Genomic DNA, 115,343 nt, shown 5'->3' on the forward strand with positions numbered 1-115,343 from the left:
TGAACACTGAAAAACAAAACCAATTAATAGATGCACATAAATATAATAATTTAATTGTATTTGGTGGAGAAGGTGTTGTATCTTCTGACTTACTAAAAAACTTAACTAAATAAAAATTATTTTAATTGTAAAATATATCTTAAAAGTGGCTGCCTCAAAACAAAAGTTTTAGGCAGCCACTTTATTATTAATTTTTTTGTTAAATGTAAAGATATATTTTATTTGATTTTTAAATAATACCAAAATTTACTAATCAATCTTAAAATTTACTTAATAAATTATAAAATGTATAGAACTATTTTATAATTTCTATATAATAATATATAAATGAGGTATATAAATAATAATAAATAAAAATTATATAAATTCTTTGTAAGATATAGTAATTTTACTATTAGTATCTTTTAAAGCAAAAGTAATCTACAATACCAACTAATTATTTATTTAAATATACCTACGTAAGATAAACACTTTATTATATAGGAGGAAGCTAAAATGGAGAAAAAACAATATATTTGCCCAAAATGTGGTTGCACTGAATATGAAGATGATCAATTTCAAGCAACTGGAGGAACTTTAGCCAAAATGTTTGATGTTCAAAATAAAAAATTTATTACAATAAGTTGTGCAAGATGTGGTTATACGGAATTATATAAAGGTCAAACTACAACAGGAATGAATATATTAGATTTCTTAACATCATAAACTAAATAATAAATTTAAAACACTTACAAATGAAATTGTAGGTGTTTTTGTTTTGTATAATTTGAGAATATATTATTAAGAATTATTTTCAATAAAGCTTATAACACTTTTATTTATGGCACTTTTTATGCTATAATACATAGGTAAAATCAAGTTTTGGAGGAAATGAAATGAATGATATAAAAGAAAATAAAGGACGCTTCTTAATTGAAACTTGGGGCTGCCAAATGAATGAAGAAGATTCAGAAAAATTATCTGGTATGTTAAAAGAAGATGGATATATAGAAACTACAGAAACAAGTGAAGCTGATGTAATAATATTTAATACTTGTTGTGTACGTGAAAATGCAGAATTAAAGGTTTATGGAAACCTTGGAAGATTAAAGAAACTTAAAAATATAAATCCTAACTTAGTTATTGCAGTTACTGGTTGTATGATGCAACAAGAAGGAATGGCAGAGGAAATTAAAAAGAGATTTCCTTTTGTAGATATTATAATAGGAACTCATAATTCACATAAATTTATAGAATATTTACATCAGGTAAAAGATGATAAAGCATCTATAATAAGTATACAACCTAAAGAAGAAGGTATTGTAGAAAATATTCCTATAGATAGAAAAGGTAGCGTTAAAGCTTTTGTTACTATAATGTATGGATGTAATAATTTTTGTACATATTGTATAGTTCCTTATGTAAGAGGAAGAGAAAGAAGTAGACATTATAGCGACATAGAAAAAGAAATAAAAGACTTAGTAAGTGAAGGATATAAAGAGATAACACTACTTGGTCAAAATGTAAATTCTTATGGTAAAGATTTAGAACCTAAACTCTCTTTCGCAAATCTTTTAAGAAAACTAAACACTATAGAAGGACTTGAAAGAATAAGGTTTATGACTTCTCATCCTAAGGATTTAACAGATGATGTTATAGAAGCAGTTAGAGATTGTGACAAGCTTTGTGAACAGGTACATCTTCCAGTTCAATCAGGTTCTACAAATATTCTTAAGAAAATGAACAGAGTTTATACAAGAGAGCAATATTCAAACTTAGTTTCTAAAATAAAAAAAGCTATACCAAATGTAGCACTTACTACTGATATTATAGTAGGATTTCCAGGAGAAACAGAAGAAGATTTTGAAGATACTTTAAGTTTGATGAAAGAAGTTGAATATGATTCTGCCTTTACATTCTTATATTCTAAAAGATCAGGAACTCCAGCATATAGCTATGAAAATCAAGTAGACGAAAAAGTAAAACATGAAAGATTTGATAGATTAAAAAAAGTAGTTAATGAGATTTCTCAAAAGAAAAATAAAGCTTATGATGGTAAAACTGTAGAAGTTTTAGTAGAAGGACCTAGCAAAAACGATTCTTCAAGATTAATGGGTAGAACAAGAACAGGAAAACTTGTTAACTTTACAGGAGATAAAAGTACTATAGGAGAACTTGTTAATGTTAAAATAACAGAAGCTAAGTCATTTTCACTATTAGGTAAAGAAGTTAAATAGTAAAAGAAGCTCTATGTAGAGCTTCTTTTAGAATATAAATGTTAAAATAAGGAGGAACTATAATGGGGTTAACTCCAATGATGAGACAATATTTAGAAGTAAAAGAAAGTTCCAGTGATTGTATATTGTTTTTTAGATTAGGTGACTTTTATGAAATGTTTTTTGATGATGCAAAAATAGCATCTAAAGAGTTGGAATTAGTTCTTACAGGAAGAGATTGCGGTTTAGAAGAAAGAGCTCCTATGTGTGGAATTCCTTATCATTCAGCCAATTCTTATATTAGTAAATTAGTTAGTAGAGGATATAAAGTAGCTATTTGTGAACAACTAGAAGATCCTTCTTTAGCTAAGGGAATAGTAAAAAGAGGTATAAGAAAAATATTAACTCCTGGAACATATACAGATTCTTCATTTCTAGAAGAAAATAAAAACAGTTATATTATGAGTATGTATTTAGAAAAAAGTAATAGCAGCTGTGGACTATGGTTTGCAGATATTTCAACGGGAGAATTTAATTGTACAAGCACTTTTTTTGATGAATCTATAATATTAGATGAAATATCAAAATTTTCTCCTAAAGAAATACTTCTTCAACATAATTTTGGAAAAAACTTTATAAATATAATAAAAGATAGATTTCCAGGTATAGTTATAACTACTTTAAAAGAAGAAGATTACACTAAAAATATAATAGAAGATCAATTTAAAGATTTTAATAAGGAGGATTTTAATAATTCAATTTTAAAATCTGGTAATGGTCTTTTATCATACATATTGCATACTCAAAAAAATTTGTTATCAAATATAAATAAAATTAACCATTATAATATAGTTGATTATTTAACTATAGATGTGAATTCAAGAAGAAACTTAGAGCTTACAGAGAATTTAAGAGAAAAAACTAAAAAAGGTTCTCTTTTATGGGTACTTGATAAAACTAATACTGCAATGGGAGCAAGACAACTTAGAAGATGGATAGAACAACCTTTAATAAATAAATTAGCTATAGAAAATAGACTTTCTGCTGTAGAAGAAATATTAAACAATATGTCCTTCCACGAAGATTTAAAAGAATGCTTAAAAGAAATATATGACATAGAACGAATAGTAGGTAAAGTTGCTTCTAAAAGTGTAAATGCTAAAGAACTTATTTCTTTAAAAAATTCTATAAGTAAAGTTCCTAGAATAAAAGAGTTACTTTCTAATTTAAGTAGTAATTTATTATCATCTATGTATGAAAACCTAGATACTTTAGAAGATATACATTCCCTTTTAGATAAATCTTTAATGGATAGTCCAGCCTTATCTGTAAAAGAAGGAAATATAATAAAGGATGGATATAGTGAAGACGTAGATTCTTTAAGATTTGCTAAAACTAACGGTAAAAAGTGGATTGCCTCTTTAGAAAACCAAGAAAAACAGGTTACAGGAATAAAATCTTTAAAAGTAAAATACAATAGGGTTTTTGGATATTTTATAGAAGTAACTAAATCAAACTTAAAATTTATACCAGAAGGAAGATATATAAGAAAGCAAACTCTTGCTAATTCAGAAAGATATATAACTCCAGAACTTAAAGAAATGGAAGACAAGATATTAGGATCAGAAGAGAAACTTATAGATCTTGAATACAAACTATTTATAGAAATAAGAGATACTATAGAAAAAAATATTGGAAGAATGCAAAAAACTTCTAAAATAATAGCTGATATAGATTGCTTAAGTTCATTAACTACAATAGCTTTAGAGAATAACTATAAAAGACCTACTATAAATATGAATAATGAAATACACATAGAAGAAGGTAGACATCCAGTAGTTGAAAAAGTTATCCCTAAAGGAGAATTTGTATCTAATAATACTAAAATAGATACAAATGATGAGCAGCTTTTATTAATAACAGGTCCTAATATGGCAGGTAAATCTACTTATATGAGGCAAGTTGCTTTAATAGTTTTAATGACTCAAATAGGAAGTTTTGTTCCATGTAAAAGTGCAGACATTTCTATATGTGATAAGATATTTACAAGAATAGGAGCTTCAGATGATTTAGCTGCAGGTAAATCTACTTTTATGGTAGAAATGTGGGAAGTATCTAATATTCTTAAAAATGCTACTCCTAATAGTTTAGTGCTTTTAGATGAAGTTGGACGTGGAACTAGTACTTATGACGGTCTTAGCATTGCTTGGTCTGTTATAGAATATATGTGTAAAAATAATAAGCTAAGATGCAAGACTTTATTTGCAACTCACTATCATGAGCTTACCAAATTAGAAGGCATGATTAAAGGAGTAAAAAATTATTCAGTTTCAGTTAAAGAGCTAAAAAATGAAATTATATTTCTTCGTAAGATTATACAAGGCGGTGCAGATCAATCCTATGGAATTGAAGTTGCTAAATTAGCAGGTATTCCAAAAGAAGTTATAGATAGAGCTAAAGAAATACTATGTAATATCGAAAGTAAAGAAAAAGAAGAAAATAAAATAAATCAGTGTATAGATAAAGAGTATAAAAAAGAAGAGAAAGAAAAAACTAAATCTTTAAAATCACAATTAGAAGAAGAGATTGCATCAAAAGAAGTAAGTGTATCTTTTGATGAAGAAGAAAATAAAATAGATAAAAAATCAGCTAATACAAAAAAAGATACACCAAAACAATTAGGGTTTAATGATATTGAAAAAGATCAGCTTTTAACTTATATTAAAAGTATAGATGTATTAAATTTAACTCCTATGGAAGGATTTAATAAATTATACGATATAATAAGTAAAGCTAAAAAATTATAAAATGGTGATTATATGTCAAGAATAAATATTTTAAATGTAGAAACTAGTAATAAGATAGCTGCTGGAGAAGTTATAGAAAAACCTTTTTCTGTAGTAAAAGAACTTGTAGAAAATAGTATAGATGCAGGTGCTAAAAATATAAGTATAGAAATAATTGATGGAGGCCAAAAAAGTATAAAGATAATTGATGATGGTCAAGGTATACATCCAGATGATGTAGAAAAAGCTTTTATGCCCCATGCTACTAGTAAGATAAAAGGAATTGATGATGTATATAAAATAAGCACAATGGGTTTTAGAGGAGAAGCTCTAGCTAGTATTTCTTCTGTAGCAAAAGTTAAACTTACAACAAGAGTAGAAGAAAAAGATTTTGGAAAAGAAATTTCTATAAATGGTGGAACATTAGAGTATTCAAAAGAAGCTGGATGTAATGTAGGTACTACCATAGAGGTTAAAGATTTATTTTTTAATGTACCTGCTAGACTTAAGTTTTTAAAATCTTTTAAAAGTGATTCTACATATATAAAAGATATTGTAAACAGACTAGTTTTATCTCACAGTGATATAGCATTTACCTTTATAAACAATGGAAAGCAAACTATAAGAAGCTATGGAACAAGTAAATTAAAAGATACTATAAGATGTGTATATGGAAAAACAGTTTACGAAAACATAATAAACTTTGAAGATCATACAGATATAGCATCTATATATGGATATGTAGGTAATTCAGATATAAGTAAAAAAAGTAGAAGTAAACAAAGTGTTTTTATAAATAAAAGATATGTAAAAAGTAAGATTATAGGTGCAGCAGTTGAAAGTGCCTTTAAATCTTTTTTAACAGTTAATAACTACCCTTTTTTCATATTGTTTATTGATATATTTCCAGAGTATATAGATATAAATGTTCACCCAACTAAATCAGAAATAAAATTTAGAAATGAAAGATTTATTTTTAAATTAGTATTTGATACTGTACATGAAGCTTTGAAAAATAGCTTAAAAGATAACTTTGATGAGTTATTTAAAAAAGAAGAAATTTTAGATTTAAATACTTTAAAAAAAGAAAAAGAAAATTCTTTAGAGCAAATTAATATGAGCCAAAGAGAAAATAATTTAAATTCATTAAATAAAAATGTAGATAGTTCTAATCAAATTTATAAAGATGATAATACTTATAAAGTAAAATTTCCTGTGGACTTAAACAATTTTACTTCTGATAAAAATGATGAAAAGAATCAATATGAACTTAAAGAAGAATTTGTAAATTTAATGCATAATAAAGGAAATGCATACAAAGACTATCATTGTACTGCAAAAGAAGATAAAAATCATTATAATTCTAAAAATGAAAATAATTCAAAGAATGATTTAAATAATACTATTAATTATAATACTCCGGAAAAAAATTTAGATTATAAAAATGCTGGTGAAGAAATTACCCAATATACTACTTTAGATAATACAAATAAAGAAAATGAAGTTGAAAGACAATTAGAAGATAGCTCTATAAAAATAATTGGACAATTTAAAAATACTTATATATTAATAGAAAAAGATGATGATTTATATATAATAGATCAACATGCAGCTCATGAAAAAGTATTATTTGAAAAATTTATGAAAGAAATAAATGAGGCAGCCATAGTATCTCAACTTTTATTAACTCCAGATGTATTAGAACTTTCTGAAGAAGACTATGACATATATTTAAAAAACGAGAATATATTTAAAGATACAGGGTTTTTAATAGAAGGTTTTGGAGAAAATACTATAAGTATAAGGCAAGTTCCTATGATACTTGGAAAACCTAGTGTAGAAAAACTATTTTTAGAAATATTAGATAACTTGAAATCTATGGGCTCTGGAAAGAAAACTGAAGTTAAATATATGTCTATAGCAACACTTGCTTGCAAATCTGCAGTTAAGGCTCATGATAGTTTATCTATTGAAGAAATCAAAAGACTAATTAGAGATATGACAAATAGTGATAACCCTTTTACATGTCCTCATGGTAGACCAACTTTAATTAAAATTACTTTAAATGAGCTAGAAAAAAAGTTTAAAAGAATACAGTAATGAGGGAGGAAGAAGACTTGAAAGAATTACTTATAATATCAGGCCCTACAGCTGTAGGAAAAACAGATATATCCATAAAACTTGCTAAAAAATTAAATGGAGAAATCATATCATCAGATTCTATGCAGATATATAAATATATGGACATAGGTTCTGCTAAAATAACAAAAGACGAAATGCAAGGAATACCTCATCATCTTATTGATGTAGTAAATCCTGAAGAAAGTTTTAACGTAGCCAAATTCAAAGAGTTATCAGAAAAAGTAATAGATGATATAGCCTATAGAGAGAAGCTTCCTATGATAGTAGGAGGAACTGGGCTTTATATAAATTCTTTGATATATAATTATGAATTTACAGATGCAGATAAAGATGAAGAATATAGACAATATCTTTGTGATTTAGCTTCACAAAAGGGTAAAGAATATGTTCATGGTCTTTTAAAAGAAATTGATTCAGAGTCTTATGAGAAGTTGTATCCAAATGATTTAAAAAGAGTGGTTAGAGCTTTAGAAGTTTATAAAATCACAGGGAAAACTATAAGTGAATATAAAAAAGAAAATGAAAAAATACTTTATGATATCCCTTATAATATATACTATTTTGTTTTAAATATGGATAGAGAAGTTTTGTATGAAAGAATAAACAAAAGAGTGGATATAATGATAAATAATGGACTTATAGAAGAAGTTAAGAAACTAAAAGACATGGGATATACAGAAGAAATGCAATCTATGAAAGGTATTGGATATAAAGAAATACTATATTATTTAAATGGTAAAATTTCTTTAGAGGAAGCTATATATCTTATAAAAAAAGGAAGTAGAAATTATGCTAAACGTCAATTGACTTGGTTTAGAAAAGACAAAAGAGCTATTTGGATAAATAAAGATGAATACAAAAATGAAGATGATATAGTAGAATACATTATAAATACTATAAAAAACAAAAGAGATATAGATAAAAATAAAGGGTTTTAATAATCACATATAGAATAATAGTATAATGAAGTAATTTTATTTTTATTCTACTTTGTAAAATGTAATAGAGGAGGTAAAATAATGAGTAAAGTAGTTAATAATTTACAAGATATATTTCTCAATGGAGCAAGAAAGAATAGAACTTCAGTTATTATATATTTAACTAACGGATTTCAATTAAAAGGATTCGTAAAAGGCTTTGACAACTTTACAGTGATACTAGATTGTGATGGAAAACAAATGATGATATATAAACATGCAATATCTACTATAACTCCATCTAAACCTTTATTATTTACAGCAAATCCTGATTCAGACAGATAAAAGGATAGGTTTATACCTATTCTTTTTTATGCGTTAATATAAAACATAAATAGCAATTAATAGATAACAAATAATAATTTAAGTTGAATTTCTTTAATTTAATGATAATTAGTTGAACTAATTCTATAATTTTAAAACATGTTATATTAATATAAATTTTCTATAAAAAACTTATAGTTAATAATAAATTAACTGATAGCTTATATACATAAACTTAAGGAGGAGCACAATATAAAATGCTAAAAATAACAGAAGAAAGTTTGAAAAAAATATATGGAATAAATGATAAAACAATTAAACTTTATAATAAGGCCATGGAAGATGTTAAAGGTCAATTTGATAAATATGATGCTATAAGAGAATATAATCAAATAAAAGTATTAGATGCATTTCAAGAGGAAAGAATAAGTGATTCACATTTTACTAATTCAAGTGGATATGGATATGATGATATAGGCCGTGATTCTTTAGAACGAGTTTATGCTAGAATATTTCATGCTGAAAGTGCTTTAGTTAGACCTCATTTTGTAAATGGAACTCACGCAATAGCATCTTGTCTTTATGGAAACTTAAGACCTGGGGATACTATGCTTTCAGTGTGTGGATCTCCCTATGATACTCTACATGGTGTGATAGGAATAGCTGGAAATGGAAAAGGATCTTTAAAAGAGTTTGGAATAAAATATAAACAATTAGATTTTAAAGAAGATGGTGTATTAGATTTTGAAAAGATAGAAACTACTTTAAAGGAAGACAAGACTATAAAATTAGTTCATGTTCAAAGATCTACAGGTTATGGTTACAGAAAAGCACTTAAAATATCTTCTATAAAAAAATTAGTTGAAGTTATAAAAGGAGTAGACCCATCAATTATTTGTTTCATAGATAACTGTTATGGTGAATTTATAGATACTATAGAACCTACAGATGTAGGAGCGGATTTACTTGCTGGTTCTTTAATTAAAAATATAGGTGGAGGAATATCTCCAACCGGTGGATATGTAGTAGGTAAAAAAGATTATGTTGAACAAGCATCTTACAGACTTACTGTTCCTGGAATAGGTGGAGAGTGTGGATCTACATTTGGTGTTATGAGATCTATGTATCAAGGATTATTTTTAGCTCCACATATAGCAATTGAAGCATTAAAAGGTGCAGTATTTTGTTCTAGAATAATGGAACTTGCAGGTTTTGAAGTATTGCCTAAATATGATGATGAAAGAAGCGATATAATTCAAGCTATAAAGTTTAATGATAAAGATAAATTAATAAAATTCTGCCAAGGAATACAAGCAGGCTCTCCAATAGATTCATTTGTAACTTGTGAGCCATGGGATATGCCAGGATATGATGATCAAGTTATTATGGCAGCAGGAGCCTTTATACAAGGATCTTCCATAGAATTGTCTGCAGATGCACCAATAAGAGAACCATACATAGGATACCTTCAAGGTGGACTTACTTTTGACCATGCTAAGATAGGTATATTAATTTCTCTTTCTAAAATATTAGCAGAGTAAATTAAAATTTGATTTTTACAAATATAATAAGAGGGATATAAAGCTTATAATTGTGAGCTTTATATCCCTCTTATTATTAAATATTATTTTAATTATATCTTTATAATAACTATTTAACTAATTTTGCATGAATTACAAGCCTTGCATCATCAAAGTCATAGGCACAAGTACTTAATGTTATTATAGTATCTTTACTATTTAAGTTTATATCTGTATTAAATAATGACTTGTTTTTTATTGTATTTAAAAATAAAGAATATTCTTTATATATATTATTATAGATTAAAAGTTAAATGGAAGAAATACAACTGAAAATATAATCTTTTAAAATCAACATATTCAAAAATCTAAGTAATATTTATAATATGTTAATAATAGATTAGTAACAAGAATAAAGTTTAAGTAAACGTTTAATAATTTCTATTTACAGAAAAATTTTAGATTTTCAATCTATTTAATAGATTATTTATATTGATGATAAATTATAAAGTTTGCCATTAATAATTACATAATTCATAAATTATTAATCATTTGTAAACATATTGTACATATATACATATCATACATATTGAGTGTGTTTATCAATTTCATTAAACGTTTTCAAATATTATTTTACATACTTATAATATTTTGCATAATTAAATTTTAATATCAAGTTGGAGGTATGTTTAATGTTAAAAAACAAATTATCAGTTATCCTAGCATCTGCTTTATTCACATTTTCTTTACTTGGAGCAAAGCCTGTTTATGCTAAAACAACGGATAACTCAAATCCAAACAATTCAACTGTTCAAGAAGAAGTACAAAAAGCTAAAGACAGTGGTCAAAAAGTAACAATTATGTATTATTGTGATGCTGACAACAACTTAGAGCCTCATTTATTATCAGATATTGATGAAATGAAAAAAGGGTACCATAATAATCCTAATTTGAATTTAATAACACTTGTAGATAGAACACCAGGATATACTAATCAAAAAACAACTTTAGGAGAAAATTTTACAGATACAAGACTATATAAGATAGAGCATAATAAAACAGAAAGATTAGATGGAGGAAATGAATTTCCTGAAATAACTAAGAATAGCAACTACGAAGCCAATATGGGGAATCCTGATGTTCTTAAAAAGTTCATTAACTATTGTAAAGCTAATTATAAAGCTGATAAATATGTTCTTGTAATGTCTAATCATGGTGGAGGAGCAAAAGAAAAATTAAAACAAAATCCTAAATTAAAAAAGGCAATTTGTTGGGATTATAGCAATGATGAAGATTGTCTTTATATGCCAGAAATTTCAGATCATTTAAATTCTTCTCAATCTGTTGATGTTCTTGCTTTTGATGCATGCTTTATGGGTACTGCAGAAGTAGCATATCAATATAAACCAGGTAATGGTGGATTTTCAGCTGATAGTATAATAGGTTCTGCTCCATCAGTTTGGGGTGATGGTTTTCAATATGATACTATTTTCAATAGAATAAAAAAGGGTGGAGAAGTTACCAATGAAAGTGATTTAACATTAGGCGGAAAAGAGAAAAGTTTTGATCCTTCAACTATTACTAACGAAGAGCTTGGAGCAATCTTTGTAGAAGAACAGAGAGATTGTACAAAAGGTGATAGATATGGTTATGACCAACAATTAAGCTTTTATGATTCAACTAAGATTAACTCAGTAAAAGAATCTATAGATAAATTAGCTATTAACTTGAGTAAAGAAAATAAAAAAGCACAAATAGAAGACTTAAGGGGAAGTAAAACAAAGAGTGTTAAAGTAATGCATTATTTTGATGAAAGTCAAGCAGATTATTGGGCTTCTTATCCATACTTTGATATATATGATTTATGTGAAAAAATAAATCAAAGTAGTAATTTTAGTGAGGAAACTAGAACTTTAGCTTCAAATTGTATGAATAAAATAGACCAAATGGTAGTTTATTCTTTTGAAAATTCATACCAATCATTTAAAGAAGGTAAAAACGGATTAAGTATATTCTTGCCAGATGGAGATGGAGAATATAAATATGGTGATTGGTGGTCAGGATATAAAACAATTTCTTATCGTAAATTGCACACTTGGTATAATTCAATAGATACAGTTAAAGAAGGATTAGAACCTTACGGAAAATTAAGATGGTGTAAAGATGGTGAAGATTCTAGAGTTAATAAAGTTGGTAACTGGTTTGAACTTTTAGATTCTTGGTTTGATAGTAGTAACGATTCAAAAGGCGGAGTTAACCATTATCAATGGTAATTTAAAGATTTAAATTCTTTATTTATGAATAATAAAATTAGTGATTATAACTATAAAAATATGAAATTATAAATATAAAAAACTAACGGATGGTTTAAAACCATCCGTTTTTGTCTATAATAACAACTAATACTTTCTATATAATCCAACTAATTTTCCTAGAACTTTACATGTATCTACTATTATAGGTTTCATTGTTTTATTTTCAGGTTGAAGTCGTATATGATCTTTTTCTTTAAAAAATCTTTTTAAAGTAGCTTCATTCTCTATAAGAGCTACAACTATATCACCATTTTCACAAGTATTAGATTTTTCAATTATAGCTAAATCTTCATCCATTATTCCAACATCAATCATACTTTTTCCAGATACTTTTAACATGAAAAGTTCATTAGTACTTTTTACATATTCTATTGGGAGTGGAAATATATCTTCAATATTTTCTATAGCTAAAATTGGAGCTCCTGCAGTTATAGTTCCTATAATAGGAATATTTACAATTTCTTTTTTAGTGATATTTTCTGAAATTTCAATAGCCCTAGTTTTAGTTTTATCTCTTTTTATCAAGCCTCTTTTTTCTAATTTTTTCAGATGGCTATGTACTGTAGAGGTGGAACTTAAACCTACTGCTTTGCAAATTTCTCTCACAGAAGGAGGATAGCCTTTTTCTTTTATTTGAAGTTTTATGAAGTTATAAATTTCTTCTGGTTTATTACTGGTCCTGGCCATAATTACACCTCTCTTAATATTTATTAATTTAAATTATACCACAAAATTCAAATTTCATCAAACTTATGTTCTTTTCTTATAGAGAAATATGAAAATATATGATTTAATAGAATAACTAGACTTTATCTGTTATAATTATAGTTGCTTTAAAATATTAAATGCAAAATGGAAAAGAGGTTTTTAAATGGAAATAAAATATTGTATATTTAATGAAAAAAAAGTCTGTGACAACTGTGGAGAATGTGATGTATGTGATTTAGACTCTAATAAAAAATGTGATAACTGTGGTAAATGCCTAGAAAAAGAAGGGTATGATACTAAAGCTATAAAAATAACTGACGTTAATGAAGATAAAAAATTTATAAATAAAGATGAATTTGAAAAATCAGTAGAAGAAATTCAATCAGAATATAAAAATTGGGAAGAAATAGATGAATTTGTTAAAGATAAAAACAATAAAGATAACATAGATTCTAAAGAAAAACTAAAATCTTTATTAGAAGATTATAATGATGATTATAAAGCATTAGAGGATACTTCAATAGAAAATAGGGAAGACATAACTATAGAATTTATTGATGATATAGATGGACTAGAAGAAGTTTTAGAAGATGATGATAGACTAAAGAGAGTAGGGAAGGAACAATTTCCAGGGTTTATAAAACTAAATGATAAAGATAATAACTAACTAATACAACTAGTTAGTTATTATCTTTTTACTTTGCCCTCTTTTATTGATGTGTAACCAAATATACATAACAACTATAAAATAACAATCATTATAAGGATTTCAATTTGTAAAAGCTCTCTTAAACTTTAAAAATAAATCTATTTTTTATTTTTTTAAAACTTGCTTTGATTTAATGGATTTGATTTTATAGCTTCTCTTAATTTTTCGCTATCTACATGAGTGTATATTTGGGTTGTAGATACATTTTCATGGCCTAATATCATTTGAAGACTTCTTATATCTACGCCTCCATACTTATACATTAAAGTAGCTGCTGTATGTCTTAACTTGTGAGGTGAATATTTATCTTTATCAAGGCCTGCTTTTATTACATATTTTTTCACCATAAGTTCTACAGATCTTTTGTTTATTCTAGTATAGTTTTTGCTTAAAAAAAGTGCATCTTTATCTACTATTTTTTCTTTATTTTCTTTTCTTACATTTAAGTATGAATCTATAGATTGTATACATGCATCATTTAAATAAACAGTTCTTTCTTTGTTTCCTTTCCCAATAACAGTTAATAGGTCATTTTTTATATTTGATATATTTATACCACAAAGCTCTGAAAGTCTAAGACCGCAATTTAAAAATAAAGTTAATATGCAATAATCTCTTTCTTTAAATCTTCCTTCTACAGAAGATAACAATTTTAAGCTTTCATTTAAAGTTAAATAAACTGGATTTCTTTTACTTATTTTAGGACTTTCAAGTTCTGATGCTGGGTTTTCATTTATTATTTTAGCTTTTCCATATAAAAACTTAAAAAAAGATTTTAGGGTAGCTATTTTTCTAGCTCTAGCATAACTGCCATTATGTCTGTAATTTTCAACAAAAGATATAAAAGCATATAGATCAGATAGTGTTACTTCTTTTATAATATCATCAGTTATATCAGATATTTTTATTTCCTCAAACTCAATATTCTCATTTAGCATCCCTTTGTATAATTTCAAAAACCTAAAAAACATAATTAAATCTAACTTATAAGCATCTATAGTATTTTCGGATTTTCCTTTTATAGTTCTTAAATAGTTTAGAAAATCATTAATTCTCATAGGCGTTGAATTATCATATATTTTACTTAAATTGTACTTCATTTGTAAAAAACCTCCTAAAAATAGCTACAACTTCGCTAAATATACATTTAACGAATATAATATTCTATAAAAGAGGGGTAAATTCCTGCTTATTTATATATTTTTTATTATAAATTTCATTATTAGTACTAATACAACCTTGTTAAAGTTAAAATTCAAAAGAAAAATACTTCAAAATCCTTTTTCTTTAATACTACTAATACTATAAGTATATAATATTAGTAGTATTAAAGATTTAAATATTTACCTATTCTATTCAAGCTTTTTATATCAATTGAAATATATTATCAATTAGTTTTTGAATTTGTATTTCAATCTATTTTCATATTATTCTTCATTAAAAATAATATAATTTAGTATTAATACTAATTCATTTTCTTAAAAATGCAATATACATGTAAAATATCTATCATCTATTTATTTGTTTCTTATGAAAAAAAGTTTTATCAAAAACTTACTTTTCTACGAATGTGAAAATATATTTTTTATAAATATAATACAGAAGGTATATACAATTTAGGTAAAAATTAAATTTTAATAAAAAAATATTTTATAATATACATAGTAGTTTACACAATATATATTATGTAAACTACTATGTATACTTAATATTAAAAATAGATTTAATATTCTAAATTAAATCTAAATACTGAAAACTATCCTTATTATTTTCTAAACATAAAAAACATTTTAAATTTTTATTTAATTCTAAAAAATATGACTATAAAATAAATTTATAGATATACTAAATATGTATTGAAAAAAATTATATTTTATAATACTATTATAAATATAGTTTATATAATAAATTTACAAAGGAAAGAGGTACTTAATATGCTACCAATAAAAATGAGCGATTTAGCTTATAATGAATTTAAGAATATGTTAGATTCTAATAATATAAATTCTAATATTTTAAGAGTTTATTTAGAAGGAAGTGGATGAGGAGGTCCTTCATTTAATATCGTTCTGGATGAACAAAAAGAAAATGATTTAGTGTCTCCTATTAAGGATTTAGTATTTTTAGTTGAAAAATCCCTTTATGAAGAATTTGGCGGTTTTACTTTAAAATGTAGTGAAGAAAATGGATTAAATGGTTTTTCAGTAGAACCTAAAATACAACCAGAAGGTTCAGGTTGTGATAGCTGCTCTAGTTGCAGTTAGTTTATAAATAGAATCGAAAAGAGTACCTAGACATTTGATATTAAATATCTAGGTACTCTTTTATTTTATATAATTTAGGTTAAATGTTTTGGCTAATATTATAGATTTCTTTCGTAAGATTCTACCATTTTTTTAACCATGTTTCCGCCAACATAACCGTTTTGTCTTGAAGTCAAGTTTCCTTTATCCATAGAATCATAGTTGTTTATACCTACTTCATTAGCTGTTTCCATTTTTAATTGATTTAATCCTTGTCTTGCTTCTGGTACTACTAATTTGTTTGAATTATATGCCATTTTAAACAACCTCCTTTTATAAATTATCTTTAGTTTAGTTTGTATTTTGTTCTGTACTATAAGTTTATCCAATAGTGAGATTTTTATTCTATAAGTTGAAATATTTTTTAGAAATATTTTGCTACATCTGTTTCTTTAAAAATTATAGATTTCTTTCGTAAGATTCTACCATTTTTTTAACCATGTTTCCGCCAACATAACCATTTTGTCTTGAAGTTAAGTTTCCTTTATCTACAGAGTCATAGTTACTTATGCCTACTTCATTAGCTGTTTCCATTTTTAATTGGTTTAATCCTTGTCTTGCTTCTGGTACTACTAATTTGTTTGAATTATATGCCATTTTAAACAACCTCCTTTTATATGGTTATATTTTGTTTTTTAAGTCTTTACTTTTATGTCTGTACTATCATTTTGTGCAGTTTTATGATTTATATTACAGAAAATTAATGGTATTTTTTCTAAGATTTTAAATTTAAAAAATTGAACCATATTAATTCACCCATTTTCCTATGTATCTTATTTTTTTAAAATTAAAAATCATTTTTTCTATTGTTACTATTATTAATTTCAAAGTTAGATTAATAGTATATGATATAATAATTATGAATCTTTAACTTAGGAGGAATATATTTATGAAAAAAATATTATTAACTGGAGGCAATGGTTTTTTCGCTTCAAGATTCACTAAATTCTATGAAAATAAGTACAACATACTTGCTTTAAGCCACAAAGATTTAGATATAACAGATGAAGATAAAACATATAAAGCTATAAAAGAATTCGCCCCGGATTATGTCATCCATACCGCTGGCATTGCTAATACTAATTTTTGTGAAGAAAACCCTGCTTTTACCTATGATATAAATGTAAATGGAACTTTAAACGTAGGTAAAGCTTGCAAAGATTTAAATTGTAAAATGATTTTTTTAAGTTCAGAACAAGTGTATAACGGAAATATGGAAGAAGGTCCTTATACAGAAAATATAAAACCTATACCTAATACTGAATACGGAAAACAAAAACTAGAAGCAGAAAATAAAATAAAAAACATATTAGATGAACTTTGGATTTTAAGATTCACTTGGCTCTTTGGACTTCCTGAAAAAAATTGTAAAGTTAATGCTAATATAGTTTCAAATATGATAAATTCTATTTTAAATGGAAAAGACATAAAGGAACCAGTAAATGAATATAGAGGAATGACATACATATATGAATTAATCGAAAATTTTGAAAAAATCTTTGATATTCCTTATGGTATTTATAACATAGGCAGCGAAAACAATTTAAATAGATATGAATGTGCTTGCCTTGTTTTAAAAGGATTAGGTTTAGAAAATAGATTAGACTGTTTAATTAAAAAAGATTTTGAAAAATACAAAGACAAACCTAGAGACTTAAGAATATCTAATCAAAAATTAAAAGATCAAGGTATTAAATTTAGTCTTACAAAAGATGCTATCTTAAAATGCCTCTCAGAATTTAATTATAAACTGTAAAAAATCAACTGTAATTGAAACTACAATACCCTTATATTTAATGGGTTAAATTTATTATTAAATAATTATAATCATATAAATAAAAGCCATAATGACATTAATTCATTATGGCTTTTACTTATTATATTATAGGTTTTCTCTATAGAATGGCATAGACATACATCTTGGGCCGCCTCTTCCTCTAGATAGCTCTGAAGAAGGCATAGTTAATACTTCTACATTATGTTTATTTAAAATTTCATTTGTTACATAATTTCTTTCATAAGTTATAACTTTTCCTGGAGAAATAGCTAAAGTATTTGAACCATCATTCCATTGTTCTCTAGCAGATATTATCTTATCACCATCACCACATCTTATAAGAGTTATATCTCTTTTTAAGTATTTAGATAATATTTTTTCTAAAGTATCAATTTCTTCTTTTACAACTATTTCTTTTTTAGATTTATCATAAGTTATAGCATTAACTTTTAAAGTACCTTCTATTTCACCATGAACCGTAAATTTATCATGATCAAGCATAGTAAATACTGTATCTAAATGCATAAATGCTCTTACTTTTGGTATTTCAAATAATAGTACTACTTTAAATTCTTCATTTGATTCAAACAATCTTTTAGCCAAAGCTAGTACTGATTTACTATCAGTTCTTTCGCTATGCCCTATAGCAATTACATCTTTTGATAGAATTAATTCGTCTCCACCTTCTAAAGAATATTCTTCGTTTCTGTTATACCATAAAGGTACATTATTGTTTCCGTATTTAGGATGGTGGGTAAATATGTATTTACCGAAGATAGTTTCTCTTTTTCTTGTTTGCGTTTTCATAGTATTTAAAGTAACTCCACTTCCCATACATGCAAAGGGATCACGAGTAAAATACAAGTTAGGCATAGGATACATTATAAAAGGATACTCTATGTCCCCTTCATCAAGACCTATTTCATTCATTCTTACTCCTGCCATCACTTTAGTAATCAATTCTTTTTCATTCATATTATATAAATAATCTTTTAGTTTATTACTTATATTAGCGTTTATATCTCCGCTTTCTTTTATTACTTCTTCAATAAATTGTGTTTTAATTTTACTATTTGTAATAGACTCTGCTGCTAAGTTTTCTAAGTATAAAACATTAACACCGTTGTTTGTTAAAATACTAGCAAATTTATCGTGCTCTTGTTGAGCAACTTTTAAAAAAGGAATATCATCAAACAATAATCTATCCATATAATTAGGCGTAATATTTTCTATTTCTTGACCTGGCCTATGAAGCATAACAGTTTTCAATGAGCCTATCTCTGAATAAACATTAATTTTTTTATCTGAATTTGTCAAAGCTGTGCCCTCCTTTTTGGATAATTTTAAAAAATATCCAATTTCATCGTATTATTTTTATAAAATTATGTCAATGTTTTAAATATTATATCTTTTTTATAAATGAAAGTTTATACATTGTTAAATTTGTATTTATTTGAATTATTATGAAATCCTTAATTCATAAATTATAGGTTTTACCTATAAATATCATAAAATAAGCAACTTTTATATGATATTATTTTATATAGTATTATGTTATCAATGAATTTTAATACATAATAGAATAAAAATTTTTTTAAGTGAATATTAATTCAATTAACAGAAATCAAGGGTAATTATAAGGACTATATCTTAACTTAATCCATTACAATTACCCTTGATTTAAACAACTTTTTAAAACACATATTTAATAACTTTTAATATCATATTTTAGAAAATATCTATTCAAAATTTTATTCATTAGATTTAAGAAGAGTTAAATTACCTTTTATTTCATAATTTATTCCTTGAGGAATATATACAGTTTCTTCTTTTGATATTTTAAGGCTATTTTTATCACAACTTATTGTTCCTTCTCCATCAATTACAACAAAACAGTTAAATCCATCTTTTGAAGAATCTTTATAAGTATCTTTTACTTCTATTTTATTAACTTTAAAATAAGGTGTTTCTAAAGATGAGAAGTTTTCTATTTTTCCACCTTTATTTTCACCAGTATAATCTATAACATTCAAAGATTGTTCTACGTGTTCTTCTCTTCCTCTGCCCCAATCGTATAACCTGTAAGTTATATCGCTATTTTGTTGAACTTCTATTAGCTTAAGTCCTCCTTTTATAGCATGAACGGTTCCAGAAGGTATATATATAAGATCTCCAGGTTTAACTTCTGTCTCTTCTAATTCTTCTTCTAATTTACCATCATTTATAATCTGTCTTAATTTTTCTTTATTAAGTCCTTTTTTAATTCCTGAAATTAAAGTAGCACCTTTTTCCGCTTCTAGTATATACCAACATTCTGTTTTACCTTTGCTATTTTCATGTATCCTAGCATATTCATCATCTGGATGAACTTGAACAGATAAAACAGAATCTGCTTTTATTATCTTTACTAGTATTGGAAATACTTCTTTAAATTTTTCTACATCTTTTAAAGCTTCACCTTTTAAATCACCATTATCAACAATTGATGGTCCATTAGGATGACATGATACAACCCATTTTTCCCAACCCCAAATTGTTTCCTTTAAAAAAGGCGAAAGTTTATAAATATATTTTGTCATATAACCACCTCAATTTTAATATTACACAATACATTATACACTAATTAAAATAAAAATATATACTTTTAACCAATAAATAAATACATTAAATCTATTCTAATTGATATCAATTAATATAATTAACTATTAAGGTATCTTTTATAAAATTATGAATTAATATACACTATCATAGAATAAATAAAACCATATATAAATCGCAAGATTATAGGCAAAAAGAATTAATTTTGCAATATTACTTTTAAATTGTCATGAAAAAAGGTATAATTAAATTGCATCTCTAAAAATATTCATAAAAGATAAATAATATTTTAACAAAATATATACTAGTTTTATAATAAATCCTTATTTTTATTGTTATATAGGAGATGAACCAATAAAAGTTATAAAGATATAATATTCAATTGTCAATATAATGCATTTGTATATTAAACTTCTTTACAATATACTTTAAATAACTTACTAAAAATGTATTTTTTTATTTAAATGTGTATTTCTAAAAAAATTAATTTTAATGGTGTTCATATGAAAACGTATAACTAAACTTAAGTCTTAATAATATTTTCATAATAAAACTTAAACAGTAAAAAATATTATATATATATTAATATAAAATTTTTTATTACTTAGAAAGGGGCAAATTATGCAAAAAAAAATTGATATGAAACCTAGAAAATATTCTAGTAAGGAGTTATATAAATTTATAATTCCTTCAATTATAGGTATGCTATGTTTCATGACACCAATTTCTTACAACGGAGAAGTTACTATTCCAGTAGCTGTAATGTCTAAATTTATACAGACAGGACTAGAAACTGTACTACCAACTATAATGACTGTAGTCATTGCAATCACATTCATATGTTCCACAATAACAAAAGTTTTTAAACCTAAAGCTATTCTAGAAAATAAATATTGGAATAATTTATTTAATATTACACCATTATGGTATGTAATAAGAACATTAGGTTTTATTTTTATAACTTTAACTTATTTTAAAATAGGACCTGAATGGGTATGGTCAGCAGATACCGGTGGATTTTTATTTACCGATCTTTTACCTGTTTTATTTTCTGTATTTATTTTAGCAGGATTGCTTTTACCACTATTGCTAGATTTTGGTCTTTTAGAGTTCTTTGGTGCATTACTTACTAGAATTATGAGACCAATATTTACTTTACCAGGACGTTCTTCTATAGATTGTATTACTTCTTGGTTAGGTGATGGTACCTTAGGAGTACTTCTTACTAGTAAACAATATGAACAAGGCTACTATAGTGAAAGAGAAGCATCCGTTATTGGAACTACTTTCTCAGCTGTATCTATAACATTTAGTTTAGTAGTAATTTCACAAGTTAATCTTACTAGATTATTTGTTCCATACTATTTAACTGTATGTTTAGCAGGTGTTGTTGCAGCTTTAATATTACCTCGTATACCACCACTTTCTAGAAAACCAGATAATTATTATATGGGACAAGAAAAGAAAAATAAAGAAACAATACCAGAAGGATTTACTCCTTTTAAATGGGGTGTTAAAACAGCTGTTGATAAAGCTAGTGAAAATAACAGTGTTTCTGGATTCTTTAAATCTGGATTTAAAAATGTTTTAGACATGCTACTAGGTGTAACTCCTGTAGTTATGGCTATGGGAACTTTAGCTCTTATCTTAGTAACATATACTCCAATATTTAAATGGATTGGAATGCCTTTTATTCCGTTCTTAAAATTATTAGGAGTACCAGAAGCTGCAGCTGCTTCTCAAACTGTTATTGTTGGATTTACTGATATGTTCTTACCTTCAGTTATGGCAGCTACAATTAAGAGTGAAATGACAAGATTTATAATAGCAGGTCTTTCAGTTACTCAATTAATTTATATGTCAGAAGTTGGTGGATTATTATTAGGTTCTAAAATACCAGTTAATTTAAAAGACTTATTTATATTATTCTTAGAACGTACAATAATAACATTACCTATTTTATCATTAGTTGCACATATTATATTTTAAATATTTGTAAATACAAAGAATCCTTTTATAAAAAAGGATTCTTTTTTATTTTATAAAATAATTTTAATCTATGTTTTGGATTTTAAAAACAGCATACCTTACATATATGTAAGGTGTTTGTAAGGCCTTATATATAAGGATCTATGTTATAATTGTATAAGACACATTGAAATAAATAATCGTTTTTTTATAAGTTGCTTTTTTAAAAATTTTTAAAATAGAACTGTTACAAGAACCTGAGTAACTGTATTTTATGAAATACAGTTTTATTTTTCACTTGATATTTATTTTTATGGATCTAATACAAAAGAGAAAACTATATAGAGGAGATGAAACAATGAATTTTGAAGTATTTCATATAAATGGATATAATATTAAAATACTTTTTAGAAAAGGAATAGTTCATATATTAAATTCAAAAGAACTAAATGATTTTCTAAAAAAAGAAAAGAAAGCATCACTTCATGTAGCACTATTTATAAAAAATACCTATAAAGAAAAATATAAAAAAGATATAAGTATAACTTTAAAATCATTAACTATAGAAATTTTAGGACATGTTTATTTAGATAGAATCGCTAAATCTATATGTAAAATTGTTAGCATAGTACCCTTATTTAAAAAAAGTATATTAAAAATAGCAAATAAATTTGTTTTATCTCATACAGATATAATTGATATAGGTGAAAAACAAGTAGATAACAATAGATGGGTTTGGGACTCTATAGCTATTTTTACTCCATCAATATTTTTTAAAATGAAAAGCTATAAATAAGGTGATTATAAGTATACTAGTCATCTTATTTTTTTATTATCAAAGAAATAACTTAAAATTTCTCAATAAATTCTTGCATTTTCACCTTACTCTAGTCATTTTTTTATCTTTAATTAAATAAATTATTCCGATACCTATTTTCTAGAATAACTTTAGTTTATAGAATTCAAATATTCTTATAGCTTATTTATAAACAGAAATAATATTATATAATGGATTTTTAAAGCTTTGTAATCGATAAAAACTCTTTTATTCTTTAAATTGCTATATAAGTTTAAATTTGCCTCTTTTGACAGTATAATATGTCTATGTTATACTATTCACTGTAATCTTAAAGTGAAAACTTAGTTTAACACAAGGTTGTTTCTTAAGATTCTTAAAATTCTATTTAATCATTTCTAATGTTAAATTTTTAGATTAATCAGCCTTTAATGTTTTAAAATCATATTCCTTTTTACATATGATTTTAAGTTTATATAAGTATGTTTATATAAGTAGTGATATTTTTTATGCTTTAATTGTAATATTATTACTTATATGTATTAACATGTCTTAAATTATATTCTAAATTAATTAGTTTTATATACTGATAATTGACTACTAATAAGAAAGGATGATGTAATGAAAACCAGTATAGAAAACAAAGTAGAGAAAAAACTTCATAGTAGAAATTTTACTAAATTTGGGCTAGACATAAACCCAATAGTATCAATTGCTTCAGGAGCCATTATATTTATATTTGCTTTATATGCTTTTTTTAACCTAGATGGAGCAAATAAGCTTTTTGAATCTATAAAAAATATTATTACAACTAAAACTGATTGGGTATTTATTTTATCTAGCAATTTATTTATAATAGCATGTTTATTTTTAGCTTTTTCAAAATTAGGAAAAGTAAGAATCGGTGGAGTTAATTGTAAACCGGAATTTTCAAATTTCGCTTGGTATTCTATGCTTATATCTGGCGGAATGGGTATAGGCCTTATGTTTTGGTCTGTAGGTGAACCTCTTTATCACTCAATGATACGTCCCCCTATTTTTAAATCTCCAAATGCTGTTAGCTCCGCTTTAGCGACTACATTTTTTGATTGGGGACTACATCCTTGGGCTATATATGCAATTATGTCATTATCTTTAGCCTTTTTTGCTTATAATAAAAATTTGCCTTTATCATTAAGATCTGTATTTTACCCTATTTTAAAGGATAAAATTTTTGGAATTTGGGGAGATATAATTGACATTCTAGCAGTAATTGCTTGCTTAGTTGGTCTTGCAACATCATTGGGCCTTGGAGTTCAACAAATAAATAGTGGACTTACTTATCTTTTTAATATAAATTCAAGCATACTTATACAAATTGTATTAATTGCTATAATAACAGGAATTGCAACATTATCAGTAATTTCAGGTATAGATAAAGGTGTAAAATTTTTATCAGAGATTACTATGAAAATGGCACTAGTTTTTATGGTTGCTGTTTTATTAATTGGTCCAACTTCTTATATAATAAGAACATTTTCAAATTCACTAGGATTATATATAAATGATTTTGTTAAATCAGCATTCTTTATATCAATGGATGGTAGTAGTTGGCAAGGAACTTGGCCTATATTTTATATTGCATGGTGGATATCTTGTTCCCCTTTTGTAGGGATGTTTATCGCTAGAATATCTAAAGGTAGAACTATAAGAGAATTTGTTTTAGCAGTATTAATTGTTCCTTCTTTATTATCTTTCTTATGGTTATCTGTATTTGGAGGTACTTCAATTTATATCAATAATATTACTAATGGTTCTCTATTTGAAGTAGTAAAAAATAAACTTCCAGTTGCACTATTTGAAATGATAAACAATTTAAATACGCCATTTTTAGCAGGATCAATAAAAATACTTCTTTCTATAGTAGGGATATTACTTGTAATATTTTTCTTTGTTACTACTAGTGATTCAGGTTCTCTAGTAGTTGATAGCATAACCACTGGTGGTAAATTAGATTCTCCAGTAGGTCAAAGAGTATTTTGGGCTTGCATAGAAGGTTTTATTGCAACAGTACTTCTTTTAATCGGTGGAGAAAAAGCTTTAACTACATTACAAACCGCAGTAATAAGTACTGGGCTTCCTTTTGCAATACTTCTTAGTATTATGAGTATAGTTTTAATAACCAGTGTCAAAAAATCCTATGCTAAACAACAAAAGGTTAAAGAAATAAAACTATACAAACGGTTTGATGAATTTAAAGATAGCGAGGATTTTGAAGAAAAAAATTTGGCTTAAATCCTTTAAAAAGAGAACTTCTTATTTTTAATAAGAAGTTCTCTTTTTGTATAATAAATAACATATTTAGAAATTCTTTATTAGCAATATTTATTTTTTAAAACAGTATAACTAGCAATCTATTTTAACATAATATTTTTTCAGCAATCTCTACTGCTTCTTTAGCATCTTTAGCATAGTAATCAGCTTTAATCATTTCTGCATAATCTTCATTTAATACCGCTCCACCTACAAAAACTTTACAATCTATATTATTTTCATTTAAAGCTTCTATTGTTTCTTCCATACTTTTAACAGTAGTAGTCATAAGTGCGCTTAACCCTATTAATTTTACATTATGCTCTTTGGCCGCTTTAACTACTTCTTCTTTAGGAACATCTTTACCTAAATCTATTATAGTAAATCCATAGTTTTCAAGAACTGTCTTAACTATATTTTTACCTATATCATGTATATCTCCTTTTACAGTAGCAAGAATTATTTTTCCTCTGCTTATTTGATCTTTATTTTCTAGTATTAATTTTTCTTTTATAACTTCAAAAGCTTTTTTTACAGTTTCAGCAGATTGTATAAGCTGAGGAAGGAATATGTCACCTTTTTCATATTTTTTCCCTACTATATCTAATGCTGGTATCAAGTATTCATTGACTATTTTAAGCTCACTATTATTTTTAAGTAACTCTTTAGTAATAATTGCTGATTTATCTTTTATTCCTTTTATAATTATTTTTATTAAATCCTCTGAAGTTTCTTCATTAGATACTTTATTACTATCTTTATTATCTATAGCCTTTACGTTTCTTATAGCTGAATCTTTTTTAGGTTTTAAATTACTATATAATTTTATGTAATCTTCCCCTCCAACATCTTCATTATTTAACACTTTGAAAGAATATATTGTATTCATTATTTCAGATTTATTTGGGTTTACTATAGGAAGATCTAATCCATCTCTAAGAGCCATAGCTAAAAAGGTACTATTTAAAAGTTCTCTATTTGGAAGTCCAAAGGAAACATTTGAAACTCCAAGAACTGTTTTAACTTTTAATCTATTCTTAACCATATTTAAAGCTTTTAAAGTTTCTACTACTTCCTTTTGCTGAGCGGAAACTGTTAAAGTAAGACAATCTATTATTATATCTTCTTTAGAAATACCGTATTCTAAACATTTATTAACTATCTTTTTTGCTACTTTAAACCTATCTTCTGCTTTAAGAGGAATACCTTTTTCATCTAGTGTAAGTCCTATAACTGAAGCACCATATTTTTTTACAATAGGTAGTATAGAATTTAAAACTTTTTCCTCACCATTCACTGAATTTACTATAGCTTTTCCATTGTAAATTCTAAGTGCTTTTTCTATAACATTTTTATCATTAGAATCTATTTGAAGCGGTATATCAATTACAGATTGAAGTTCTTTTACAACTTTAATCATCATTTCTGCTTCATTTATTTCAGGTAAACCTACATTAACATCTAAAATATCCGCTCCTGCATCTATTTGTGATAGAGCCTGTTTTACAATATAATCTATATCATTATTTTTAAGAGCTTCTTTAAATAACTTTTTACCAGTAGGATTTATTCTCTCACCTATTACTTTCACTCCGTCTATTATAACAGGGTTAGTAGGAGTACATACTCCACATATTTTAGAACTATTTTTAGATATAGGTTTTACTTTTGATACTTCTTCTACTACTTTTTTTATAAAGGTGTCATCTGTACCACAACATCCACCTAGTATTCTTGCTCCCTTTTCTGCCATTCTTTTTTCTATAGAAGAAAATTCTTCTTTAGATATCTCATATACTGTTTCTCCATTAACCATTTTAGGAAGACCAGCATTAGGTTGAACCATAACTGGTATAGAAGAAAATTCAAGTATTTCTGATACTATAGGTTCAAGTTCTACAGGTCCTAGAGAACAATTTACTCCTAGTGCATCTACTCCTAAGCCCTCTAAAGTCATAATCATTGACAAAATACTGCATCCTGTAAAAGTTCTTCTATCCTTTTCAAAAGTCATTGTACAAAATACAGGTAATTTGGAATTTTCTTTAGCTGCTAAAACTGCTGCTTTAACTTCATATAAATCTGCCATAGTTTCTATAAGTATTACATCTGCTCCACTTTTAACACCTTGAATTACTTGTCTTTTAAATACATTGTAAGCTTTTTCAAATTTTAATGTTCCCATAGGTTCTAAAAGTTCACCTATAGGGCCTATATCTAAAGCCACTAAAGTATCTCTATTTTCTGAAGCTTTTTTAGCATTTTTTACAGCTGCGTCTATTATTTCTTCTACACTATATTTAATATCTTCTAATTTTAGTTCATTAGCTCCAAAAGTATTAGTAGTAATTATATTGGCTCCAGCTTCTATATATTTTTTATGTATGTTTATAATTTTATCTTTATCTTCTATATTTAAAATTTCTGGAATTTCTCCTCTTTTAAGTCCCGCTCTTTGAAGCATTGTTCCCATAGCTCCATCAAAAAACAGTATCTTTTCTTCTAGTATTTTTTTAATTTCCACATGATTCACCTGTCTTTCTAAATTCGCAATCTTTATATTTATTACAGTTTACGCAGCTTCTTTTTTTAAGGGTTATTTCTTTAGGTATAAATCCTATTATAGCGGTAACAGATTTTCTTGGTATCAGTATATTATGAGATGATGCCGTAAGACCAATTTCTCTTTGAGCATTTAAAACTTTTAAAAAATCCTTTTGAATTTCTATACTCAAATCACCATATCCAGGACTATATCTAAATGTTATTTTATTATTTTTAAGCTCAGCTTCTTTTTTTACTATAGATTCTACAAAATCACAGCCATCTTCAATAGCTGTAGTTGCACAAGCGTCTAATATTATTGATTTAGTCATATTAGTTTTTTCATAAAGTGCTATTTTTCTATCTAAGCTTATTCCTAAAGTTACTGCCATAAGAGTGCATTCTTTTGAATTACTTAAATGTCTTAATATATCTTTTCCTTTAAAGATTAAATTAGTATCTTTTATTAATACTTCTTTGTCTTTTTTTTCTATATTAAAAGTTTTATAGGTGTATTTAAAATTTATATATTCTTTAATTTCTCTTCTACATTCTTCAATTAAAGTATCTGTATTTTTATCAACTATAGAACTTTTATACCCTAAATATCTTAAAACTTCTTTTTTATCTATTTTAAATATATCATTCATAAGATTCACCAATTTAAAATCTAAATAGCTAAATCATTATTTACAGAACCTATTATAGATTTTATACTTTCATTTATTTTTCTAGCTACATAAGGATTATTCATTGTATATAGATGAATTCCCTTTACTCCACTAGATACTAAGTCTACTATTTGTTCTACTGCATAAGCTATTCCAGCATCTCTTAAAGCATTTTTATCATGTTCATATCTATTCATTATTTTTATAAATTTTGGAGGAAGTGACGCACCACATAAAGAAACTATTCTTTCAATTTGTTTTTTGTTTATTACAGGCATTATTCCAGCTTGAATTGGTACATTTATATTCTTTTTATTAATTTTATCATTAAACTCATAGAATAAGTTATTATCGAAAAACAATTGACTTATCAAATAGTCTGTACCACAATCAACCTTTTGTTTTAATCTTTCAATATCCTTATCTAAAGAAATGCTTTCTGTATGTCCTTCTGGATAACAAGCTGCTGCTATAGAAAAATCATGATGCTTTTTTATATAATCTACAAGTTCAAATCCATAGTTATAATCCCCTATTGGTTTTTGATCTAAAGGTATGTCTCCTCTTAAAGCTAATACATTTTCTATGTTATTGTCTTTAAGATTTTTTAATGTATTTTCTATAGTTTCTTTTGTAGAATTTATGCAAGTTAAATGAGCTAAAGCTTCTATGTTATATTTGTTTTTTATAAGTGATGAAAGTTCACAAGTTTTATTACCAGAACTAGTACCACCGGCTCCATAAGTTACACTTATATAATCTGGCTTTAGATCTTTAAGTTCATCTAGTGTTTTATATATATTTTCAATTGGAGTAGTACTTTTAGGTGGAAATACCTCCAAAGAGAAAACTACATTTTTTTCGGAAAATAAATTTTTGATTTTCATTTAAATAACCCCTTTTCGTATTATGTCTATTTTATAATTTTTATTATTGATGCTTTACACTGTTCTTTTATTAAGTATAGATTTAAACTAAATATTTTGATTATTAAATTTATTTTTTATTTAGTTGACTTTTTATTTTAAAATAAATAAAAAACCTAAAGGAGTAATCCCTTAGGTTTTAATAACGTAAGATATTATCCTTATCTATCAGCATAATGCTGCAGGATTTAGCACCTTGTATATAAATATACGGTTGCCGGGCTTCGTAGGGCCAGTCCCTCCGCCTCTCATGATAAGCTTCATTCATTTTTTATTAAGTACGATTATATTACAAAAAAAAGAAAATGTAAAGCTATTTTTTATAATTTTTTTATGAAAACTTATACACTTGTTTTTAAGAAGTTTATTTAAAAGAATCTTCTATATTTAAAAAACAACACAGTTTATCTTAATATAGATATATTATTAGGATTATGATTTTAAATTAACTTTATTATATTACTAAGTAATTTTTTATTTATAATAACTACCCGTATATCTTTATGTACTATTTTTTTTACATTAAAGTGCATTTAAATTTTTCACTTACAACACCACCTAATATATATCATAAGATTTTAGAATAATATTAGTATTTAAGTTTTTATTATATTTAAACCTTTATCTTTCTAAACTAAAAAGATAAGTACACCTTTAGCCTCTCTAATAGATAATAAAATTTATACATTTCTCTATTGTATAAACTTTATTATCTATTAAATATAGTTTTTGTATTAAAAAAGCTAAGTGGTTTTTAATACCATATGATCCCAACGGTGGAGAAAGGGCACTTTTTAAAATAATAAAAAAAATATAAATATTTTTTCCTTCTAGTAATATAGCCAATGTATACTTTTTCACTCTAAGTAAATCTATACAAATCATAAATTAACCCCTTGACATAAAAAATGATTTTAAATATAATAAGTTTCAAGCAAAGGTTAAATCAAATTTAAGAAAACGAAAAATTGAATTTTAAAAAGTTAATATAAAATATTTCTTATCAAGAGTGGTTGAGGGACAGGCCCTGAGAAACCCGGCAACAGCTGATTTTTAAAAATCAGAAATGTGCTAAATCCTGCAGTTAAATTTACTGAGAGATGAGAAAATTGTAGTTTCTATAACTGTAATTTAAAGTCATTTCTCTAAGAAATGGCTTTTATTTTTTTTAATAACAAGTTGAAACAGGTTGATTCAATAAACCACTTGTTTCCATTTAAATAAATAATTAAGGGGGCAATACTATGTTTAATGAAAATTGGAAAGATGAAACTATATGTATACAAGGAGGATATACACCAAAGTCTGGAGAAGCTAGAATTCTTCCTATAGTACAAAGTACAACTTATAAATATGAAGATCCAGATCAAGTTGCTAATTTATTTGATTTAAAAGAAGAAGGATTCTTTTATTCTAGAATAGGAAACCCAACTGTTGCAGGGTTTGAACAAAAGCTAACAGAACTTGAAGGTGGAGTTGGCGCGGTAGCTACTGCATCAGGACAATCAGCTATTACTTTAGCAGTTTTAAATATTTGTACAAAAGGAGATCACATTGTAGCATCTTCAAATCTTTATGGAGGAACATTTACTCTACTCTCTTCTACTTTAAACAAATTAGGAATTGATGTAACTTTAGTTTCTCCTGATGCTTCAAGAGAAGAAATTTTAAATAAATGTACTGATAAAACTAAACTTATATATGGGGAAACAATGGCTAATCCTAGCTTAAATATTTTAGATTTTGATAAATTTTCAAGTGTTGCTAAAGAAATTGGAGTACCTTTTATAGTTGATAATACTTTAATGACCTCTAAACTTTGCAAGCCATTAAAGCATGGTGCTAATATAGTAGTTTATTCTGCTACTAAATATATTGACGGTCATGCAACAAGTGTAGGTGGAGCTATAGTAGATGGTGGTAACTTTGATTGGAATAATGGTAAATTTAAATCTCTTTCAGAGCCAGATCCTACATACCATGGTACAAATTTTTCAGAATCTTTTAAAAATGCTGCATATATAGTTAAACTAAGAGTTACATTACTTAGAGATTTTGGAGCATGTTTAAGTCCTTTCAATGCATTCTTGTTTAATTTAGGACTAGAAACATTACATCTTAGAATGGAAAGACATAGCGACAATGCTTTAAAGCTAGCCAAATTTTTAAAAGATCATCCAAAAGTTAGTTGGGTTAATTATCCCCTACTAGAAAACAATAAAAATTATGATAATGCTAAAAAGTATCTAAAATATGGTGCTAGCGGTATATTAACTTTTGGAATTAAAGGAAATGACGATGCAGCTAAAGTATTTACTAAAAATCTTTCCCTAGCAGCTTTAGTTGTTCATATAGGAGATGCTAGAACTAGTGTAATTCACCCTGCTAGCACAACTCATAGACAGTTATCAGAAGAACAATTAATATCTTCTGGAGTACCAAAAGATTTAGTAAGAGTTTCTGTTGGTATAGAAAATGCAGATGATATAATAAAAGACTTTGATCAAGCTTTAAATAATATAAAATAAGCATAATTAAATTTTGCATAATAATAAGGAGGACTTCATAAATGATTTCAATAGCTATATTAGGAAATGGTGTAGTTGGCTCTGGAGTAGCTGAACTAATAGAAAAAAATATAAATAGTATAAAAAACAAATTAAATAAAGGGATAAAAATTTCTAAGATATTAGTTAAAAATAAAGATAAACATAGAAACAGCAATAATTATAGAATTATAACAGACAAACCAGAAGATATTTTAAAAGAGGATGTAGATATTGTTGTTGAATGTATGGGTGGTTTAAATCCAGCTTATGAATATATAAAAATGTCTTTAAAGCAGAAAAAACATGTAGTTACTGCAAATAAAGATTTAATTGCAAAGCATGGTTTAGAACTTTTAAGTCTTGCTAAAGAAAATAATGTTAAACTTTACTTTGAAGCTAGTGTAGGTGGTGGAATACCAATACTTAGACCGCTTAAAAACTGCTTAATAGGAAATAATGTAACAAGCATAAAAGCTATCTTAAATGGTACTACTAACTTTATTTTAACAAAAATGTCTAAAGAAAATCTTAGTTTTGATAAAGCTTTAAAATTGGCTCAAGAGCTTGGCTTTGCAGAAGCAGATCCTACTTCTGATATTAAAGGATACGATAGTGCTAGAAAACTTAATATACTGTCTAATATAGCTTATAATAGAAATTTAGATTGGGAAACTTTTAAAGTTGAAGGAATAGATAAACTAGATGAATTTGATATTTTAAAATCTAACAGATTAGGTGGCACAGTTAAATTTATTGGAATTAGTAATATAATAAATGATAAAATACATGCTTCCGTAAGACCAGTTATTGTGTCTAAAGATTCAATACTTGGAAAAGTTGAAAATGAATTTAACTCTATAGTTATAGAAGGCGACAGCGTAGGAGAACTTGCTTTTTACGGTAAAGGCGCAGGAAAACTTCCCACAGCTAGTGCAGTTTATGCTGATATAATGAATGTTTTAATAAATAAAAAAGAAGATCAGTTATTATTTAATAAAGAACCTGCAAATCTTCAAAAAAGTTTTACGGATAAAAAAGATTGGATTGTAAGAATTAAAGTAGATAACAAAGATAGGCATAAAATAATTAGTAAATTAAGTGAAAAATTTAATAAAGTATATATAGACACAGATGACTTACTTCCTAAAGATGAAGTTTTTGCTACTATTTATTCAGTATATGAAAAAGATTTAGAAGAAAATTTAAGAATTTTTACTGATATTAATAACGTAAAAACTCTTATGATACTATAATTTTTTTAGAAAGGATTAAATGATGAGTATATTTATTGATGAAAATCTGCCAGCTTATGAAATTTTAAAAGCTGAAGATATAGATGTATGCAGTAAAAATTCTAATATTTATAAATCTAAATGTCATAGTGCATTAAACATACTTATACTTAATTTAATGCCTCAAAAATCTAAATCTGAAACTCAACTGATAAGACGACTTGGTAGCAGTCTACTGGATATAAATATTACTTTATTAAAAACTAAAACTCATAAAAGCAAAAACACAGATGAAACCTATCTTAGCACTTTTTATAAAACAATAGATGAAATTAAAGAGGAAAACTTTGACGGCGCTATTATAACCGGTGCCCCTATAGAACTTTTGGAATTTGAAGAGGTAGATTATTTTAATGAGTTAAAAGAAATATTCGATTACTGCAAAGAAAAAGTTAAATCTACATTATATATATGTTGGGGTGCACAAGCAGGATTATACTATCATTATGGTATACCTAAATATAAATTAGACAAAAAATTATTTGGAGTATTTTCTCACAAACTAATTACTCCTAGCAAGTTAACTAAAATGTTTGATGATGAATTTTATGCTCCTCATTCAAGGTACACATATACAAAAGGCGAAGATGTATTAAAATGTGATAAGCTACAAATAATCGCCGAATCTAAAGATGCTGGAGTTTACATGGTACAAAGTAAAGATTTAAAAAGTATATTTGTTACTGGTCACTCTGAGTATGATAAATTCACTCTTTATGATGAATACAAAAGAGATTTAAATAAAAATATTGAAATAGATATTCCTAAAAACTATTTTTTAAATGATGATCCTAATAATAAACCTATAGTTAAATGGAGATCTCACGGAAATATGCTTTTCTCCAATTGGCTAAATATAGTAAACAGTTTATAATTTATAAGTCTTCCTTACAAAAGCATACGTTTTTTATACTAATTATAGAAAATATCAGTGTACTATACTTATTAATAATAAATAAGGTACACTGATATTTTCTATAATATAAGAATTTAATATATACTTAAGCACAATATACTAATGATTTTAGTACACTGTTAAAGTCATTTACATCATCAGCTTTTGCTACACCCCATTATAGCTTGACAATCAAGAATTTTATTAAAGAAATCTTTTCTATTACCCTTTTTAGTAATTTCCATATAAATATTACCATCCTTAATAAATATTATCCTATTACAAAAACTAGCTGTAAAAGGATCATGAGTTACCATTAAAATAGTGCTTTTTATGTCTTTATTCAATTTATAAAGGTATTTCATTACATTATTTGATGATTTTGAATCTAAATTTCCAGTAGGTTCATCTGCTAATATAATTGAAGGATTATTTACAAGAGCCCTACTTGTTGCTACTCTCTGTTGCTGACCACCAGATATATTATAAGGATATTTATCTTTAATATTATAAATATCGAAAAACTTCATTATTTTCTTTGTATTTCTTTCCATATGATATCTTTCCTTTTTATCAAGTACCATAGGAAGCATTACGTTTTCTTCTAATGTTAAACTATCCATAAGATTAAAGTCTTGAAAAATAAAGCCTAAATTTTTTCTTCTAAATATAGCTAATTCATTTTTTCCTAAACCTTCAATGTTTTTCTCCATAATTTTAATAGATCCTGATGAAGGTTTATCTATACCTCCTAAGATATTTAAAAGTGTGGTTTTACCACTTCCGGAAGGCCCCATAATACCTAGGAATTCACCAGCATTAACTTTTATATCTATTCCATTTAAAGCATAGGTACTATTACTTTCATCTTTTCCTCTATAAATTTTAGTTAATTGCTTTGTTTCTAAAACTATCATAATTACCTCCCAAACAAAATAACATATTTTAAATTCAAATTATTATATTTAATTAATTTATTTTGTTATCTTTTGAAAATACTTTTTTAAAGTAATATTATAAAAAATTAATTGGATTATTAAATATATAAACCAGACTATAAAAACATTAATTATGAGCTTTGTATAAAAATAAATTTCAACACAATGTATTGCAATATAAATAATACCAAAGATTCCTCCCATTAAAACAGGAATAAAAAATATTATAAATAATTCTTTAGAAATTATTCTTTTCATTTCTTCGTCAGTTATACCAATCTTAAAAAGTTTATTATATCTTTGTTTTCCATAGTTTACACCGGAAAAAATTTTAAAATACAATACAACACCACTAGATATAAAAAAAATCATCCCTATATAAAGCATTGAAAATAAGTAAAATCCTGTTTCATTCTTCTTACTTTTATATTCATTTAATTTAGAAATAGGTTTTAATCTTTCAATTCCTTTAGATTTAGTTTTAAATTTATTGTGGCTAGTACTCCATAGGTTACTTTCACTCCAAATTTCATTTGCTTTTTTTAAGTTATGAAAAAGGTCTAAATAAAATTTCTCCGTTTTTTCTGTTTCTTGAAATTTAAAAAGATGAATAATTCCTTTTGTTTTAATGTTACTTTCCTTTGAAACATTTTTAAAATCAACTTCATCTAGTACAATTAAATTATCTTGTGTGTATGGATTAATATTAATTAACTGCCCTGTAATATTAACTCCAGCATAATTAAATGTATATACCTTATTACTTTCTTTATTTTTAAGTCTTATATTTTTCTTATCTGTATAGTATTCACTACTCTGTTTACTAATACATTGTAGGGCACTGCCTTTTTTTACATCTATATATTTATTAGCTAATCTACTTGCTTTTAAATCAGAAATAACAGTTATTCCATGACCCCAAAATCTATCTTTAGAATTAACGAATTCCATATCCGTAAGAATATAATTTATATCCTTTTTATCTATAAGAGGTGTACTACTTTCATTTATTATTTTATTAATTTTTTTAGAATTTAATTTATTTACATTATCAGTTTCTATATACATTACATCATAGGGAAATTGAAAGTTTATATTCTTTGGGAATAAAATCTTACTACCAAAAGTTAGTCCTATAAAATAAATACAAGCAGCGGCAGACAAAGTAAGAATATAAATTATGTTTTTAAATCCTCTAAATCTATATTGTATTTCTGCTAAAGTTATCATGTTTTTAAAATATATATTTTTCTTTCTTTTTAGAATAAATAGTACTGCACTTCCAAAATGACCTATCCACATATATAACCCTACTAAAGTAATTACCATAAAAAGTGCAACCATACCAACATGGTTTTTAAATATAACTTTTATTATAGTTAAATACATTAATATAAAAGAACCAATAATGAGACTAATTCCTAAAAATGCATAAAAAGGTTTGTTAACTGATTTTTTTTCGCCTCTTCTATTCTCTTTTAAAAGCTCAGAAATTTCTAATTTGCTTGTATATAATAAAGATTGAATACAAATTATTATAAAAGTTATTAAGAAAAATATTATTGATAAAAGAAAGCATTTAGGACTTACATAATACTTTATATTTATTGATAATATTTTTACAACAACCATAAGAAACAATCTTGAAAAAACCATTCCAGAAACTATACCTGCTAAAATTGATAAGAATGCTATAATTGAATTTTCTATCACAATAATTTTACATATATTTTTTTTCATCATACCTAAAGTTAAAAATAATCCAAATTCTTTAGTTCTCTCTTTCATAAAAGATCCATTAATAAAACTTATAAATAAAAAGCAAAACAATACCAATACACCAAAAGATCCTTGAAGTATTGAATAAATTGTAGTTCCTTTAAGTTGATTTGAAATTTCAGGATTAAAAAGTACTGTACTATGCATAAATAAAGCTGTAATACAAAAAACACTACTGAAAAAATACATTATATAATTTGATGCACTATACTTTAAATTTTTTCTAACTACATCTTTAAAAGTCAAATTATATCACCACCACTTTTTATTGACTAATATTTTAAATATATGGTAGCTGCTACCTGTTAACTTTATTATAAAACTTATATTTAAAAGAAAAAATGCATTTTCATTACTGAAATCTTACAATTTTGAAAGGTATTTTATTGTAATACTTGTACCCTTACCTAAATCACTTTCCACATAAATATCATGACCTAATTTTTCACATATAATTTTACATATATATAGGCCTATTCCTGTGCTATTTTTAAACTTTCTTCCATTTTCTCCTGTAAAGAAAGGTTCTAATACTTTGTTTACATCATAATCTGGTATACCTATTCCTTCATCTCTTATAGTAAGAACCACATATTTTTCTTCTTTTTTAATATTAAAAAACACATATTTACCTGTACTTTTACTTTCATCAATATCTCTACTATATTTGATAGCATTAGAAATAATTTGTCCTATCATAAACTTATTCCATTTTTCATCTGTTAAAATTTTTTCATTACTGGCTTCTATTAATACTTTTGGAAAAACATTATTGTATATAAATTGATTTTTTCTTTCATTAATAACTTTTATTAATGAATCATATAAATCTATATCTTCTGGAATATAATCCTTAGAAAAATCTTCTATTCTTATCATATTTAATATTTGATCTAATCCAATTAGTATTTTATTGTTTTCTTCTCTTAGTTCATTTATTAAATTTAAAATTTGTTTTATATTGTTATCTTTAGAGAATGAATTATTAGAAATTTTTTCAGTAATTTTTTCAATTAAAATTTCAATGATAGATACAGGAGTTTTCATATTATGAACCCACTGTGAAAAGAATTTATTATTAACTTTATTTTTTTCTTTCATTAAATTTATTCTATTAGTATATATTTCATTTGTTTTATTTAATAATTTTTTTACTTCTCTTTGTTCATATGTTCTTGCATATATATCTATATTTATATTGCGGCTAGCTTTTTTTATACTTTTATTGAATTTATAGTATTTAATATAGCTAAATATTAAAAATAATACATATATATAAATAGAAAGTAGCACCGGATATCCAAATGATATAGGTTTGTCTCTATAAAGATAAAAAAATAAAATAATAGTAAAAGTATTAATAAAATAAACTAAAGTAAACATAAGCTTGTCCTTTAAAAAAACACATATTGTTTTATCCACATTTATCACCTTCTATTCTTAGTTATCTATTAAACTTGAATCAAAATAATATCCTATTCCCCTCTTAGTTTTAATAACTTTTTTTATACCAATATTTCTTAATTTATTTTTTACTCTTGTTACATTCACATTTAAAGTATTATCATCTACAAAAATAGTATCATCCCATAATATTTTTAATAAATTTTCTCTAGTAACTATTTTATCTTTTTGAGTCATTAATTTTTTTATTAACTTGCATTCATTTTTACTCAATTCTACTTCTTTATTTTTATAAAATATTTTATAATTACTTTCATCTAATTTTAAACCATTTACATTAATACTGGTTTTTTTCGTATACTTGCCACAACTTCTACGAAGACATGCTTTTATCTTAACCAACAATAATTGAAGACTAAGTGGTTTAGTAATATAATCATCCGCTCCTAATTCAATTCCCATAACCTGTTCTGCTTCTAATGTTCTTGCAGATATAATAATAATTGGCACTGTAGATTTTCTTCTAAAAACACGACAAAAATAAAAGCCATCATAGTATGGTAAATTTATATCTAATAAAACTAAATCTGGATTTATCTTATAAAACTGATTCTCTATTTGTTTATAATCTTCAACTGTTACCACTTCATAATCATATCTTTCTATATATTCCTTTATATGTTCACTTAATTTATCATCATCTTCTATAATAAAAATTTTAGTCATCCCATTACCTTCCTTATATAAATTAAATATTCGCACCAAATAAATGTAATATATTGTATATGTTATCATATAAAAAATTTAACTTCAAAAAAATACTTTAAATCTAAATTATATAGATTCAAAGTATTTTCGTTTGGTATTGGGTATTATTTATATTCGATCATAGGTTGTAATACATATTATTAATATTATACATTTTATCTTTTTTATAATTAAATTGTTTTATCATTTGTTACCCACTTTTGTTTTTACTAATTATTTATTAAGGTTTTCAGACATTATTTTATCTATTAAGATTTTGTTTATAATTTTATCTATTGTTATTTGTAGTTAATATATTTATCTATTATCTAATCAGACTAATTATTGTATTTTATTTACCATATTTTATCTACTAATTATTATTTATTAAGAGTTATCTATCTCTTATTTATTCAAGTTATTATATTTTCTATGATTTAAGTATCACTTTATCAATAGATTGACCTGGTGGAACTATTGGATAAACATTTTCATCTATATCAATTTTACATTCTATAAATATAGGCTTTTTATTAAACTCTACATTGTTTAATATAGTTTTAAGACTTTCCATAGAATCTGCACTATAACCTTCAATTCCGTAGGTTTTAGCTAAATTAGTATAATCAAAACCATCCTTTATATCTGACTCAGAATAATTTTTATTAAAGAAAATGGATTGCCATTGTCTTACCATTCCTAAAGTATGATTATTAAATAATACTATAGTTAAAGGTATATTGTAATTTCTCACAGTAAACAATTCGTTACAATTCATCCTAAAACTACCATCACCAGTTATAAGTAATACAGGTTTTTCTTTTTTTCCAATTTTTGCTCCTATAGCTGCACCTAAACCATACCCCATAGTTCCTAATCCGCCAGATGTTAAAAAAGTATTTGGATTTTTAAAGTTCCAATATTGAGCGGTCCACATTTGATGCTGACCTACATCTGTAGCAACTATAGTTTCATCTCCTAGCCTATTTTGTAAAACATTAATTATATTTTTAGGATGAAAATCTAAGCTTTCTACTTTATAATCTGCTTTCCAACTATTTATTTCCTCTTTCCATTTTTCATTTTTCTTTTGTTCTAATTTACTAGTTATTTCCTTTAAAATATATTTCAAATTACCTAATAAAGAAACATCGCATTGAATATTCTTATTTATTTCACTAGAATCAATATCTATATGAACTACTTTAGCTTTATTAGCAAAAGTTTTAGGTGCCCCTATTACTCTATCACTAAATCTAGATCCTATAGCTATAAGTAAATCACAATTAGAAACTGCTAAATTGTTCTTTTTAAATCCATGCATTCCAAGCATTCCTAGTGAAAGCGGATGTTTTCTTGGGATACTTCCAAGTCCCATCATAGTATTTACTACAGGAGCATCTGATTTAACTGCTAAATTCAATAATTCTTCACTTGAATTTGCAATGTTAACCCCACCGCCAGCATGAATAAGCGGTTTTTCAGATTTTGATATAAGTTCTACTATTTTATCTATTTTAGAGTAATCCAAAGATTCCTCATTATTTTCTAAGGTCTTTTTGTCATTACTATTACTGAAATTTTCAAATTCTTTCATAAATATATCTTTAGGTACGTCTATAAGTACAGGTCCCGGTCTTCCACTTTTAGCTATATGAAAAGCTTCTTCAATAATATTAGGTATATCTTCTACTTTTCTTACTAAATAATTATGTTTTGTTATAGAAAATGTTATACCAGTTATATCTACTTCTTGAAAAGCATCTTTTCCTAATCCAGAAGACACTACTTGTCCTGTAATTACAACTAAAGGTATTGAATCCATATAAGCTGTTGCAATCCCTGTTACTGTGTTTGTAGCTCCTGGGCCAGAAGTTGCAAAGAAAACCCCAACTTTCCCTGTACTTCTAGCATATCCATCAGCTGCATGAACGCCCCCTTGTTCATGAGCTGCCCTTATATGATTAAATTTATCACCTTTATTGTATAATGCATCATATAAAGGGAGCACTGCTCCACCGGGATATCCAAATATGGTATCCACACCTTGTTTTTCTAAAGATTCTAATAAAACTTGTGCTCCATTCATTTTATCCTTCCCCCAATTTTATTTATAATAAATACTGTAAATGAAATTAGTTCGATACTGTATATAATTACTAGCCCACTTTTTCATTTGTTTTTATTTACATATGGCACCTTCTGATGCAGAGGATACCATTTTAGAATACTTACTAAGATATCCAGATAGATCTTTTGTTTTAATCTCTAATTTTTCTCTTCTAGATTGAAGTTCTTTTTCATCTACTAAAAGTTCCAAAATACCTTTTTCAATATCTATCTTTATTGAGTCACCATCTTTTACTAAAGCAATAGGACCACCTTCTAAAGCTTCTGGTGAAACATGTCCTATTGCAGCACCACGAGTTCCCCCGGAAAATCTTCCATCTGTTATTAATGAAACAGATTTATCTAATCCCATTCCACCTAAGGCGGAGGTTGGTGTAAGCATTTCTCTCATTCCTGGGCCACCTTTAGGACCTTCATATCTTATAACTATTGTATCCTTTGGTTTGATTTTACCACCTAAAATAGCTTCTACTGCAGCTTCCTCAGAATTAAAAACTTTTGCATTAGCAACAGTTGACATCATACTTTCATCTACAGCAGATTGTTTTACTACTGCTCCATCTGGTGCAAGATTTCCTCTTAAAACTCTTATGCCTCCTGTAGTTCTATAAGGATTTTCGATATCTGCTATAATTTTATTTCCTACTTTTTCACTATTCTCACAAAGTTTTCCTAAAGCTACACCTCTTGATGTTTTAACATTTAAATGAATTAAGTTTTTCTTTGAAAGTTCTTTTATAACAGCCATTATTCCACCGGCTTCATATAAATCTTCTATATGATAAGGTCCTGCAGGACTTAACTTACAAAGATTTGGAACCATGCCGCTTATTTTATTTATTTTTTCTAAATTTAAATTTACTTCTGCTTCATTTGCAATAGCTGTTAGATGAAGTACTGTGTTTGTAGAACATCCAAGTGCCATATCTACTGTTAATGCGTTTTCAAAAACTTCAGAGTTCATTATATCTCTAGGTAATAAATCATTTTCTATAAGTTTCATAATTTGCATACCAGTTTTTTTAGCAAGTCTTTTTCTTTCTGAATATACAGCAGGAATTGTTCCGTTTCCTGGAAGAGCCATTCCTAAAACTTCTGTCATACAGTTCATAGAATTTGCTGTAAACATTCCCGAACAAGAACCACAAGTTGGGCAAGCTTTTTCTTCTAATAATTTTAATTCAGAATTACTCATTGAGTTATTGCAAACTTTACCTACTCCCTCAAATACAGTAGTTAAATCAACTTTGTTGCCCTTTGCTTTTCCAGCAAGCATTGGTCCACCGCTAACTATTATAGCTGGTATATTTAGTCTTGCAGCGGCCATAAGCATCCCTGGTACTACTTTATCACAACTAGGAATTAAAACTAATCCATCAAGTCCATGTGCTTTTGCCATTATTTCTATACTATCGGCAATTATTTCTCTGCTAACAAGAGAGTATTTCATACCTTCATGATTCATAGCTATTCCGTCACATACTGCAATTGTAGGGAATTCAAGAGGAGTTCCTCCTCCAATTAATACTCCCTTTTTTACAGCTTCAGCCATTTGTCTAAGTTCGATGTGACCTGGAACAATTTCATTAAAAGAATTAACTACCCCAACTAAAGGTCTATCTATTTCTTCATCAGTAAGACCTGAAGCTTTAAAAAGGGATCTGTGAGGAGCTTTAGTTACTCCTTGCTTTACTAAATCACTTCTCATTTTATTCACCTACTTACAATAATTTTTATTTGTTTTCTATCCAAGACATCATTTTTCTTAAACCTTGACCTACTTCTACTAAATCATGCTCTAATTCTCTCTTTTTAAGAGCTGTAAATACCGGTCTATTCATTTGATTTTCTGCAATCCAATCTCTTGCAAATTTACCAGTTTGGATTTCATCTAAAACTTTTGCCATTTCTTTTCTAGTTTCTTTTGTAACCATTCTTCTACCAACCATATAGTCACCAAATTCAGCAGTATCACTTATACTGTAACGCATTTTTTCAAATCCACCTTCATAAAGTAAATCTACTATAAGTTTCATTTCATGAAGACATTCAAAATATGCAATTTCCTTTTGGTATCCTGCACCTACAAGAGTATCAAAACCAGCTTTGATAAGTTCTGTAACTCCTCCACATAAAACAGCTTGTTCTCCGAATAAATCTGTTTCTGTTTCTTCTTTAAAGCTTGTTTCTAAAACACCTGCTCTTGTTGCTCCAATTCCTCTAGCATAAGCCATAGCAACAGCTCTAGCTTCTTTTGTATAATCCTTATAAACTGCAAATAATGCTGGAACTCCTTGGCCTTCAGTATATACTCTTCTTACTAAGTGACCTGGTCCTTTTGGTGCTACCATAAATACATCAACATATTCTGGTGGAACTATTTGATTGTAGTGAATATTAAATCCGTGAGCAAATGCTAAAGCATCTCCTTCTTTTAAATTATCTTTTACACTTTCTTCATATACTGATTTTTGTTTTTCATCTGGTAAAAGCATCATTACTACATTGCTTTCTTTTACTGCATCTGCAACTTTAAGTACTTTTAATCCATCTTCTTCTGCTTTTTTCCAAGATTTACTTCCGTCATAAAGACCTACAACAACGTCTACCCCACTATTTTTTAGATTTAAAGCATGTGCATGTCCTTGACTACCATAGCCTAAAACTGCAACCTTCTTTCCTTCTAATACTTTTAAATCTGCGTCTTTGTCATAATACATTTTTGCCATTTTTATAGCCCCCTTAATATTTGAATACTCAGAATATTAAAAATATTCCAAATATATTTAGCGATTATTTTTTAATATTATTTATATATTTTTAGAATAGGTTAAGTTTTCTTAATATTTAAGATGAAACTTTAACCTCATAAACATCTTGAAGTTTAGATATATAATTTAATACATTTTTCATTGAACAATCTTCTTGAAAAGTTATGTTAAGATGAACATCGTTATTTTCTTGAACTTGCATGTTAATCTCTCTTATATTAATTTCTTTTCTTCTTAAAAAATTAGATACTCTTACAAAGCTATCAATGCCTTGATTAAGTTTTGCACAAACCATATTCATTAATTAACACCCCCAAACTTTTATAAACATAAAAATTAAATTTAACTTTAAAGAATCATTATATTATATTTTATTTGCGCGCATAAATTAAAATATAATAAAAAATCTCTCGTCCTTATAAGCATTATTTAAGTATACTTACAAGGACGAAAGATTTTGCTTCCGCGGTACCACCTTTTTTGTAATTATATAATAAAATATTGATATATTATTAATAATTACCTCTTTTTTCAGGTCATTTCAAAATAATCTTTGATATTAACCCTAACCATATATCGCTGGTATACGTCTTTGCCTACTCGAATAATCTTTCAACCTAGAAACTCTGGAGTGAGCATTATATATTCAAATTAATATCAACTTTCACCAATCATTGACTCTCTGGAATTAATTTATAGAATATTTTTCTCTCCGTCATCGTTTTGTTTATGATTTATTTGTTTAACTTGTGTATGATTATATAACTTTTTAATTTATATTGTCAACAGGTTTTTTAAAAAATATTTCAACTTTTTTTTTTATTAACAATGATAATGTTTACTTACCTTTTTAAAACGTTTTCTATGAACAAACTGTTAACAGATACTTTTTTTCAAAATTAATACATGAATATATACTTATAACAAATTTCATTTTAGAATATAAATCTATAAAATAATATTGACAATGTATACCATAAATAGTATATTAGTTAAAAACAATAATATAGTTTGTTAAAAATATTGATAATTTAAAAACGTTGAAAGGAAAGAGTAACTAGATTACTATTTTACAGAGAATTGAGTACGGGTGAGAGCTCAAAGATAAGTATCTATTGAAAATCATCCTTAAGTTGCAAGCTGAACATTAAAGTAAGCTGTGCCGGTTGTTAACCGTTATTATAATTAAGTTATAAACTTGAGTGGTACCGCGAGTATACTTCGCCTCATAGAGGAGAAGTATACTCTTTTGTTTTATAAATAATTATAAAAACTATCATGATAGTATACTATTCATATAATTCAATATGTAAATAATATACTTTTATACAAAAAAACGTAATGTAAAATTAATAATATTATTTTTCAAAATATATTATAATAGCATGCTTTACACTTATATATAATTTAAAATATCTTTAATTATTAAATTTTCAAAATTTTCTATATAATGCATTATATTATTAATCAAATACAAATGGTTTTCATTTATATTTATGTAATACTTTCAAGGGGGCTTTTTAAAATGTTAAATTTACTAAAAAAAATAAACAATTTTACTGGAAAATATTTTGCATTATTAATTATTATTATATCTGCAGGAGCATTATATACTCCAAATACTTTTAAACCAATAGTACCACATATTCCTGTTTTACTTGGAGTTATAATGTTTGGAATGGGGATGACTTTAAAAGGAGAGGATTTTAAACTTATATTAAAGAATCCTAAACCAGTGCTTATTGGAGCAACAGCTCAATTTACAATAATGCCTTTAATTGCATTTGTTTTATGTTATATATTTAAGCTACCACCAGACTTTGCAGCAGGAGTAATTTTAGTTGGAACGTGTCCTGGAGGAACTGCTTCAAATGTAATAGCTTATCTTGCAAAAGGAGATGTAGCTTTATCTGTTTCTATGACAACAGTAACAACCATGTTAGCACCTATACTAACACCTATTTTAACACTTTTATTAGCAGGCAAGTTTATACCAGTTTCAGCTTATGCCATGTTTTTATCAATAGTAAAAGTTATATTATTACCTATTCTATTAAGTATAATTATTAAAAATATATTTAAAGGTAAAATTGAAGCTATATCTGAAATTCTTCCACTTTTATCTATAGTATGCATAATGCTTATAAATGCAGGAATTGTTGGGGCCAATTCTTCAAAGATAATATCATGTGCATTAATACTATTTGTAATAACTATGTTACATAATACTTTAGGATTATGTTCAGGATATTTTATAGCTAAGTTTTTTGGTTTATCAGAAGAAAAAAGAAGAACTCTTTCTTTTGAAGTAGGTGTTCAAAATGCAGGTCTTGGAGTTTCACTTGCTACTTCTCATTTTACTCCAATGGCAGCACTTCCAGCGGCAGTTGCAGTTGTATGGCATTTAATAGCTGCACCAATTCTTGCAGGCTTTTGGTCAAAGCGACCAATAAAGCCCAGTAATAATATTAATAAAAATTTAGAAGTAAAAAATGCTGTATAGCTATGTAATTTAAAATCATAATTTTATGTAGATATAGTTATTTATATCTATACAAAAAATTATAAGACCAAGTATATATTAACTTATACTTGGTCTTTATTTATATCTACATATTATATTATTTAGTTTCTTAATATATAAAACTTTATTACAGCAGGAATTTCTCTTAAAAAACCATAGGTTTCATGAGATTCATATTCCTTTACATATACTCCTGAATAAGAAGCATCTAAATCAACTTTTTTAGCCATTAAAGAAGCTCTTTTAAGATGAAATTTATTTGAAACTATTATGGTACTATTAAAGCCTTTTTCATTCATAACCTTTTTAGAATTAGTTAGGTTATCCATAGTAGTTAAGGATTTATCTTCTTTTATAATTTGGTTTTCTTTAAGACCTTTTTTTAATAAATATCTTTTCATAGCTTCTGCTTCTGAAATATCTTCTCCCGGTCCTTTTCCTCCTGAAACTATTATATAATCTGCATACCCTTCCTTAACAAGTTTTAAGCCTTCTTTTACCCTTTCCACTAAAAATGGGCTTGGAGTTTTTCCATATACGCTACATCCTAATACTATAACACAATCAGATTTATGTGGTTTAGATTTATTTCCAAAACTTTTAATATTTATACCTATGATACCTAGGATTATAATGAATATAATAATTATTATTGAAGATACTTTTAAAAATTTTTTCATTGTAATTTAAAACCTTTTTAACCCTTCTTTGTGTATACTTCTAAAACATAATTATATAGTATATATACAATTATATCAAACATAGAATTTATATAGTATATGGTTTAATATGCACTTTCCCCATTTTTATATAGTAGGTACTATAAGTTTATAATAAAAAATAATACTTTTTTAAATTTACGAGTTTTTTGTTAACCTTTACAAAAGATTTTTTAAATTTATAAACCAAATAATTTTGATATTAGTTTTATAATAATTATTATAAATATAAAATCAGATGAAGCAAACCACAAACCATTTATTCCATATTGAGTTACATCTAAAAAAGGAACTGCTAGAGCTACTAACATAGTAAACAAAAATCCTAAAAGAAAACCAGATACAATTGCTCCTCTTCTTCCACCTATTGCATTTCCAAATACACCTGCTGCCGCTCCATGGAAAAACATTATAATCATAGCTGGTAATACAACAATACCTGTAAAACTTGATAAAAAAGTTGCTAAAAGTCCTCCAGTTAAAGCTGATAAAAACCCTATAGTTACAGCAGTTGGAGCATAGGTATAAAATATAGGTACATCAAGAGCTGGTTTAGCCCCAGGAACAATTGTTTCAGCAATGCCTTTAAATGCTGGAATAATTTCTGCTAAAAACATTCTAACCCCTTGTAAAAGAACTAATATACCTGCTACAAAAGTTAATCCTGTCATAATTGAATACTGTATAGAATTTTGACCACCAGATACTTTATCAACAACTTCTGGAGTAGCTATAACCGCAGTTACAATAAATATAATTACCATTACAATGGACATTAAAACTGACATATCTTTTAAAAATTCTAGTTTGTCAGGTACTTTAAGATCTTCTGTAGAATTATCTTTATTTCCAAATTTACCACCTAGCCAACTAGAAAAACAAATTAGAGAACTTCCAAAGAAGCCAAATGCAACATTGTCATTTCCAATAACTTTTCTAACAAAAGGTTGAGCTATAGCTGGATAAAAGACATGAGCAATACCTTGTATTATAGATCCAAAAATGATTATTTGAACTGTTGAAAATCCTAATTGATAAAAAGTTACAGCCATAGCTCCAGAGAAATACCACATCATATGCCCTGTTAAAAATATATATTTATACTTAGTAATTCTTGCAATTAACAAATTAATTAAAAATGAAAACAACAAAATATATGAAGTTTCTACCCCTACAACTGCTTGAAGAGCCCCTACTAATGCTGTATCATCTGGAAATAGACCTGATAGTCCAAAAGCTCCTGTAAATATCTCACTAAAAGGTATTAATGCACTAACAACTATATTCGCACCTTGTCCTAAGATTATAAATCCTAATATTACTTTTAATGTGCCTTGAATAATATCTGAAACACTTTTTTTCTGAACAACTAACCCTAAAAAAGCTACCATTCCAATTATAATTGTGGGATTACTTAATAACGCTACAATTATTTTCATTTCAACTTCTCCTTTCTATTATTTCTTTAATTACAGGAATAACCTTATCTTCAATCTCCTTCTTGTCAAGTATATTCTTAATAGCAACTAGTGGTTTTTCTACATCTAATTTTTTAGCTATTTCTTCAGATGTAATAAATAACTCCGGAGATTTACTACGGGCTGTTCCTAAATCAACAGCTTCACCTCTTACCTCAATACCTTGTTTTTTACCAATTGATTGTACATCCATCAATAACATTAAACTAGTACCTAACCCGCATCCACAAACAGTAATAACATTAATTCTCATATTATTCTCCTCCTTTTTTTGAATTAAATATATAATATATATCTTCAATAGACTGTGCTTTTAATAAAGCTTTATAATGTGCTTCATCAGATAATACATTTAAAACTTCTCGTAATGTAGAAAGATGTTTATTACTATCTACACTAGATAAAACAATTAAAATGTTAACTTCATTTTCTGAATTTTCAGAAAAATAAACAGATGTCTTTACCTTTAATACTGATATGGCTGACTTCTTTGCTCCATCTTCTGGCCGAGCATGTGGAATAGCTAATTTAGGTAAAACAATAATATAAGGACCTAGACTTTCTATGTTTGAAATCATCTTAGTAACATAATTATTAGTTATATAATCATTTTCAAGTAATGGTCTAGCAGCTATCTTTATAGCCTCTTTCCAATCATTACAATTGTCTATCAGTTGGATGAATTGTTTTTTTAACAATATTTTTCCTCCTTTAATTCTATAAAATTTTAAATTCTTTTAAATTATTTACTAACTTTTCTTTGGTATTGCAGTTAATAAGTTTTTGTATTTTGCTAGAGGGTAATTTAAAAATATCATAAATGGTTTTAACGTAATATTCAAAATCTTCCATATTAACTCTTGATAACAATACTACAAATAGTAAATTAACCTTGCTATCATCCCAGATAAGCCCGTCTTTTATATTAACTACAAAAATACGGTAAGAAACATCTTTATCGTATACACAATGAGGCATACACATAAATTTTCCAACATATGTCGATACTATTTTTTCTCTTTCACATAAAGAATTATTAAAATTTGTTGGTACTATACCTTTAGAAATCAAATAATTTTCTATATAAGATAACAACTCATATTTTGAATCATACTGCTTGCTAATATTTATAATTTCAGGATAAATGGAATTTTCAAAGGAAGTATATATTTTTTTTATACATCTATTAATTTTGTCAAAATCTCTATCTTTAAAAATAATTCCCACCTCTACAGTAGGTATCTCTAATTTTTCAGAAAGAGGAGTGTTGCTTATAACTAAATCTAATTTTTTTTCTTTTAATTTATGAACTTGATAAGCTGGCAAAATACAGCAAATTTCTATGTTGCTAAATTTCTTTTTTATCTGTATTTCAATTACTTTTGCTGCTGCTTGTCCATTAGGACATATTATAGCTGTTTTTATAGTTAACCTTGAAGATTCTTTTATTTCTTCTAATGCTATTTGAAAATGTAATGCAATATATGTTATTTCATTTTCACAAATAGGTAATCCGTCTAATCCCATAGTAGTAAAAATTTTATCTGTAAAATATAAAGCAATTTCAAAGGCTTTAGGATAATCCATTTTTATTTTCTCTATCATTGTATTTTCTATTTTAATATTATATCTAAGACGAACTAAAAGTGGTCTTAAATGATTTACTAAACCATCTAATAATTGACTGTCACCTAAAAAATTAAGATGATATTTTATATATATTTGCTCTAAGGTTTTCTCAATAAAACTAATAAGTTCTTTTTCTTCCGATTTATTTTTATATTTGTACCATTTAGATCCCATTAATTGAAGCATAATATATAATTGTTCTTTTGGAGGAATATGAATTTTAAAATAAGATGATAATATAGAGCAGATTTTAGAAGTTAAAAGGCACTCTCTATTTTCTAGTTCATCACTTATTTCAAGTGATTTTATATAATAGCCTTGTTGTATTCTATATAATGTAATTAAAATAATAAAAGCAAAATTTTCTAAAACTATATCTGATATTTCATATTCGGCTTCTTTGAATATTTGAATTAGAAATGTATATATTTTTTTATAATTATCTTCATTGAAAAATTTATTTTTGTGAAAATGATTCATTAATGTTTTTCTATCCTTTGAAATGGAACTGCTTATAAAAAAGCGAAAATTTTGTTCATCACCGATAATTTTACTACCTAGATTTGATTTTTCTAATACCAAGTTACTATTGCTTGTTCTAAGAAACTCTTCTACTCGTTTCATGTCATTACTTATTGTTGCTTTACTTACATTTAATTTACTAGCAAAGCTTTCCATAGACACATGCTTTTTAGAAAATAAAAAACATATTATAATATAAATCATCCTATGTTGTGGTTCTTGGGGTTGATGTTGTAAAATTAAGTTTTCAATAACCTCTTCTATGATTGCTATCTTTTCATCTTCTAATGGCAAACGATATCCTTTACCGTAACAAATTTTAATTTCAACATCATAGTTAGTCAAAAATTCACTTATAAATTTAATGTCAGTTCTTATTGTACGCTTACTAACATTTTGATTGATTGATAATTCATGTGCAGTACATATTTCCTTTTTCATCAAATAATGAAGTATATTAATTTGACGTTCACTTAACATCATAATTATCACTCCTATTTTTTAAATTCCCTCCTATATTTAGAATAACAAATTTAATAGGATTACAAAATCGATTTTTTTTCATGCATATAGTTGAAATTAGTTTAACATCAGAATTGAAATAGAAAAGCTAAAGCATTTATTTAAAATACTCATTTTTAAAAAGGTTAAATAGTTACTCATATTAATAAAGTATAGGATATAAAAAAGATTTTCAATAGCTTTAAAGATAAAAAACACAGAAGTTACTAGTAGATAACTGGGTGATTAGGTATATTTATTGAAAATACATTAGATTTTAATTAAAATAATAACAGCTATTTAAACTAATAGTAAAATTAGATTTAAATAGCTGTTACCATTATAATAAACGTAAAAATTCTTATAACCAAAAACAAATTTTAGTATACTAAAAGATAACAATATATATCCTTTTTTAAGGAATCATATATCCGTACATATCATCAATTTTTTCAGTCATATATTTTTGCATATCATCAATTGCCTTGTTATAAATAGAAGGGCCTATTTTTTCTAATATAAAATCCATCATAATTTGCCCTTGTAAATTACCAATATCTTCATCTCTTTCACATTCAAAGAATTTCCTTATTTCATCTACTGCATTTTCATACTCTTCTTTACTAAGTTTAATTTTATCCATTTTAATCTCCTATTCTTTTTATAGAATAAAGCTATTTACATTTAATATAAAGCTTAATATTTACAATTATTATCATTATAACACAAATAGTATGATCATTTTCAAGGATAAGAAAAGGATCATACTATTTAAAAATCATATATAGATTTAAAATAAAATAACTCTAAAATTAATTCTAAATAATAATCTATTTAGTAAACTTTAAGTATATTATATCCTTCATCATTTAAAGCCTTAACTATTTCATCTACATGATTATGTCCATTAGTTTCTACTGTAACTTCAAGGACCGCATGTTTTAATCTATCAATAGCTTTAAATTGGTTATGATCTAATTTTATTACATTAGCTCCTTTTTTAGCTAAAATTTCAGATATTTTAAGAAGCTGTCCTGGAGTATCTTTAAGTTTTACTGAAAAGCAAAATACTCTTCCTCTAGAAACTAATCCATTGTTTAAAAGAGATGCCATAGTTACTACATCTATATTTCCTCCACTTATAAGTGAAACAACTTTCTTGTTTTTAAAATTTAACTTTTTTAAGGCTGCAAGAGACATTACACCGGTTGCTTCTGCTACAAGCTTATGTTTTTCTAAAACAACAAATACAGCTTCCATAAGTTCTTGATCACTTACTGTAACAATCTCATCTACATATTCTTTTATTATTTCAAAAGTAACATCTCCAGGTTTTTTGACGGCAGCACCATCTGCAATAGTATCTATTGTTTTTGCATAGGTTAATTTACCACTATCAAATGAAAGCTTCATTGAGTTTGCACCTTCAGATTGAACACCTATAATTTTCACATCTGGGTTAATAGATTTACAAGCTACAGATATACCACTTATTAGTCCTCCTCCCCCTATTGGAACTAATACAGCATTAACATCTTTTAGCTCTTCCATAATTTCAATTCCTATAGTTCCTTGCCCAGCTATTACATCTAAATCATTAAAAGGGTGAACAAAGGTATATCCCTTTTCTTTTTCTAATCTTTTAGCTTCTTCATAAGCTTCATCATATACAGTACCTTTAAGAACTACATCAGCACCATAATTTTTAGTAGCTTGTACCTTTATAAGTGGAGTAGTTTCAGGCATAACAATGGTAGATTTAATTCCTAATTTACTTGAAGCATAGGCAACTCCTTGAGCATGATTTCCTGCTGAAGAAGCTATAAGCCCCTTCTTTTTTTGAAGAGCATCTAATTTTGAAACTTTATTTAATGCTCCCCTTAATTTAAAAGCCCCTGTAATCTGAAGATTTTCTGGTTTTATATATACTTCATTACCACATTCTTTACTAAAATCTGAACTATATATTAATTTAGTATTTACGCATATATCTTTTATTCTTTCCTTAGCATCTAATACATCCTTAAACTTCAATTGTTTTTCCATCATATTTGCCCACCTTTTTTATTTTAATTATTTAAATAATTTTTTAAAAATGTTTAGTTTAGAAAATTTAATATTTAGCTTTAAAGCTAAAATCACCCCATATAGTATGCTAAACACACTATCAAAATATATTAGGCATATGAAAATAAACTAGCATACTGACTAGTTATTTATTTGAATGTGCCTTAACTTAAACTTAAGTTATATTTTAAAAATAAACTAATCTCCCTCCTTATTATGTGAATTTTATTTTTATAACTTATAAAACAAAATACTTTACTTTATAATTTTGTATAATAAAAAAATCTTTCATCCTTATGAATATAATTTTATATACTCATAAGGACGAAAGATTGAATTCCGTGGTACCACCTTAATTGTAATTAGATATACTAATCACCACTTTTATCAGGTCGATTTTTAAAATTAAAGAATCATTAAAAATGAACCCTAACCATGTATCGTTGGTAAACGCCCTCAGTTACTTTGTAAAAATCTTTCACCTTGGAAACTCTGGAGTGATAAACTTATAATCCTATTAACACCAAATTTCAGCAATCATTGGCTCTCTGTAGTTAACTTATAGATTACTTTTTCTCCGTCATCGTTTTTTATATTTATAATTAACTTGTGTATGATTATATAATCTTTTTAAATATAATGTCAACATAAATTTAAAAAAATATTTCAATTTTACTCTTTATTAATAATGATAATGTTTTCTTTGTAATATTTTACATTTCAAATAGCCCTTTTTAATAGCATTTTCTTGTTTCCTAAAGCTTTTATTTAATAAACTGTTCTTTAATATTATTTTTTAAAATTCTAAAATCATATCATACCATTTAGCCCCACCATGAATAGAATTTGAAACACCTTTATTTATGTATCCAAATTTTTCATAATAATGAATAAGTCTATCTTTACAAGTTAGAATAACCCCTTTACGACCATCTTTTTTAGCTTTATCTATCATATGATTCATAAGTTTAGCAGCTATACCTTTATTTCTATACCTTGGAATTACATCTAATCCAAAAATCGTTTGATAGTCTCCATCTTTTACATGAAGATGGGAGTTTTCATATAATTCATCAGAAATAACTGTTTCATTTATAATAGCTCCATTTATGAATCCTATTACTTCATTATCTAATTCTGCTATAAAAAAACTTTCTTTAAATGTATTAATACGGTCTTCTAAAGACTTTTTTGTAGCGGCTTCAGCCTTTGGAAAACATTTTTCTTCAACTTTTGTAACTTCATCTAAATCTTTTATAGTAACTTCTCTAATTGTAATATTCATTTATCTTCGTCCTTCCATTAGTGTTTTTTATATTATAACTTTGTTTTAAAATACTAAAATTAATTAAATATTATAAAATATTCTTTTAATTTTAAGTAATTACAACTATAATACCATAAATTAGTCTACATTAAAGTATAACTTTTTATTGTTATAAAACCTAAATCTTTTTGTTAATTAGGATAATTTAGTTTTAACTAGCAAAACATAAGTAATATAAAAATTTTATGGAAGTGATTATATGAGTAAAATATTAATAACTGGTGCAGGCTCAGGTCTTGGAAAAGCGGCTTCTATTGCCTTAGCTAAAAGAGGACATAAAGTATATGCAACCACTCATAGAGAGTTTCAAGCTGATAATTTAAAAAATATAGCCTTAAAAGAAAACTTAAATGACAACCTAGAAAGCTTTAAGCTTGATATAACTCTAAAAGAAGATCGAAACATTGTAAAAGATTTAGATATAGATGTTTTAATTAATAATGCAGGTACTGGTAATTCCGGTTCTTCAATAGAAGTTTCAATTGATAAATATAGAAATGTATTTGAAACTAATGTATTTTCTGCCTTAGAACTTACTCAAATTGCGTTTAATAACATGATTAATCAAAAGAGCGGTAGAATAATTTTTTTATCTTCTTTATCCGGTAGAATAACAGTACCTTTTTTATCACCTTATACATCTAGTAAATTTGCACTAGAAGGAATAGTATCTTCTTTAAAATCTGAGATAAAAGAGCTTGATTGTTGTAATATTGATATAGTTCTTATTGAACCTGGAGCTTATGCTACTGGTTTTAATCAAAGGCTTGTTGATAAACAATTTACATGGATGAAAGAAAAATCTTATTTTAAAGATAAAATAGAAAAACTAAAAAAGAAACAATATGGTTATTTTAAATTAGTAGAAGAAAAATCTTTTGATTCTATAATAAAACAATACATCCATGCTGTAGAAGATAAAAACCCTAAATTTAGATATAAAGCTCCTTTAATTCAAAGTGCTTTTATCCAAGGAGAAAGAATATTAGGTAAGTAAATTTTTTATTATCTAATTAACTCATTTAAATAAAGATAATAAGGTAAGATTTCTTAGTAAAACAAATATTTTTTTCACCAATATCTAATTTAATTCTTAGATATAAAAAATAAAAATAAATTATTCACACTAAGCTTTTTAGCCAGTGTAAATAATTTATTTTTTTATCCCTTTTACTTTTAATTTAATATATTTTTTAGTTAGTTGTTATTAGGTGAAAAACATAATGTGTGTGTACTATTTTACTTTTTTATATTTAACTATTATCTAAAATTTCAAAACAAAATATATTGGTAAAAAACAGACATGGTTTTCTTATTGGAGTGAATGGTTTTTATAGCAATATATTCTGTTTTTTATTCTAAATAATTTTTTAAGAATTAGTTTTTAAAATTACTATTTATAATTATTTCTTAGAATAGAAATAGAATATATTCCATTTCTATTCTAAGTTAATTCTTTATATAAAATATATTATCTTATAACATCATAAACTAGAGGAATATTATCTGTATATTCTTTTTCTATTTTATAGTTTTCAAGAATTCCTTTAGTAGCTTTTTCTATTTTTGATTCATCATTAGAGTGAATATAAGCTATAATATCTCCTTTAGCTACTTTTTCTCCTCTTTTTTTGTTAAGTACAATTCCTACAGCTAAATCTATTACACTTTCTTTAGTAGCTCTACCAGCTCCAAGTTCCATAGCAACTATTCCTAAATTTTGAGCAGTTATTTTAGTTACATAACCTTCTCTATCACTTTTTACAGGAACAACATATTTAGCTTTTGGTAATTTATTTGGATCTTCTACTTGAGATATATCCCCACCTTGAGCTCCTATAAATTCTTCAAATTTAGCTATAGCAGAGCCATCTTCAATAGTTTTAAGAAGCATTTTTCTAGCTTCCTCTACAGTAGCTGCTTTTTTAGAAAGAACAACCATATTGCTTCCTAAAGTTAAGCAAAGTTCTAATAAATCTTTAGGTCCTTTTCCTGTTAATGTATCCATTGCTTCTTTTACTTCTAAAGCATTACCTATAGCAAATCCTAGTGGTTGATCCATATCAGAAATTACAGCAACAGTATTTCTTCCAACATTTTTACCTATATTAACCATAGCTGTAGCAAGTTCTTTAGCATTCTCAAAATTTTTCATAAATGCTCCATCACCAACTTTAACATCAAGTACTATAGAATCAGCACCAGCTGCTATTTTTTTACTCATTATACTAGAAGAAATAAGGGATATATTATCTACTGTTCCTGTAACATCTCTTAAAGCATATATTTTTTTATCTGCTGGAGCTAAGTCAGCTGTTTGACCCATTATAGCTATATTTTTGTCATTTACATTATCTATAAATTGTTTTTCAGTCATTTCAACAGAAAATCCATTAAAAGATTCAAGTTTATCTATAGTTCCGCCAGTATGACCAAGTCCTCTACCAGACATTTTTGCAACAGGTATTCCAAGTGCTGCAACCATAGGTGTAAGTACTAATGAAGTAGTATCTCCTACTCCTCCTGTACTATGTTTGTCTACCTTTATTCCATTTATTTTTGATAAATCTAATACATCACCAGATTCTACTATAGCCATAGTTAAATCTGAAGTTTCTCTCATATTCATTTTCTTAAAATAAATTGCCATTAAAAAAGCTGAAGCTTGATAATCTGGAATATTTCCTTTAGTATAATTTTGTACAAAATAATTAATCTCTTCTTTACTAAGCTCATTTCCGTTTCTTTTTTTTACTATTAAATCATACATTCTCATAATATATACCCCATTTCACATTTATTTTTTATTTAAAATATTATTTATTTTCTTTAGAACCTTCTATAATTTTTATTCCTGCACTTGCGCCTATTCTAGTAGCTCCAGCTTCTACCATTTCCATAGTTTCTTCATAAGAATGAATTCCACCAGAAGCCTTAACCCCCATATTTTCTCCTACTGTTTTTCTCATTAAAGCTACATCTTCTTTTTTAGCTCCACCAGTTGAAAATCCAGTAGATGTTTTTACAAAATCAGCACCTACTTCTTTAGATATTTCACAAGCTTTAACTTTTTCTTCATCAGTTAAAAGACAAGTTTCTATTATAACTTTAACATGAGCATTTCCTTTTGCTGCATCAACAACAGCTTTTATGTCTTCTTTAACTACATCATATTTTTTATCTTTTAATGCTCCTATATTTATTACCATGTCTACTTCTTTTGCACCATTTTCAATAGATTGTTTAGCTTCAAAAGCTTTTACTTCTTTTGTATTAGCTCCTAAAGGAAATCCTATTACTACACAAGTTTTTACATCAGTTCCTTTTAATTCTTTACTTACAAAAGAAGTATAATATGGGTTAACACAAACTGAAGCAAAATTGTACTTTTTAGCTTCATCACAGATTTTTTTAACTTGCTCCTCTGTAGATTGTGGTTTTAATAATGTGTGATCTATAAGTTTTTCTATTTTCATAACTTAACACTATCCTCTCATTTAAAATTAACTTTAATTTATTTTTATAATACTTAATTTCTATTTTTCAATTTAAAAGTTCAAACACATATGAACCTTTAAATACTATATCTAAATGTTAATAACTTCTTATTCTATTGAATTTAATATTTTTGAAATTGTGTCTTTAAAGGCTTCTAATTTCTCCACTGCTTTATTTTCATTTTTATTATTTACATATATATATAATTTTATCTTTGGCTCTGTTCCTGAAGGTCTTAAAGCATACCAAGAATTATCATCAAATATAAACTTTAAAACATTAGATTTTGGTATACTAGTTTTACTAGACTCTGAAGTTTCTAAATTTAACTCAGTACCTTCTCTATAATCTATATATTTTACTAATTTACTTTCTAATATTGCCTTAGGATAATCTTTTCTATAAGATTCCATCATTCTTTTTATTCTTTTACTTCCTTCAATTCCCTCTAAAACTATAGATGTTAAATGTTCTTTGTAGTATCCATACTCTTTAAATATATCATTTAAAACATCTAAAAGAGTTTTTCCTTGTTTTTTATAGTAAGCTGCGGCTTCACAAAGAAACATTGATGAAATAACACCATCTTTATCTCTAACAAAATCTCCTGTAGTATAACCAATACTTTCTTCATATCCAAATTCAAATTTATATCCTTTAGTTTTTTCAAGTTCTACTGCTGTTCCACAGATATTTTTAAATCCTGTTAAACATTCAAAAGTTTTAACTCCAACATTTTTAGCTATAACTTTTCCTAAATCTCCTGTAACTATAGATTTTACTAAAATACCTTTTTCTGATAGAATTCCTTTTTCTTTTCTTCCTTCAAGTATATATTTTATAAGTATAGCTCCTGTTTGATTACCGTTAAATGATACATATTCTCCATTTTTATCTCTAACCATTAAAGCTAATCTATCACAATCAGGATCTGTAGCTATTAAAATTTCTGCTCCAATTTTTTTACCTAATTTTTTTGAATATTCAAAGGCTCTTATATCTTCAGGATTTGGATATTCAATAGTAGGGAAATCTCCATCAGGATTTTCTTGTTCTTTAACAACTTCTATATTATTAAATCCTCTTTCTTTAAGTATTCTCCTTACTGGAATATTTCCAGTACCATTTAAAGGAGTATATACAACCTTTATATCTTTATCTAATTCTTCTTTTGAATTTCTTATAGATAAAGCTTTAACTTTTTCCATATATTGATCATCTATTTCTTTGCCAAGTATCTCTAAAAGATTATTAGATTTAGCTTCTTCTTCTGATATAATCTTTACATCCTCAAATCTTTTTATAGAAGATATTTTTTCAGTAATAGCTTCTGCTGCATCAGATAAAATTTGTGCTCCATTTTCTCCATAAACTTTATAGCCATTATATTCTTTTGGATTATGACTTGCAGTTACAACAATACCTGCAGCTGTTTTTAATTTTATAACAGTATATGAAAGCTCTGGTGTTGGTCTTAAGTCTTCAAAAAGATAAGCTTTTATACCATTAGCTGCTAAAACTAATGCTGCATTTTTAGCAAATTCTTTAGAAAAATGTCTGCAATCATAGGCTATAGCAACGCCTCTTTTAATGTAATCTTCTCCTAAATCTTTTATATAGTAAGCTAATCCTTGAGTAGCTCTTCTTATTATATATAAATTCATTCTATTAGTACCAGCAGCTATTTTTCCTCTTAATCCTGCTGTACCAAATTCTAATTCTTTATAAAATCTATCTTCTATCTCTTCTTTGTTATTTTTTATTTCTTTTAATTCCTCTCTTGTAGATTCATCAAAATAAGCATTATTTAACCATTCATTATATACTTCCATATAACCCATTTTTATGCCTCCTATAAATACAATTAATTAATGTGGTATCGCTTCCATTTATTTTGTAAAAATATTTCATATAAGTTAAATATGAAATATTTTTATTTCTATTTTATTTATTTAAATATTTCTCAGATCCATTTAAATAAAGTTTTGGTGGTAATGTTATTCGTTTCGTTTCATGTTTTTCTTTTTGTTTTATATTCTCAACTAACATTTTCATGGCAGTTTTCCCAAGATCTTTTGTAGAATCATCTATATAGCTTATATTAATTCCAAGCATATTTAAAATTTCTACTTTATCAAAACTTACAATAGCTATATCTTCTGGGATTCTTTTATTTTCTTCTAAAAGAGCCTTCATACATCCTAAAGTCATCATATTATTACTTATAAATAATGCTGTAGGTCTTTCTTCATCTTTCATGTTTAAAATTTCTTTTGTTATTTTATAAGCATTTTCTTTTTTATATTCTCCATTGAATATGTAGTTTTCATTTATAGGTATATCATTTAAAGCTAAGGCTTTTTTGTAACCTAAAAGTCTATCAGAAGCTGGCTTTGAGCTTAATCTACCAGTTATTATTCCAATTTTCTTATGGCCTTCTTTTATTAATGCTTCTACTCCTTCAAAAGCTCCTTTTATATTATCTACAAATACACCACTTAAATTCGAATACTTTATTTCTCCTGCTACCAAAACTATAGGTGTTCCTAAATTTTCTAAAGTGTTTAAATATTCACTATTAAAATCGTTTTCTGCTGAAGTAGGCGTTATAATTACTCCCTTTATTCTCTGTTCCTTTAAAACACTTAAAGCCTTTAGTTCTTTTTGAATATTTTCATCAGTATCAAACAAAATAATATTTAAATTATTTTCATCTGCAATACTACTTACACCTTTTATTATTTCTCCAAAGTAAGGATTGTTTATGTCAGGAACTACTACTCCTATTGTATTGGTTTCGTTTTTCGATAAACTCCTAGCTATAGCACTAGGAGTATAGTTTAGTTCTTTTATTACTTTTAGTATCTTTTCTTTTGTTTCTAATTTTACATAGCCAGAATTATTAAGTACTCTAGAAACAGTAGCTAATGATACTCCAGCTTTTTTTGCTATGTCACCAATGGTTACTGCCATGTGTATCTCCCCTTTATGAATATGTAAGAAAGCCATTTCTTATATATACATATTATATTACTACATATTTAATCTTATTTAAACATAATTTAATGTTTTTTTTATTTTATAGTAATATTCCGGCGATTGTTGCAGTAATACATGTTGTAAGGGCACCAGCAAGTAATGCTTTAAGACCATATTTAGCTATATCTGATCTTCTGTTTGGGGCTAGTCCACCTAGACCTCCTATTTGTATTGCTATAGAACTAAAGTTAGCAAAACTACATAAAGCATATGTTAAAATTACAATAGTCTTTTGTGTTATAGCTCCTGATTTTATAAGTTCACTTAAACCAGCGTAAGCCACAAATTCATTGATTACTACTTTCTGTCCAAGTAAATCTCCAGCATTTAATATATCTTGACCTGGAACACCCATTATATATGCTATAGGAGCAAATAATCTTCCAAATATCCAATTTAAACTTAGATAGCCAGCTCCAAATAATCCGCCAACCCATCCTAAAAGAGCATTTATTAATGAAATAAGAGCTATAAAAGCAAGTAGCATTGCACCAACATTTAATGCTAGTTTTAATCCTTCACCGGCTCCTCTAGCAGCTGCATCTATAATATTACAATCTTCTGTTTCTACATCCATAGCAATTTTACCTTTAGTTTCTGATTCTTCTACTTCAGGTATTAATATTTTAGAAATTATAAGTCCAACGGGTGCAGCCATTATACTTCCTGCAAGTAGATGTCCTGCATTAACTCCCATAGCTATATATCCGGCCATTACTCCACCAGATACAGTTGCCATTCCACCAACCATTACTGTAAATAATTCTGATTTTGTCATTTTAGAAATAAATGGTTTAATAACTAAAGGTGCTTCAGTTTGTCCTATAAATACGTTAGCAACAGCAGATAAAGTTTCAGCACCACTAGTTCCTAATACTTTAAGCATTCCTCTAGCCATCCAAGATACTATAAACTGCATAATTCCTAAATAGTATAAAACAGCCATTAATGATGAGAAAAATATAACTGTTGGTAATATTTGTAATGCGAATATACTACCAAATTTATCTGGATTTATTAAATCACCAAACAAGAAAGCGGTCCCATCTTTTGTAAAATCCAATAACTTTGTTATAAGACCACTTATAACCTCAAAGAACTTTCTTCCTGGTGGAAATTTTAATATTAGAAAAGCAAAGGCTAATTGCAATATCATTCCTTTGATTACTAATTTCCAGTTGATTTTTTTCTTATTATTAGAACAAATATAAGCTATACTGAAAAAAACTATGATCCCTAAGACACCTATTAATTTACTCATTATGATCTCCTCTCAATTCAATAAATTATATGTATTTTCGTTTATGATAACGCTTCCATAAATAATATAACATTTTTTACTACTTTTCGTCAATATATCCAAGGCATAAAATTCAAGTTTATTTACATATATTTATATAATTATCATAATATCGTTGTATTTCACAAGTTTTAGGATTATTTAATGATAATACCTTTTCATTTATTTTTGTTATTTTCATAATACCAATAATACTATTAGTTATAAAAACTTCTTGTGAGTTAATAATATCTTCTATAGTATATTCTCCTTCTATAACTTTAAAATTATCTATTATCCACTTACGAACTATACCATTTAAAAGACCACATTTTAAAGCAGGAGTATATATTTTATGGTTATTTACAAAAAATATATTAGAAATACTTCCTTCACATATTTTGTTATTAGTGTTTAAAAATAAAACTTCATCAAACCCTTGATTTTTAGCTTTTCTTTTCTCAATAATATTATCCATATAATTAAATGTTTTTAAGTATGTACAATTTGAAAAAGGATTCTTTTTAATGCTCTTATTAATTAAAAGGGAAAAACCTTTTTTATAATGCTCCTTATTATAAGGTATATCCCTAGTTGATATTAAAGTATTATTCTCTGACACAGAAATTTTCAATACACAATTTGAAGCTTTTATTTGTCTCCATTTTTCAAGCATATAATCTTTAGTAATTTCTTTATCTATATTAAGAATTCTAAGTGAATTATTTAATCTTTCTATATGATCTTCCAACATAACTGGATTTTTCTTTACTAATATAGTTTCAAAAACACCATATCCAAAATTATAGCCACTATCTAAAAAAATTTTATTATCCTTACAAATTTTATCATTTAAGATTATCATACAAAGCTATCCCCTCTATATATCTAGTGTAGTACATAGTACACCCTACCGGACTGATTTTACTATATTTATACATAGACTACATATAATCAATGTAGTCTATAATTTAATCATTTAATATAATATATAAACCTATATTTCAAAGAATGAAGACACACATAAACTTCTCTCCATTTTTGTTAATAAAACTCTTTTTCATATTTCAAATAAATAAGCCACTTACATAAAATTAGGATTCATTACTACCTATCTTTTTACGTAATACATGCTCTTAGAGCTTAACTCCTAAAAATCATATATAACTATGTAAATTTAAGCTGTAGTTGTTATAATACCTGTAGGGCAAAGAAAATATCAATATCGGCATTATGCATGATTACTATAATTATTATAATACCCTCATAAGAGCTTTTGCTTTGTCTAATGTTTCATCATATTCCATATGTATATCAGAATCAGAGGTTATTCCTCCTCCAACACCAAAATAAGCTATACCCTCTTTTATAAGTATAGTTCTTATAACTATATTCATATCAACGTTTCCTTCAAAACCTATATATCCTATAGATCCTGTATAAATATTTCTTCTAACTTTTTCTATCTCATCAATAATTTCCATTGATCGTATTTTAGGAGCACCTGTTATAGACCCTCCTGGAAAACATTCCTTTATACAATCAATACTATTTACACTATCTTTTAACTTTCCTTCTATAGTTGAAACTAAATGAAACACTGTACTATACTCCTCTAATTTAAAAAGCTCTCTTACCTTAACAGAATAGGGTTTACAAACTTTACTTAAATCATTCCTTTCAAGATCAACTATCATAAGTAATTCAGCTTTATCTTTTTCACTATTTATAAGTTCATCTTTATTCTTTTGATCTTCTTTTTTATTACATCCTCTAGGTCTTGTTCCTTTTATTGGCCTAGTTTGAACTTTTCTTTCTTCTATTTTTAAAAATCTTTCTGGTGATGAAGATATTACTTTAAAGTCATCAAAATTTAAATAAGCTGAAAAAGGTGCTGGATTTATATCTCTAAGTTTTTCATATATTAAAAAAGGATCCTCTTTTACTTTAGTTTGAAATCTCTGAGTTAGATTTGTTATGTATATGTCTCCATCTTTTATATAATCTTTTACTTTTTTAATACTTTCTAAATAATCTTCTTTTGAAAAGTTAGAAGTAAAGCTAGAATTGCTATTATAATTATGATTTTCTTTTTTTATTTTGAAATTATGTATTTTTTCTTCGATTAAAGTTATACTTTCTTTTTTATTTTTAAGCATACCACAGGCTGTTATAAAAATTTTATCTTTTATATTATCATATATAATTATATTGTCATAAAAATTAAAATAACAATAAGGCACATTTATATCTTCTTTTGATATAGAAGGTATTTCTTCTATATTTCTAGCTAAATCATAAGAAAAATATCCAATTCCTCCACCTATAAAAGGTATATCTGTAGTATTATTAATTTTATATTTATTTAATATTAGATTTAGCTCTTTAAAAATATCCCCTTCATATATATCCCCATTTTTTATACAAGTATTTTGGTATCCTTTAAAATTTAAAAAAGGATTTAATCCTATAAATGAATATCTTCCTATAGATTTATCTTTTAAACTACTATCTAAAAAAGAAGTGTTTTTTTCATTTTTAAATATAGAATAAATAGTTTTAAAATCTAAGGTAGTTTTTAACTCTTTTATGTATATATCCATATTTATCTCCCTAAGCTAATAATAAAATTTCTGTGTTATTTCATTCTTTTTATTTTGTACATTTAATACATATCTATTAATTCCTTAAGCTTTTACATTCTTTTATAAAGTTATTTAATATTTCGTGCCCCTTCTCTGTAAGCTCTGCCTCAGGATGAAATTGAATGCCTTCTATATTATATTTTTTATGTCTTATTCCCATTATTACTCCATCTTTTGTTTCACAAGTAATCTCAATATCAGTAGATAATGTATTTTTTTCAACTATTAAGGAATGATATCTAGTAACTTTTAAAGGATTTTTTATATTATTAAAAACTCCTCTATTATTATGATATACTTCACTTATTTTTCCATGAACCGGCTCTTTTCCTTTTATTATCTTTCCACCAAAACTATAAGCAATAGCTTGATGGCCAAGACACACTCCTAAAATAGGTATTTTCCCTTTAAAATTTTTTATTATATCTAAACATATTCCAGATTCTTTTGGAGATTTAGGACCTGGGGATATTATTATACCCTCAAGGTCCATATTGTATATATCTTTTATGGTAATTTTATCATTGCGATATACTACTATCTTTTCTTTAAGTTCTTCAAAGTATCTAACTAAGTTATAGACAAAAGAATCATAATTATCAATCATTAAAAACATTTATATTTTATATCTCCCAAATTATTTATTTTAATTTAATTCTATTAAATTTACATTATTAAATTACTATTACTATTTTATATTATTATATGTTATTTTGTAAATTTAAATTTATACTTTTTAGTTTACATTTAAGTATGTTTACATAATTTTATTTATGTAAACATACTTGCCTACCTAAATTACTACTAAGGTTAATTTATCTTAAATATAAGTTATTTTATAAACCTGTTTTAGTTTTAGTTAAAACCTTTATGGCTACTATATCTTTATAAAATTAACTTCTACATTAGCTTACGATACTATACTACATGCCATCCATAAATTCCATTTCTCTAAATTTTGCTTATATATAGAAGCTATACATAATTGAATTAATAACCTCAGTAAGATTAGCTAAACATTAAACAACACCATTTAATCTAAAGAACAATATACCTTCCCTACTTTATAGGTATACAAATATCAATTTCTGATAAAGGGTTATCTCTTCCTTTAAATCTTTCATCATATATTTCAAAATCATCTCTCATATCAAGTTCTACTTTTGAGGAAGGAATCCATGTACCCCAGATATATTCATAGGTTTCCTGTAATTTATCTAAGCTTCCCTTATGAGTAAACACTGCATATTTTCCTTTTTTTATAACCTTAGTCACCATTTTTTCAGGTATATAATTAAAGGATGTAACTTCCACTGCTACAATTTCGCTATACTCTATATTTTCGCCAAACTGGTTGTATGGTTTATCATTTTCACATATTCCATATCCTTTAATAGGTTCTTTTTTATCTATTACTTTAGAAATATTTTCGTTAAAAGTTTTCCATAAATCCGGTAAAATATTATTTTCTAATGTAGTTTTCCCTTTTATACCTACAACTTTAATTTCAGGTATAACTTTGATTACTGGCTTAATAGTAATATTATTTAAAATATGTTTCAATCTTTCCTCATCTATATATTTCTTATTCCCTTTGAATGCATTAATTCTATTTTTTCTATATTCTGTAGGAGTTACATCATAGATTTTATTAAATGCTCTTGCAAATGCTTCTGGTGATTTAAACTTATAATCTAATGCTATATCTATGATTTTTTTATCTTTATATAATAAATCATCTGCTGCTTTTGAAAGTCTTCTTTTTCTTATATAGTTTCCAGGGGTTTCTCCTAGTAGTCCTTGAAATAAACGTGTGAAATGATAATAAGAATAACCTATAAACTTAGATACATCCTCTGCTTTTAAATCTTTATTTAAATTCTCTTCAATATATATAATAGCTTTTTCAAATGATTTAATATAATCCATAAATATATAAACTCCTTTTTTATTTATATCAATTCATAAAAGTCCTTTGGAGATTTGTCTCTTACAATTTTAACTTCGTATTCTAAATTCTTTTCTTTGTTACCTATTTTAAAAGTATGCCAATGATTTAAAGCAGTAGATCCAAAACATACATCTAAACTTCCATCATTTAAATCAAATACCATTCCTCTTAAAGTACCAAAGAAATCTTCATAATAGTGACAACATAGTCCCTTTGGATACATTGTTGATAAAAATGTTTTAAGATTATCTTTTGTAACTATTTCTTTTTCATTTAAATATTTATTAATTAAATTATATCGTACTACTGAATTTTTCATACTCTTAGGCTCAAATTTTTTCAATTCTTCTAAATGAACATGATTAGTAGAACATAAAAATTGTTCTTTTGTATCAGCTGAAATAGATTTTATTGCTTTTCTACCATCTAAAGTTTCAATTAAAGCTACATTCCCCTTTTTATCTGCTACTAAAAGATTTATATTATAGGCTATTGGCATCTTTTCTACATAAGCTATAGCTTCATTAACATCTTTGCAGTTTTCTAATAATGACCTTATAACTACCCAAAACTGAAGTCCTACAATTGCTGGTTTTCTAGCTTCTTTAAAATTTCCTACTGGCATTCCTGCTGATGTTTGACTAACTCCAAGTCCACATTCATTCATGCCATCACCTCTACCAAACTGCATCATAGATGTACCTATATGAGCATATTTCCCTTTGATTTTTGTAGTACATAAAGTAAGTTCTTCCATTTTATCATTAAACTCATAATTTCTAGCTAATAATACATGATTGTTCTCTGTTTTTTTAGGTAATACAGCCATTTGACTACATCCTGGTTTAAGATAGGACATAAAATAATATATAGCTCTAAATCTATCAATTCCTAATGCATCTGTAAATCCTTGAATTTCTTCGTTGATTCCAGGACAATATTCATCAAACATTTTTGTAATTTGTATTTCTTCCTCTTTTGAAAAAGGAGATTTTCCCATTTTTTGCATTTCTACAAACTGTGGTATAGCTTTTACTTTTTCTCCTAGAATTTTACCTACTTCATAGTTTGTACCTTCTAATTCATAATAATAAGCTTTTAAATTTATCATAATTACTCTTCTCCTTATAATATCTTGTATGCTAACTAACACAAGACTTTATTTTAGGCACATCTTTAACTTTAAAAGATTTATATTGTTAATCCTATTAGTTATTTTCATATGCCTCATGATATAAAGTTATCATTTTTAGAAAACATATTCCTGATATTTTCTGCTATCTTTATCATTTTTATATTATGTATTAATACCAATTTTATTTGCATCAGATTGTTTCCCTAATCATGAGGTAGCAGGAGTACTTTTTGTATTAGAGATTACCCTTATACTAACTTTAATTTTAAGAGTACACTTTCTCAAAATTAAAAAATGGAGTTAAATATATTAGAAAAAGCCTATATCTTAGTTCATATAATAATATAAGATATAGGCTTTTTTTATCCTTTATAAAAACTAAGTAGCCCTTTGAAAAAATATTAGCATTTAACCAATAAATCCTTTAAATATATTAATTTTATAAGGTATAATTATTATAAATTGTATAATTTATATAAAAAAGGAGTGAATATTAAATGGATTTAAAATCCTGGAATAAAGAGATAAAAGATTTAAGAGGTATAATTTTAAAACCTGATAAAATTGAAGATAGTAAAAAGTTAGCACTGAAACTCCATTCAATGGTCCATTCATCCCTTATGTCTGGAATTAATAAAAAAACTTTTGAAGATGAGCTATGGGAAGGATTAGATGAAAACACATTTAAAACCTCAAAAAATAAAAAAGGCCGTACTATTGCATATGGTATTTGGCATTCTACAAGGATAGAGGATATAACAATGAATCTATTAGTTGCAGGAGAGGATCAAATATTCAATAAAGGAAACTGGCAAGAAAAAACAAACTCAAAGATCACAGATACTGGTAATGCAATGTGTGAAAATGAAATAATGGATTTTAGTAAAGATATAAATATGGAAGAATTAAAAAATTATAGAATAGCTGTTGGAAGAAATACAAGAGATATAATTAAATCCCTATCTTTTAAGGATATGAAAAGAAAATTTGATAAAAATAAATTACAACGTATATTAGATGAAAAAGCAGTATTAAATGTAGAAGCTTCAAATTGGCTTATTGATTTTTGGGGAAGAAAAAATGTAGCAGGGATCATATTAATGCCAGGAACAAGACATCATGTAGTTCACATAAATGAATCTTTAGCTGCCAAAAAGGTAAAAAAGAAGAAGGCTTAACAATAAGTTCTTCTTTTTTACAATAAAATCATATAATGATTCATTACATATGTTAGGTTATATATATTAAATATATATTTTATACTCTCTTTACAAACCATATTTCAAACTATTCATTACTTTTTTTAAGATTTTAAATCCTCCTTTTATTTTTTCTTCTTCACAGCTTGCAAAAGAAATTCTAATACTAGAGGATTCTTTTTCTCCATATAAATCTCCTGGATTAACTAATAATCCATATTCTAATGCTCTTTCAAAAATATCTAAGGCTTTTATGTTATCTTTAGATTTTATCCAATAATAGTATCCACCTTTTGGTATACTCCATAAAAATATATCTTTAAAATCCCTACTAAGTATATCATCTATTAAATCTCTTCTTTTCTTTAGTTCTTTTCTAATATTATTAATATTTTTAACATATTCAGAGCTTTCAAGCCACTTTAAAACTATCTTTTGATTTATTAAAGCAGTACTTGAATCTATTTGAGATTTTATTTCACTCAATTTTTTAATAATATCAGAAGAAGCACAAATCCACCCAACTCTTAATCCTGTAGCAAGAGTTTTTGAGAAACTATTTACATAAATAACATTTTCTCCTCCAACATAAGACTTTAATGGATTAGGTGGCTCACTGTCATACCATAAATCTCTAAAGACATCATCCTCTATTATAAGATTATGACGACCATATTTATTCATAAAAAATTCTCTATCTAAAGAACTCATTAAATTTGTTGTTGGATTATGAAAAGTAGGTATCATATAAAAAGCATTATATAAGGTTTTCTTATCATATGAAAAATCTTCAATTTTTAAACCTGCAGCATTAAAAATCTCTAAAGACTTCATATAAGAGGGCATTCTTGTTTTTATAATGTTACCTTGAGATATCATCCCTAAAGCAACAAGGAATAATCCTTGAGTAGCTCCTGAAACTATTAATATATCATTTTGTTCCATATCTATTCCAAGATCAATCATTTCTTCTTTTATCTTTTTAATTAAGCCTTTATCTCCATTCTTATTTCCATAAGACAAATCTGAGATTTCAAAACTTACTTCAGCTATAATTTTTTTCATAGTATTATTCGGATATAAAGATTCATCTAATTCTCCTTTAGAAAAATCCACTTTTACCTTTGAATAGTTTTCTTCTATTTTTTTATATATTTTATTTTTTCTTTTTAAAATACCCAATGATAAAAAACTATTTAATGTAATATTCTCTCTATTTTTTATCCAACAATGTTTAGATACATAAGTACCACCTTTTCCGTTAGTTATTACAAATCCTTGGGCTTTAAGTTCATCCATAGCTAGAACTACAGTACTTCTATTAACACTAAATATTTCTGCCAAATTTCTTTGAGATGGAAAACGTTCTTTAGCTACAAAATATCCTTTTTTTATCATATTTATAAAATAGTCAACTATCTGAATGTATAATGGGGTTTCTATTGATTTATCTGGTTTCCAGTTTATAATCATAAATCTCCTCCAACAAAATAGCTATCGTAATAACTAGAAAGATTAGATCAAGCACTTTCAAATAAAATTTATTCTATCTAATTTTCTATATTAATTGTTAACTAGAGTATCGTATTTATCTTTAATAATTTTTATTATTAAATTTTTTAAGATAACAAATTAGATATTGTTTTTGTAATCTCACTTTTTAAAACATCAAACTTTAAAGAATTATGAGGGAATGCCGATTTTTCCCTATTTAAAGCATCCACTAATATACAAGAAATATATACTTTTTCAAATAAATTATCAGAATTAATATTGTCTTCATTAAGCATTTCAATTATTTTTAAAAAATATTCATTTTCAAAATTACAAAAATGATGGTTTATTTCTCTATCTTCTAACATCATAGTTCTTAATTGAACTAATGCTTTACTTGATGTAGCATATAAATCAATATATAAGGAGATCCAATTTTCAACAAAAACAGAAAGGGTATAGGGTTTTTTTAATCCCTGTAGTTTTTCAAATAAAAGTTTTGAAAAAGAATTAAGATACTGTTCAAATGATAAAACGTATATATCCTTTTTATCTTTAAAATAACTATATAAGGCACCAATTGAAACTCCTGCACCTTTAGCAATATCTATAGTATTTGTCTTATGATATCCTTTTTCACAGAAAAGATCAAATCCTGCTTTTAATATTTTTTCTTTCTTTTCTATTGATCGCTTTTGTACTGGCTTTCTTACATTACTCATCTCCTATACCTCCTTTTTTAATAATTATACTTCCCCTTTATCACTAGGTCAACAAAACATGAATCTTTATTCTTATTTCATTGACAGGTATATAGCCTAATGATATTATCTAAATATGAATAATTATTCTTGTTTTAAGATTAATCTTATAAAAATAGACTAATATCACTTGTTTACACTAAGATAGTTTAATATAAAAAACAGTTAAACTTCTGCATTATTTATGAAAAATAAATAGATATTATAAAAATAAATATTGATCAATATTATGAAATCTTATATAAATGTAACTGGAGGAATTTTAGTGAATTTTTTAGAATTAGCACAAAAACGATGTACCACTCGTGGATTTACAGAAAAAATAATACCTAAAGCTTATTTAGATAAAATTTTATCTGCTGGAAGAGTTGCCCCTACTGCTTGTAATAAGCAGCCTCAAAGAATTATTGTTGTTCAAAAGCCTCAAAATATATGTAAAGTTCAAAAGGCATATAAAACCTTTGGTTCTTCCTGTGTTCTTATTGTTTGTCGTGATACAAGAGAGTCTTTAATACGTCCTTTTGATCAAAAATGTTCTGGTGATTTAGATATTGGTATTATTTGCGACCATATGATGCTTCAAGCTAGAGAATTAAATATTGGAAGTGTAATGGTTGGATTATTTGATCCTAAAATTATAAGTAAAGAATTTGATATACCAGAATATATAGAACCTACTGCTTTGATAATTTTAGGATATCCAAAGGAAGGTTTTTTAAGTCTCAAGCGTCATAATACAGAAAGAAAACCTCTTAGTGAAACAATATTATATGAAAAATATCCTAAGAAAATAGATTAGTTTAGTTATAGATAACTATGGAAACTTAAAGTTACCTTACTTTTAACTTATAAAATTTATTAGAAATCATGATTTTCTTAATAATAAGAAACTTATTTAAAAACTTATAAAAGTAACGTTTAAGATTCATAAGCGTTGCATTTTTCTGAATATTGTACATTTTATGATAATATATTACTCATTTAAGTTTATATGTAACTATAACTATAAATAATATTATATACTGTTTACAAGTTATTAGACGGTAACTTGTCCTTTAAATGACAGTGGTTCAGCATTTTTAGGGTATCGAATTTATTTCCAATTCCATTCCTTTCTAATATATATTGGAAATATATTTTTAAATTAAGGGATTGCCCAGATTACTGCTCTCTATCTTTAAGGCAGTCCCTTAATTCCATTGTTCATATTATTTTTTCAAATCAATTATCTAATCTATTACTATTCTTATTATTTATTTCACTACTTTAAAAGCATCCATATAAATACTTTTAATCTCTACGCTCCCTACTTATATATTAAAGTGTTCAATTACTTATAAAAAGCAATCTACCCCTATGTAATCTTTACTAGTAGCACAGATCTAAAAATATCTATAATATAAAAAAGCAAGATTTCTTATAATTAAATAAAATTACTCCACTTATAAATACAGCCCTCTATTTACATTCTATAAAACTTTTCAATATAGATCTAATCCAGGAACTATTACCTATATATTCAAATTTAACTTAATTATGCTATAATAAACTGTAACATGTGGGAGGTGTTTTTATGAAAGTCTGTCGTACATTCAGCTCCAAATCAGCTTGCTCCTTGCAAAGACTACAACAAAGTCAGCTATGCTTTGTATGGAGCCTAAGCTGTTAAGTTAGCTGAAATGAATACATGTTTTAGGTTCTGTAACACATAGCTTTTTTGTATTCTTTGCTTTATTAATAACTAAGATAAAGTAAAGGAGTAAGAAAATGAAATATGCAAAAGCACAGGATGTGTTACCAGAAGAAATTCTTAAAATAATACAAAAATATGTAGATGGAAAATATCTTTATATCCCTAGAAAAAATGAAAATCATAAATCCTGGGGAGAAAAAAGTGGTATAAAAAGTGTTCTTAAAATAAGAAATGCTGAGATTTATAAAAAATATATTAAAGGTACTACTGTTTATAAATTAACTCAAGAGTATTACTTATCAGAAAAAAGTATAAGAAGAATAATAAGTCAGCAAAAGCATCTACACTCATAATCATTACAGAACTATTTATTAGATTGAATGCTTATTTTAACCTATGTTATGCTTTCATTGTAACGATCCAATGAAAGGTATATTTTTAATTTAAAGCAAGCTTTAACTAAGATAGTTATAAATGTATTATGTTTTAAATAAAGATGATTACTATTACTTTCAGCTGGAGTAATAGCAATCATCTTTTTATTATTAAGAAAGATTATAAATTTTTCAATTAATAAGAAATTGATGTGAAATTATATTATATAAATTTATAGTTTCTATATTAAAAATTTAAAATCTTAAAAGAAAGGTGCTAGATTTATGAAATCTTTTATAAAAAAACAAGAATATAATTATATAAAAAAATGTTTATATGATTTAAACAACTCTTTTAGAAATTGTTTAGACAGCAATATTATTAAGGTAAACAAATCCTGTATAAATGAAAAAATATTAAATCTTTTTACTAATCTATCTGAACAAGAAAAAAATCTACTTGATATTACTAAAATAACTGAACCTTCTTATATCAATAATTATTTATCTAACTTAGATCAGTATGTATATGGAATGCCTGCCCTTACAAGTACACAAATTATTAAATTATTTAAAAAAGAAAAAAATTTAAAATTACCAGATTTAGATAAGCAAAACTCAAAGAATGTATACCTTGGTTTTATTGATAAATCAAAGAAAAAATTATTTGTAGCTTACAATATAAATGGTACTCTCCTAAAAATGACTTGTAGGATTTTAGATTCTAATTCTAAAAACACCCACAAATGTGCACTTTGTAATACTGTAGGTGGTCCAAATAAAGTAGCTTTTGTTTCATGTGTTTGTAAATCAGGTAATTCTAAGAAAGGCTCTTATAGGTCAATAGGCCTTCATATATGTTTAGATAGTAAAAAATGTAACGAAAGAATTGTATCTACAGAAAAGCTTGAAAAAATTCTAAAGGATGTTAACAATATAAAATAACAAGTAAAACCCCAAGAAGATTCTCTTCTTAGGGTTTTTACACAAGTCTATCTACTTTTCTTTTTTACTTGTTTTATCTAAAAATACCATTAAATTTATTTCTATGTTTTTATATTTTTTATGAAAATACATTGATTTATATGTGTTGTGTTTTATATTTTATGCACTATTATATTAAGATTTTCATTCTATACCTTCTGATTTTAATCTTGGTATTTTCACACTTTTCATGCTAATTATATAATTAAATTTATAAAATTAGCATCTGTACAAGCTCATGGTAAACTCGTAAATTTTACTGTATAAACTTGGCATCTGCCCAGTTTGCGTGGTCATTTCCTCTTCCATTTCCAGAATCATCTACAACTAATTTAATTATCTTTGCACCTTCAAGGTGGATTTTAATAGATTCTGCAGCTGTATCTTTCTTCATAAGATCAGATGTATATACCAGTTTTTCATCTACGAAAACTTTAAATTTAACTGATCCTCTGTAATTTGCTGTTCTATTAACACCTATAGTGCTCTTAAAGTATTTAAAATCTTTTCCTTCTAAATTGTATACTACTTCTGAATAAGCGTGAGTTCCGATTCCCTTTTCATATGTTACTTCTTTTTCGCCGTCCCATAATCTTAAAGTATCCCCTGAGGTTGATTTATCCTTTTGCACACTTCCCCAAGATGTAGTTGCTTTTGTCCAATCTAAATCACTTGCATAAACAAATTTTTCTTTTACTTCTAGTTTAACTTTTTTAGTTGTTTTATTTTGATGACTATCTACAGCAGTATATACTATTTCAAATTCTCCTATTTTATCTTTTACGTAATTTGTTGTGTATGTTACTTTTAAGCTTATGTCTCCATCCTCAAAGTCTGTTGCTGTAACTTTAGATAGTATGTCATCAAAGTTTATATCCTCGCCTTTATAAAAGCTTAGATCCTTTGCATTTATTACAGGACTTTCCCCTTTAAATCTTTCAAGACTTGAAATAGCTAATCTTATATCTTCTACTGCTTTATCAACTTTAGCTTGATCCGCTCCACCTTTAGTTAAAAGTAGTTTTGCTGCTTCTATCTTTCCTTTAATATTATCCCATGAGTCTTTTTCATAGTCAGTTTCCTTTAAACCTTCTCCTTCTTTTATAGCTTCTTGAAGTTTAGAAGTGTCTACTGCCATAACAGTTTTATCTGCTATAAGGAATTTTGAATCTGCCCATATTGCACTATCATTTCCATTACCATCATCTGCGTTAGTAATTACTAATTTAAGTTCTTTTGCTCCAGCTATGTTTACTTTAATAAACTTTAAGGCTGTATCTTTTCTCATAACACCTGTTTCTGCTTTAAGTTCTCCGTCTACATAAACTTTGAATTCTACAGATGTTCTATAGTTACCTTCTCTTGATGCTCCTACATAACTTGTAAAGTATCCATAATTCTTGCCTTCTAAGTTATAAATAGTTTCTGAATGAGCATGGCTTCCTATGCCTTTTTCATAAGTTACTTCTTTTTCTCCATCCCAAATCACAAGTGGTCTACTATTTATTGTTAAATCTTTTTTAGTTGTTGACCAACCGCATCTTGCTGATGCCCAATCAGTATCTGATACATAAATGCTACTATTTACAACTATAAGTTTTACAGTTTTTTCTGTCTTATACCCTTCGCTATCAACTACACTATACACAATGTCAAAGTTTCCTGTGCTTCCTTTTGTATAGTTTGTAGTGTAAGTAACTTTTGAAGTTAAATCTCCATCTTCAATGTCTGTTGCTTTTACATTTTTTAATATTTCATCAAAGTTTATTTCATCATCTTTTTCATAAGCTACGTTAGTTGCTTTAATTACAGGAGCTGAATCTTTTTTTGTAAATTTAGCATCTGCCCATACTGAATGATCAGAGCTATTACTTCCATTTGAATCTACTACAAGTTTAACCTCTTTTCCATCTTTAATATCAACATCTACATATTTAGAAGGATCTTTTGACCCCATAACACCTGAATCATATTTTAAAGTTCCATCTACATAAACTTTAAATATTACCGTTGCACTACTAGTGTATGAAGTGTTATCTAATCCAATATAACTTTCAAGATTTGTATACCCTTTATTTTCAACATCATATACTATTTCTGAAGGCGCATGAGCTGTCATTCCTTTTTGGAAGGTATCTTTTCCGTAGATTGAATGAAGTATAATTTCTCCGCCACTAACATTAGTATCTTTTCTTATATTTCTCCAACCGCATTTTGCACTTTTATAGTCAATATCACTTAAGTAAGTTAAATCACTTACTACTTCTACTTCTTTTGTTATTGTTTTTTCATCATCACCATCTGTGATTCTATAACTAACTGAGTACATTCCTTTTTTATTTACATCTACAGTATTTTCTGTAACTTCAATATTGCCTCTTATATCATTTCCTTCTGAATCTTCTGTTGTTACATATTTCATTGGATCAAATTCTTTATAAAGAGCAATAGTAATTTTAGATGTAAAGCTTAATTTTTTACTTTCACCTGGAGGAGTTACCCCTTTCCCTGCGATTCTCACTAATACATCTACATCACTTAAAAACTTAGGTACACTATCTTCTGAATATCTTGTCCAAGTTTCACCGACATCTTTACTGTACTCCATAGAAGAATTTATTCCTTCTATAATGTTTTTGTTATCATTAGCTTTAACATTTGGAGTAGCTGGTTTATCCTTAGTATCTATTTTTAAAATACCTGCATTACCTCTAACTCTAATTTTAATTCCATATTCTGATTTAATTTCACTTAGCTCTTCTTTAGATAAAGTCATATTATCTGTAGAAACTGATTTCCAAGATTGTCCTCCATCTATAGTATATTCCATAGATCTAGTACTTCCCATAATTTTTCCTGCATTTTCCCCATCAAAGCTAAAGGTTACTTCTGGAACTACTACATCATTAAGATAAGTTAAAGACCAAATTTGATTATTGCTATGAGAGAGTTTACTAATATTAATTGTAGAACGATTGTTATTTGCTGTTATAGCATAACCTGTCTCTACATTAATTATTTCATATTCATCATCACCTAGATTTACAATTTCCCACTTTTGAATATCTTCACCTGTATAAGTAGTTTGAGCTAAAGTTGCTCCATCTTCAGTACTTGAATCTTTAGGAACTAATACTTTACCACTATTTATCATTACGATTTTATACTGATTTCCAGAAATATTTACTAGATTTACAGTTTGATTTGCTCCACCGTGAGGTCCATATTGTTTAATGTCAGCATTTTCTTCTCTACTTCCTCCTGAAACATCAATACTTCTACCTGTAGATTTACTTATAAATTTATAAGTAACCCTTTCATCAAATCTCTCTGTCTTTTCTGCTGTATAATTTAATACTTTATATTCACCAGCGAAAGTTGTACCTGTGGCTTTATATCTTACATATAGGTTAACATTACCTCTTAATCCTACATTAAATTCTTCATTGTAGCTTGTCCAAGTTTCACCGGAATCTATACTATATTCCATAGTATCATCTAAACCTGTTATTGTGTTTTTACTATCGTCTCCTTCTACATTAGGAACTCTTGTGCAAGCTGCAAAGCTTATTTCAGAAGCTTCTGTTGTATTTTTAAATCTTACTCTAATAATACTTTCTGGATTTATTTTTATAAAATCTTCTGATGTTAATTTCATATTAACTTCTGTTACATTATTCCATGTTTTTCCGTTATCTATACTGTATTCCATATTAGTGTTTGCACCTATAAGTCTACCAGCATTAGATCCATCAAAACTAAAGCTTACATGAGGTATTAAAGTTTCAGTTTTGTAAAGTTTTATTTCAGCAGCAGCTATATAATTTCTTCCAGCTTTTACACCTTCAAGTTTTATATATTTTGCACCTCTAGCATTAAATACCGCAGTTTTAGTTTTGTTATCACTTGCCCAATTACCTTTTGAAACAAGTGTAAAGTTTTCACCATCAGAACTTGCATAAATTTTATATTCAGTAATACGCCCTTGAGTGTTTCCATCTTGTCTTGGAACATATTCAAGTTTATAAATATCACTTGCTTCTTTAAGCTCTAATGTAACCCACTGTGGCATCTTTTGTCCATTTTCACTAAAATTAGTATGAAAATATGAATTAATATTTCCGTCATATGCATTTTTTATATCAGTACTTTTTGAAACATTAACTTTAGCACTTTCAATATCTGATGGAAGAACAATTTCCGGATTAACTTTACTTGTAAAATTAAATGTTTTTATTTCACTTCTTAAAGTTTTTCCTTGACCTGGAATTTTAACTGTAAAATTCACATCTCCTGATAAATCTGGAAGACTATCTTCATCTCTATATCTAGTCCACTGCTTTCCATTATCAGTACTATAGTAAACTTTATCGTTTAATCCAAATATTTTATTCATATCATCATTTGCATAAATTTTAGGTAAAGAAGGAGCTTTTTTTATAGGAATAGTAATATGTTCACTTGTTCCTTTAAGTCTTAATCTAATTCCATGCTCCGATGTAATAGAATCTATCTCTTCTTGACTAAGTTTCATATTTTCTTCTGTTATAGGTTTGAAAGTTTCACCGCCATCAAGACTGTATTCAGTATCAGTTTTACCTCCTACTAATCTTCCAGCGTTATCACCATCAAAATTAAAATCTGCTAAACTTAATCCATGTGAAGGCATTAAATTTTTAATCTCTTCAGCTATTTGTTTTTCTTTCCCATTTATTTCATAAGCTTCTTCTAGCATTGAATTTAAATTAACCATGTATTCTTGATATTTTTCTCTTGAAGTTTCTTTATTTAATACTAAATCTTGTATTGATCTAAATAAATCATATACAACTCTTGGTTCCTCTTTAAGCTCATTTATAATGTAATCTGCCAATTTATATCTTTCTTCTATTGTCATTGGCTTATTTTCAAAAGGTCTATATACCTTAAGTTCTGAAGCTGTAGCAAAACCACCATGACCGTTTAGAGCCTCAAGTTTTATATATTTAGCATTTGTTTTTTCAAATTCTACAGTTTTTGTTTTAGAGTTATCTCTCCAATTACCATGAGAAACTAATTTATAGTTTTCTCCATCAACACTTGTATAGAGATTATACTCAGTTATATGACCGTTGTTACCACTTTGTCTTGGAACATATGAAAATCTACTAATTTCATAGACTTTATCAAATGAAAGAGTTATTGATTGTGGAAGTTCAGCTTTATCTCTACCATATCTTGTATGCCATATAGTGCTAGTATTACCATCTATAACTTTATCAGCACCTTCACTTGATGAATGTGCACTTGTAGCTTCTGCAGTCATTTTATCTGATGGTATTTTTGTTTCTTCCATAGAATTATTCCATAAGTTTTTAATTGCTTTTATGTAATCTTGCCAAACATCTATATTCCATTTGTTAGTTTCCATTGCAACTTTTCTAACTGCTTGGGCTTTATTATAATCTGTAAGTGCAGTAGCAATCCATTTAAGTTGATGTGATCTATGGAGTGCTTCTTCATCTTCTCTAGCTTTTTCATAAATAAACCAATATGCTGGTCTGTTACTGGATATGTCGTCATAATTAGTATAAGGAATATAAGTACGCTGGCCTACTACTGATTTTCCCCAACCAGATATATTATATCCAAGATCCCATTTTCCATCTGAATTAGGTGAATGATAAACATGAGCTGCATGTCCTGGTTGTCCAACATTAAATCCTGGAATACCAAAAGCGTTGTTTGTAATAGTACCAAATTTAGATGCGGTACCGCAAACTCCACCTATTTCATGTACTTCTTTAATTGTTGCATCTGGTCCAAAAAACTGATCACCACTAGCTCTAAATACACTATATGGATTTCCATTTTCATCTTTATATATACTGTTAGCAGTATATGGTGGATATCTTACAGCTACCTTTTGTCTTTCTTCATTGTATCTATCTTTATGAATTACTTCTCTTACATAGTCTAAATCCCAGTTGCTACAAGGAGCTTTTATTGTATTTCTAAGTTCCCATACTGTTCTTGTTTTCATGCTTATAGGAAATTTTCCTTCAGCTTCACGAACTTTAAAATACTCATACCTTTCATAGGGAGTTACTAAAGTTCTACTTGTATACCATTTTGGAACACCATTACCAAATTTCATAGCAGCTGCAATAGCTAACTTTAATTCGTAACCTCTGTGTGAATCAGAATCCTTAGTGTAAATTTCAAACCAAACATCAAAAGCCTTTGAATATTCAGTATCTGGCTCTCCACCTTCTAAGAAAAGATTCATAGCTTCCTTATTATTAAGAATCCAATTTATAAAGTTTTTCTTTTCCTCTGTATTTGCATACGCTTCAATTGTTGAAGCTCCAGCTTTTCTAATGAATTCTCTTTGAGCTATAGCTTTTTCAAAATTAGTATCTTTTAAATAATTATTTAATGCATCCTTTCCTGTGTTATCAGAAACCTTTTCATTAATAAATCTTGTTAAGCCGTCGAAAAATTCAGAATACTTTACCTCTTCAGTAAGTGTTGGCTCATTTACCCCATTTGAACTTGCTAATGCATTAAATGCATTCACTGGTAAAAGTGAAAACAGCATACTGACAAATACTACTAAAGATATTCTTTTTTGTTTTTTAGCGATCATTAAATCTATCCTCCTTAAAATAAAATTTGTATAAATATAAATAGGTATTAATACCCATTCATTTTCCCCCAGGTTAATTATCGAATAACTTTAATATTTATTAATATTATATTAAATAAATATTTAAAAAACAATAATATAAATGACATTTTATAACTTTATTTTCTATTTGACTTACATTTTTCCTACTTTACGTTATTTTGCTTAAAAATTATGTAAAAATTAGAAGTTAAAATAGAAATAAGCCTTAAATTTCAAGCTAGTATTTTTACAAAAATTAAAAATTTATTAATAAAAATACATATATAATAAAGTTATATATTACCAAAAACTATTAACTTCACCAATCTATTCACTTCACTAAGAAGTATTAATTTATTTTAAAAGATGCCAATTATTTTAAATTTATATTACTAATATTAATTTAAAATATAAAACTAAAATAAGTTAATGATATAATGAAAAATAATAAAGAAAAGGTAGATAAATTTGTTTTTATACAAATTTATCTACCTTTCTATTTTTTATGAAAATACATTAATTTCTATATTTTCTCAGCTTACTGTGTAAACTTATTGAATTCTATCTATCTCAGTTTACTATATAAACTTTATAAATCTCTTTTTATTAAATTCACTTTATAAAAAGAGCAAATTACTTATTTTCTTAAGGTTACTGTATAAACTTAGCATCTGCCCAGTTTGCGTGATCGTTTCCTCTACCATTTCCAGCATCATCTACTACTAGTTTAATTCTCTTTGCGCCTTCAAGTTCGATTTCAATAGATTTTGAAGTTGTATTTTTCTTCATAACATCAGATGTATATACAAGTTTTTCATCTACAAAAACTTTAAACTTAACAGATCCTCTATAGTTTGCTGTTCTATTAATACCTATAGTACTCTTAAAGTATTTAAAATCTTTTCCTTCTATATTGTATATTACTTCTGAATTAGAATGAGTTCCAATTCCCTTTTCATATGTTACTTCTTTTTCTCCATCCCATAATCTTAAAGTACCACCAGTATGAGATTTATCCTTTTGTACTTTTCTACAAGATGTAGTTGCTTTTATCCAATCTAAATCACTTGCATAAACAAATTTTTCTTTTACTTCTAATTTAACTTTTTTAGTTGTTTTATTTTGGTGACTATCTACAGCAGTATATACTATTTCAAATTCCCCTACTTTGTCTTTAACATAATTTGTAGTGTAAGTTACTTTTGAAGTTAAATCTCCATCTTCTTTATCTAACGCTGTAACTTTAGATAGTATAGAGTCAAAGTTTATTTCATCACCTTTATAAAAGCTTAGATCCTTTGCATTTATTACAGGGCTTTCCCCTTTAAATCTTTCAAGACTTGATATTGCAGTTTTTATATCTTCTATAGCTTTATCAACTTTAGCTTGATCTGCTCCACCTTTAGTTAAAAGTAGTTTTGCTTCTGTCACTTTTCCTTGAAGATTATCCCATGAATCTTTTTCATAGTCAGAGGATTTTAAAGCTTCTCCTTCTTTTATAGCTTCTTGAAGCTTAGAAGTGTCTACTGCCATAACATTTTTATCTGCTATAAGGAATTTTGAATCTGCCCATATTGCTGTATCGTTTCCTTTTCCGTTACCACCTTCTGTAACTACTAATTTAAGCTCTTTTGCTCCAGCAATATTTACTTTAATAAATTCTGCTTTTGTATCTTTTGTCATAACACCAGTTTCTGCTTTAAGTTTTCCATCCACATAAACTTTAAACTCTACAGATGTTCTATAATTACCTTCTCTTGCTCCACCTACATAACTTGTAAAGTATCCATAGTCTTTACCTTCTAAATTATAGATAGTTTCAGAATGAGCATGAGTTCCTATACCTTTTTCATAAGTAACTTGTTTTTCACCATCCCAAAGAATAAGAGGTCTACTATTTATTGTTAAATCTTTTTTAGTTCTTGACCAACCAGATTTTGCTGATACCCAGTCAGTATCTGACACATAAATGCTGCTATTTACAACTATTAATTTAACTTTCTTTTCTGTTTTGCATCCTTCGCTATCAACTACGCTATACACAATGTCAAAGTTTCCTGTACTTCCTTTTGTGTAATTTGTAGTATAAGTAACTTTTGAAGTTAAATCTCCATCTTCAATGTCTGTTGCTTTTACATTTTTTAAGATTTCATCAAAGTTTATTTGGTCATCTTTTTCATAAGCCACATTTGTAGCTTCAATTACAGGGGCTGAATCTTTTTTTATAAATTTAGCATCTGCCCATGTAGCATGATCATAGCTAGTGCTTCCATTTGGGTCCGCTACAAGTTTCACCTCTTTAGCTCCTTTAATATCAACATCTACATATTTGTAACGCGCTTTTGAACCCATAACACCAGAATCATATTTTAAAGTTCCATCTACATAAACTTTAAATATTACACTTGAATTTCTATTGTATGCATAATTTTCTATACCAATATAACTTTCAAAATTTGTATATCCCTTATTTTCAACATCATATACTATTTCTGAGCTTGCATGAGCTAGCATTCCTTTTTTGAAAGTATCTTTTCCATAAATTGAGTTTAAAACAATTGGAGCATTTTGAGTATTAACATCTTTTGTGATTCTCTTCCAACCAAAGTTTGCACTTTTGTATTTGATATCACTTAGATATTTAAAGTCACTTACTACTTCTACTTCTTTTGTGATTGTTTTTTCATCATCACCATTTGAAATTTTATAAGTAACTGAATACATTCCCTTTTTATTTACGTCTACATTGTTTTTTGTAACTTCAATATTGCCCCTTATATCATTTCCTTGTGAGTCTTTAACTGTTATATAATCCATTGGATTAAAAGCTTTATATAAAGGAATAGTAATTTTAGATGTAAAACTTAATTTTTTACTTTCTCCTGGAGGAGTTACCCCTTTTCCAGAAACTCTAACTAATACATTTACATCACTTAAAAACTTCACTTCACTGTCTTCTTTATATTTCACCCAAGTGTTTCCTGAGTTAACGCTGTATTCCATAGAAGAATTTATTCCTTCTACGATGTTTTTGTTATCATTAGCTTTAACATTTGGAGCATTTGCTTTCTTATTTGTTTTGATAGTCAAAATACCTGCATTACCTTTAACTCTAATTTTAATTCCATACTCTGATTTTATTTTACTTAATTCTTCTTTAGATAAAGTCATATTATCTCTAGAAACTGATTTCCAAGACTGTCCTCCATCTAGAGTATATTCCATAGAGTTATTACTTCCCATAATTTTTTCTGCGTTTTCACCATCAAAACTAAATGTTACTTCTGGAACAACTACCTTTTGAAGGTAATTTAAAGACCAAACTTGGTTATTACTATGAGAAAGTTTACTGATATTAATTGTAGAACGGTTACTATTTGCTGTCATAGCAAGACCTGTCTCTACATTAATTATTTCATATTCGTTGTTACCTAAATTTACAATCTTCCATTTTTGAATATCACTACCTGTATAAGTAGTTTGAGCTAAAGTAGCTCCATCTTCAGTACTTAAATTTTTAGGTGCTAATACTTTAGATGTAAGTTTTGATACAATTTTGTATTCACCATTAGATACAGGAACTAAGTATACTACTTGTCTTGACCACCCTGTTGTTCTACTTTGTATAACATCCGCATTATCTGATCTACTAGCACCTCTAATTTCAATACTTCTACCTGTAGCTTTACTTATAAATTTATATATAACTCTTCCATCAAATTTTTCTGTCTTTTCTGCTGTATAATTTAATACTTTATAATCACTCGGAAAAGTTGTACCTGTAGCTTTGTATCTTACATATAGGTTAACATTACCTCTTAATCCTAAGTTAAAGTCTTCATTATAGCTAGTCCAAGTTTCACCAGAATCTATACTATACTCCATAGTATTATCTAAACCAGTGATTGTATTTTCACTATCGTTTCCTTCTACATTAGGAATTCTTGTGCAAGCTGCAAAACTTATTTCAGAAGCTTCAGTTGTATTTTTAAATCTTAGTTTAATAATACTTTCTGGATTAATGTTTTTAAAATCTTCTGATGTTAATTTCATATTAGCTTCTGTTACGCTTTTCCATGTCTTGCCGTTATTTATGCTATATTCCATATCAGTATTTGCACCTACAAGTCTTCCAGCATTAGATCCATCAAAATTGAAACTTACATGAGGTATTAAAGTTTCTGTCTTGAAAAGTCTTAATTCAGAAATAGCTATATAGTTTCTTTTAGCTTTTACACCTTCAAGTTTTATATATTTTGCACCTCTAGCATTAAATAGGGCTGTTTTAACTTTGTTATCACCTGACCAATTACCTTTTGAAACAAGTGTGAATTTTTCACCATCAGCACTTGCATAAATATTATATTCAGTAATACGTCCTGTAGAATAACCATCTTCTTTTGGAACATATTCAAGTTTATATATATCACTTGCCTCTTTAAGCTCTATAGTAATAGATTGTGGCATTTTTTGTCCATTTTCCTTATAGTTAGTATGGAAAATAGTATTAATATTTCCATCATATATAGCTTTCACATCAGTATTTTTTAAAACACTAGTTTTAATACTTTTAATATCTGATGGAAGAATAACTTCAGGATTAACTTTGCTTGTAAAATCAAATGTTCTTATTTCACTTCTTGCAGTTTTTCCTTCTGCAGGAATTTTAACCATGAATTTTAAATCTCCTGATAAATCTGGAAGAGTATCTTGATTTTTATATCTAGTCCAAGTTTCACCATCATCAGTACTAAAATAAACTTTATCGTTTAATCCAAATATTTTATTCATGTCATCATTTGCATAAATTTTAGGAAGAGAACGTGATTTTTTTATAATAATGCTAACACATTCACTTGTACCTTTAAGTCTTAACTTAATTCCATTTTCCGGTGTAATAGATTCTATTTCCTCTGGAGTAAGTTTCATATTTTCTTCTGTTATAGGTTTGAAAGTTTTACCACCATCAAGGCTGTATTCAGTATCAGTTTTACTTCCTACTAACCTTCCTCCATTAGCACCGTTAAAATTAAAATCTCCTAAACCAAAGCCTTGTGAAGGCATTAAGTTTTTAATCTCCTGGGTTATTTGACCTTGCTTTTTGTTTATTTGAGAAGCTTCTTCTAACATTGAGTTTAAATCAAGCATATATTTTTGCTGTCTTTCTCTTGAAGTTTCTTTATTTAATATTAAGTGTTGTATTGATCTTAATAAATCATATACAGGTCTTGGCGAATCTTTAAGAGTATTTAAAATAAAATAAGCTAGTTCATCTCTTTCTTCTATTGTAATTGGTTTATCTTCAACTGCTCTATATACTTTAAGTTCTGAAGCAGTAGCAAAACCTCCGTGACCTTTTATTGCTTCGAGTTTTATATATTTAGCATTTGTTTTTTCAAATTCTGCAGTTTTTGTTTTAGAATTATCTCCCCAAGTACCATGAGAAACTAATTTATAGTTTTCTCCATCAACACTTGTATAAAGATTATATTCAGTTATACGGCCGCTACTACCTCTTTGTCTTGGAACATATAAAAATTTATTAATTTCATATGTTTTATCAAATGAAAGAGTTATTGATTGTGGAAGTTCAGCTTTATTTCTACCATATCTTGTATGCCATATAGTACTAGTATTACCATCTATAGCTTTAGCAGCATCTTCTCTTGATGAATGTGAACTTGTAGCTTCTGCTGTCATTTTATCTAATGGTATTTTTGTATTTTCAATTCCTTCATTCCAAAAGTTTTTAATTGCATTTGTATAGTCTTTCCAAACATCTATATTCCATTTATTAATTTCTATAGCAACCTTTCGAACTGCTTGAGCTTTATTATAATCTGTAAGTGCATCAGCAATCCACTTAAGTTGATGTGATTTATGAAGTGCTTCTTCATCTTCTCTTGATTTTTCGTATGTAAGCCAATAAGCTGGTCTATTACTCACATCATTATAATTAGTATATGGAACATATGTACTTTGGCGGTTACTTGATTTTCCCCAACCAGATATGTTATATCCAAGATCCCATTTGCCTTCTGTATTAGGTGAATAATATACATGAGCTGCATGTCCTGGTTGTCCAACATTAAATCCTGGGTTACCAAAAGCATTATTTGTAATAGTACCGAATTTAGATGCTGTACCACAAACTCCACCTATTTCATGTACTTCTTTAATTGTTGCATCAGGTCCAAAGAATTGATCCCCTTTAGAACCAAATACACTATATGGTTTTCCATTTTCATCTTTATAGATACTAGTAGAAGTATATGGTGGGTATCTTACAGCTACCTTTTGCTTTTCTTCATTGTATCTATCTTTGTGAATGACTTCTCTTACATAATCTAAATCCCAGTTACTACAAGGAGCTTTTATTGTGTTTCTAAGTTCCCAAACACTTCTTGTTTTCATGCTTATAGGAAATACCCCTTCAGCTTCACGAACTTTATAATACTCATATCTTTCATATGGAGTTACTAAAGTTCTACTTGTATACCACTTTGGTACACCATTACCAAACTTCATAGCAGAAGCAATAGCTAATTTTAATTCATAACCTTTCTTTGAATCAGGATCCTTAGTAAAAATTTCAAACCAAACATTTAAAGCCTTTGAATATTCAGTATCTGGCTCTCCACCTTCTAAGAAAAGAGACATAGCTTCTTCATTGTTTAAAATCCAGTTAATAAAATCTTTCTTTTCTTTTGTACTTGCATACTCTTCAATTGTTGAAGCTCCAGCTTTTCTAATGAATTCTCTTTGAGCTATAGCTTTTTCAAAACTAGAATCTTTTAAATAATTGTTTAACCCATCCTTTCCTATGTTATTACCAACTTTATCATTAATAAACATAGTTAATTTGTCAAAAAATTCAGAATATTTTACTCCCTCAGTAAGTGTTGGTTTACTTACCTCATTTGAACTTGCTGCTACATTAAATGCATTTAATGGCAAAAGTGAAAACAGCATGGACACAAATAATAATAAAGATATTCTTTTGTGTTTTTTTGTAATCATTAAATCTATCCCCCTAGTATAAATTTGTATAAATATGAATTGGTATTAATACCCATTCATTTTCTACCATATTAATTATCGAACATCTTTAATCTTCATTAATATTATATTAAAAAAAATTTTAAAAAACAATGATAAAAGTGACATTTTTGTAACTTTATTTTCTATTTAGCTTACATTTTACCTATATTTCATTGATTTTCTTAAGAAAATGTATATATTTTGTAAATAGAAAAAGATTTAAAAATTAAATTTCAAGTTAGTATTTTTATAAATTTAAAAGTTTGTTAATAAAAATACACAAAATACTTTCAAGAAATAAAAGCGTACATCCCTACAAAATAAAAAAAAGATTGTTTTATTAAAGTTTTAATAGTTCCAAGAAAAATAATACAACCATACTTATAGATTAAAAAAGATAGATAAACTTGTTTTTATACAAATCTATCTATCTCTTATTTTTTATGGAAATACATTAATTTTTATATTTACATTTTTTATGAAAATGCATTGATTTATATGGACTACATTTTATATTTTATATGCTATTATATTAAAATTTTTATTTTATGTCTTTTACTTTATAAATTTAGTGTCTGCCCATATTGCATGGTCGTTTTGATTTCCATCGCCGCCATTAGAAACTACTAACTTAATTTCTTTGGCTCCAGCTATATTTACTTTAATAAACTTTTGTGCTGTACCTTTTCTCATAACGCCAGTATTTGCTACAAGCTTTCCATCTACATAAACTTTAAATTCTACAGATTTTTTGCTAGTGCTTCCTTCTCTATTGCATCCACCTACATAACTTGAAAAGAATTTATAATCTTTACCTTTTAAATCATAAACAATTTCTGAATGAGCATGAACACCTATGCCTTTTTTATAAGTTACTTCTTTTTTTCCATCCCAAAGGCGAAGAGGATTTTTATTAATTGTTGAATCCTTCTTAACAGGTTTCCATGATGATGTTGCTTTTACCCAAGCTATATCACTTGCATAAACAAATTTTTCTTTTACTATTAATTTAACTTTTTTAACTGCTTTGTTTTTGTGACTATCTATAGCAGTATATACTATTTCAAATTCCCCAACTTTATCTTTTACGTAATTTGTTGTGTATGTTACTTTTGAGCTTAAATCTCCATCCTCTTTATCTGTTACTGTAACTTTAGATAGTATAGAGTCAAAGTTTATTTCATCCCCTTTATAAAAGCTTAAATCTTCAGCATTTATTACAGGGCTTTCCCCTTTGAATTCTTGGAGTGATGTTATAGCTGATTTTATATCTTCTACTGCTTTATCAACTTTAGCTTTATCCGCTCCACCTTTAGTTAAAAGTAGTTTTGCTTCTGCTATTTTTCCTTTAAGGTTATCCCATGAATCTTTTTCATAATGAGAAGAATCTAAAGCTTCTCCTTCTTTTATAGCTTCTTCAAGTTTAGAAGTGTCTACTGCCATAACAGTTTTATCTGCTATAAGAAATTTTGCATCTGCCCATATTGCAGTATCATTTCCATTCCCGTTACCACCATCTAAAACTACTAATCTTAATTGTTTTGCTCCACCTATATTTACTTTAATAAATTCCTTAGCTGTATCTCTTTTCATTACTCCAGTTTCTGCTTTAAGTTTACCATCTACATAAACTTTAAACTTTACAGATGTTCTATAATTTCCTTCTCTTGCTGCTCCTACGTAGCTTGTAAAATATCCATAATTTTTACCTTCTAAATTATAAACTGTCTCTGAATAAGCATGAGTTCCTATACCTTTTTTGTAAGTTACTTCTTTTTTTCCATCCCAAAGACGAAGTGATCTACTACTTATTGTTAAATCTTTTTTAGTTTTTCTCCATCCTGATTTTGCAGATGCCCAATTAGTATCTGATACATATATGCTACTATTTACTACAATTAATTTAACTTTCTTTTCTGTTTTGTATCCTTCACTATCAACTACACTATATACAATGTCAAAGTTTCCTGTACTTCCTTTTGTATAATTTGTAGTGTAAGTAACCTTTGAAGTTAGATCTCCATCTTCAATATCTTTTGCTTTAACATTTTTAAGAATTTCGTTAAAATCAATTTCATCATCTTTTTCATAAGATACATTTGAAGCTTCAATTACAGGAGCTGAATCTTTTTTCGTAAATTTAGCATCTGCCCATATAGCAAAGTCACTGCTTTTACTACCATTTGAATCTACTACAAGCTTTACTTCATTTGCATCTTTAATATCAACATCTACATATTTATAAGGAGTTTTTGAAGTAACAACTCCAGAACTATATTTTAAAGATCCATCTACATAAACTTTAAATATTACAGTTGCATTTGAAGTATATACGTTTTGATTCAATCCAATATAACTTTCAAAATTTGTATATCCTTTATCTTTAACATCATATACTATTTCTGAGGGTGCATGGGCTCCTATTCCTTTTTTGAAAGTGTCTTTTCCATAGATTGAATATAAAACAATTGATCCACCACCAATATTAGAATCTTTTGAAATACTTCTCCATCCACATTTTCCACTCTTATAGTTGATATCACTTAGATATTTAAAATCACTTACTACTTCTACTTCTTTTGTAATTATTTTTTCATTCTCACCTTTTGAAACTTTATAAGTAACTGAGTACATTCCTTTTTTATTTACGTCTACATTGTTTTTTGTAACTTCAATGCTTTTACTTATATCTTTTCCCTCTGAATCTTTAACTGTTATATGATCCATCGGATTAAAGGCTTTGTATAAAGGAGTAGTTATTTTAGATGTAAAACTTAATTTTTTACTTTCTCCTGGTGGAGTTACCCCTGTTCCAGCCACTCTTACTAGTAAATCTACATCACTTAAAAATTTAGCTGGATTGCTTTCTCTATATTTTGTCCAAGTTCTTCCATTGTCTTTACTATACTCCATAGAAGAATTTATTCCTTCTACAATGTTTTTGTTATCATCTGCTTTAACTTCTGGAGCTTTTGGTTTTTCATTTATATTAATGTCTAAAATACCTGCGTTGCCTTTAACTCTAACTTTTATTCCATATTTAGAATTGATTTTTCCTATTTCATAGCTAGATAAAGTCATATTATCTCTAGAAACTGATTTCCAACTCTTTCCTCCATCTATGCTATATTCCATAGATTTATTACTTCCTACTAATTTACCTTTATTTCCGCCATCAAAACTAAAGCTTACTTTTGGAACAACCACATTATAATGATACTTCAAACGCCAAACTTGATTTTTATTATGAGCAAGCTTATTTACAGTAATTGTATAACGATTATTATTTGCTGTTATAGCATAACCTGTCTCTAGATTTACTATTTGATATTCACTATTACCTAAGTTTACAATTTTCCACTTTTGAATATCTTCACCTTTGTAAGTAGTTTGAACTAAAGTAGCTCCATTACTCTTACTTGAATCTTTAGGTGCTAAAACTTTACCACTAAGTTTTGATACAATTTTGTATTGATCTTGAGATACAGAAACTAAATACACAGTTTGTCTTGACCAACCTGTAACTCCATGTTGTACAACTTGTGCATTATCTGATCTACTGCCACTTTTCACTTCAACACTTCTACCTGTAGCTTTACTTGTAAGTTTATATACAACCCTACCGTCAAATTTTTCTGTTTCTTCTGCATTATATTTTAAAATTAAATTTTCACTAGGGAAAGTTGTACCAGTAGCTTTATACCTTACATATAAATCAACATTTCCTCTTAAATCTGTATTAAATGTTCCATTATAGCTAGTCCAAGTTTTACCTGAATCTATACTATATTCCATAGTTTTATCTAAACCAGTTACTGTATTTTTAGTGTTATCCCCTTGTACATTAGGGATTTTTTCGCAAGATTTAAATGATATCTCAAAGCCTGCTGTTGTATTTTTAAATCTTACTTTAATCTTGCTATCTACTTTTAATTTACTAATTTCCTCTGATGGAAGAGTCATATTAATTGTAGTAACACTTTTCCATGTAGTTCCGCCGTCTAAGCTATACTCCATATCCTTATTTGATCCTGAAAGTTTTCCTTTATTTGTACCATCAAAGCTAAAACTTACTTTTGGAGTTAATTTTTCAGTTTTATAAAGTCTTAATTCACCTATTGATATATAATTTTTTTCAGCAGCTAAAGCTTCAAATTTTACGAATTTTACGCCTTTTGAATTAAATTCAGCTGTCTTTGTTGTCATGTCCTTTGCCCATGTACCTTTTGAAACAAGTGTAAAGTTTTTACCATCAAAGCTTGTATAAATATTATATTGAGAAATACGTCCATGGGTAATACTACTTTGTCTTGGCACATATTCAAGTTTATAAATATCACTTGGCTCTTTAAGTTCTAATGTAACAGATTGAGGAAACTTTCTTTTATTTTCATCATAGTTAGTATGGAAATATGAAAAAATGTTTCCGTTATAAATACATTTTGTTGAATTACTTTTTACTACATCAGTTTTAATATCTATAATCTCTGATGGAAGAATAAGTGAAGGATTAACTTTAGTAGTAAAGTTATATGTTTTTATTACACTTCTTAATGTCTTTCCCTTGGCAGGTATTTTAACTATAAACTTTAAATCCCCTGACAAATCTGGAAGACTAGACTCATCTTTATATTGAGTCCATGTTTTACCATTGTCAGTACTAAAATAAACTTCTTCATTTAATCCAAATATTCTATTTATATCATCATTCGCTTGGATTTGTGGAAGATTCGGTCTTTTATTTATAGGAATAGTAACATATTTATCTGTTCCTTTTATTCTTATTTTAATATTATTTTCAGCTGTTATAGATTCTATTTCCTCAGGGCTTAGTTTCATATTGTCTTCTGTTATAGGTTTAAAAGTTTTACCACCATCAAGACTATATTCACTATCAGTTTTACTTTTCATTATTCTTCCTGCATTAGAACCATCAAAATTAAAATCTGCTAGAGTTAATCCTGAACTTGTGATTGAATTTTTAACCTCTTGAGCTATCTGCTTTTGCTTACTATTTATGCTGTAAGCTTTGTAAATCATTGAATTTAAATTAACTATATATTCTTGATATTTTTCTCTTGAAATTTCTTTATTTATTATTAATCCTTTTACTGATCTAAATAAATCATAGGCAACTCTTGGTTGTTCTCCAAGTTCTGCTATAATAAAATCTCCTAATTCTTCTCTTTCCTTTTGTGATATTGGTTTATCTTTAAATGGTCTGTATACTTTAATTTCTGAAGCAGTAGCATAACCACCATGACCTTTTAAAGCTTCAAGTTTCACATATTTTGCATTTCTAGTTTCAAATTGTACAGTTTTTGTGCTAGAATTATCGGACCATGTACCATGAGAAACTAAACTATAATTTTTGCCATCTAAACTTGTATAAAGATTATACTCAGTTATACGACCATTACTTCCACTCTTTCTTGGATAATATTCAAATCTACTAATTTCATATTCTTTATCAAATGTAAGAGTTATTGATTGTGGAAGATTAGCTTTGTTTCTACCATATTTTGTATGCCATATAGTACTACTATTACCGTCTATAGCTTTAGAAGCACCTTGACTTGATGAATGTGAACTCGTAGCTGTTGCTGTTATTTTGTTTGAAGGTATTTTTGTATCTGCTTTAGCTTTGTTCCAAAGATTTTTAACTGCATTTACATAATCTCTCCATATATCTACATTCCATTTATCAATTTCTATAGCAACTTTGCGTACTGATTGAGCTTTACTATAATCTTTAAGTGCAGTGGCAATCCATTTAAGTTGATGGGATTTATGAAGTGCTTCTTCATCTTCCCTTGCAGCTTCATAAGCAAACCAATATGCAGGTCTGTTACTTACATCGCTATAATTAGTATATGGAACATACTTGCTTTGACGATTTCCTGATTTTCCCCACCCAGATATATTATATCCAAGATCCCAGTTACCTACTGACTTAGGTGAATGGTAAACATAAGCTGCATGACCTGGTTGTCCAACATTAAAAGCAGGAATACCAAAAGCATTATTTACAATGCTACTAAACTTAGATTGAGTACCACAAACTCCACCTATTTTACGAACTTCCTTAAGTGTTGCATCAGGACCAAAGAATTGATCACCACTGGCTCTAAATACACTGTATGGATTTCCATTTTTATCTTTATATATACTAGTAGCAGTATATGGTGGACGACTTATAGATACTCTTTGTTTTTGAGTACTATATCTACCTTTATGAAGTATATCTCTTGCATAATCCAAATCCCAGTTACTACAAGGAGCTTTTACTATATTTCTAAGTTCCCAAACAGTTCTTGTTTTCATGCTTATAGGAAACTTGCCTTCAGCTTCCCGAACCTTATAATATTCATATCTTTCATATGGAGTTACTAAAGTTCTTTTTGTATACCACTTTGGTACACCATTTCCAAGTTTTACTGCAGTAGCAACAGCTAATCTTAGTTCATAACCACTGTGTGAATCAGAATCTTTAGTAAAAATTTCAAACCATAGATTTAAAGCTTTTAAATAGGTTGACTCTGCCTCTCCCCCCTCTAAGAAAAGACTCATAGCTTCTTCATTGTTTAAAACCCAATTAATAAAGTTCTTCTTCTCCTGAGTATTTGCAAATTCTTCAATTGTTGAAGCTCCAGCTTTTCTGATGAATTCTCTTTGAGCAATAGCTTTTTCAAAATTTGCATCTTTTAAATAATTAGTTAATGTACCTTTACTTGTATCATCGCCAACCTTTTCATTAATAAATGTTGTTAATTCACTGAAAAATTCAGAATATTTTACAGCTTCAGTAAGTGTTGGCAAACTTACCTCATTTGAGCTTGCTGATACATTAAATGTATTCACTGGCAAAAGTGAAAAAAGCATGCTCACAAATACTAATAAAGATATTCTTTTGTGTTTTTTTGTAATCATTAAATCTATCCCCCTATTGATAAATTTGTATAAATATGAATTGGCATTAATACCCATTCATTTTATCCTATAATAATTATCGAAAAAGTTTAATATTTATTAATATTATATTAAAGAAAATTTTAAAATACAATAAAAGCCAGTAATATTTTGCCTATAATATATACTATTTATTTAAAAGCATACCTTATATCAGAATTTAGCATAGTATATAAAGTAAAATATGGTAAATATCTCATTATAGCTTTAATTAAAAGATAAAAATTTTAATAATAAAAATACATATAAAAAAAGCATCTATTATGTAAAAACTATTTTGCCCGCTAAAAATATTAATTTACAGAATATATGCTTTTTAAAATCTTAAATGTAAGAATCATAAATTTTCATCCTACAATTTTACATAATAAAAAAGCTTTAAGAGAAAACTCTCAAAGCTTTTTATTAGTAAATATTTTCTTATCTTTATTAAAATTTATTTTTACTTTTAGCCATATTAAAATCCAACAAGTATGTTATAAAAAATGTAAGTACAAATATAAGAGTATATTTAAAAGCTTTACTTATATTTAAACAACCTAAACCAGCTATTATTATATAGTAGCAAACAAATCGTAATATAAAATTTATTTTTTTATTCTTTATTAAACTAAGCATTAATATCTCCTTTAAAAACTTATGTAAATTTGTAAAACTTTTCATCAACTATAAGGGACATACCATAGAATCCTAAAACAAAGGGAAGTAAAATGGTCCATTCTAATTTATAATATAGATTACTTGAAAAAAGCAAAAAACCTACAAAGCATGCAACTATGATTATGTACTTTAAAATTTTAAGATATATATTTTTGTTAAAGATAAAAACTAAATTTCCTATAGCAAGGGCTAAAATAGCTACAGTCATGACTTGCATAGCTATATTAAAAGTATTAATAAAACCTAAAAAATACATATCTGTAATAATTATAAACATGAAAACATTAAATGAATGCTTTAAAACTATAATATTACTTGTTATTACTTTTTTATAAAAATTCTCTTCTTTAGCTATTTCTTTGTTAATAAAATCAAATAACCTATTAGTAATGCATTCACAGGAAAAAAGCATTAAAATACATGAGTAAATAACAGCATAAAAAACACTTACTTGGCTAAGATTATAACGAATTTTTCCTACATAAGATATAACTATAACACAAATCCAAAATATTAAATCTCTTTTTCCAAACATAGAATTCTGTTTTAATTCATTTATTTTTAAATAATTCTTTAGTAAAATTCTCATAACATCCCCCAGTAAAGCAATTTTATCTAATTATATTATAATTTTACCATATTTTCATTTTTCTTCAATGATAATGGATACACTATTAAAGTTAGTGGTAATAAAGCTATCCATCCTAATTTGTAATTTATATAATTAAAAATCAAAGCTAAAATGGCAGAAATCATAAATATTAGGATATTCTTTTTAACTTTAGACGTGAAATTTTTCGTATAGACAAAATTCAAATTTCCTATACCAGATGCTAACATTATTAAACTTATAAACTGAACTAGTAGTTCTATTGATTTAATAAAGCCTAAAAAATATATATTTACAATTATAAGTGGCAAAACATATTGAAAACCATCTGTTAGCATTGCTATATTACTTATTAGTACTCTTTTATAAAATTTTTCTTCTTTAGGTATTTTTTTATTTACATCTATATAAGATTTATTTGTAATATGCTCACAAGAAAAAAGCATGGCAACCGCTGAATAAATTATAAAAATAAATATATTAAATCCAAAGATTCTGCCCTCTTTTCCAATCATAAAAAATATTATTCCATAACATATGAAACGTACAATTTCTGTGATAACAAATTTAGAGTATTTGCCTTCTGTTTCTACTTTCATATATCCCTTTATTATATCTAGCATAATGTCCTCCACGAAAGTCATTTTTGCTAATTATACCATATTTTTCTATAACATTCTAATAAAATAACCTAGCAAAAATCTAATTTTATTAGATAGATTCCTAGGTTTTTCAGTAGATGTAATAATCTATTTTATATAAAACTTTTAATTTCATTAATAAATAACCTATCACAATCAGGAATTTATATGATTAAAAAGGCATATGTAAATCCGCAGAAATCACAAATATTATTTTCCTATTGAAGTAAATTAAGAACCCTTTTATTGTTTAAATCTGACTGGAGAAGCATTGATTGTGCTGTATCTTTAAGAAGTTTATTTTTTGCAAAGTCAATCCAAGTTTTTGCTATATCACAATCCATTATTCTGCTATTAGCTTCAGTTAGATTGTCTGAAGTAGTATTTAAATTATTAATAACATGGTTGAGCCTATTTGTGTAGGCTCCCAATTTAGCATTAAATGAAGAAACTTTATCTAATGCTTTATCAATGATTTGTATAGGATCCTCTGAATTTATCATTTGTGGTATAGAAATATTATAGTTAGAAGTTGTACTTTCTATTGAGTCAAATTCTCTTGGCATTCCTTTATTTATTGTGGCTTCCACATGAAATGTATTTGGTACATCTGATGGAATTATTCTTCCGCTTATTAAAACTTTAACTGCAAAAGGATCAAAATTTTCTATTAAGTTGCGGTGCCTCATCCATGCATCATTAACTCTCCAAGCTCCATCTATTAAAGCTTGATTTACTGCGCTCTGCAATGTATTTACTGATGAATGTGATGCTAAAGATATAACTAAATCCCCTCTAATCCAGCTTGCAGAAGTGTAATCACCTGAGTTTTTAACTATTGTTATTTTAAATTCTTTTCCTAATACTAAATTGTCCCTGCCTACATTTACGTCAACAGTAGCTCTTCCTACATTTGAAAATGTAGCTATTTGTCCACTTACTGATGCAGTAGGTTTTGTAGGATCTGGATTAGTTGGAGTATTTGGTTTTTCTGGGTTAGTTGGGGTATTGGGGTCATCTGGTTTTGGGTTGTTGGGGTCTCCTGGGTTAGTTGGGTTACCTGGAGTATTTGGGTTATTAGGATCCTCAGGTTTATTTGGATCACCGGGGTTACTTGGAGTATTCGGATTCCCCGGGTCAGTTGGGTTACCTGGAGTATTTGGGTTATTAGGACCCTCAGGTTTATTTGGATCACCGGGGTTACTTGGAGTATTCGGATTCCCCGGGTTAGTTGGGTCTCCTGGAGTATTTGGATTCTTTGAATTTGCACCTATTTCATTATTTAATATATTAAGATTATATAGCCCCAAAGAATCAACACTTATTCTATCAAACTCTAATTTCATTGTTTGCTCTCCATTTGCTCCTATTTGTAAAAACATATTAGAATTATTTTTAGGCCCACTTCCCCAATTTATAGTAACCTTTTTAAGGGGCTGGTCATTTTCAAGTGATTGGTCATTTTTTAATAAACTAGTTTTATGGATTACTGACTTATTATCTAAAGCAGTACCTACTCCATCTAAGCCTAGAATAGAGCCTACATCTGATTCATCCTTATTCCAATCTAGAGTTATATTATTTTCCACAAAATCCTTAGCATTTAATTTAAAATCATCTATAAAATTGTCAAAAGAACTAATACTTGAATCTGTATTTAAAGTTATAGAGTTTTTTAATGCATCCAATCCGTTTTCTGTAGATGTTTTTATAGAATTCATAAAATCTTTGATATCACTAGAAGCATCTAACTTACTATTTAAATATTTCATTATTACATATGAAGCTGCATAATCTTTATCATCTCCAAGCCAATTAGCTCCATTTAGTAAATCTACTCCCCTTGAAATTAATTCATTTAGTTTATTATTATCAAATTCTCCCTTCAAATTAGAAATAACTTGTTTTAAGCGTTCATCAGCACCTATAACTAAATCAGCACTTCCTTCTTTAAACCAATCAGGTATAGAACTAATTTTGTCCATACCAAACTCAGAAATCATAGCTATATGACTAAATTCATGAGTAATTATTCTATCATAAGAAACTTTAAGATTACTATCATCCTGAAAATCCTTTAAATCTATATTCAAATTCAACTCTTCATTGTTACCAGAAACGGAAGATACCTCTCCCCCTAAATCTCCGTTGAAAATATTAATGTTTAGTTTAATGGGATCTTCTATATTAAGGCCTAATGCCTTATCTACTGTATTTTGAGCACCTTTAAGCCAACCAGATTTTAAACCATTTAAAATAAACTGCCTAACTTTATTATTACTTTCAGATTCAACATCAAAAACATTTCTAGAATTAAAATTAGTATTTTTAGATATACTATCTATTTCTAAAACCAATTCATCTATTTCCTTTTGAATACTTAATTTATCATCTAAAGTATTAGTATCATTTTTTGCACATACAGTTAGCTCTCTCATTCTTTGTAACATTTCAGTCATTCCTTTTAAAGCTCCTTCAGCCGTTTGTATAAGAGAAATTCCATCCTGTGCATTTTTTGAAGATCTATATAAACCTCTTATTTGAGATTTCATTTTTTCAGAAATAGCAAGTCCTGCTGGATCATCTTTAGCTTCATTTATTTTAAGTCCAGAAGATATTTTACTAATTGAACTGCTAAGGTTACTTAATGCTCTATTTGTATTTTTAAGTAAATTTTTTTGGTTATAAGTATTAATAAATATATAAATCCCCCCACTCTATAAAACAAAGGTATATACTGCTATGGAAACTATTCACTTCACTAAAATTATGATAAATTCCTATTATGGTAAAAACTTATGTTAAAAACTATTAACTTTACTAAAAATAAAAACGAAACCATATATCATAACTAAACTATTCGCTTACTAAAATAGAGAAAATACTTCCCCCTATTAAAACTATTCTCTCTACTAATAATAAAAACAAAACCCACCCCATACTCATAAAATCTTATGAATATAAGGTGGGTTGCATCACTAACTCCATACATATAAAGATGCCCAATTTATAATATGTATTTCACAGTTCCCTTTACAATATGTAATTTTTTATATTTAAAATTCAAACCGAATTTATAGTTTAACTTAGTTTCCAGTTTACAATCAATTAAAATCTTAGATACCATTGTCTTTAAATTAAAACATATTACAATATTTTACATGTCATTTATTATTATACTATAAATCTAAAGATATAGTTACAAATATATCCTATTTTTGAAAATAGTATGTGTTATTACCTAGGAACAATTATTAATTACTCAGATTATATCACATGAAGATTAGGAATTCAATAAATATTTCCAATTTTATTGGTTAAATAAACCATAGGATTAATAAATAAAGCAAATATCCCACTTAGAGGGTTTTAGAATTATCAAAAACAATATATAATTTATAATAAAATTAAAATATAAAAATAAATTAGATTGATAAAACCTTTTTACATAATTTTATATTAAAAACTTATAGAATCTTTTAAGTTTAGCCCTAGATCTTTAGCTTGTTTAATAGCTTCTATAACAAAATCATCATATATATATTCTGGATCGTGAGCATCTGAATTTACAATTACAGGTATATCCTTGTAGTTTTTAGCTACATACTGCCAAAATTCTTTATTAGGATAGTTTTTATTAACTCTTAATCCATTTGCATTATATTCTATAATAACATCATTTTTTATACAGGCTTCTAAAATTTCCTTAGCAATATTTTCGCAATGTTTATCCCATTTACTATAGCTATTCATAAATAAATCTGGATGAGCAAATATTTTAAATAAGCCTGTATTAAGAGCTTTTAAGGCCTCTTTTTTATATAAGCTTAATTCCTCTTTGGTTTCTGCAAAAAACATATCTACTATTTTATCATCATTTATAATTACAGCATGGTGTCCTAAAATAAGGTAATCCGTTAATTTAGATAACTCATCATAATAATCATGTAACTGATGAAAATATTCACATTCTAATGATTTTAAAACTTTTATAGAAGGATACTTATTATTAACTTCATCTATTTCTTTTAAATATGTTTTTAACTCTGAGTAGTCCATTCTATCACCAAGAACTCTACTATCTTTAAATGGAGCATGACAGCTTATTCCTATCTCTTCTAATCCCTTATTTTTTGCTGCTTTTACATATTCTTCTATCTCACCTTTAGCATGTTTACAACGATAATGATGTGTATGATAATTAGTTTTTTTCATCATACCTTCCTCTCTTTTTCTTTTTTTAATAATTTTTATATTTCAAGTTGTGATTTATATATAAGTTATCTACTATAATATACTTTTAGCTTCTAATATTCAAATATATAAAATACCTCTTTTAGCTAATCCTATAAATAAATCATTATTTTAATAGAAAATACTAATTTATTAAATACCCCAGGGAATCTTTCTAGGAAACCTTTACAATATTACAGTATAGTTTGACAAAATACGATATGAGAGTATAATACTTTTTATCAATATTTTTAAAGCTATTATTTTTTTATAAAAAACTATTATAATACTCCGATTACTTAATAATTCATACATATATCGAAAGAGGTGAGACTAGTTATATTAGATATATAGCTTAAGAAAAAATAATTAAATAATATAACAGAAGAAGAAATGAAATTAAGTAAAAATAACTTTATAACTTCAACTAAAATTTGTTCAGCCTTACTTTTTATATTTTTAGTAGAATATGGTTTTTTAGGTATTTATCCTGCCTTATTAGGTGCCCTTGCTGGACTACACTGTTATTTTGTAAATTCTAAAGGATTTTATAAAAAAAGAATATTAACTAGAAGTATTAAAATCCTTATATGTTCTAATATTGCTCTACTACTAAAATATATAACTATGCAAAATGAAGCTTATTGCTTAATAACAACCTTTTTATTTACAGCAATAATAGTATTCTTTTCATTTGATGAACACATGAAAGGTTTTATGAATCACAGGCCTATTCTTTTTATATTTGTTTATTCTATTTACTCAAAAACAAGTCCTAATGCTAAAGACATAATAGCTGTATCTTTAGCTGTAATCATAGCCTGCATAATTACAATGCTTATGCACAATTTAGATCTTAATAAAAATATGAAAAAATCTATAGAAGATTACATTGAAAAATGTATAAAAGAAGTGAGATCTCATAAAGAAAATCTTGATGTAGAAAAAGCTCAAACTGACAGCTATGAAGCATACAAAAACTTTTTATCGGAATTTTATAAAAGCTCCTATAGATGGCTTCTTAGTAGTAGCTATGGAAAACTTCTCTTTGAATTTGCTTTATATCTTCATAACTTCATGGAAAATATACGATTTACAATTAAATATAAAAACATTACTGATGAAAAATATGATGAATTAGAAAAATTCCTTATAGCACTAAAAAAAGGAGAAACTCCTAAATTTAAATTTGTAAAAACTACTGAAAAATTAGCACACATCCTTTTAGAAAAAAGGAAAAGCATATGTGATATAACAGATGAAAGTAGTGAAAAGAAATACACTCATCATAATGAGCATTTTACTTCTTGGCTAAAAGATAATATAAATTTTAATACCTTAAGAATGAAGTATACTCTTAAAGTAGCTATAACTTTAACCATTGGAGTATTTGTATCTTTTCATTATTTTATGGGAAAACCTATTTGGATTCCTATAACAATGCTTCCACTATTGCTTCCTTCTAAAAACTCTACTAACTCTACAACTTTTAACAGAATAATAGGAACATTTTTAGGAGTAGCAATTACTTTTATAATATTACCACTGATTCCTAATTTATATGGGCAAATATTTCTAGCAATACTTGGCCTATTCGGAGCCTTTGTTATGTTAGGTATTCATTATATAGGAGTTATTACTTTTATAACAATAACTGCCATAATCATAAATTTGCCAGCCGCTTCAACTACAACTCTTTATTTTCAAAGAGCCCTTTATACAGTAGCTGCAGGACTAATAGTTGTTATTATGGAATGGATATTTTCAGACAGGCACAATAAAACTATAAAGAAAACTTTAATTCAGATAATAGAAAATGATATATTAATTATAAGAGGAATAAGAACACTTCATAAAACTAAAAAAGAATATCATATAGATGATTTTATAATGAAAGCTTATTTATATAGAGATCTTATTCATCCAAGATTCCAGCATTCAGAAATTTCAAAGGAAAGAAAACTCATTAAGATTTCTATAATTTTCATAGAAACCCTAACATTTTTATACTCTAGAGAAAAGAATGGATATATAACAGCACCCTATGATACTGAATTGTTACTTATAGAAGATATTCTTAATAAATATATTTTAATGCTAAAAGGTGAAAAAGTTGTTTTTCCTAAAAAAGAAGAACTAAAAGCCTTACAAGATAACGTTTCAGAAATAAGTGTCCACACTCTTTTAGGCTTAGTAATCTGCTGTGTAGACGAAGTTAATTAATACTTCCATATACTTTTATTTTAAAAATATAACAGCTCTATACTACTTTATTAACACCTTTAAACTTGTTAAAGTATAACAGCTATTTACTATATTAAAAACTTAATTAATTTAAATATACCAAAAGATGACTAGATATAGAGATTACCCTATATCTAGTCATCTTTTAATTTTAAAAATAAAGTTTTGTGGAGATTTATGCAAAATTCTTAGCACATTTCAATTTGTTTGAATGCACCTTAAATCTTAATAACTTTTTTAACTTTATACAAACTTATAAGTACTGAAACAACACCTAACAAAACATATAAAAGATAGTTTGCTTTGTTATTGAAAAATAAAGATACTAATCCAATAAATGAAAAAACAAAACCATTGAATACAAAAGATACACTTATAGCCTTAGTAACATCATTTTTATTTTTCACTTTATTTGCATCAGTAAAACTTTCAACACTCTTCATGAAAAAACTTACATATGCAAGTTTAAAATAATTTAATTTATACAATACTACCCCATATATTATACCGCTTATCCCCAGTAAAAATATAATCATTGAAAGCTCCATAAACATACAACTCATTTCTATATTAAATATACTCTATATATGATATACCTATAAAACATAGAAATCAACATTTATTTTAATTTTTTGTAATAATTGTATAAACATATTTTATTGTATTATATTAAAAACAATCTATAAAAAATTTCTAAATACATGTAATGAGGGTCCTATAGGCTATTATTTTATATTTCTTATCTGTTATTTGTTATCTGTTATCTGTTATCTATTATCTGTTATTTCTTATCTGTTATCTTTTATTTGCTAATTATTACTTCATGATGTCTTTTACTCTTTTTTCATTAACAAAAACGCCTTTAAATTTCTCTAAATTAAATCTTCCAGTAAATAGATCGCATTTACATAAGAATATATAATAAATATTCTCCCCACATCCAAATAGAGTTTCAAAATTTCCTTGTCCTTTTGAAATCATTAAATCTGCATTATCAATTATCTCTTTTGACTCTTTATTTATTTCATTTAACTGTGTTCCAGGTATATCTGAGCCATTATGTAAAACATTTACTATCTTGGAAAGTCCTATTTCCTCTGCATCTACCATAGTTGCATCGTTATATACTGGCTTTCCTCTTACGATTACATCTATATTTACATTAGGATACTTTTCTTTTATAACTTTAATAAATAGCTTATCAAAAACTATTTCTCCTGAGTTGTCCATAATATATACTAAATTCTTTGCGCCTTTTAATTCTTCTTTAAATTTGCTGTATTCATTAGGGTTAACTTCTTGTTTTGAAGCACTATTAATTGTTTCTTTTAGCTTATCTTTATCTACCTTATCCATAGCTCCAAAATCGATAAAATTACCTACCATAGCATATTTTAATGCCGCTACTAGCCTATCTTCTGAATTATAAATATTTTTTAATATTTCATCTTCCATAGAAATTAAAAGATTATTGTATTCTTTTTTTATATCATAATATGTATCTCCTAAATTGAATTCATCATTTAAAATTCTTTGTATTTTTGTACTAATATAAGGAGCACTATCTCCTTCTTTAGATTCTCCAACCATTTTCCATACTTTTTTCATGAATTGTAACTTTTTATCTTCATCCTTTCCACACTTACTATACATAGAATCTGCTTTTTTTATAATACAGTTGGCACATTGTAAGTTTATATCCATCTTTATTCCTCCGTTTTTTATTTATTCTGTATATTTTTATAATAAATATATTAATTTTATATTTTCATCTTCCATCTAGCTATAAAATCTTTAATAAACACTTTGTATTTAAATACTTTATAATGCTAATCTTTATTTTAAAGTTTTAATAAGCACACCTTAAAATCTATATAAGCTATCTATGTTATATATAGACTTTAAAGCTGTAGTCCACTATTCAGCAGTATAAAAGTTCTATTATTTTAAACATAAGTAACTAAAAAATATAAAAACTAACCTAAAAAATTGTTCATTTATAAATAAGTAAAATCACGATATAAATATTCATAGTTATAGTAGATTAATAAATGCATACTAGCTAAAGTTATTATTTTAATCTATATGTGGTAATGCCTTTATAATTTATGTGATCTATAGCTTGGTCTTTATTTAATCTTTCAATAATATCAAGAGAATCTTTGCATTTTCTCGAATTTAAAAAAGTCTTGATTTCAAATTGGTTCATTGGATGTCTTTTAATAATACTTAATATGGCCTTATAATCATCTTTAATTTTGCTATCAAAGCCTACTGAAACTAAATTTTCTATAGATATGCCTCCTAAAAATTCTACAGCTCTATCCATATCTTCACTTTTAACTTGGTGAACACCTTCTTCAGCTGGAGGCCTTACAGGAGTATTTATATATAATCTATCGTAGTTTATTTCTTTAATTAATGACTTAAACTTAATAAGGGAATTTTCATCATCATTGATTCCTTCTATAAGCATTATTTCAAGCCACAACTGACCTTTATAATTCTTTGAAAACTGAGTTAATCCCTTATAGCACTCCATAAAATCTAGCTTTCCATAGGGTCTATTAACTTTTTTAAAGGTATTTTCATCATAAGAATCTAATGAAGGAAGAACAATATCCGCTTTACTTAAATCCTTTTGAACACTTTTATCATAAAGAAGTGATCCATTTGTAATAACAGCTACAGGCTTAGTTGTAAGCTTTTTAATTTCATCTATTAAATCCCCTAACTTTAAATATAACGTCGGTTCCCCTTCCCCTACTATTGTAACTACATCAAAATTAACCTTAGAACTTAAATTATCCTTTAACTCCTCTATAATATCTGAAACCGCAAAAAATTCCTGTCGTTTGTTTGATAGCTTATCTGTTCTTCCAAGCTGACAATATATACAAGAGTAATTGCAAGTTTTTTTAGGAATAGGGCTTATGCCTAAGGATTCACCCATTCTTCTTGAAGGCACAGGTCCATATACAAATTTTAATTCATTCATAATATACCCTCCATCAAATGTCTATTTTTTATAATTAATAATGTTTTAATAGATAGTTTTAAATTCATACAACTTTAAAACTATCTATTAAGGTTTTATAAAAGCAAAGAGAAATGGCTAAATTCCATCTATATTATCTTAAATTACATCTATGCTATCTTAAATCTTAAAGTTTATTTATTCTTTAACTCTTCTTTGCATTTACTACATAACCCTTCAAACATAATATTTGAATCATATATTTCTAAATTATTTTCCTCTTCTAGCTTTTTATTTAATTTTAGATATTCAAGATTTAAACTCTTGCTATCAACATCAATTATACTATTACACCTAAAACATTTAAAATGAATATGCAATGGTTTTCCACTAAATATTTTCTTTTCGTAATAGCTTATACCATTAGCATTTATTTCTTTTACTATTCCAAGATCATTAAATATGTTTAAAGCTCTATAAACTGTGGCAAGCCCTATGCTCTTATCCTTTTCTTTTACCTTTTCGTATAACTCTTTTACATTTAAATGAGTTTTGCTATCTAAAACAGCTTCTAATACTTTTTTTCTAGTTACTGTGAAATTATGTCCATTTTTCTCTAGAAGATTTTTAAAATATACTAAATCACTCTTCATAAAACCATCCTTATAAATTATTCATTTAAACCTTATTATTATATGTTCACTACACTAATATTTTTTAATCTTCATTTATATTAAGATTAATTATTCATAATTATGTTCAGTACAAACATTCCCTGTTGATTTCAATTCACCTTGTATATATTTTTGTACTACATCATCGCAAAATCCTTTAGCACCAACTACTACTTCAATTCCATTTTCATTAAATAATTGCTGAGCTGTTTCTCCCATTCCCCCTACAATAATAACATTAACATTTAATTCCTTTAAAAATAATGGAAGATATCCCGGCCTATGTCCTGGATTTTTAATAAAACTTCTGTTTAGTCCTTTGTTTTCCTCTAATTCATATATCATAAATCCCTCACAATGTCCGAAATGACCACTTACATTCTTTTCTTCTCTTGCAACTGCTATCTTCATTTAAAATTCCTCCCTGCATTTTATTTAAATTTGCCTAACACCTTTATATTTAATGTTATTGCACATATTTAAATAGCTTTTATGCTATATTACCCTTAGGATTAATTTGGCATTTGCCAATTTAATAGTACCTTATTTTTAGGGTTTTTGTCAAATGCCCATTACAAAATAAATGCATTAATATTAGAATATTATTTGTAATTTCTAATGGCTTTTATTAGGAAATTATATATTCTTAAAGAGGAAATACAGTCAAAAAAGATATAGTATTAAAAGAAGGTTATATTTTACAATTTAATACCATTAGTGTATAATATTTACATGTATTGGCAATATATTATCTATTTAATACCTTTGAATATTTAACTTTAAAAAAAATTCTTCATAAAACCCTTATATTTATGACATTTAAAAAGGAGACTAAAATGATTAATAAAAATACTAAAAAAAAGAATACCAAATTACTTGTAATAGTACTGCTTTTAGTAGTAGTTTCTTTAACTTTTATAGGATATAAATCTTTTTCTTTTAACAAAAAAGATTTAAAAACTAGTAGTACCAAAAAATTAAATTTATCTGATGAAAAGATAATGATGGATACTATTAATTCAATCTGTACTACTAATAGAAAAATTGGTTCTAAAAATGAAAAAAAGGCCTGTGAACTTCTAAAAAAACAAATAGAATCTTATGGATATAAAACTAAAGTTCAAAAGGTTCCTTTTGATGATTTTGATGAAAATGGTAAAACAATGGAAGAAACCCAAAATTTAATTGCAACTAAAAAAAGTAGTTCAAAACATAGTAAAGGTACAATTATTATAAGTGCTCATTATGACTGTACAGAAGATTCTGTAGGAGCTAACGATAACGGTTCTGGAATTGCTGTAACTATGGAAATAGCTAGATTACTAAAGGAATCATCTAGTAATTATGATTTAGAATTTATTTTCTTTGGTGGTGAAGAGTTAGGTTCTATTGGTTCAAGTTATTACATAGAGAACTTATCAGCTAAAGATAAGAAAAATATAAAAGCTGATATAAACATAGACTCAGTAGCGCAAAAAAAGCACTCTAATCCATGTATTTTCACAGTTAATGGTAAAGAAAACTTTGCCACAAAGTTATTAAAAAATAGTTATGAAAATAAACATTTAAAACTCAAAGAAATGAATCGTGAAAGAAGTGACTATGTTGGATTTGATAGAGCTAAAATACCAGCCTTATGTATAGGCCAAACTTTTGATAAAACTTTAAACATAAATGGATCAAAGGATAAAATTTCAATTATAGATAAAAAGAAACTTAAATTAATTGCAGATATGGTTGTAAAAGCACTGTATCATTAAAAATTAAGGATTTAAATGGATCTTAAATTTATATATATTAAGGAAAGGTATTTATTTCATCATTGGCAAATTAAACTTTTAGTATATATTTTAAAAAAATAAATGCATTAGCAATTAGAATATTATTTCTAATTGCTAATGCATTTTTACTTGGAAATTATAATATTTTTGTTTAAAGATAAGTAACTTCAACTAATATAAACATCATTTAAAATTAAGCCCTTAAAATTTATAAATTCTACTAGGTTTTTTATTTTTGTAATTTTGCAATTACTATGAACCTTTTAGGTGCGCTACCTATGTAATTAAAAGGGTAACATGTAATTAATGTCAGTGTAGAATCATCTTTATTTTTCATAAAGCTTTTATCTGATGGATATGTTATATATGTAGACACTACTTTATAAAAGAAAGTATGTTTAATTGTTTCTATATATATTTCATCATCTTTCTTTACATTTTTTAAGATACTAAAAACTGAATCTCTATGTCCAAGAATCACACAATTTCCATTTTCTCCAGGAAGGGAAGAAGAATTAAGGTGGCCTGCTCCTTCTTTTAATGTACTTTCAGATGCGCCCTTTAACACTGGAATATTTGAATCATATATTTTGAGTATTCCCAATATAGCTGAATCATTAATTTTTTTATTAGAAACTTCACTTTTAGGTTTATCTTTAGTTTCTTTTTCCCCTTTAACTGTAGCTTCTTTTAAAATATTAAACTTATTTAAGTTCTTATTAACTTTATATTTAGAATACACTATATTGTATAATGTATACGCCATAATAAATAAAGATATTATCATTAAAATCTTAGGAATTTTTCTTAAAATTTTTTTCATCATACATTACCCCTGTTGCCTTTTCATTTTATTAAATTAAAAATAATTGTATTATAGCAAAAGAATATATACCTAATGCTTTAGGTATATATTCTTTTATAAAATTAACTAAATTCTTTTACAAACTAACTTAATTCTTTTATAAATTAACTTAATTTTTTTGAAAGTTTGTTTAAAATTATACTTATGATTAGGAAAAATAATCCTAAAAGTAGTAAATTAAAATTTTCTGTTCCTGTATTAGGTAACTTTTCTTTATCAACATTGAGATTATCTGATTTTTTTATAGGCTTATTACTTAAGTTTTTCAAACTTTTGTTAGAAATTTGTTTGTTGTGATTTAAATAAGATGTTTGTATATTTTTTGATGTTTTACTTGGTTCCACTGTAGGCCTTGGTGATGGTTGTATTTTTTGTTGTGCTTGTGGTAGCACTGATGGTTTTAAATTTAGAGCTAGTGGTGGCTCTATTTTATGTTGTACTTGTGGCACCATTGATGGTTTTAAAGTTGGAGCTAGTGGTGGCTCTACTTTTTCCTGCGTTTGTGGCACCATCGATGGTTGTAATATTGGAGCCAGTGGTGGCTCTATTTTATGTTGTACTTGTGGTACCATTGATGGTTTTAAAGCTGGAGCTAGTGGCGGCTCTACTTTTTCCTGTGGCTTAGGTACCATGGATGGTTGTAATGTTGGAGCCTGTGGTGGCTCTACTTTCTCTTGTGGTTGTGGTACCATTGATGGTTTTAAAGCTGGAGCTAGTGGTGGCTCTACCTTCTCTTGTGGTTGTGGTACCATTGATGGTTGTAATATTGGAGCCTGTGGTGGCTCTATTTTATGTTGTACTTGTGGCGCCATTGATGGTTTTAAAGCTGGAGCTAGTGGTGGCTCTACTTTCTCTTGCATTTGTGGCACCATTGATGGTTTTAAAGCTGGAGCTAGTGGCGGCTCTACTTTTTCCTGTGGTTGTGGCACCATTGATGGTTTTAAAGCTGGAGCTAGTGGTGGCTCTATTTTATATTGTACTTGTGGTACCATTGATGGTTTTAAAGCTGGAGATAGTGGTGGCTCTACTTTCTCTTGCATTTGTGGCACCATTGATGGTTTTAAAGCTGGAGCTAGTGGCGGCTCTACTTTTTCCTGTGGTTGTGGCACCATTGATGGTTTTAAAGCTGGAGCCAGTGGTGGTTCTACTTTTTCTTGTGGTTGTGGTACCATTGATGGTTTTAAAGCTGGAGCTAGTGGTGGCTCTACTTTTTCCTGTGGTTGTGGCGCCATCGATGGTTGTAATGTTGGAGCCAGTGGTGGTTTTACTTTTTCTTGCGATTGAGTTTTTACTTTATCTTGTAGTTGCGATACCATTGATGGTTGTACTATCAGAGCCAGTGGCGGCTCTATTTTTTCCTGTGGCTTAGGTACCATTGTTTGTGGTTGTTGTGGTATAGCACTTGAATGAGTTAAAGTAAACATAGGAATATTATAGTTATACCCAAAGTTTATGGTATCGTTGATTTCATTATCACCTAGGTTCACATTAGTGGAACCATTTAAAGAACTATCTTTCTCATATACTTGATATACATAATTAGGATATTGATTTTGAACAAAACCAGGTAATGTAGATTTATCTACCTCAACCCTATATGTTCCTCCTATTAAATTATCAAATCTATACAATCCATCTTTATCTGTGGTAGTCTCTTTTACTATATTATTAAATTTATCTCTCAATGTTAATCTAACATTTGGAATACCTCTTTCATTTGGATCTTTCACACCATTTTCATTAATATCCATCCAAACATATCTTCCAATAGCTGAACTTACTACTCTAGTTGAAACTTTATTTGACCTAACTACTTGATTTATAGTTTCAGACTTTGCTGAAAAATCATTCTTATAAATATCATTTTTTCTATTGTTTAAAGATTGTAATGTTACAGTTATTTTTCTTTCTTCTCTCTCAATTGGAAGAGAATCTGAATGAACTTTTATTGCTGTTACACGTTCATTTACACTATCTCCTTTTACAAAAGGCATCCAATTAAATGAATTTAGAGTAGGATCTTGATTATAATTATTTATGCTGTCAGTAGTTACAAAAATAGATTCTCCATGAGACCCTCTAATATCTTTAACTACATAATCCCCATGAAAGTTATTCCCTCTACCATCAGGATTAGATGGCAATATATCTAGTAAATCAATATTTCTAAATTCATTCTGAGAGTTTTGATAATATACTAATTCGTATACTATATCTCCTCCAAGAGGTATTACTGGTGTTAATACATTCTTTTCAATACCCCATTCATGGACGCTTACAATGTTAATCCCAACTTTAGATGTACGTAATCTTTCAATACTAAAGTCTGCTTTCGACTCTACTATAGCTGTATTTTCTAAAACATCCCCAGTATCTAAATCTAAATTTACCTTTGCATCATAAGTTAAAGGAGGAATAGCTTGATTAACTTCATTGTGTGGAATTGTCCAAACAAGAAGAGTGGAACCATCCTTTTGAGGAGTTATTGTAGGAATTATTGGTCTATTATTTTGCATAGAAGAATCTTTTACATAGGTAAGACCTTCTGGAAGTATATCTTTAATTACAATATCATGATAAACTCCTGGACGTACAAAGTTACTATCTGCTGTAAGTGTAGGAGTTAAAGTAAAGGTTGCTGTTTCTCTTACTTTATATGTTCTTTTACTACTTTCCTTTGAAATTCTTGCAAGAGCTTTAGATATAGCAACTCTATCTCCAGAACCATTACGTCCTGAATGATCTACAGGATTATAATTAAAAGTATTCCATCTTCCAGAGTTAACTTGATTAGCTTGAGTAGCAATAGTTATAGGAGCCATTCCAGCCCTTTTAGCTCTAAGATTTAACTCTACCATAAGACCACGAAATACAAAGGGGTTTCCATCTGGCAAGTTATAGTTAACTCTAATACAAGATACATCTCCAGTGTTAGAATCTATGGCTTCTTTTAAGGAAGAATACCATCTAGTATTTGCCCCAACATCATCATGCTGCTCCTGAAAGTTAGCGTAATTTGTAGTTCCATACTCTACAGTTAAACTATCAAGAGGAAAATCTCTAGCCAAAAATAGCAGAGCTCCATCGGTTACATGTGGATATCTTCCATAGGCTGAATCTTCCATAGGTAGTAACTGTACTTTATTAGGATCTATTTTTATTAAAAGAGAACCTTGTTTTAAAGTTAGTGATCCAGTATTTTCAAAGTTAACCCTTGCAGCAAAATCTTGACCTTCTAGTAAAGTCCCATCTCCACTTCTTAAACCAGTTGCAGTATCTAGTTTTTGTCCTCTTCTAAGAGCTTTTGTATATTTCACTTCACTTGAAAGTTTTATTCTAGAAGGAACATTTGCTGAAGGTGCTGTTTGGGTAGTTTCAATTGGTGCTCTTCTTATTAAACTAGTTACAACATTGTTTTCCATAGGCTCTGACCCATTAATATTATTAGCCTGATTACTTAAACTAGTTAAATTTAAAGAAGTAAATTTATTCTTTATTTGTGTAACTTCTCTTGGAATATCACTATTTTTTACCCATATTCCAATGTAACCTGAAAAGACATAATGTTTATCTGAGGGAATACTTGAGCCATTTACATTCTTAGTAGGAAAATGATCATTAATAGTATCAACATTATTTATGGTTACACTTATTTTTGATCCTGGTGAAGATTGAGTTGCAGTAATTTGCCCAGAATCAGCTACACTTTTTGAACTACTATTTCGATTATTAGGTCTAAAATTTCTCCCATAAGGTGCTGTATTTAATACTCTTCCATAACCATTAATTCCTACGCCAGGATCTTGACCCCAAGTATAAAGTTTAGCGTTTGGAACACCAAATTCACTTAAATCATCTTCAAATGTAATTGGATCTTCTACTGCTTCATTTCCTTTTCCCTTAGGTTTAGATATTTTAATAGAATATAAAATTAATTTACCAGCCTCACCATTAGGTCCTTCAGCATTAATAAATGAATCCATCTTTTTTTCTAAATCATATTGAGGTTTAGCAGAAACAATAGTTTCCTCACTAGTATCACTACTTGATGATACTGAACTATCTTTTGAAGAAATGGTTGCTCTAACACTGAATCTTGAACCATTTTCAGCATTATTTAAAACATCTGCAACAAAGTCTCTTGAATAAGCATGTCCAGATTCAATCTGTCCTAAATCAATAGTAAGTGTTTTTCCATTATTTGAAACAGTGATACCCTCAATAGGGTTATATCTACTGCTCCATTTAACATTTTGTCCTTGTATTTCTAAGGTTAAAATAGAACCTATAGGATTGCTATTTAAAGAATTAAATGAAAAATCAACTTTATACTTAACTGTATCTGAAGTTCTTACATAATTATCACTTTCGCTTCTATCTTTACCTGGAGCGCTTGAACTATCAAAAGGTGGAGTACCAGTAGATGAAACGTATGTATCCAAATTAAAATTCCCATTACTTGCTGCTTTAACCTTTGATATATTTATAAAGGAAAATGTAAAAATAAATATGAGAATTTTACTTATTAAATTTAAAATAGAATGTTTCTTAAGCATTTGTTTTTCCTTTCTAATATTTAATTTTCAATGAGCAATAAATTTTTAAGGCATCACTCCCTACTAATCACTGTTTGTCATAAGTAAGCGGTAACATAATTTATAAACTTGTTACTAACTTTTTTAAAACAAAGAGCTATATATTTTATTATCTAATAATATATTTTGTTATGTAAGTTTTGAAATCCAAAACAATATATCACCAAATAATAATTATTAAGAAAAGATTAGTGTTATGAAATAATTTAAAAAAATTATATCACATATCAAATAAAATTCAACAAGAAAATATATAAAATTCTGAAAAAAATCATAGAATTTTGAATTGTAACTACTTTGTAATATTTTATATGTTAAATAGTACAAATAAATGGAATCCCCTTTAATTTTATCTATTTACTAACAGGGAATTTGTCCTATTTTAAACTAAAATTGTTGAATGTATATAACTAGAAAAACTGTTGATTTCTCTAAAAATTTATACTTTCTTTTATAAGCGTAAAAATATACATTACGTAATATATGATTTTTAAGGTTAAATTAAGCTTAAATATAGAAGTTATAAATTTATAATACCTTAAAAAAAAGCTTTCCTAAAGTAATATTAGGAAAGCTTTATATAGATTTA

76 protein-coding genes, 3 riboswitches and 3 other annotated features are annotated in these 115,343 nt (G+C 26.9%); of the genes, 25 read left to right on the forward strand and 51 right to left on the reverse strand.

Going from position 1 to position 115,343, the window contains the following annotated elements:
- Positions 1 to 495 precede the first annotated feature (495 nt).
- The 8 genes from ABDZ71_RS10635 (at position 496) to cloSI (ending at position 12,157) form a co-directional block, all read left to right on the forward strand.
- Positions 496 to 705: a zinc ribbon domain-containing protein gene (locus ABDZ71_RS10635; RefSeq protein ID WP_343761521.1), complete on the forward strand. Its 210-nt coding sequence runs from the start codon at positions 496 to 498 to the stop codon at positions 703 to 705.
- A 170-nt stretch (positions 706 to 875) separates the two neighbouring features.
- Entirely contained in the window at positions 876 to 2,216 is a 1,341-nt protein-coding gene (gene miaB, locus ABDZ71_RS10640; protein ID WP_425544708.1) for a tRNA (N6-isopentenyl adenosine(37)-C2)-methylthiotransferase MiaB, read from the forward strand.
- A 62-nt stretch (positions 2,217 to 2,278) separates the two neighbouring features.
- Complete coding sequence (gene mutS, locus ABDZ71_RS10645; RefSeq protein WP_343761523.1) at positions 2,279 to 5,002, forward strand: DNA mismatch repair protein MutS; 2,724 nt, start codon at positions 2,279 to 2,281, stop codon at positions 5,000 to 5,002.
- A 12-nt stretch (positions 5,003 to 5,014) separates the two neighbouring features.
- Positions 5,015 to 7,081, forward strand: coding sequence for a DNA mismatch repair endonuclease MutL (gene mutL / locus ABDZ71_RS10650; RefSeq protein ID WP_343761525.1), 2,067 nt, complete (start codon positions 5,015 to 5,017; stop codon positions 7,079 to 7,081).
- 17 nt (positions 7,082 to 7,098) lie between these two features.
- Positions 7,099 to 8,061, forward strand: coding sequence for a tRNA (adenosine(37)-N6)-dimethylallyltransferase MiaA (gene miaA / locus ABDZ71_RS10655; protein ID WP_343761527.1), 963 nt, complete (start codon positions 7,099 to 7,101; stop codon positions 8,059 to 8,061).
- 81 nt (positions 8,062 to 8,142) lie between these two features.
- Positions 8,143 to 8,385 (forward strand): RNA chaperone Hfq, encoded by a 243-nt coding sequence (gene hfq / locus ABDZ71_RS10660; protein WP_343761529.1) that lies wholly within the window; start codon positions 8,143 to 8,145, stop codon positions 8,383 to 8,385.
- Between the two features lie 236 nt (positions 8,386 to 8,621).
- On the forward strand, positions 8,622 to 9,905 hold the full coding sequence (locus ABDZ71_RS10665) for a methionine gamma-lyase family protein (protein ID WP_343761531.1): 1,284 nt from the start codon (positions 8,622 to 8,624) through the stop codon (positions 9,903 to 9,905).
- A gap of 671 nt (positions 9,906 to 10,576) precedes the next feature.
- On the forward strand, positions 10,577 to 12,157 hold the full coding sequence (gene cloSI / locus ABDZ71_RS10670) for a clostripain (protein WP_343761533.1): 1,581 nt from the start codon (positions 10,577 to 10,579) through the stop codon (positions 12,155 to 12,157).
- A gap of 126 nt (positions 12,158 to 12,283) precedes the next feature.
- On the opposite strand, the gene lexA is transcribed toward cloSI, so the two are convergent.
- Positions 12,284 to 12,886, reverse strand: a complete 603-nt coding sequence (gene lexA / locus ABDZ71_RS10675; protein ID WP_343761535.1) for a transcriptional repressor LexA — start codon at positions 12,884 to 12,886, stop codon at positions 12,284 to 12,286.
- Positions 12,887 to 13,070: 184 nt separating this feature from the next.
- Here lexA and ABDZ71_RS10680 point away from each other — a divergent pair, with 184 nt between their 5' ends.
- Positions 13,071 to 13,574, forward strand: coding sequence for a hypothetical protein (locus tag ABDZ71_RS10680; RefSeq protein WP_343761536.1), 504 nt, complete (start codon positions 13,071 to 13,073; stop codon positions 13,572 to 13,574).
- A gap of 155 nt (positions 13,575 to 13,729) precedes the next feature.
- Here ABDZ71_RS10680 and ABDZ71_RS10685 read toward each other — a convergent pair whose 3' ends face one another.
- A complete protein-coding gene (locus tag ABDZ71_RS10685; protein ID WP_343761538.1) occupies positions 13,730 to 14,716 on the reverse strand; it encodes a tyrosine recombinase XerC in 987 nt (328 codons plus the stop codon).
- 834 nt (positions 14,717 to 15,550) lie between these two features.
- Between ABDZ71_RS10685 and ABDZ71_RS10690 the strand changes: the two genes are divergently transcribed.
- Positions 15,551 to 15,880, forward strand: coding sequence for a HesB-like protein (locus ABDZ71_RS10690; protein WP_343761540.1), 330 nt, complete (start codon positions 15,551 to 15,553; stop codon positions 15,878 to 15,880).
- Positions 15,881 to 15,978: 98 nt separating this feature from the next.
- Here the strand turns inward: ABDZ71_RS10690 and ABDZ71_RS10695 are convergent, their stop codons facing one another.
- Together ABDZ71_RS10695 and ABDZ71_RS10700 are read right to left on the reverse strand one after the other, a co-directional pair.
- Positions 15,979 to 16,176, reverse strand: a complete 198-nt coding sequence (locus tag ABDZ71_RS10695) for an alpha/beta-type small acid-soluble spore protein (protein WP_343761542.1) — start codon at positions 16,174 to 16,176, stop codon at positions 15,979 to 15,981.
- A gap of 142 nt (positions 16,177 to 16,318) precedes the next feature.
- Positions 16,319 to 16,516 carry an alpha/beta-type small acid-soluble spore protein gene (locus ABDZ71_RS10700; RefSeq protein ID WP_343761544.1) on the reverse strand — a complete coding sequence of 66 codons (198 nt, stop codon included), beginning with the start codon at positions 16,514 to 16,516 and terminating at the stop codon, positions 16,319 to 16,321.
- 292 nt (positions 16,517 to 16,808) lie between these two features.
- On the opposite strand from ABDZ71_RS10700, the gene ABDZ71_RS10705 reads away from it, so the two are divergent.
- Complete coding sequence (locus ABDZ71_RS10705) at positions 16,809 to 17,675, forward strand: SDR family oxidoreductase (RefSeq protein WP_343761546.1); 867 nt, start codon at positions 16,809 to 16,811, stop codon at positions 17,673 to 17,675.
- Between the two features lie 126 nt (positions 17,676 to 17,801).
- Here the strand turns inward: ABDZ71_RS10705 and arcA are convergent, their stop codons facing one another.
- Both arcA and ABDZ71_RS10715 read right to left on the reverse strand, forming a co-directional pair.
- A complete protein-coding gene (gene arcA, locus ABDZ71_RS10710) occupies positions 17,802 to 19,013 on the reverse strand; it encodes an arginine deiminase (RefSeq protein ID WP_343761547.1) in 1,212 nt (403 codons plus the stop codon).
- A gap of 434 nt (positions 19,014 to 19,447) precedes the next feature.
- A complete protein-coding gene (locus ABDZ71_RS10715; protein ID WP_343761549.1) occupies positions 19,448 to 20,275 on the reverse strand; it encodes a type I phosphomannose isomerase catalytic subunit in 828 nt (275 codons plus the stop codon).
- Between the two features lie 640 nt (positions 20,276 to 20,915).
- Here ABDZ71_RS10715 and ABDZ71_RS10720 point away from each other — a divergent pair.
- The 3 genes from ABDZ71_RS10720 to ABDZ71_RS10730 all read left to right on the forward strand — a co-directional run bounded on the left by ABDZ71_RS10720 (position 20,916) and on the right by ABDZ71_RS10730 (position 25,332).
- Complete coding sequence (locus ABDZ71_RS10720) at positions 20,916 to 22,283, forward strand: YjiH family protein (RefSeq protein WP_343761550.1); 1,368 nt, start codon at positions 20,916 to 20,918, stop codon at positions 22,281 to 22,283.
- Positions 22,284 to 22,620: 337 nt separating this feature from the next.
- The gene (locus ABDZ71_RS10725; RefSeq protein ID WP_343761552.1) at positions 22,621 to 23,058 is read left to right on the forward strand and encodes a hypothetical protein; all 438 of its coding nucleotides are present in this window, start codon (positions 22,621 to 22,623) and stop codon (positions 23,056 to 23,058) included.
- 621 nt (positions 23,059 to 23,679) lie between these two features.
- Complete coding sequence (locus ABDZ71_RS10730) at positions 23,680 to 25,332, forward strand: BCCT family transporter (RefSeq protein ID WP_343761554.1); 1,653 nt, start codon at positions 23,680 to 23,682, stop codon at positions 25,330 to 25,332.
- Positions 25,333 to 25,456: 124 nt separating this feature from the next.
- Here ABDZ71_RS10730 and ABDZ71_RS10735 read toward each other — a convergent pair whose 3' ends face one another.
- The 3 genes from ABDZ71_RS10735 to metF are packed head-to-tail and all read right to left on the reverse strand — an operon-like array spanning position 25,457 to position 29,452.
- Positions 25,457 to 27,874, reverse strand: a complete 2,418-nt coding sequence (locus ABDZ71_RS10735) for a homocysteine S-methyltransferase family protein (RefSeq protein WP_343761556.1) — start codon at positions 27,872 to 27,874, stop codon at positions 25,457 to 25,459.
- Positions 27,864 to 28,544 carry a methionine synthase gene (locus tag ABDZ71_RS10740; protein ID WP_343761557.1) on the reverse strand — a complete coding sequence of 227 codons (681 nt, stop codon included), beginning with the start codon at positions 28,542 to 28,544 and terminating at the stop codon, positions 27,864 to 27,866. The genes ABDZ71_RS10735 and ABDZ71_RS10740 overlap by 11 nt, the downstream gene beginning before the upstream one ends.
- Positions 28,545 to 28,564: 20 nt before the next feature.
- Positions 28,565 to 29,452 (reverse strand): methylenetetrahydrofolate reductase [NAD(P)H], encoded by an 888-nt coding sequence (gene metF / locus ABDZ71_RS10745; RefSeq protein ID WP_343761559.1) that lies wholly within the window; start codon positions 29,450 to 29,452, stop codon positions 28,565 to 28,567.
- A gap of 197 nt (positions 29,453 to 29,649) precedes the next feature.
- A riboswitch (SAM riboswitch) is annotated at positions 29,650 to 29,751 on the reverse strand.
- A gap of 737 nt (positions 29,752 to 30,488) precedes the next feature.
- A riboswitch (SAM riboswitch) is annotated at positions 30,489 to 30,598 on the forward strand.
- Positions 30,599 to 30,735: 137 nt separating this feature from the next.
- Here metF and ABDZ71_RS10750 point away from each other — a divergent pair.
- Genes ABDZ71_RS10750 through ABDZ71_RS10760 form a run of 3 tightly spaced genes read left to right on the forward strand, consistent with a single transcriptional unit; the run spans position 30,736 to position 34,206 of the window.
- Positions 30,736 to 32,019, forward strand: a complete 1,284-nt coding sequence (locus tag ABDZ71_RS10750; protein WP_343761561.1) for an O-acetylhomoserine aminocarboxypropyltransferase/cysteine synthase family protein — start codon at positions 30,736 to 30,738, stop codon at positions 32,017 to 32,019.
- A 41-nt stretch (positions 32,020 to 32,060) separates the two neighbouring features.
- Entirely contained in the window at positions 32,061 to 33,293 is a 1,233-nt protein-coding gene (locus tag ABDZ71_RS10755; protein WP_343761563.1) for a homoserine dehydrogenase, read from the forward strand.
- Between the two features lie 22 nt (positions 33,294 to 33,315).
- Entirely contained in the window at positions 33,316 to 34,206 is an 891-nt protein-coding gene (locus ABDZ71_RS10760; RefSeq protein WP_343761565.1) for a homoserine O-succinyltransferase, read from the forward strand.
- Positions 34,207 to 34,385: 179 nt separating this feature from the next.
- Here ABDZ71_RS10760 and ABDZ71_RS10765 read toward each other — a convergent pair whose 3' ends face one another.
- The 8 genes from ABDZ71_RS10765 to ABDZ71_RS10800 form a co-directional block, all read right to left on the reverse strand.
- On the reverse strand, positions 34,386 to 35,144 hold the full coding sequence (locus ABDZ71_RS10765) for an ABC transporter ATP-binding protein (protein ID WP_343761567.1): 759 nt from the start codon (positions 35,142 to 35,144) through the stop codon (positions 34,386 to 34,388).
- Between the two features lie 57 nt (positions 35,145 to 35,201).
- Positions 35,202 to 37,190, reverse strand: coding sequence for an FtsX-like permease family protein (locus tag ABDZ71_RS10770; protein WP_343761569.1), 1,989 nt, complete (start codon positions 37,188 to 37,190; stop codon positions 35,202 to 35,204).
- Between the two features lie 117 nt (positions 37,191 to 37,307).
- The gene (locus tag ABDZ71_RS10775; RefSeq protein ID WP_343761572.1) at positions 37,308 to 38,366 is read right to left on the reverse strand and encodes a sensor histidine kinase; all 1,059 of its coding nucleotides are present in this window, start codon (positions 38,364 to 38,366) and stop codon (positions 37,308 to 37,310) included.
- Between the two features lie 18 nt (positions 38,367 to 38,384).
- A complete protein-coding gene (locus ABDZ71_RS10780; RefSeq protein WP_343761574.1) occupies positions 38,385 to 39,074 on the reverse strand; it encodes a response regulator transcription factor in 690 nt (229 codons plus the stop codon).
- 451 nt (positions 39,075 to 39,525) lie between these two features.
- Positions 39,526 to 41,184, reverse strand: coding sequence for a biosynthetic-type acetolactate synthase large subunit (gene ilvB, locus ABDZ71_RS10785; protein WP_343761577.1), 1,659 nt, complete (start codon positions 41,182 to 41,184; stop codon positions 39,526 to 39,528).
- Between the two features lie 93 nt (positions 41,185 to 41,277).
- A complete protein-coding gene (gene ilvD, locus ABDZ71_RS10790) occupies positions 41,278 to 42,933 on the reverse strand; it encodes a dihydroxy-acid dehydratase (protein WP_343761579.1) in 1,656 nt (551 codons plus the stop codon).
- Between the two features lie 25 nt (positions 42,934 to 42,958).
- Entirely contained in the window at positions 42,959 to 43,954 is a 996-nt protein-coding gene (gene ilvC / locus ABDZ71_RS10795; protein WP_343761581.1) for a ketol-acid reductoisomerase, read from the reverse strand.
- Positions 43,955 to 44,072: 118 nt separating this feature from the next.
- Complete coding sequence (locus ABDZ71_RS10800; protein ID WP_343761583.1) at positions 44,073 to 44,297, reverse strand: ACT domain-containing protein; 225 nt, start codon at positions 44,295 to 44,297, stop codon at positions 44,073 to 44,075.
- Positions 44,298 to 44,436: 139 nt separating this feature from the next.
- Positions 44,437 to 44,724, reverse strand: a binding site (T-box leader).
- A gap of 303 nt (positions 44,725 to 45,027) precedes the next feature.
- Positions 45,028 to 45,228, forward strand: a binding site (T-box leader).
- A gap of 293 nt (positions 45,229 to 45,521) precedes the next feature.
- Here ABDZ71_RS10800 and ABDZ71_RS10805 point away from each other — a divergent pair.
- Positions 45,522 to 46,499 carry a bile acid:sodium symporter family protein gene (locus ABDZ71_RS10805; RefSeq protein ID WP_343761585.1) on the forward strand — a complete coding sequence of 326 codons (978 nt, stop codon included), beginning with the start codon at positions 45,522 to 45,524 and terminating at the stop codon, positions 46,497 to 46,499.
- A 122-nt stretch (positions 46,500 to 46,621) separates the two neighbouring features.
- On the opposite strand, the gene ABDZ71_RS10810 is transcribed toward ABDZ71_RS10805, so the two are convergent.
- From ABDZ71_RS10810 to ABDZ71_RS10845, 8 genes are all read right to left on the reverse strand, one after another.
- Complete coding sequence (locus ABDZ71_RS10810; protein ID WP_343761587.1) at positions 46,622 to 47,200, reverse strand: YdcF family protein; 579 nt, start codon at positions 47,198 to 47,200, stop codon at positions 46,622 to 46,624.
- Positions 47,201 to 47,418: 218 nt separating this feature from the next.
- Positions 47,419 to 48,678 (reverse strand): PTS ascorbate transporter subunit IIC, encoded by a 1,260-nt coding sequence (ulaA, locus tag ABDZ71_RS10815; protein ID WP_343761588.1) that lies wholly within the window; start codon positions 48,676 to 48,678, stop codon positions 47,419 to 47,421.
- Between the two features lies 1 nt (position 48,679).
- Positions 48,680 to 48,970: a PTS sugar transporter subunit IIB gene (locus tag ABDZ71_RS10820; RefSeq protein ID WP_343761589.1), complete on the reverse strand. Its 291-nt coding sequence runs from the start codon at positions 48,968 to 48,970 to the stop codon at positions 48,680 to 48,682.
- Between the two features lies 1 nt (position 48,971).
- Complete coding sequence (locus ABDZ71_RS10825; RefSeq protein ID WP_343761590.1) at positions 48,972 to 49,415, reverse strand: PTS sugar transporter subunit IIA; 444 nt, start codon at positions 49,413 to 49,415, stop codon at positions 48,972 to 48,974.
- Positions 49,416 to 49,434: 19 nt separating this feature from the next.
- The gene (locus ABDZ71_RS10830; protein WP_343761591.1) at positions 49,435 to 51,351 is read right to left on the reverse strand and encodes a BglG family transcription antiterminator; all 1,917 of its coding nucleotides are present in this window, start codon (positions 51,349 to 51,351) and stop codon (positions 49,435 to 49,437) included.
- A gap of 433 nt (positions 51,352 to 51,784) precedes the next feature.
- Positions 51,785 to 52,012: a DUF2164 domain-containing protein gene (locus tag ABDZ71_RS10835; protein ID WP_343761592.1), complete on the reverse strand. Its 228-nt coding sequence runs from the start codon at positions 52,010 to 52,012 to the stop codon at positions 51,785 to 51,787.
- A gap of 191 nt (positions 52,013 to 52,203) precedes the next feature.
- The gene (gene ilvA, locus ABDZ71_RS10840; RefSeq protein ID WP_343761593.1) at positions 52,204 to 53,415 is read right to left on the reverse strand and encodes a threonine ammonia-lyase; all 1,212 of its coding nucleotides are present in this window, start codon (positions 53,413 to 53,415) and stop codon (positions 52,204 to 52,206) included.
- A gap of 338 nt (positions 53,416 to 53,753) precedes the next feature.
- Positions 53,754 to 54,029, reverse strand: a binding site (T-box leader).
- 203 nt (positions 54,030 to 54,232) lie between these two features.
- Entirely contained in the window at positions 54,233 to 54,721 is a 489-nt protein-coding gene (locus ABDZ71_RS10845) for a GNAT family N-acetyltransferase (RefSeq protein WP_343761595.1), read from the reverse strand.
- Positions 54,722 to 54,962: 241 nt separating this feature from the next.
- Here ABDZ71_RS10845 and ABDZ71_RS10850 point away from each other — a divergent pair, with 241 nt between their 5' ends.
- Positions 54,963 to 55,760 (forward strand): SDR family NAD(P)-dependent oxidoreductase, encoded by a 798-nt coding sequence (locus ABDZ71_RS10850; protein WP_343761596.1) that lies wholly within the window; start codon positions 54,963 to 54,965, stop codon positions 55,758 to 55,760.
- A gap of 474 nt (positions 55,761 to 56,234) precedes the next feature.
- Here ABDZ71_RS10850 and ABDZ71_RS10855 read toward each other — a convergent pair whose 3' ends face one another.
- From ABDZ71_RS10855 to ABDZ71_RS10900, 10 genes are all read right to left on the reverse strand, one after another.
- Positions 56,235 to 57,539 (reverse strand): pyrimidine-nucleoside phosphorylase, encoded by a 1,305-nt coding sequence (locus tag ABDZ71_RS10855; protein ID WP_343761598.1) that lies wholly within the window; start codon positions 57,537 to 57,539, stop codon positions 56,235 to 56,237.
- A gap of 40 nt (positions 57,540 to 57,579) precedes the next feature.
- Positions 57,580 to 58,239, reverse strand: a complete 660-nt coding sequence (deoC, locus tag ABDZ71_RS10860; RefSeq protein WP_343761599.1) for a deoxyribose-phosphate aldolase — start codon at positions 58,237 to 58,239, stop codon at positions 57,580 to 57,582.
- A 129-nt stretch (positions 58,240 to 58,368) separates the two neighbouring features.
- The gene (locus ABDZ71_RS10865) at positions 58,369 to 60,102 is read right to left on the reverse strand and encodes a phospho-sugar mutase (protein WP_343761600.1); all 1,734 of its coding nucleotides are present in this window, start codon (positions 60,100 to 60,102) and stop codon (positions 58,369 to 58,371) included.
- Positions 60,103 to 60,205: 103 nt separating this feature from the next.
- Positions 60,206 to 61,234 carry a LacI family DNA-binding transcriptional regulator gene (locus tag ABDZ71_RS10870; protein ID WP_343761601.1) on the reverse strand — a complete coding sequence of 343 codons (1,029 nt, stop codon included), beginning with the start codon at positions 61,232 to 61,234 and terminating at the stop codon, positions 60,206 to 60,208.
- Positions 61,235 to 61,340: 106 nt separating this feature from the next.
- A complete protein-coding gene (locus ABDZ71_RS10875) occupies positions 61,341 to 62,561 on the reverse strand; it encodes a NupC/NupG family nucleoside CNT transporter (protein ID WP_343761602.1) in 1,221 nt (406 codons plus the stop codon).
- Between the two features lie 118 nt (positions 62,562 to 62,679).
- Complete coding sequence (locus ABDZ71_RS10880) at positions 62,680 to 63,444, reverse strand: aminotransferase class IV (RefSeq protein ID WP_343761603.1); 765 nt, start codon at positions 63,442 to 63,444, stop codon at positions 62,680 to 62,682.
- A 388-nt stretch (positions 63,445 to 63,832) separates the two neighbouring features.
- Complete coding sequence (gene pabB, locus ABDZ71_RS10885) at positions 63,833 to 65,182, reverse strand: aminodeoxychorismate synthase component I (protein ID WP_343761604.1); 1,350 nt, start codon at positions 65,180 to 65,182, stop codon at positions 63,833 to 63,835.
- Positions 65,183 to 65,258: 76 nt separating this feature from the next.
- A complete protein-coding gene (locus ABDZ71_RS10890) occupies positions 65,259 to 65,840 on the reverse strand; it encodes an anthranilate synthase component II (RefSeq protein WP_343761606.1) in 582 nt (193 codons plus the stop codon).
- 443 nt (positions 65,841 to 66,283) lie between these two features.
- Positions 66,284 to 67,153: an AraC family transcriptional regulator gene (locus tag ABDZ71_RS10895; RefSeq protein ID WP_343761607.1), complete on the reverse strand. Its 870-nt coding sequence runs from the start codon at positions 67,151 to 67,153 to the stop codon at positions 66,284 to 66,286.
- Positions 67,154 to 67,176: 23 nt separating this feature from the next.
- Entirely contained in the window at positions 67,177 to 68,286 is a 1,110-nt protein-coding gene (locus ABDZ71_RS10900; RefSeq protein ID WP_343761608.1) for a C45 family autoproteolytic acyltransferase/hydrolase, read from the reverse strand.
- A 521-nt stretch (positions 68,287 to 68,807) separates the two neighbouring features.
- Here ABDZ71_RS10900 and ABDZ71_RS10905 point away from each other — a divergent pair.
- Complete coding sequence (locus ABDZ71_RS10905) at positions 68,808 to 69,488, forward strand: DinB family protein (RefSeq protein ID WP_343761610.1); 681 nt, start codon at positions 68,808 to 68,810, stop codon at positions 69,486 to 69,488.
- Positions 69,489 to 69,578: 90 nt separating this feature from the next.
- Here the strand turns inward: ABDZ71_RS10905 and ABDZ71_RS10910 are convergent, their stop codons facing one another.
- Both ABDZ71_RS10910 and ABDZ71_RS10915 read right to left on the reverse strand, forming a co-directional pair.
- A complete protein-coding gene (locus ABDZ71_RS10910) occupies positions 69,579 to 70,982 on the reverse strand; it encodes an aminotransferase-like domain-containing protein (protein ID WP_343761611.1) in 1,404 nt (467 codons plus the stop codon).
- Positions 70,983 to 71,128: 146 nt separating this feature from the next.
- Entirely contained in the window at positions 71,129 to 71,725 is a 597-nt protein-coding gene (locus ABDZ71_RS10915; RefSeq protein ID WP_343761612.1) for a TetR/AcrR family transcriptional regulator, read from the reverse strand.
- 304 nt (positions 71,726 to 72,029) lie between these two features.
- On the opposite strand from ABDZ71_RS10915, the gene ABDZ71_RS10920 reads away from it, so the two are divergent.
- From ABDZ71_RS10920 to ABDZ71_RS10930, 3 genes are all read left to right on the forward strand, one after another.
- Complete coding sequence (locus tag ABDZ71_RS10920) at positions 72,030 to 72,563, forward strand: nitroreductase family protein (RefSeq protein ID WP_343761613.1); 534 nt, start codon at positions 72,030 to 72,032, stop codon at positions 72,561 to 72,563.
- Between the two features lie 968 nt (positions 72,564 to 73,531).
- Positions 73,532 to 73,810, forward strand: coding sequence for a CD3324 family protein (locus ABDZ71_RS10925; protein ID WP_343761614.1), 279 nt, complete (start codon positions 73,532 to 73,534; stop codon positions 73,808 to 73,810).
- Between the two features lie 306 nt (positions 73,811 to 74,116).
- Complete coding sequence (locus ABDZ71_RS10930) at positions 74,117 to 74,776, forward strand: FusB/FusC family EF-G-binding protein (protein ID WP_343761615.1); 660 nt, start codon at positions 74,117 to 74,119, stop codon at positions 74,774 to 74,776.
- Between the two features lie 295 nt (positions 74,777 to 75,071).
- Here ABDZ71_RS10930 and ABDZ71_RS10935 read toward each other — a convergent pair whose 3' ends face one another.
- The 7 genes from ABDZ71_RS10935 to ABDZ71_RS10965 form a co-directional block, all read right to left on the reverse strand.
- Positions 75,072 to 81,443, reverse strand: a complete 6,372-nt coding sequence (locus ABDZ71_RS10935) for a DUF4073 domain-containing protein (protein WP_343761616.1) — start codon at positions 81,441 to 81,443, stop codon at positions 75,072 to 75,074.
- Positions 81,444 to 82,115: 672 nt separating this feature from the next.
- On the reverse strand, positions 82,116 to 88,484 hold the full coding sequence (locus tag ABDZ71_RS10940; protein ID WP_343761617.1) for a DUF4073 domain-containing protein: 6,369 nt from the start codon (positions 88,482 to 88,484) through the stop codon (positions 82,116 to 82,118).
- A gap of 576 nt (positions 88,485 to 89,060) precedes the next feature.
- Positions 89,061 to 95,435: a DUF4073 domain-containing protein gene (locus ABDZ71_RS10945; protein ID WP_343761618.1), complete on the reverse strand. Its 6,375-nt coding sequence runs from the start codon at positions 95,433 to 95,435 to the stop codon at positions 89,061 to 89,063.
- Positions 95,436 to 96,111: 676 nt separating this feature from the next.
- Complete coding sequence (locus ABDZ71_RS10950; protein ID WP_343761619.1) at positions 96,112 to 96,723, reverse strand: hypothetical protein; 612 nt, start codon at positions 96,721 to 96,723, stop codon at positions 96,112 to 96,114.
- Positions 96,724 to 96,758: 35 nt separating this feature from the next.
- Positions 96,759 to 97,367, reverse strand: coding sequence for a hypothetical protein (locus tag ABDZ71_RS10955; RefSeq protein WP_343761620.1), 609 nt, complete (start codon positions 97,365 to 97,367; stop codon positions 96,759 to 96,761).
- A gap of 236 nt (positions 97,368 to 97,603) precedes the next feature.
- Positions 97,604 to 100,093, reverse strand: coding sequence for a flagellinolysin (locus ABDZ71_RS10960; protein ID WP_343762424.1), 2,490 nt, complete (start codon positions 100,091 to 100,093; stop codon positions 97,604 to 97,606).
- 248 nt (positions 100,094 to 100,341) lie between these two features.
- A riboswitch (cyclic di-GMP riboswitch) is annotated at positions 100,342 to 100,426 on the reverse strand.
- A gap of 418 nt (positions 100,427 to 100,844) precedes the next feature.
- Complete coding sequence (locus tag ABDZ71_RS10965; RefSeq protein ID WP_343761621.1) at positions 100,845 to 101,600, reverse strand: histidinol-phosphatase; 756 nt, start codon at positions 101,598 to 101,600, stop codon at positions 100,845 to 100,847.
- A gap of 411 nt (positions 101,601 to 102,011) precedes the next feature.
- Between ABDZ71_RS10965 and ABDZ71_RS10970 the strand changes: the two genes are divergently transcribed.
- Positions 102,012 to 103,841, forward strand: coding sequence for an FUSC family protein (locus ABDZ71_RS10970; RefSeq protein WP_343761622.1), 1,830 nt, complete (start codon positions 102,012 to 102,014; stop codon positions 103,839 to 103,841).
- A gap of 239 nt (positions 103,842 to 104,080) precedes the next feature.
- On the opposite strand, the gene ABDZ71_RS10975 is transcribed toward ABDZ71_RS10970, so the two are convergent.
- The 5 genes from ABDZ71_RS10975 to ABDZ71_RS10995 all read right to left on the reverse strand — a co-directional run bounded on the left by ABDZ71_RS10975 (position 104,081) and on the right by ABDZ71_RS10995 (position 107,924).
- The gene (locus tag ABDZ71_RS10975; protein WP_343761623.1) at positions 104,081 to 104,398 is read right to left on the reverse strand and encodes a hypothetical protein; all 318 of its coding nucleotides are present in this window, start codon (positions 104,396 to 104,398) and stop codon (positions 104,081 to 104,083) included.
- Positions 104,399 to 104,678: 280 nt separating this feature from the next.
- Complete coding sequence (locus ABDZ71_RS10980) at positions 104,679 to 105,566, reverse strand: damage-control phosphatase ARMT1 family protein (protein ID WP_343761624.1); 888 nt, start codon at positions 105,564 to 105,566, stop codon at positions 104,679 to 104,681.
- A 367-nt stretch (positions 105,567 to 105,933) separates the two neighbouring features.
- Positions 105,934 to 106,860: a radical SAM protein gene (locus ABDZ71_RS10985; protein ID WP_343761625.1), complete on the reverse strand. Its 927-nt coding sequence runs from the start codon at positions 106,858 to 106,860 to the stop codon at positions 105,934 to 105,936.
- A 173-nt stretch (positions 106,861 to 107,033) separates the two neighbouring features.
- Positions 107,034 to 107,492 carry a Fur family transcriptional regulator gene (locus tag ABDZ71_RS10990; RefSeq protein WP_343761626.1) on the reverse strand — a complete coding sequence of 153 codons (459 nt, stop codon included), beginning with the start codon at positions 107,490 to 107,492 and terminating at the stop codon, positions 107,034 to 107,036.
- Positions 107,493 to 107,582: 90 nt separating this feature from the next.
- Entirely contained in the window at positions 107,583 to 107,924 is a 342-nt protein-coding gene (locus ABDZ71_RS10995) for a NifB/NifX family molybdenum-iron cluster-binding protein (RefSeq protein WP_343761627.1), read from the reverse strand.
- A 425-nt stretch (positions 107,925 to 108,349) separates the two neighbouring features.
- On the opposite strand from ABDZ71_RS10995, the gene ABDZ71_RS11000 reads away from it, so the two are divergent.
- Complete coding sequence (locus tag ABDZ71_RS11000; RefSeq protein ID WP_343761628.1) at positions 108,350 to 109,273, forward strand: M20/M25/M40 family metallo-hydrolase; 924 nt, start codon at positions 108,350 to 108,352, stop codon at positions 109,271 to 109,273.
- A gap of 250 nt (positions 109,274 to 109,523) precedes the next feature.
- On the opposite strand, the gene ABDZ71_RS11005 is transcribed toward ABDZ71_RS11000, so the two are convergent.
- Positions 109,524 to 110,117: a class D sortase gene (locus tag ABDZ71_RS11005; protein WP_343761629.1), complete on the reverse strand. Its 594-nt coding sequence runs from the start codon at positions 110,115 to 110,117 to the stop codon at positions 109,524 to 109,526.
- A 146-nt stretch (positions 110,118 to 110,263) separates the two neighbouring features.
- Complete coding sequence (locus ABDZ71_RS11010; protein ID WP_343761630.1) at positions 110,264 to 114,715, reverse strand: SdrD B-like domain-containing protein; 4,452 nt, start codon at positions 114,713 to 114,715, stop codon at positions 110,264 to 110,266.
- Positions 114,716 to 115,343 lie beyond the last annotated feature (628 nt).

The organism is Clostridium oceanicum (assembly GCF_039521385.1).
Classification (GTDB): Bacteria; Bacillota; Clostridia; order Clostridiales; family Clostridiaceae; genus Clostridium_F; species Clostridium_F oceanicum.

Coding starts and splice junctions, on each gene's coding strand:
- ABDZ71_RS10910 (WP_343761611.1), bottom strand. CDS start 70,982: ATGATTATAAACTGGAAACCAGATAAATCAATAGAAACCCCATTATAC.
- ABDZ71_RS10665 (WP_343761531.1), top strand. CDS start 8,622: ATGCTAAAAATAACAGAAGAAAGTTTGAAAAAAATATATGGAATAAAT.
- ABDZ71_RS10975 (WP_343761623.1), bottom strand. CDS start 104,398: ATGATTATATTTTTACTGGGGATAAGCGGTATAATATATGGGGTAGTA.
- ABDZ71_RS10950 (WP_343761619.1), bottom strand. CDS start 96,723: ATGAGAATTTTACTAAAGAATTATTTAAAAATAAATGAATTAAAACAG.
- ABDZ71_RS10970 (WP_343761622.1), top strand. CDS start 102,012: ATGAAATTAAGTAAAAATAACTTTATAACTTCAACTAAAATTTGTTCA.
- ABDZ71_RS11010 (WP_343761630.1), bottom strand. CDS start 114,715: ATGCTTAAGAAACATTCTATTTTAAATTTAATAAGTAAAATTCTCATA.
- ABDZ71_RS10865 (WP_343761600.1), bottom strand. CDS start 60,102: ATGGGTTATATGGAAGTATATAATGAATGGTTAAATAATGCTTATTTT.
- ABDZ71_RS10845 (WP_343761595.1), bottom strand. CDS start 54,721: ATGAATATTACAATTAGAGAAGTTACTATAAAAGATTTAGATGAAGTT.
- ABDZ71_RS11005 (WP_343761629.1), bottom strand. CDS start 110,117: ATGAAAAAAATTTTAAGAAAAATTCCTAAGATTTTAATGATAATATCT.
- ABDZ71_RS10695 (WP_343761542.1), bottom strand. CDS start 16,176: ATGGCATATAATTCAAACAAATTAGTAGTACCAGAAGCAAGACAAGGA.
- ABDZ71_RS10755 (WP_343761563.1), top strand. CDS start 32,061: ATGATTTCAATAGCTATATTAGGAAATGGTGTAGTTGGCTCTGGAGTA.
- metF (WP_343761559.1), bottom strand. CDS start 29,452: ATGAAAATCAAAAATTTATTTTCCGAAAAAAATGTAGTTTTCTCTTTG.
- ABDZ71_RS10685 (WP_343761538.1), bottom strand. CDS start 14,716: ATGAAGTACAATTTAAGTAAAATATATGATAATTCAACGCCTATGAGA.
- ABDZ71_RS10880 (WP_343761603.1), bottom strand. CDS start 63,444: ATGATAATCTTAAATGATAAAATTTGTAAGGATAATAAAATTTTTTTA.
- ABDZ71_RS10895 (WP_343761607.1), bottom strand. CDS start 67,153: ATGGATTATATTAAATCATTTGAAAAAGCTATTATATATATTGAAGAG.
- ABDZ71_RS10810 (WP_343761587.1), bottom strand. CDS start 47,200: ATGAAAAAATTTTTAAAAGTATCTTCAATAATAATTATTATATTCATT.
- ilvB (WP_343761577.1), bottom strand. CDS start 41,184: ATGAATGGAGCACAAGTTTTATTAGAATCTTTAGAAAAACAAGGTGTG.
- ABDZ71_RS10930 (WP_343761615.1), top strand. CDS start 74,117: ATGAAATCTTTTATAAAAAAACAAGAATATAATTATATAAAAAAATGT.
- ABDZ71_RS10830 (WP_343761591.1), bottom strand. CDS start 51,351: ATGATGTTAAGTGAACGTCAAATTAATATACTTCATTATTTGATGAAA.
- ABDZ71_RS10805 (WP_343761585.1), top strand. CDS start 45,522: ATGTTAAATTTACTAAAAAAAATAAACAATTTTACTGGAAAATATTTT.
- ABDZ71_RS11000 (WP_343761628.1), top strand. CDS start 108,350: ATGATTAATAAAAATACTAAAAAAAAGAATACCAAATTACTTGTAATA.
- ilvC (WP_343761581.1), bottom strand. CDS start 43,954: ATGGCAAAAATGTATTATGACAAAGACGCAGATTTAAAAGTATTAGAA.
- ABDZ71_RS10720 (WP_343761550.1), top strand. CDS start 20,916: ATGCAAAAAAAAATTGATATGAAACCTAGAAAATATTCTAGTAAGGAG.
- ABDZ71_RS10750 (WP_343761561.1), top strand. CDS start 30,736: ATGTTTAATGAAAATTGGAAAGATGAAACTATATGTATACAAGGAGGA.
- ABDZ71_RS10765 (WP_343761567.1), bottom strand. CDS start 35,144: ATGATAGTTTTAGAAACAAAGCAATTAACTAAAATTTATAGAGGAAAA.
- ABDZ71_RS10740 (WP_343761557.1), bottom strand. CDS start 28,544: ATGAATGATATATTTAAAATAGATAAAAAAGAAGTTTTAAGATATTTA.
- ABDZ71_RS10985 (WP_343761625.1), bottom strand. CDS start 106,860: ATGAATGAATTAAAATTTGTATATGGACCTGTGCCTTCAAGAAGAATG.
- ABDZ71_RS10890 (WP_343761606.1), bottom strand. CDS start 65,840: ATGTTTTTAATGATTGATAATTATGATTCTTTTGTCTATAACTTAGTT.
- miaB (WP_425544708.1), top strand. CDS start 876: ATGAATGATATAAAAGAAAATAAAGGACGCTTCTTAATTGAAACTTGG.
- ABDZ71_RS10900 (WP_343761608.1), bottom strand. CDS start 68,286: ATGATAAATTTAAAAGCTTATTATTATGAATTAGAAGGTACAAACTAT.
- ABDZ71_RS10905 (WP_343761610.1), top strand. CDS start 68,808: ATGGATTTAAAATCCTGGAATAAAGAGATAAAAGATTTAAGAGGTATA.
- ABDZ71_RS10955 (WP_343761620.1), bottom strand. CDS start 97,367: ATGCTAGATATAATAAAGGGATATATGAAAGTAGAAACAGAAGGCAAA.
- ABDZ71_RS10870 (WP_343761601.1), bottom strand. CDS start 61,234: ATGGCAGTAACCATTGGTGACATAGCAAAAAAAGCTGGAGTATCATTA.
- lexA (WP_343761535.1), bottom strand. CDS start 12,886: ATGGCCAGGACCAGTAATAAACCAGAAGAAATTTATAACTTCATAAAA.
- ABDZ71_RS10980 (WP_343761624.1), bottom strand. CDS start 105,566: ATGGATATAAACTTACAATGTGCCAACTGTATTATAAAAAAAGCAGAT.
- ABDZ71_RS10935 (WP_343761616.1), bottom strand. CDS start 81,443: ATGATCGCTAAAAAACAAAAAAGAATATCTTTAGTAGTATTTGTCAGT.
- ABDZ71_RS10760 (WP_343761565.1), top strand. CDS start 33,316: ATGAGTATATTTATTGATGAAAATCTGCCAGCTTATGAAATTTTAAAA.
- ABDZ71_RS10780 (WP_343761574.1), bottom strand. CDS start 39,074: ATGACTAAAATTTTTATTATAGAAGATGATGATAAATTAAGTGAACAT.
- ABDZ71_RS10680 (WP_343761536.1), top strand. CDS start 13,071: ATGGAAATAAAATATTGTATATTTAATGAAAAAAAAGTCTGTGACAAC.
- ilvD (WP_343761579.1), bottom strand. CDS start 42,933: ATGAGAAGTGATTTAGTAAAGCAAGGAGTAACTAAAGCTCCTCACAGA.
- deoC (WP_343761599.1), bottom strand. CDS start 58,239: ATGAAAATAGAAAAACTTATAGATCACACATTATTAAAACCACAATCT.
- hfq (WP_343761529.1), top strand. CDS start 8,143: ATGAGTAAAGTAGTTAATAATTTACAAGATATATTTCTCAATGGAGCA.
- ABDZ71_RS10855 (WP_343761598.1), bottom strand. CDS start 57,539: ATGAGAATGTATGATTTAATAGTAAAAAAAAGAAACGGAAATGAGCTT.
- ABDZ71_RS10965 (WP_343761621.1), bottom strand. CDS start 101,600: ATGAAAAAAACTAATTATCATACACATCATTATCGTTGTAAACATGCT.
- ABDZ71_RS10940 (WP_343761617.1), bottom strand. CDS start 88,484: ATGATTACAAAAAAACACAAAAGAATATCTTTATTATTATTTGTGTCC.
- ABDZ71_RS10945 (WP_343761618.1), bottom strand. CDS start 95,435: ATGATTACAAAAAAACACAAAAGAATATCTTTATTAGTATTTGTGAGC.
- ABDZ71_RS10700 (WP_343761544.1), bottom strand. CDS start 16,516: ATGGCATATAATTCAAACAAATTAGTAGTACCAGAAGCAAGACAAGGA.
- cloSI (WP_343761533.1), top strand. CDS start 10,577: ATGTTAAAAAACAAATTATCAGTTATCCTAGCATCTGCTTTATTCACA.
- ABDZ71_RS10705 (WP_343761546.1), top strand. CDS start 16,809: ATGAAAAAAATATTATTAACTGGAGGCAATGGTTTTTTCGCTTCAAGA.
- ABDZ71_RS10725 (WP_343761552.1), top strand. CDS start 22,621: ATGAATTTTGAAGTATTTCATATAAATGGATATAATATTAAAATACTT.
- mutL (WP_343761525.1), top strand. CDS start 5,015: ATGTCAAGAATAAATATTTTAAATGTAGAAACTAGTAATAAGATAGCT.
- ABDZ71_RS10850 (WP_343761596.1), top strand. CDS start 54,963: ATGAGTAAAATATTAATAACTGGTGCAGGCTCAGGTCTTGGAAAAGCG.
- ilvA (WP_343761593.1), bottom strand. CDS start 53,415: ATGGAAAAACAATTGAAGTTTAAGGATGTATTAGATGCTAAGGAAAGA.
- ABDZ71_RS10730 (WP_343761554.1), top strand. CDS start 23,680: ATGAAAACCAGTATAGAAAACAAAGTAGAGAAAAAACTTCATAGTAGA.
- ABDZ71_RS10635 (WP_343761521.1), top strand. CDS start 496: ATGGAGAAAAAACAATATATTTGCCCAAAATGTGGTTGCACTGAATAT.
- ABDZ71_RS10820 (WP_343761589.1), bottom strand. CDS start 48,970: ATGAGAATTAATGTTATTACTGTTTGTGGATGCGGGTTAGGTACTAGT.
- ABDZ71_RS10990 (WP_343761626.1), bottom strand. CDS start 107,492: ATGAAGAGTGATTTAGTATATTTTAAAAATCTTCTAGAGAAAAATGGA.
- ABDZ71_RS10995 (WP_343761627.1), bottom strand. CDS start 107,924: ATGAAGATAGCAGTTGCAAGAGAAGAAAAGAATGTAAGTGGTCATTTC.
- ABDZ71_RS10925 (WP_343761614.1), top strand. CDS start 73,532: ATGAAATATGCAAAAGCACAGGATGTGTTACCAGAAGAAATTCTTAAA.
- ABDZ71_RS10715 (WP_343761549.1), bottom strand. CDS start 20,275: ATGACAAAATATATTTATAAACTTTCGCCTTTTTTAAAGGAAACAATT.
- ABDZ71_RS10915 (WP_343761612.1), bottom strand. CDS start 71,725: ATGAGTAATGTAAGAAAGCCAGTACAAAAGCGATCAATAGAAAAGAAA.
- ulaA (WP_343761588.1), bottom strand. CDS start 48,678: ATGAAAATAATTGTAGCGTTATTAAGTAATCCCACAATTATAATTGGA.
- ABDZ71_RS10835 (WP_343761592.1), bottom strand. CDS start 52,012: ATGGATAAAATTAAACTTAGTAAAGAAGAGTATGAAAATGCAGTAGAT.
- ABDZ71_RS10875 (WP_343761602.1), bottom strand. CDS start 62,561: ATGAGTAAATTAATAGGTGTCTTAGGGATCATAGTTTTTTTCAGTATA.
- mutS (WP_343761523.1), top strand. CDS start 2,279: ATGGGGTTAACTCCAATGATGAGACAATATTTAGAAGTAAAAGAAAGT.
- pabB (WP_343761604.1), bottom strand. CDS start 65,182: ATGGATATATACATAAAAGAGTTAAAAACTACCTTAGATTTTAAAACT.
- ABDZ71_RS10800 (WP_343761583.1), bottom strand. CDS start 44,297: ATGAATATGGTTTGTGCAAAACTTAATCAAGGCATTGATAGCTTTGTA.